This window comes from Cryobacterium sp. PH31-L1, assembly GCF_030063145.1.
In the GTDB taxonomy this organism is placed as follows: Bacteria; Actinomycetota; Actinomycetes; order Actinomycetales; family Microbacteriaceae; genus Cryobacterium.
In genome coordinates, this window is record NZ_JASISM010000005.1 from 57,672 (window position 1) to 171,426 (window position 113,755).

Genomic DNA, 113,755 nt, shown 5'->3' on the forward strand with positions numbered 1-113,755 from the left:
CCCTGGGTGATCACCGGGATCATTCCGGTGGCCGGAGAGTTGGTATCGACGACGACCCGCACGGGCAGGTCGAAGGCGCGGGCGAAGTCGAGGTCGCGTTGGTCGTGCGCGGGCACGGCCATGATCGCGCCGGTGCCGTAGTCGGCGAGCACGTAGTCGGCCGCCCAGATGGGCAGGCGTTCGCCGTTGACCGGGTTGGTCGCGTAGCGGCCGAGGAACACGCCGGTCTTCGGCCGGTCGGTGGCCTGACGTTCGATCTCGGTGCTGCGCTGTACCTGCACGAGGTACTCCTGGAAGCCTTCCTGAACCTCGGGGGTCGCGTCGGCAACGAGTTCAGCGGCGAGGTCGCTGTCCGGGGCGACGACCATGAAGGTCGCGCCGAACAGCGTGTCGGGCCGGGTGGTGAATACGGTGACGCGCTCGGTGCGCCCTTCGATCGCGAAATCGACATCCGCTCCGATGGAGCGTCCGATCCAGTTGCGCTGCATGTTGAGCACCTTGGCCGGCCAGGTGCCCTCGAGCTGATTGAGGTCATCCAGCAGACGGTCGGCGTAGTCAGTGATCTTGAAATACCACTGGGTGAGCTTCTTCTTGACCACGACGGCGCCGCTGCGATCGCTCGTGCCGTCGGCCAGCACCTGCTCGTTGGCGAGCACGGTCTGGTCGATCGGGTCCCAGTTGACCCAGCTGTCCTTGCGGTAGGCCAAGCCCTTCTTATACAGCTGCAGGAACAGCCACTGGGTCCACTTGTAATATTCAGGGTCGCTGGTGTGCAGTTCGCGGTCCCAATCGAAGCTGGTCGCGTAGAGCTTCATGCTCTTTTTCTGCTGCGCGATGTTGTCGTAGGTCCAGCCGCGCGGGTCGATACCGCGCTTGATGGCAGCGTTCTCGGCGGGCAGACCGAAGGAGTCCCAGCCGATCGGGTGCAGCACGTTGAAGCCCTGGTGACGCCAGTAGCGGGCGACGATGTCGCCGAGTGCGTAGACCTCCGCGTGCCCCATGTGCAGGTCGCCCGAGGGGTACGGGAACATGTCGAGCACGTACTTGCGCGGGCGAGTGTCACCCTCGCCGCTCGTCTTGAACGGGGCAAGCTCTTCCCAGATGGGTTGCCACTTCGCCTGGATCGCCGCGAAGTCGTACACTTCTTCGTCGCTCTCATCGCGCGCGTCAATGCGTACGCTTTCGTGCTCGTGTGCCACGTGACTCTCATTCATTGCCGGGATAAAACATGGTTGGTGCGGGGCGCACGCGCGACAAAGCACACGTGTACACCCTCTAGATTACTAGGGCGCGGCGACGCCGAGGCTCGCGAGCAGGGCGGCGACCTTGATTCTGGTCTCTTCGATCTCCTCCCCGGCATCGGAAAGTGCGGTGATTCCGCCCCCCGTCCCGATGCTGGCCCCGCACGAATCGAGCACGATACTACGGATGACGATGGCCAGGTCGGCGACGCCGCCGTGCCCGATATAGCCGAATGCCCCGGAGTAGACGCCCCGCGGCCCGGCCTCCAGTGCGTCCAGAATGCTCATCGCGCTCCGCTTCGGTGCGCCCGTCATGGAGCCGGCCGGAAAACACGCTTCGATGGCGTCGACCACCGTGACGCCCGGTGCCAGACGCGCCTCGATGGTGCTGACCAGCTGGTGCACGTGCGGGTAGCTCTCCACCGCGAGCAGACTGGAGACCGTCACGGTGCCGAGCTCGGCGATGCGTCCGAGGTCGTTGCGCATGAGATCGACGATCATCAGGTTCTCGGCGCGCTCCTTGTCGCTCTGGGCCAGTTCGCTTTTCAGCCGCTCGTCGTCGCCGGGTTCGTTCGAGCGCGGCCTGGTGCCCTTGATCGGCTTGGTGCGCACGCGTCGATCCCGGCCCACGTGCAAAAATTGCTCCGGACTCGCGCTGAGCAGCGCCACGTCACCGAAGCGCAGCACGCCGCCGTGGTGGCTGGGGCTGCCGGCCCGCAGCACGCCGTAGGTTTCGATCGGGTGCCACTGGCCTGGCACCCGAATCTCATTGGTCAGGCATAGCTGGTAGGCGTCGCCGTCGTGAATGGCTGCCAAACAGGTCTCAATCAGCACGGCGTACTGGGTTTCGTCGTGCCTCCAGTGCGCTGAAGCGGATGCCCGCGGCGTGGCCGCGCAAGCCGACGCCGACCCGCGCGGGATCGCCGCCAACGCCGCGGCGGTCTGGTCGAACCACTCGTCCACGGCCGAGCTCGAATCATCCGTGCCCCGGCTCGCCACGAGCGTCACGGTACGGTCACCGTGGTCGAACCGGATCATCCGGTCGACCTCCAGCAGGGCCGCATTCGGGTACCGCGATTCGTGCACGGGCGTTCCGACGGTGTGCGCGCCGAGTTCGTAGCCGAGCCAGCCGACCCAGCCGAGATCGAACCCGTCGATCCCTGAGAGGCGTGACGTCTCATCATTGACCAGGTCGCGCCGCAGGAACTCGAAAATGGTCTCCTGCGTGACGACCGGCGGCGCAGCATCCGTCGGAAAGACGGACGTGACCGTTCCCTGGGTCACGGACGCGGTGACGAACCGGGAGCGGGGCGAGGCTGCGCCGAGGTAGCTGGCGCCGGTGCGAGCGTCCGGGCCGGCATCGAGCCAGAACGCGTAGGGGGCGTCGGAATAGAGTGCCGCGAATGCCGCGCCGGGGTCAGTCCAAAGGCTCAGGAGTTTGCTCTGCAGGGTGCCGCTCACCAGAACAGCCTAGCTTTGCGCGTCGCCCGGGCCCGGCGGCGGTCGGGGCGACTTGTTGAATCGCGCCGAGCACGTAGGCTGGGCGAAATGAATGACATCCTCACGTGGATTCTCGACACCGTCTCCGGCGTCGACCCGGTCATTCGAACGCTTCTGGCCTTTCTGGGAATGTTACTCGAAACCTCGGTGCTGGTAGGGCTGGTCGTTCCGGGCGACACCATCGTCATCGTGGCCAGCACTGCGGTCGACGGCCCGGTCGAGTTCATCACGCTTGTGGCTGCCGTGATCGTCGGCGCACTGGCCGGGGAGAGCATCGGCTTTGCCCTCGGACATCACTTCGGACCGTTCATTCGCGGCAGCAGACTCGGCCGACGCATCGGCGAACCGAACTGGATTCGCGCCGAGAATTACCTCGACCGGCGCGGCGGTGTCGCCGTGTTCATCTCCCGATTTCTGCCGGTGCTGCACTCACTCATCCCGGTCACCGTCGGCGCCAGCCGCATGCGCTACCGCACCTTCATGGCGTGGACCGTTCCGGCCTGCGTCATTTGGTCCCTCGCCTATGTCAGTGTCGGATCGGCGGCGGCCGGGGGCTACCGCGAACTGAGCGGGCGACTGCACTTCGCCGGTTACCTGTTCGTCGGTGTGATCGCGCTGTTCGTGCTCACGGTATTCCTGATCAAGAAGTGGCTACACCGCCGCGAACAGCGCCACATGGACTGAGCGTCAGCGGAGGCCCGGCAGGGTCACCCGCGCTGTGACGAGCTCGTCCGGAACGGGGGTGTGCGAGATGAGTAGAACGGCTCGATGCGCGTCCGCGGCGGCCGTCAGAATGTCTCGGACGAGGGCATCCGCCCCCGCACTGTCGACGTTGGCCGTGGGCTCGTCGACGATGAGCACTGGAAAATCAGCCAGCAGGGCCCGGGCGAGGGCGATGCGCTGGGCCTGGCCACCGGAGACGAGCGCGCCGCGCTCGCCCACCCGGGCATCGAGTCCGCCGCGCTGGGCAGCCCACACCGCCAGGCCGACGCGTGCCAGCACAGCCTCGAGTTCCGCGTCCGTGGCCGTGTCGCGGGCGAACAGCAAATTCTGACGGATGCTGTCGTCAAACAACCAGGGTCGCTGCTCGCACAGTCCGACCACGCGTCGCACCTCGGACTGGGCCAGCAGGCGCGCCTCGACCCCGTTCAGCCGGTAGGAACCGGTGTAGTCGAGGAAGCGCACGAGCGTCTGGGCGAGAGTCGTCTTGCCGGCGCCGCTCGGGCCGGCAAGGTGCACGCGGTCCCCCGGCGCGAGTCGCAGGGTCACGCCGGCCACAGCAGTGTCGACCTGGCCGGGCCACCGCGCGTCAAGATCGGTCAGTTCCAGTACGACCGGGCCGAAGGCCTGGTCGGGAGAAAAAAGCTCCTGCGGTTTCACCACGTCGACGGGAATTTCGGCGGGCACAGCCTGCGGAACGACCTCGGCCACGCGACGCGCGCTGACCCGCACCTGACGCCAAGCCGCGGCAGCGAGGGGAATCATGCCGAACACCTCGAACACGGCCATCGGCACGAGCACGGCGACGACGAGAGTCGGCACGAGTAGGTCCGGGCTGAGCAGCCCACCCCCGCTCTCGAGCGCCGGGATCCCGAAGAAGAGCGCGCCGAGCGTGGCTGCTCCGGCGAACAGGGCCACGACCGCGGACTGCACGCCGACCCCGACCGACCGGCGCAGCGTGGCGCGCCGCAGGCGCTCATCGGTGCGTGCGAGCTGCACCAGGCGCGGGCTGAGGGCATCGAAGGCGGTGAGCACGTCGAGGTTTTCGACGACTTCGAGCACTTCGTCGGCGAGGGCACCGCGGAGCGGGGCGAGTTCGCGGTCGGCCCTGGCGGACAGGCTGCCGGACAACACGGTTCCGAGCACACCGGCCAGCATCAGGCAGACGAGCAAGGTGAGGCCTGCCATCGGGACGATCAGCCAGATTCCGATCACACTGAGTGCCGCGGTGACGCCGGCCACCAGCAGCGGCTGCACGACGCGCAGCGGCAGATCCTGCAGGTCGTCGACGTCACGCACCAGGCGGGTCAGCAGGTCGCCACGACCGGTGCTCGCCAGGCCCGCCGGCGCTACCGGAACGATGCGGCGAAAAATGCCCAGCCGCAATTCGGCCAGCTGCCGGAACGCGGCATCGTGGCTGGTCATGCGTTCCAGGTAGCGCAGCACGGAGCGAAAGATGGCGAAGGCGCGCACCCCGACGATGGCCATGCCCAAAAGCGCGAGGGACGGCATTTCGGCCGCGCGGGTGATCAGCCAGGCTGAGCAGGCAAGCAGGGCCACGGCCATGACGGCGCTGCCGATGCCGGCCAGCAGCCCGGGGGCAAACCAGCGCGGGCGCGGCTGGGCGAGGCGCAGGACGTCCCGAGCTGCCGTGGTGACGTCAGACATGGATCAGCTCCTGCAATTCGATCACGCGGTCTGCGGCGGCGACCACGGCCGGCCGGTGACTGACGACGATCACGATGCGTCCCTGGTCGGCGAGGTGGCGAAGGCCGGCCAGGAGGCGGGCTTCGGCGTCGGAGTCGAGCGCTGAGCTCGGTTCGTCGAGGATCAGCACGTGGCACTCGGTCGCGAGCGCACGGTAGATGGCGCGGGCAGCGGCGACGCGTTGCGCTTGGCCGCCGGAGAGCCCGTCGCCGTTCACCCCGAGAACGGTGCTGGGTAACACCTCGGCGGCTCCAGCCCAATCGAGCGCCTGCACGATCCGGCCTGGTTCAGCGGATGCCGCCCCCAGCGCCACGTTCTCGGCCACCGTTCCGCGGAACAGGCCCGGCCGCTGGCCGGACCAGGCCAACCAGGGGCGCGTCGCTCCGGCCGCAACGGCGACGCCGCCGAGCGTGAGGGCACCGGTACACGGCACGAAGCCGAGCAGGGCGGCCACGAGGGTCGACTTGCCGACCCCGCTGACTCCGCGCAGAACGCTCAGCTCGCCGGGGGCAAATTCCGCATGCAGCTGGTCGATCACCACGGAGTCGCCCCGCCGAACGGTGACACCCTCCAGACGAAGGGCGCCGGCTGCCTGGCCGAGTTGACCAGCGTAGGGGAAAGCGAGACCGGCGCCAGCCGCGGCATCCGCTGTCGAGACAGCCGGGACCGTCGCGACGGAGTCATCGTCGAGAATGGTGAACAGCTCTTCGGCGGCGGCGAGCCCGTCGGCGGCGGCGTGAAACTGTGCGCCCACCTGGCGCAGCGGCAGAAACGCCTCCGGGGCGAGGAGTAGAACGAACAGGCCGACGCCGAGCAGCAGCGCACCGTCGATGAGCCGCAGGCCGATCGACACGGCGATGAGGGCCACCGAGAGGCTCGCGGCGAGTTCGAGCACGAAGCCACTGAGGAACGAGACGCGCAGCACCTTCATGGTGCGGGTGCGATATTCCTCGGTGATGGAACGGATCCGGTCGAACTGGCGTCGTTCTCGACCGTAGATCTTGAGCGTGCCGAGGCCCCCGACCACATCCAGAAATCCGGTGGAGAGGCGCTGCAGTGCCTTCCACTGTTCCTGCTGCACCGACTGGGTGACCTTGCCGATGAGAATCATGAAGACGGGAATCAGAGGAATCACGATGATGACCGTGAGGCCGCTCGCGAGATCCTGCCAGAGAATGACCGCGATCAGAATCGGTGTGGCGATCATGGTCAGCAACAGTTGCGGCAGGTAGCGGGCGAAGTAGTTGTCGAGCGCGTCGAGACCGGTCGTGACGACGGTCGACAGGCGGGCGCTCTGCTGGGAAGCGACCCAGTCGGGGCCGCGTTCGGCGAGCTTGGCCATGACGCGGGCCCGCAGTTGGCTCTTGACCTGGGCGGCACCGCGGTTGGCCGCCACTTCGAGCAGCCAGATGAGCACCGAGCGCACCACGACGACGCAGGCCAGGGCGGCCAGGGTCGACATGATCGTGCTGAGGGACTCCCCCGCGGCGGTGAGCGTGATCGTCCGGGTCAGCAGCCAGGCGAACGCGATGACGACGAGGGTTTGCGCGAAGCCCAGCAGCGCGCCGATCAGAAGAAATCGGCGCGCTGCGTGGGCGTATCGGAGAAGGCGAGGATCGAGGGGGCGCACCGTTTTAGTGTACGGCGACCTCAGTGCGTGCCGACTCGATGTGCGCCCGGCCGATGCGCTTGCGGAACACCCAGTACGTCCAGCCCTGGTAGAGCAGGATGACGGGCATCCCGATCAGCGCGGTCCAGCTCATCACACCGAGCGTGTAGGTCGACGAGGAGGCGTTCGCGATGGTCAGGCTGTTCGCTGCGTTGTTGCTGGCCGGCATGACGTCGGGAAACAGCGAGGCGAACAGGGTGAGAACGGCGAGACCGATCGTGGCAGCCATGAGGCCGAACGCGAGCCGTTCGGCGCCGCGCAGGTTGGCCAGGAAGGAGGCGATCAGCGCGACAGCGGCCAGGGCGGCGAAGATAGCGGATGCCACGGTACCGTACGCAAAGGTTGTCCAGACCAGGAAGCTGGCCGCGACTACGATCGTCACGATGCCGGCCTTGGTGGCGAGCTTCCGAGCCCGGACCCGGATGTCGCCCTCGGTCTTGAGCGAGACGAAGACGACCCCGTGCACGAAGAACAGCAGCAGCGTGGTGACGCCGCCGAGCAGGGCGTAGGGGTTCAGCAGGTCGAAGAAGGTGCCGATGTAGTCGTGGTTGGCGTCGAGCTTGACGCCGCGCACGACGTTGGCGAAGGCGACACCCCAGAGCAGCGCCGGAACGGCCGAACCGACGATGATCATGCCGTCGAACCACTTCTTCCAGGTGGATTCGGGGCGCTGGTGGCGGTATTCAAACGACACACCGCGCAGAATCAGTGCAACCAGAATGAGCAGCAGAGCCAGGTAGAAGCCGCTGAACATGGTCGCGTACCACTCGGGGAACGCTGCGAACAGTGAGGCGCCGGCGACGATGACCCAGGTTTCGTTGAGGTCCCAGACCGGGCCGATGGTGTTGATGAGAACGCGGCGATCGGTGTCGTCCTTGCCGAGAAATGGCAGGGACATTCCGACCCCGAAGTCGAAGCCATCGAGCACAAAGTACCCGATGAACATCGCAGCGATGATCCAGAACCAGAGAATTGTGAGATCCATTGTGTATTCCCGCTAACCGTTCTAGTAGACCGTGACAGCTTGCTGGAGTTCGCCGGATTCGGCGCCCTGAACCGGAGCATCGTCCGGGCCCTTCTGAACGGCCTTGAGGATGAGCTTGAACTCGACCACCGCGAGGATTCCGTAGAGCAGGGTGAAGACGATCAACGAGATCAGAATCTCGATGCCGGTCACGCCGGGCGAAACGCCGTCTGCAGTGCGCATGAGTCCGAACACGAGCCAGGGCTGGCGGCCCATCTCGGTGAAGGTCCAGCCGACGCTCATGGCGAGAAGGGACATCGGGAAGCTCCAGATGGCGATCTTCCACATCCACGGACGAGCCGGCTTGGCCGCACTTTTGCGGGTGAAGAACAGGCCGGCAATGGCGATGAGCATGTGGGCGAGGCCGAGTCCGATCATCCAGCGGAACGCCCAGTAGGTGATCCAGATGGTCGGGGAGTAGTCGCCGGGGCCGTAGGCCTCGACGTACTGGGCCTGCAGGTTGTTGATGCCCTCAACCGTGCCGTCGAACGTGTGCGTGGAGAGGAAGGAGAGCAGGTACGGGATGCGCACCGAGAACAGCTCGCTGACGCCGTCGGGGGTGCCGAGCGTAAAGATCGAGAAGGAGGCGTTCGCGCCGGTCGCGGTGACGTACATCGCTTCGGCCGAGGCCATCTTCATCGGCTGAACTTCGGTCATGATCAGGCTGAGCTGGTCGCCGGAGAGTGTCGTGAGAACGCCGGCGATGATCATCATCCACATGCCGAACTTGAGTGCAGGGCGCATGGTGTCGAAGTGCTGATTGCGGGCGAGGTGCCAGGCGGCGACCGAGATGATCAGGCCGGCTGAGACCATGAAGCACGCGAAGATCGTGTGCGGGAAGGATGCCAGCACGATCGGGTTGGTGAGCAGGGCGCCAATGCTGGTGAGCTCGGCGCGACCCTTCTCTTCGTTCATGACGTAAGCGTCCGCAATCGGGTTCTGCATGAACGCGTTCGCAGCGAGGATGAAGTAGGCCGAGGTGATCGTGCCGATCGCGGTCAGCCAGATGGTGGCCAAGTGGATCTTCTTCGGCAGCTTGTCCCAACCGAAGATCCAGAGCCCGATGAACGTGGCCTCGAGGAAGAAGGCGGTGATGCCCTCGAACGCGAGCGGGGCTCCGAAGACGTCGCCGACAAAGCGCGAGTAGTCCGACCAGTTCATTCCGAACTGAAATTCCTGCACGATTCCGGTCACGACGCCCATGGCGAAATTGATCAGAAAGATCTTGCCGAAGAAGTGTGTCAGCTGCAGATATTTCGCCTTATCGGTGCGCACCCAAGCCGTCTGGAAGATGGCGACCGTGAGTGCCATTCCAATGGTGAGTGGGACGAAAAGAAAATGATAAACGGTCGTGAGACCGAACTGCCACCGTGAGAGGAGTAAAGGATCCAACCACTCGTTCATGTGCCCTCCAGCAAATTGTGTCACGCGCGTCAACTTTTCTACGCTACGTAGAACACTACTCTTCTACAACTCGTAGAAAACACAGTTTCGGAGCGTAATGTTAACAACATGGGAAGTTTGGGTGTGCTCGAGAGGCTGATGATGGATGTCCTGTGGGACTCCCCGACCCCGTTGACGGCGAATGAACTCAAAGATTGCCTGATCAAGCCCGGTATTTCTGCTGCCCCAACGAAGCAACTGGCAACCACGACCATTTTGACCGTGCTGAGCCGGCTCGAAACCAAGGGCTTCGTCACCCGCGACCGCAGCCTGCGCCCGCACGCCTACACCGCTGTCATGACTCGCGCCGCGCACACGGCCGGCCTGATGCACGAAGTGCTCGGCCAGGTGCCGGACCGCCAGGCGGCGCTCGCCCGGTTCATCGGCGACGTCACCCCCCAGGAGGCCGAGACGCTGCGGCAGTTGCTCGCCGTCGCCTCCTCCGACAACGCCTGATCCCTGCCTGAACTGACCACCCCGTGATCACCGCCGCCGTCGTGCTCGGCTTCTTCGCCGTTCTGCTGGCCTGGCCGGCACCGCTCGTGCTCGCCCGCTCCACCTGGCCGGCCCGCGCCCCCGGCGTAGCCCTCGTACTCTGGCAGGCCATCGCGCTGTCCGGCGGCCTGTCGATGATCGGTTCGCTACTGCTCTACGGCCTTGTTCCGTTCGGTAACATGCTGGGACCGAGCATTGTCACCCTCGGCGGCAACCTGCGTGCCGGCACCCTGCCGAGCGGCACGAGCTTCACCCATGTGCTCGCACTCGGCGCGGCCATTCTGCTCGGCACGCACCTGCTGCTCAACCTGCTCGCGACCTTCGTGCGAGCCGAGCGGCAGCGCCGGCGTCACCACACCCTCATCGCCTTGCTCAGCGATCCGCTGAACGGGCGCCCGGAAATGCGGGTCATTGACCACCCGGCACCGGTCGCCTACTGCCTGCCCGGGGCCGGGCATTCGGCGACGGTCCTCTCCAATGGCCTGCTTCGCCTGCTCGATGCCGATCAGGTACGTGCCGTGATCGCGCACGAGCAGGCGCACCTCGTGCAGCAGCACCACCTGGTCTTGCTTGCTTTCAAAAGCTGGCACAGCGCGCTGCCGTGGTTCCCCATCGCCAACCGCGCCGAAAATGCCGTCGCCCTGCTGGTCGAGATGCTCGCCGACGATCGTGCCCGCCGTGTCGTTGACGACCAGACCCTGGCCCGTGCCATAGCGCTCGTCGGGTTCGCCCTCGCCGGCGCTACTCGCCCACCAGACAAGGAAGCGGATGCGGTGGCTCGCGCCGCCGCATCCGCTTCAGAGGGCGACCGGGGACTCGTTACCCAACCCGAGCATCCGGTGCACCAGGTCATGCCGCGAGTGGCACGGCTGGTGAATCCGACCGTGCCGCTGCACTACACGGCCACGGCCGGAGCACTCAGCCTGTCGGCGGTGCTCCTGGCCGGGCCGGCGCTCATCCTGTTCGGCGCCTAGACTTCCGCAGCTAGATCAGCTTTTCCTTGGTCAACCAAGCGGTCGCGATCTTGTCGGCCGACAGCTCGTCGTTGACGCTCTGCGAGTTCAACTGGACCAGCGTGTCCTCCGTGAGAGCCGCGCTGACCTTGTTGAGGATCGCTGCCGCAGCGTCATCGATCTTGTCGGAGACGACGGGCACGACGTTGGAGGGCAAGAACAGCGCGTCGGGGTCCTCCAGCACAACGAGGTTGCCCGATTCGAAGGCCGGACTCGCGGTGTAGATGTTCGCCAGCTGGATGTCGCCGTCCTCGAGCGCCTTGACCGTGAGCGGGCCTCCACCATCCTCGACGGGCTTGAAGCCAGCGGTCTGGATCCCGTACTTCTCCTTGAGGGCCGTTGGTCCGTAGGGGCGGGTTTCCAGTTCAGAGTTGCCACCGACGGTGATCGGCACGCTGACGTTGATGAGCGAGGCGATGTCGGTGAGGTTGTACTTGGTCGCGAAGTCGGCGGTGACCGTCCACGAGTTCTGGTCGGATGCTCCGGCCTGGTCGAGTACCCGGAGGTTGTCGGGCAGGGCGGCTTGGAGTTGCTCATAGGTCTCGTCGCTCGTGCCGCCGGCGGCGGTCTTGTCCAGCGCCTGCAGCAGGTCCCCAGTATATTCGGGGAAGACATCGATCTTGCCGGCCTCGATGTCGGGCAGGTAGACCTCGCGCTGGCCGATTTGGAACTGTCGGTCAACGGTGAAACCGCCGGCTTCCAAGGCCTGAGAGTAGATCTCCGCGATGATCTCGTTGGAGTAGTACGCCTGCGAGCCGACCACGATGGTAGAACCCCCGGCGCTACTCGCTGGTTCCGCCAGGGGGTCCCCCGACGCACACCCTGCAAGGGCTACGACGGCCCCAACCGCGACCACGCCGATGAGCGTGAGCCGGCCTCTATTCATTGCGAACATGACTTGTTCCTTCCTTGATGGTGGATTCCATCGCCGGGCGGGATCGGGATGACCCGTCGCGGATATCTGTGGGAAGTCCCGCCGTGACGCCGCGGGGAACGACCAATTTTTGCGCGAGTGCGAAGACGCCCTCCAACACGATGGCGAGCAGGATCACCAGGATCGATCCGCCGAGCATCTCGCCGTAGTCGCGGATTCGCAAGCCCTCGAAGAGGTAACGGCCAAGGCCGAAATCAGCGACGTACGCAGCCAGCGTGGCCGTCGCGACGACCTGCAGGGTGGCCGAGCGAAGTCCCCCGATCAGCAGGGGCAGCCCCAACGGAAGCTCGACCTTGAGCACGATCTGGGCCTCGGACATGCCGACCGCCCGCGCAGCATCGATGATCTTGCGATCAATCGCCTCGAAGCCGGTATAGGCACCGGCCAGAATTGGCGGAATGGCGAGCACGGTCAAGGCCACGTAGGGCGCATTCAGCCCGATTCCCACCCAGAGGGCGACCAGGGTGAGCAGTCCCAGCGTGGGAATTGCCCGGAATGCGCCGGACGTAGCCACGGCGAGCCCCCGGCCGCGGCCGGTGTGCCCGATGAGGAACCCGATCGGCACGGCGATCACTGCGGCAAGGACGAGGGTCACCAGAGTGAACAACAGATGTTGGACCAAACGTGTCGGAATTCCACCGGCTCCGACCCAGTTCGCCGGGTCGATCAGCCACGCGACGGTTTCGGTCACAAAGTTCACGCGGTCACCTCCTGCGCGACAGTGTCTGGCCGAACCCTCACGCCGATGGCGCTGCGTCTGGTCCACGGCATCAGCAGTCGTCCGATCAGCACGAGGATGGCATCCAGCACGAGGGCGAGCAACACGGTGGCAAGGGTACCCGCGATGATCTCCGCCTGGATTCCCCGTTGGAATCCGTCGGTGAACAGGCTGCCGAGGCTTTGCGCGCCGATCACGGCACCGACCGTGGCGAGACTCACCGTGCTGACCGCCACCACGCGCAGGCCGGCCAGCAGCACGGGACCGGCCAGCGGCAGCTCAACCTGCCAAAATGACGTCCACCCCGAGAAGCCGACGGCGGTCGCGGACTGCTGCACGTCGCGATCGACGGAACCGAGGCCGTCCGCTACCACCCGCACCATCAAAGCCACACCGTAGAGCGTGAGCGCGATGATCAGGTTCAACGGCGAGCGGATGCTCGTGCCCACGATGAAGGGCAGCACGATGAACAATGGCAGGGAAGGGATGGCGTAGAGCAGCCCGACCGTGGTGAGGATGACGGCGCGGCTCGTACGGTAACGGTGTGCCAGAGCACCGAACGGGAGCGCGATGACGAAGCTGAGAATGATCGAGGGCACGCTGAGGATGAGGTGATCGAACGTGCGATCCCAAATGAGGTCCAGATTCGACCAGATCCAGGTCACCGCGAATCCCCACCCTGCGCCGAAGCACCCGGTCCGCGAGGACCGGCCTTTGACTCTGAGCCGGCCGATGAGCGTTCGCCCACGAGCACGCCAGCAAGACGCCCGGTTTCGTCGACCACGATGTCGCCATCGCCGTGGTTCTCCAGGTGCAGGGATCGCTTGCCACGATCGGCGCCGACAAACGTTGCCACGAACTCGTCAATGGGGTTCGCCAGGATCTCGGCGGGTGAACCGACCTGGGCCACCTTGCCGCCGGTGCGCAGGATGACCACTTGATCGCCGAGCAGAAAGGCTTCATCGATGTCATGGGTGACGAAGACCACCGTCTTGCCCAGTTCCTGTTGTAATCGCAGTAGTTCCTGCTGCAGTTCGGCGCGCACAATCGGGTCCACCGCACCGAACGGCTCGTCCATGAGCAGAATATTGGGGTTGACGGCGAGGCCACGCGCCACGCCGACGCGTTGTTGCTGGCCACCGGAGAGCTGGCTGGGATACCGGTTGGCGAGTGAACGGTCCAGTCCGACCGTGTCGAGCAGGTGGAGAGCTTCGTCGCGGGCTTTCTTCTTGGGCATTCCGCGCAGCATCGGCACGGTGGCGACGTTGTCGATGACCCTGCGGTGGGGCAGCAGCCCGGAGTTCTGCATGACGTAGCCGATGCCGCGCCGTAGCTTGACCGGCTCGAGGGTACCGATATCTGCTCCGTCGATCTCGATCGACCCGCTGGTCGGATCAACCATGCGATTGATCATGCGCAGCAGGGTCGTTTTTCCCGACCCCGACGTTCCGACGAAGACGGTGATCTTGTGCGAGGGCAGGACGAGGCTGAAATCATCGACGGCAAGGGTGCCGTCGGGGAACCGTTTCGTCACCGAGTGGAATTCAATCATCCTGGTGGCTCGCTCCTCGCATCGGTCGGGTCGGTTCAACACAAACCAGATGCTAACCCAATCACTATTTGAAGCGACAGGCAAAACAGATTGCGCACAAAGATTTATCCAACAGCGAACACGCGCAGCCCATAAACCCAAAAAAGCCGGGCGACCGGTGGGTCGCCCGGCTTTTAATGCCCGCTATGACGCGGTTGCCAGCAGGTTCAGTGCTTGCGGGCTGTAGAAACGATCGAGGTAGTCGCGCAGAACCAAGCGGCACTCGGCGATGAAACGCTCGTCACCGAGCGGATCGGTGTGGAAGGCGCGCGCGAGCAGCGCGTCGGCCATCTCGACGGCGACTTCGAGTCGAAAGATCAGGTCGTCGCCGGCCGGCAGATCGAACTCGTTGACGAGCACGTCAGCGAGGCGGCGGGCGAAGAAGTCGGCATCCGCTACCGCGTCGACGGCGGGCGCGCCATCGCGGTCGTCGAAGTTCACGATGCGAAAGCCCGGCTCCGAGCGGTAGAGGCCGACAAATGCCGTCACGACGCAGTCCACCGCGTCCCACCAGGAGGTGAGGGTGCTCGCGCCGAGCTCGTCGACGACTCGCTGCCGAAAGCGCACAACCGCACGCTCGTGCAGAGCGTGCAAAACGGCCACCCGGTCCGGGTAGTAGCGGTACACAGTCCCGATCGAGGCACCGGCACGATCCGCGATCATCGCGGTCGTGATGCGGTCGAAACCGACCTCGTCCACGACAGCCGCAGCCGCATCGAGCAAACCGGACAGCCGTGCAGCGCTGCGCTGCTGAATCGGCTCGGTACGCACCTGCTGCAGTGCTGCACCGGTCTCTTCACCTATTAGGCCACCACGCGTCATTTATCCCCCTTGAAGATAAGTCACCATCCTACGGGGTAAAACCCCATTCCCACTTGGTTGATCGGGGGATGCACAGCAAACATGGCAGAATGAGAGGGTGCCAGATTCCCCAGACGCCACGCCGAGTGCGCCAAGTCCCGAGCGAATCATGCACCGCGCGGCCCGTATCGAAGACTGGCTGCACGACCGTCGGGAGCATTCCGCCCGTCGCCGCGGCTATCAGCCCACCGTCATTCCGTACACCGGCTACGGATCGACGGCCTGGGTGCGCATCCTCTGCCGGGTACTTCTGGCCAAGCCGGACAAGCCGGCGAAGCGCACCAAACGCCCCCGAGCGGATGGCCGCGACGCCGGCATTCGAGGCTGGCGCAGCTTCACGAGCGTGCCGGTGAACGACGTCACCGTCACGATTGAGATCGACGGCCAGACGCATCGGGTGCAGGCCGATCGCGGCGGGGTCGTCGACACCGTGGTTCCGGTCTCGCTGCCCGCCGGCTGGCACGTTGCCCGGCTGCACACCGAATTCTCGGCCGTGGCCGAAGCCCCGCTCTTCATCGTGGCACCCACTGTCGGCTACGGCGTCGTCTCCGACGTCGACGACACCGTGATGGTCACCACGCTCCCCCGCCCGTTGCTGGCCGCCTGGAACACGTTCGTGCTCGACGAACATGCCCGCGTACCGACCCCGGGCATGGCTGTGTTCCTGGAACGTCTGGCCTCCTTCACCCCCGGTGCCCCGGTCATCTATCTGTCGACGGGTGCCTGGAACGTGGCGCCCACCCTGTCGCGTTTCCTGTCCCGCAACCTGTATCCCGCCGGGGCGCTGCTCCTGACCGACTGGGGCCCGACCCACGACCGCTGGTTCCGCAGCGGCAGTGCCCACAAACGTGACAATTTGCGTCGGCTCGCCGAACAGTTCCCTGAAATGCGCTGGATTTTGATCGGCGACGACGGCCAGCACGACGAGGCCATCTACAGCGACTTTCAACGCGACTATCCGGGCAGCGTCGCGGCCGTAGCCATCCGCCAACTATCCCCGAGCGAAGCGGTGCTCGCCGGCGGTCGCTCCCGCGATGCCGTGCTGATCGAGGGCGGCCCCGAGGCCCCCTGGGTGTACGGGCCAGACGGCTCGAGTCTGGCCAATCAGCTGGCCGAGCGCGGTCTGCTCTAGCCCGCCTGCGCGAGACCCGGCGATGGGCGCCGGGTCAGCTCGCGGTGCTCTGTTCCATGCTCATTCGGCGCAGCACCAGGGTCTCCACGACCTGCGCGAGACCGTAGAGGGCCAGCGACACGATGGTGATGACCACGACGGATGCCCATACCTCCGAGTTCTGCACCTTGGCTACGGCGGCGACGATCGAGTTGCCCAGGCCCTGGCCGGTGGTCAGCCATTCGGCCAGCAGCGCACCGGTGATGGCGCCGGGCACCGAGATCTTCACCGCGGCGAAGAACGAGGGCAGGGAGCTCGGCAGCGCCACCTTGCGCAGGGTGGTGAAGGCGCTGCCGCCGTAGACGGTGATCACGTCACTGATCTGCGGTGATGAGGAGCGCAGCCCGAAGGCGATGTTCACGAGGGCGGGGAACAGGACGACGATGGCGCCCATCACCACGGCGGTGGTGAGGCCGCGCCCGGTGATGAGGCTGATGACGGGAACGAGAGCCACGAGCGGCACCGAGCGCAGCAGCAGGGCGATCGGCATCAGGGCATGCTCGATGCCCCGAAACAGGGTGAACACGACCGCGAGCAGCAGGGCGCAGGTAAGGCCGGCGACGAATCCGAGAAAGGCGTCGCCCAGGGTCACGACCAGGTTGCCGAACACCATGGCGCGATTGTCGGCGGCTTCGGGAACTGTGGCGAGCCAGGTCCAGACGTCGAGGGGTCCCTTGACCAAAAATGGCGACACGTCGAGCAGCAGCAGCAGTCCCTGCCAGGCCACCAGCACGAGAACGAGAGTAGTGAGCCCGGTCGCCAGACCGCGCGCCACGGTCACGAGCGCCACGCGTGCAAAGCTCATCGGTTGCTCCGTCCGGTGGTCCACGGCGCGGCAAAACGGAGGATGACCGCAAAGATCGCGTAGCCGAGACCCGCGGTGACCCCGGCGACGAGCGCGAGGCTCCAGACCCGGTCGACGTTGGCCGTTGAGCCGGCCACGAGCATGGCGATTCCCAGCCCGCGGCTGACTCCGCCGAGGTACTCCCCCAGAATGGCTCCGATGAACGCGGCCGGTGCGGCGATCTGCAGCGCGGTGAGCACGCTCGGCAGTCCGGCGATCAGGCGCACCTTGCGCAACTGGGTGAACCTGCTGCCACCGTAGACGGTTATGAGGTCGAGGCTGGCGGCATCCGCTGCCTTGAGGCCGACCAGTGAGCCGATGACGGTCGTGAAGAACACCGACATCGCGGCGAGGAAGACTGCTGTCCCGGCCGGGTCGCCCGCGCTCGGCGCCCCGATCACGATGTAGGCGATCGGGCCGATGGCGACGATGGGAATGCAGTACGTGATCACTGCGATCTGCATCGCGATCTTCTCGATGCGCGGCAGCAGCAACACGAGGGCGGCGAGGGCCAGAGCCAGTCCGGTGCCCCAGGCGAAGCCGATCAGCGCTTCGAGCACAGTGACGCTGACGTGCGGCAGGTAGAACGCTGGGCCGTCGCTGACGAGTTGTGTGAGCACGTCGAGCGGGGTGGGAACCGCACCACCGGGCATGGAACCGACCTCGGCAAAAACGGTGACGGCGCCGATCCACCATAGGGCGATGACGATCGCACCGCCGATCAGGCCGGTCGCCCAGGCCGGCAGGGCCCGCAGCGAACTTCGGATCACTGGTCAGCGCCCGAGGCTGCCGCATCACTGAAGAGCAGGTCGGAGGCGCGGTCGTGCAGCGCGTGGAACTCGGGCGAACGCATCATCTCGGGCAATCGGGGCCGTGGAAGGTCGACGTCGATGACTTCCTTGACCCGGCCGGGCCTGGCGCTCATGACGGCGACATGGTCGGAGAGGAAAATGGCTTCGGCGATGCCGTGTGTGACCATCAGAGTCGTGGCCGGTTTCTGGGTCCAGATGCGCAGCAGCTCGAGGTTGAGTCGCTGCCGGGTCATGTCGTCAAGGGCCCCGAACGGCTCATCCAGCAACAGCACCGAGGGCTTGAGCACGAGCGATCGGGCGATCGACACGCGCTGCTTCATCCCGCCGGAGAGCTGGGCCGGCTTGGCCTTCTCGAACCCCGTGAGGCCGACGAGGGCGATCAGTTCGTCGACATAGGCGTCGTCGACGGGAATGCGCGCGACCTCGAACGGGAGCCGAATGTTCGAACGCACGCTGCGCCAGGGCAACAGAGCGGAATCCTGAAAGGCGATGCCGAGCTGGTGCCCGTGCCGAAGTTGCTGCGGGCTCTTGCCGTCGACCCGAGTTGTGCCGCTCGTGGGCTGTTCCAAGCCGGCCAGAATGCGCAGGATGGTCGATTTGCCGCACCCGGAAGGGCCGAGCAAGGACAGAAAGCTGCCCTTGTCGGTGTGAAGGTTGGCATTGTCGAGGGCGACGACTTCTTTGCGCCCGACCGCGAAGACCTTATGCAGCTCGGAGATGTGCAGGCCGGTGCCCCCGGCCTGGCCCCCAATATCCGGTGTCGCTACCGAGTCACGAACTCCGGCATCAGTACTACTCACGTGGGTCGCTCCTTAGCGCTGGCGGACCTGCCAGGTATTGAGGGGCAGATGACTATTTTAGGTACCGGCCGGGCATCCGCTGAACGCTCGATGCGTTCTGCCGGATACCCAACCACTGTTTGAGCTACTTGCTGTAGGCGAGCAGGTCGGGGTTTTCGGCGTAGACCTCGTCGAGCAAAGTCATATCAAACAGCTGGCCCGCCGTGATCGTGAGGCCGGTCGCTGCGAGCGTGTCGATGCTCTGCTGCTGCAGTTCCCTGCTGATCGAGAACAGGCCGTTGGCCACGGTATCCGCGCTCACGACGAGGTCGCTGGACTGGATCTCGGCCTGGCGGGTCTCCTTCTCGATGGTCAGGTCGAAGGTCGGCCCGTAGGTGTCGACGGTGAGTTTCGCCGCAGTATCCGGGTCGTTGATGGCGTCGGTCCAGCCGCGAATTTCGGCGACGAGCAGGGCCTTGAGCTTCTCGCGGTCGTTCCTGATGGCATCGTCGGTGACCGTGAGAGTCTCGGCGACGAACGGCAGGCCGAAGTCGGCCAGCGGCAGGTTGACCGGGCCCAGCCCCTTGAGCTCGGCGTCGATCGACTCATTGGTGAGATAGGAGAACCAGCCGTCGACCTCTCCGTTGAACAGCGGGGTCGGGTCGTACTGCACCGGGAGGGTGGTCAGGGAACTCTCATCGATGTCGTTGACCTTGAGGAAGGCCTCCCAGAGGCTGAGGTTGCTCGCCTGAACACCGATGGTCTTGCCCTTGAGGTCGTCGAGGGTGGCAATATTGCCGTTGTCAGCCAGCGACAGGATGGTGAAGGGGTTCTTCTGGTACGTGGCGCCGATGATCTTGAGCGGCGCACCCTCGTTGGCGATGATCGTGCCGGTGGAGATCGCGTTGCCGATGCCGATATCGGCGTTGCCCGAGATGACGGCGGCTTCGATCGAGGCGGGGCCCTCGATCATGTCGACCGAGTCGAGCCCGGCCTCGGTGAAGTAGCCGTTCTTGTCGGCGATGTACTCGCCCATGAATTCGGCGTTCTTGATCCAGCTGAACTGGATGCTCGCGTCACCGAACGATGCCGCCGCACCATCGGCGCCCACTTTCGCGTCGTCAGTGCCCGCGCAGGCAGCAAGCGAGAGTGCCAGCACGGCCGCGACCGCGACACCGCGCACAACCCGGGTTGCGGTTCGACTATTGAAAGAGCCTCTGGATGGGGTCATTGCGGGGTTCCTCTCGGGGGTGCAAGGGCGCTGTGGGAATACAGCTGCTGTGGTGCGAAAACGCGAACCGACGGGAATTATCGCGAGTGGAGAACGCCCGGAAATGGCAGTGTAGGCGTGTCACATATCAGTTCGAGTTCGACTTTGTTTCGAACGGATGACCAAAAACGGAGGAGACCCTCCGCAATACCAGTTTAGCCGGCTCTCACCGATTAGCGACTGGTCCCGGTAAGGATGCGGTCGAGCCCGCGATTGATCTGGCGGGCCCAGAGCGGTCCGCGGTAGAGGAAGGCCGTATAGCCCTGCACGAGGGTTGCTCCGGCCGCGAGGCGTTCGGCCACCTGAGCGGCCGAGTCCACTCCGCCGACGGAGATGACGCAGAAATCGGCCGGGACGACGGCGCGTATCTGCAGGAGAATGGCCAATGACCGGGCATGCAACGGGGCGCCGGACAGGCCGCCGGCTCCAGCGGCGTCGACGATGGCGGCATCCGTTCTCAGACCGGTGCGGGAGATCGTGGTGTTGGTGGCGATGATGCCGTCGAGGCCGAGTTCCACGGCGAGGGTCGCGATGCGGGCGACTTCGGCATCGCCCAGGTCGGGAGCGATCTTGACCAGCAACGGGGTGGCACCGGCAGCGCCCTTGACTGCCGTCAGCAGCGGCGCGAGCTGGTCGAGTTCCTGCAGTCCGCGCAGCCCGGGGGTGTTGGGCGAACTCACGTTGACGACGAGGTAGTCGGCGAGGGCGGCGAGGGTTTCGGCGCTCTGCAGATAGTCGGCCGTGGCTTTCTCGACGGCGGTGACACGGCTCTTGCCGATGTTTATGCCGAGCACGGGGCGACCGGCGACAGCCCGAACGCGCGTCAACCGACCGACGGCCGCAGCGGCGCCGTGGTTGTTGAAGCCCATGCGGTTGATGACCGCGCGGTCGGCCAAGAGCCGAAACAGGCGCGGTGCCGGGTTGCCGGGCTGGGCCACGGCGGTCAGCGTGCCGACCTCGACGTGGCCGAAGCCGAGCTGGCCGAGTCCGATGACGGCCTCGCCGTCCTTGTCGAAACCGGCCGCCACGCCGAAGGGCGAGTCGAAGTGCAGGCCGAGGGTGTCGACGCCGAGGTCGGTTCGCGGGCGGGTGAACCGGTGCACCAAACGGCCGATACCGAGCGTCGGCAACAGTCGGATGACGGTGAAGGCGAGGTGGTGGGCCCGTTCGGGATCCATCCGGGTCAGCACGTATTTGAAGAACAGCGGATACATCGAGCCCTAGGGTTTGGTGGCGGTGGTGACCGGCGCGTCGACGGCATCCGCTGTCTGCACCGGTTTCAAACGTGTCGCGTGCTCGGTACGCAGCTGCCTGATGGCCGCTTCGAAGTCGTCGAGGGAGTCGAAGCCCTGGTAGACGCTGGCGAATCGCAGGTAGGCGACCTCATCCAGGTCACGAAGCGGCGGCAGAATGGCCAGGCCAATATCGTTGGCATCGACCTGCGATGCCCCGGTCTGGCGAATGGATTCTTCGACCTTCTGGGCCAGCATGGCGAGGTCGGAGTCGGTGACCGGTCGGCCCTGGCAGGCTTTACGCACGCCGGAGACGATCTTCTCGCGGCTGAACGGCTCCACCACGCCGCTGCGCTTGATGATGTTGAGGCTGGCGGTCTCGGTGGTGCTGAAGCGGCGGCCGCATTCCGGGCACTGCCGGCGGCGGCGAATCGAGAGTCCGTCGTCGCTCGTGCGCGAGTCGACGACTCGGGAATCGGGGTGGCGACAGAACGGGCAGAACATTGTGCCCCCAGCCTAGCGGTCCCCGCCGCCCCTGCTACTCCGCTTTCGCCAGAGCGGGACCTACTCGAAGCGGGCGGTGACGGCGTCTCCGTGCGCGGGCAGTGCCTCGGCATTGGAGAGCGCCGCGATGTGGCCGGCGACCGCCCCTAGCGCTTCACGGCTGTAGCGCACGACCTGCTGCGGCCGCAGGAACGTGTAGGCACCCAGGCCGGAGGAGAATCGTGCCGCTCCCGCAGTGGGCAGAACGTGGTTGGAGCCGGCGACGTAGTCGCCGAGGCTCACCGGCGAGTACGGTCCAAGAAAAATCGCTCCCGCGTTCTCGATTTCGGCCAGCACGGCGTCGGGATCACTCGTCTGAATCTCGAGGTGTTCCGGTGCGAAGGCGTTGCTGAACCCGGCCGCGACGTGCAGGTCATCGACCAGCACGATGGCCGACTGGCGTCCGCCGAGCGACGCGGTCACCCGTTCGCTGTGGGTAGTGGATGCCGCCAGCACGGCAAGGCGCGCCGCTACCGCATCGGCGAGTTCGATCGAATCGGTCACCAGAACGGCGGCCGCAAGTTCGTCGTGCTCGGCCTGACTGACCAGATCGGCGGCGACGAGCAGCGGGTCGGCGGCGGCATCCGCTATCACGAGAATGTCGGTGGGGCCGGCCTCCGAGTCGATGCCGGCCTGGCCGCGAATGAGCCGCTTGGCGGCCGCGACGTAGACGTTGCCGGGGCCGGTGACGATCTGCACCGGGTCGAGTCCGATGTCTTCGACGCCGTAGGCGAGGGCACCGATAGCGCCGGCGCCGCCCATGGCATAGATCTCATCGACGCCGAGCAGGCCGGCGACGGCGAGGATGGTCGGGTGCACGCGGCCGTCGAAGTGGCTCTGCGGCGGCGAAGCGAGGGCGATGGAACGCACCCCGGAAACCTGAGCGGGCACGACGTTCATCACCACGCTCGAGGGGTAGACGGCCTTGCCGCCGGGAACGTAGAGTCCGACCCGGTTCACCGGCTGCCAGCGCTGGGTGACGGTGGCACCGGCCTCGATCGTGGTCGTCGCAGCAGGCGGAACCTGCGCGGCACTGGCCAGGCGCACCCGGCGGATGGTCTCGGTGATTGCGGTGCGCACGGCCGGGTCGAGCCCGGCGACGGCATGCGCAATGTGGCTGGCCGGAACGCGCACCTGGCCTGGACGCACCCGGTCGAGGCGTTCGGCCTGGTCGAGCAGGGCGGCTCCGCCCCGCGCTCGCACGTCGGCGATCAGTTCGGCCGCGATGTCGGTGGCGACAGCGACGCTGGTCAGGGCGCGCGGAACGGAGGCCAGGAGCGCGGCCGGCGTGGGCTCGCTTCCGCGAAGGTCAATAGTCTGGATCATCGTGGCTTAGCCTATCCGTCCATGAGGCGTAACAATCAGTGCGCGGGAATAGGCTGAGGCTGAAACAGATTGTTGGTTGAGTATGCAAAGCAACGTTGAACCCCCAGTATCTACTCGGCCCGTCTCCAGCCGGCCCGCGCCTGCTGCAGTCGCTACTGACCCCGCCGTGACCCTGCCGGCGGCCCCGCCGCTGGCCGCCGACCCCAATGCGCCCGACGACCTCGCCGCGTTCAAACACGCGTTCCGCCGCCACGCTGCCGGTGTGGCCGCGATCACCACGCTCGACCCCGACGGCAGCCCGGTCGGCTTCACGGCGACCTCACTGGCCTCCTTGTCGGCTGTTCCGCCCCTGGCCACGTTCAACATGGCCCGCTCGGCCAGCTCCTGGGCGGCGATCGCCGCCGCCGACCGCGTGGTCATCCACATGCTGGGCGCCCAAAACCGGCCCATCGCCCAAAAGCTCGCCGGCCCCCACGCCGACCGTTTCATCGGCGATCACTGGCAGCCCGGCCCGTACGGGCTGCCAGTGTTGGCCGGGGTGACCAGCTGGATGATCGGCCGCATCGTCGAGCGCGTCTCGGTGCACAACAACGCCGTCGTGGTCGTGCAAATCGAGGGCGGCGGCATGGGCACCGACGACGAGGCCCTGCTCTATCACGAGCGCACCTACCGGGTTCCGGGTGCCGCTGTCTAACCTTGCCCTGCCACATCGCGGAGCACAGGGGCAACTTTGGCGCGAGAAGCGACTTTCGTCCCCATGGCCCGCGGCAGAGCCGATGTGGCCGAAGATGTCGTCTCCTGCCCGCAGGCGGCGTCTGTGAGGCACGAAGTTGGCATCTCGAGCGTCGTGTCCGTTCGGCCACAAAGAGTCGAGCCGCGCGGCTACTTCTGGGCGGCCAGCTTTTCGGCAGCCTTGCGACGACGACGTTCAGCTTCGGCCACCGCTGCCTCGGCCGGAGTCGGCGCCGTTCCGCCGAGGTGCGCTGGCTGCCACCACTGGCCGTCGCCGGGCACCGAATACTCCGCCTGAACGGCGTCAACGAGGGCCTGCAGGGTGTCGTGGAGCCGCAAGGTGGTCACCGCGACGTCGTCGTCAACGCGGCCAGCGGCATGCGCTGAAAAAGGTTCCCCAAAGCGGATGCTGACCGGCACGCCGAGCCGCTCCCGCAGCGTCGAACGATGGTTCTTGGTCATCAGCCGATGCCCGCCCCACACCGCCACCGGAATGATAGGCACGTTTGCGGCCAGTGCCATGCGCACCGCACCCGTCTTGAGCTCCCGCACGGTGAACGAGGCGTTGACTCCGCCCTCAGGGAAGACTCCGAGCAGTTCGCCGGCGCGCAGGGCCTCGACGGCCTCCGCGTAGGCCGCGCCGCCGCTCTCCATGTCGACCGAGATGTGCTTCATGCCGCGCAGCAGGGGCCCGACCAGTTTCTGGTCGAAGGCACCCTTCTTGGCCATGAACCGGATATGGCGGCGGTTGTGCAGCCAGGTCACCCACTCGACCAGGGCGAAGTCCAGGTACCCGAAGTGGGTGATGGCGAGGACAGCTCCTCCGGTGGCCGGCAGTTGCCCGGTCCCGGTGACGGTGCGGCGCACTCGAAGCAGTCCGAACAGGGCTCGCCCGGCTCCGATGGCGGCCTGGTAGATCGGCTCTCGCGTGTGCATGCAACCAGCCTAGGCTGGCATCCTGTCAGTCATCTGCGGCCCGCGGTGAAGAAATTCGGTCGAGGATCAGGTCAGGCAGTTCGGGCCGAGAATACTCTTGAGCTCGCCGAACAGGTCGGCACTCACCTTCACCCGGTGCGGCAGCTCGAATACCCGGGCCACGTCACCCTTGACCAGTTTGAGGCGCACCTCGGCGTCGCCGGCATGGCGCTTGAGAATCTCACCGAGCGCACTCACCGTGTCCGTCGTCGCACGGGCCTCCCCCACAGTGATCGAGACCATGCTCTGGTCGGAACCCTGCCCGAGCTCGGGCTGGAACACGCTGAACGCGTGCAGGTTCATGCCGTCGTCGCGCAGGCTCACCCGTCCGCGCACCACGACGACCGAGTCGCTGATCAGATCAGGCGCAAACTCGAGATAGGCCTTGCCCATGAACATCGCGGTGATCTCACCGCCGAAGTCCTCGACCTGGATCATGCCGTACTGGTTGCCCGACTTCTTCGCGACACGGTGCTGCACGCTGGTGATCAGGCCGGCCACGGTCACCGTGTCGCCGTCCTCGGTCGACTCTGAGGCAATCAAGTCGGCGATCGTGGTGCTCGCATGCTTGGCGAGCGGTATCTCGAGCCCGGCGAGCGGATGGTCGGACACGTAGAGACCGAGCATGTCGCGTTCGTAGGCGAGCTTCTCCTTCTTGCTCCACTCGGGCCGGTCTGGCACCTGCTCGGTGTCCTGCGGTTCGTCGAACAGGCTGTCGAAGTCGAACCCGATGTTGCCGTTGCTCTCTTCGCGCTTGATCTTGACAGCCGATTCGACGGCGGATTCGTGAATCTCAACCATGCCGCGCCGCGTCGCGCCGAGCGAGTCGAACGCCCCGGCCTTGACCAGGGATTCGATCGTGCGCTTGTTGGCGACCGGAAGCGGCACCTTGCGCAGAAAGTCGTGGAACGACTCGAAGCGCCCCTTCTCCTCGCGAGCACCGCGAATGGCCTCGACCACGTTGAAGCCCACGTTGCGCACGGCACCCAAACCAAAGCGGATGTCCGTACCCACGGCCGCGAAGAAACCGATCGACTCGTTGACGTCGGGTGCCAGCACCTGGATGCCCATGCGGCGGCACTCGTTGAGGTAGAGCGCGAGCTTGTCGCGGGAGTCGCCGACGCTCGTGAGCAGGGCTGCCATGTATTCGGCCGGGTAGACGGCCTTGAGGTAGGCGGTCCAGTAGGACAGCACGCCATAGGCGGCAGAGTGTGCCTTGTTGAAGGCGTAATCGGAGAACGGCAGCAGGATATTCCAGACCGTGGTGACGGCATCCATGGAATAGCCGCGGTCCTGCATGCCCTTGGAGAAGCCCTCGAACTGCTTGTCTAGCTCGGACTTCTTCTTCTTACCCATCGCCCGGCGCAGCAGGTCGGCTTCACCGAGCGTGAAGCCGGCGAGCACCTGCGCGATCGACATGACCTGCTCCTGGTACACGATCAGGCCGTAGGTGTTGCCGATGACGTCCTTCAGGGCCTCTTCGAGCTCCTCGTGGATCGGGATGATCTCCTGCACGCCGGTTTTACGCAGCGCATAATTGGTGTGCGAGTTGGCGCCCATGGGGCCGGGCCGGTAGAGCGCGATCACGGCCGAGATGTCTTCGAAGTTGTCGGGTTTCATGAGCCGCAGCAGGGCCCGCATCGGGCCGCCGTCCAGCTGGAACACGCCGAGGGTGTCGCCGCGGGCGAGCAGTTCGTATGCGGCCGGGTCTTCGAGGCCAAGGTCCTCGAGTACGGGTCGGTGGCCGCGGTTCACGGCGATGTTGTCGAGCGTGTCGTCGATGATGGTGAGGTTGCGCAGCCCCAAAAAGTCCATCTTGATCAGCCCGAGGGCTTCGGAAGCCGGGTAGTCGAATTGGGTGACTACCTGGCCATCCGCTTCACGTTTCATGATCGGGATGATGTCGATCAGGGGATCGCTCGACATGATCACGCCGGCGGCGTGCACGCCCCACTGCCGTTTGAGGTTTTCGAGGCCGAGAGCGGTGTCGAAGACGGTGCGGGCCTCGGGGTCACTCTCGATCACGGCGCGGAAGTCGGCTGCTTCGCGGTAGCGCGGGTGGTCCTTGTCGAACATGCCGGTGAGGGGCACATCCTTACCCATGATGGCCGGCGGCATGGCCTTAGTGAGCTTGTCGCCCATACCGAACGGAAAGCCGAGCACGCGGGAGGCATCTTTCAGGGCCTGCTTGGCCTTGATGGTGCCGTAGGTGACGATCTGGGCGACGCGTTCCTCGCCGTACTTCTCGGTGACGTACTTGATGACCTCACCGCGGCGACGCTCGTCGAAGTCGACGTCGAAGTCGGGCATGGAGACACGGTCGGGGTTGAGGAACCGCTCAAAGATGAGGCCGTGCACGAGCGGGTCGAGGTCGGTGATGCCCATCGCGTAGGCGACCATCGAGCCGGCACCCGAACCACGGCCGGGGCCGACGCGGATTCCCTGCTGCTTGGACCACATGATGAAGTCGGCGACGACCAGAAAGTAGCCGGGAAACCCCATCTGCACGATGATGCCGATTTCGTAGTCGGCACGCTTCCGCACATCTGCGGGGATGCCCTTCGGGTAGCGCTTGGCCAGCCCGATCTCGTTCTCCTTGATGAACCAGCTTTCCTCGTTCTCACCCTCCGGGCAGGGAAAACGGGGCATGTAGTTGGCTTGGGTGTTGAATTCCACCTCGCAGCGCTCGGCGATGAGCAGCGTGTTGTCGCAGGACTCGGGGTGGTCCCGAAACAGGTGCCGCATCTGCGCGGCTGTTTTGAGGTAGAACTCGTTGGAGTCGAACTTGAACCGGTTCGGGTCGTCGAGGGTCGACGCCGACTGCACGCAGAGCAGCGCGGCGTGCGCGGTGGCATCGTGAGCGTGGGTGTAATGCAGGTCGTTGCTGGCCAGCAGCGGCAGGTCGAGCTCCTTGGCCAGCTTGAGCAGGTCGGTCATGGTGCGGCGCTCGATGTCGATGCCGTGGTCCATGATCTCGCAGAAGAAGTTCTCCTTGCCGAAGATGTCCTGGAAGTCGCCGGCGGCCTTCTTGGCCTCCTCGTACTGACCGAGGCGCAGGCGGGTCTGCACCTCGCCACCGACGCATCCCGTGGTGCCGATCAAGCCTTTGGAGAACTGGCTGAGCAGTTCGCGGTCCATGCGCGGTTTGAAGTAGTAGCCCTCGAGGCTTGCCTTCGACGAGAGCCGGAACAGGTTGTGCATGCCCGCCGTGTTCTCGGAGAGCAGCGTCATGTGCGTGTATGAGCCGGCGCCACCGACGTCGTCACGGTTCTGGCCGCTCGTACCCCAGCGAACCCGGGTCTTGTCGCGCCGATCGGTGCCCGGGGTGATGTACGCCTCCGTGCCGATGATCGGCTTGATGCCGGCGTCGGTCGCGCTCTTCCAAAAATCGAATGCTCCGAACACGTTGCCGTGGTCGGTGATCGCGACCGCCGGCATCCCCTGCTCGACTGCCGCCTTGATCAGGGGTTTCACCCGGGCGGCGCCGTCGAGCATGGAATATTCGCTGTGCACGTGCAGGTGGACGAAATTGTCAGTGGCACTGACCGGGTTACTCACAGGGACTCCGACGAGTTGGTGGAACGGTTAGGGACGAGTCGGCCTCGGTCAATCTCCGCGCAGCACCGCGAGGGCGTGCGAGAGGTCGGCCGGGTAGTCGGCGTTGTAGGTGACCCACTCGTGGCTGTCCGGGTGGGTGAACGCCAGCTGTTTGGCGTGCAGCCACTGGCGTTTCAGCCCAAGCCGGGCGGTGATCGACGGATCGGCACCGTACATCGCGTCGCCGACACACGGATGCCGCTGGGCCGTCATGTGCACCCGAATCTGATGGGTTCGTCCCGTCTCCAAGTGCACCTCGAGCAGGGAACCGAAGGGGAAGGCTTCCAGGGTCTCGTAGTGGGTGATCGAGGGCTTGCCGTCGGCCATGACCGCGAACTTCCAATCCGACCGCGGGTGGCGGCCGATCGGGGCGTCGATGGTTCCGGTGAGCGGGTCGGGGTGGCCCTGCACGACCGTGTGGTAGATCTTCTCGACCTCGCGGTCGTGGAACGCCTTCTTGAGCGCCACATAGGCCGTCTCCGACTTGGCGACGACCATGAGGCCGCTCGTGCCCACGTCAAGGCGGTGCACGATTCCCGCGCGCTCGGCGGCACCGGAGGTAGCGATGCGAAAACCCGCGGCGGCGAGAGCACCGGGTACGGTCGGTCCGGTCCAGCCGACGCTCGCGTGCGCGGCGACTCCGGCCGGCTTGTTGATCACGATAATGCTCTCATCGTCGTGCACAACGGTGAGGTCGGGAACCGCGATGGGGATGACACGTAGAGGCTGCTTGGGCTGCCAGGTCACTTCAATCCAGCTACCGGCCCGTAAACGATCGGACTTGCCCACCACAGTGCCGTCGAGTAAGACGCCACCGGCCTCCGACACCTCGGCGGCGAAGCTGCGGGAAAAGCCGAACAGCTTGGCCAGGCCGGCATCGACGCGCACGCCTTCAAGTCCGTCCGGCAGGGGCAGCGAACGCCGCTCCGGCGGGCTTGACAGGTCGAGGGATGCAGTCATGGCCGGGCCTCAGCCTCGGGGGCCGGTCGTTCGCGGCTGGGGGCAACGGTGTCGCTGGCGGTGGTATCGGGGGTCACAGCATCCGTTTGTTTCAGTATGGGGGTGGCAGTCTTGCTGTCGGCCACGACCTTGTTGCCGTCAAGGCCAATGCCGCGAATGGTCAGGATCATGAAGATGACCATGCTGCTAACGATGGCCATGTCGGCGACGTTGTAGATCGCCGGCAGCAGCCACGGTGTGGAGATGAAGTCGACGACGTGCCCGACCCCGAAGCCGGGTTCGCGCAGAAGCCGGTCGGTCAGGTTGCCGAGCACTCCGCCGAGCAGCAGTCCGAAGACGAGACCCCAGGTAAACGAGTGGATGCGCCGGGCAAACCAGGCGATGAAAACGACGACAGCGGCGGCGATGATGGAGAAGATCCAGGTGGATCCGCTGGCCAGGGAGAACGCCGCGCCCGGGTTCCGAACGAAGTGCAGTTGCAGAACGTCGTTCAGAACCCGAATCACGGAACCCTCGGTCATCGAAGCGACGACGAGGTACTTGCTGACTTGATCGAGCGCGTAAACGCTCAGCGCGACGAGGGCTAGAACGATAAGCGCTCGCGAACGCTTCTTCGTTCGGGCCCTATGCTCCAAAGCCCTGGAAGCTGGGCTTCGGCGCGTTGCCGGCGTCGACCGAGGTCGCGTCGAGGTCGTGGAGCTGGCCCTCGATGTAGCTCTTGAGCTTCAGGCGGTACTCGCGCTCGAACGTACGCAGCTCGTCGATCTTGCCTTCGAGCGTTGAACGCTCCTGGTCGAGCTTCTGCAGTTGAACGCGCTGCTGGGTCTCGGCTTCGGCGATGACGCGCGCGGCGGTGGCGTGGCCTTCAGCGATCAGTGCGTCGCGCTTCTCAGCGCCTTCCTTGACGTGCTCTTCGTGCAGGCGGCGAGCCAGCTGCAGCAGGTTGGTCGTGCCAGCCGTCTCGTCGATCGGTGCGGCGGCGACAGCGGCAACCGGAGCGGCGACGGGTTCGACCACGACGGGCTCAGCGACGACGGCAGCGACCGGAGCGGCCTCAGCTGCCGGGGCGACGCCCTCGCCGACCTGGCCGCGCAGTTCCTCGTTCTCCTTGGTCAGGCGACGCAGTTCGACAACGACCTCGTCGAGAAAGTCATCGACCTCGTCCTGGTCGTATCCCTCACGGAACTTGGTCGACTGGAACCTTTTGTTGACTACATCTTCCGGAGTTAGCGCCATGGCTTTCCACCCTCAAAACTTGTATTTATTGTGAACATTTGACTGACTCAAGCCCATGATTGGCTCAAGTATTTTGTTGACTAGGGGCTGCCGACGAGCAAGTACAGGACTCACGGCGAACCAGTCGTCCGACAAGGATACATGCCCCGCTAGGCGCGTTGTATTATTCCTGCCACGGTCATGCCGACGATGCAGCAAAGCATCGTCAGTGTGAAACCGAAATCCAAAGCGATGGGCCCGATGCGAAGCGGCGGAACCAGACGACGGAAGAAACGTACCGGCGGATCGGTCAGCGTGTAGACGAGTTCGACGAATACCAGCAGGACACCCTGTGGGCGCCAAGCCCGGTTGACACCGCGCACGAGGTCGATGATGAATCGACCCCACAGCACGAGGAAGTACATGAAGAACACGAAATAGAGAAGATTCCCCAGAATTGATAGACCAGTCACACTTAAGTCTAGCCTTGCGCGAAGAAGGAGCTGTCTTCAGCGCCCTCTTCGTTGGTGCTGTCGCCGGAGACGACGACGTGGGACGGCGAGAGCAGGAAGACCTTGGCGGTGACGCGCTCAATCTTGCCGTACAGCCCCTGGGACAGGCCGCTCGCGAAGTCGATGAGGCGGCGAGCATCGCCGTCGCTCATCTGCGACAGGTTGATGATGACCGGGATGCCTTCGCGGAAGGACTCGGCGATGACCTGGGCGTCCTTGTAGGCGCGGGGGTGAACCGTGAGAATCTCATTCATTTCAGACGCAGCCACATTCTGGGGGGTCGAAGTCTTACGCAGGGGGGTCACCGGTGCACGACCGGCGTCGTGGTGGGCCGCATTGCTGTCGTGCCCGCGTGCCGGAACGGCACTGACGTGATTGGCACCGGCGTGATTGGCAGCGGCATCGTTATTGGAGCCGCTGTTGGAATTGCCGGTACCGGCGGGTGCCTGGTACTCCAGCTCTTCGTCTGCCAGACCCAGGTAGACCATGGTTTTCTTGAGCGGGTTGGACATGTCGACCTCCGTGTTGGTTTGCTACTTCGAGATTATTAGAGCACCGGGCGATTGCCGGTGATTGCCGTGCCAATTCTTAGGTGTGTCGCCCCTTCGAGCACGGCCGCCGCATAGTCCTGACTCATGCCCATGGACAGTGCGGTGGCGTCCGGGGCCTGGCCGCGGATCTGTTCGCTGAGCGCGCGCACCTGGGCAAAAGCCCGTCGCGGTTCAGCGCCGAGTGGCGCCACGGCCATAAGGCCGAGGAGGACGAGGCCCGGTGTGGCCTGAACGCTGTCGACGAGGGCCGGCAGGTTCGCGGGATCCACGCCGCCGCGAGCCGGGTCATCCGTGAGGTTGACCTGAATAAAACAGTCAACGTTCGATTCCTCCGAGCCGAGAGCGGTCACCAGGGACTCTCGATCAATCGAGTGGATGACGTTGGCATAGGCCCGCACCTGGCGCGCTTTCTTGCCCTGAATCTGACCGACGAAGTGCCAGACGAGGTCGAGACCCGCCAGCGACGCTGCCTTGCCCTGCGCCTCCTGATGCCGGTTCTCCCCCAGGTCGCGAACGCCCAGGGCGTAGAGCTCTTCGATCAGGGAGATCGGGTGAAACTTGGTGACGACGATCGTGGTGATGTCGGCCGGGTCGCGGCCAGCCTCCCGTGCGGCATCGTCGACGCCACCGTGCACGGCCTGCAGCCGCGTGGTCAGATCGCTCGGTGCCGTCGTGCCCGGTGCGGGTTCGGCCGCCGCGTCAGGAAATGCCATACTCATGCTGCTCTGTTCGTTACGGGCGATTAAGGCAGTGCGCCCGGGGTCGACATTTTGGGCGTCGGCCCCGGGACTGCTGCAAACGCGACTTATTTGAGGAAGTCGGGAATGTCCAGGTCGTCGGCCTCTTCTTCAAAGGCCGGGTCGGCAACGGTCACGCCGTTGCCGGCGTCCGAGCCGCCCCAGACGGAGGCCGCGAGCTCGCCGTCGCTGTAGCTGCCCGAGTCGGTCGCGGGGGTTCCCGTGGCGCTGCCGGCGGATGCCGCAGCTCCCGCCGCCGCCGTTCCGGCACCGGCCGCGATACCAGCCGCGACGAGGTCGGCACGCCGAACCTCGACCGCCTTCGCGCCGGGCTCGCCGCCGTCGAAGCCGGCGGCGATGACGGTGACCCGCACCTCGTCACCCAGGGTGTCGTCGATGACGGCACCGAAGATGATGTTGGCTTCGGGGTGCACGGCTTCCTGCACCAGGCGGGCGGCGTCGTTGATCTCGAAAATACCGAGGTTGGATCCACCCTGAATCGACAGGAGCACGCCGTGCGCGCCGTCGATCGAGGCTTCGAGCAGGGGCGACGCGACGGCGAGTTCGGCGGCTTTGATGGCACGGTCGGCGCCGCGAGCTGAGCCGATGCCCATGAGGGCCGAGCCAGCACCCTGCATGACCGACTTCACGTCGGCGAAGTCGAGGTTGATCAGGCCGGGGGTGGTGATCAGGTCGGTGATGCCCTGCACACCGGCGAGGAGCACCTGGTCGGCGGTCGCGAAGGCTTCGAGCATACTGATGCCGCGGTCGCTGATCTCGAGCAGGCGATCGTTGGGCACGACGATGAGTGTGTCGACCTCGTTCTTGAGCGAGGCGACACCGGTCTCGGCCTGGGCCTGGCGACGCTTGCCCTCGAAGCCGAACGGCTTGGTGACGACACCGATGGTGAGGGCGCCGATCGACTTGGCGATGCGGGCCACGACGGGGGCGCCACCGGTTCCGGTGCCACCACCCTCGCCGGCGGTGACGAAGACCATGTCGGCCCCGGCGAGGGCTTCCTCGATCTCCTCGGCGTGGTCCTCAGCGGCGCGGCGACCCACCTCGGGGTCAGCACCGGCACCGAGGCCGCGGGTGAGGTCACGACCGACGTCGAGCTTGACGTCGGCGTCGCTCATGAGCAGGGCCTGAGCATCCGTATTGATGGCGATGAACTCGACACCGCGGAGGCCCAATTCGATCATGCGGTTGACGGCGTTGACGCCGCCACCGCCGATGCCGACAACCTTGATGACGGCTAGATAATTTTGATTGTTTGACACGTCCGGCCTCCGGGTGGAACCCTAAACCTCTAGTCGAAGTTTAAAGTTATGCTGAGTATGCAATTCCTGATTACGAAAGTATGCGGGCGCGACGCGTCGCTGGGGAGGCGCGCCCGCGTGTCGCGAAGAACTCGAAGAATCCGTTGCCGCGACCCGTTGCAGGCCCACACTTCACGCCCATTTAGGGTCCCGCGAGCCCGTACTGCCCGTGACCGCGCCCGAAACGCGTGGCCGTTACGGCGGTTACCGTAGCGCGCATCCGTTTCGGGCAGAGTCGCGAGGAGGACGCCGAAAATCAGCGCAGCACGGCGCTGTCGGGCGAGGAGACGTCGTATTCATTCACAGTGCCAGCTGGGTGCCCCACGAGCAGGGCGGCCAGCACGACGGCCTTGTACTCGGATTTTTCCGGGCTGCCCCAGACCACGCGTTCCCCGCCGAGCAGGCTCAGGGTGACGTCGTCGGTGGTGACCGCGGTGACCGAGTCCAACTGGGTGCGGATGCTCTCCGGCAGCACGGCGAGGACCGCGGCGGCAGCCTTGAATCCGGCGCTGGAGATGCCGTCCGGGGCGTCGATCAGCGGGTAGCCGGCCGCGCGTTCCGGCGTCGTCTCAATGACGACACCGGCGGCATCGACCAGGTCGAATCCGGTCGGGCCGGTCAGCACGCCAACCGGTACCCGCTCGACGATGCGCACCACGAGTGTGCCGGGCGGGCGACTCTCCGTGACGTAGCTCTGGATGAGCGTGAACGTCGACAGTTCGCCCTTGACCACCGCGCTGTCGATAAGCGGCAGGGGGGTGCCGAGCTGATCGGCGAGGGCCGCTGACACATCCGCCGCCGGAATCCGGCTGGTGCCGACGACCTCGATCGTGCGCAGGGCCATCAACGGTGAGTAAGCAGCCCCGATAATGAGCCCGAAGGCAAGCACGATCGAGCCGACTCCGAGAATCCACGCGGTTCGCCGTCGCCGGGTGCGTCCGGTGAACCGTCGAACCTCGGCGCGTTCGAAGCGTTTGCGGGCGCGCTGGGCCGCCCGCAGCACCGACCGGGCCGCTCGGGCGCCAGCCGTGCCGCCGGAGGCCTCAGCGGGCGACTCTGCCTTGATGCCCGCCCGTGCCGACGATGGCGCTGAGGCGTCACGCGTTCTGTCGGCAGACGCTGGGCTCGGCACCGGTTTGACAGTGACCGGCGAAGCGGATGCGCCTCCCCCGGCCAGCACTATCGGTTCCGTCGTCGTGTCGGAGGGATCAAAGGGTTTCGGCGTTGATTTGAGAGCTGGGCCGCCGCCGCGCGCTTTCCTCGGCTTCTCCGGTGCTGGAGTCCGTTTCGCTGGCGCTGGTGCCCGTTTCCTCGGCGGTCGGGCTGGCGCCGGAGCGTCGTCAGATTCGGCGAGTGGCGGCACTGCCGGCTTGGCGCGCGGCGATTTCGCGGCCGGGGTCGCGGCCGGCGCAGCCGGGCGCGATCGCTGCGGCTCGTTCGGTCGGTCGAAGCCGGCCGGCCGCCTCACCGCCGCCTCATCCGCGTACTTTTTCGAGCGAGGCAAGCAGCTGGGGCACGATGCGGTTCACATCGCCGCAGCCGAGGGTCACGACGAAGTCTCCGTCGCGGGCGATGCTGGCGAGATAATCGGCGGCATCCTGCCAGTCGGGCACGTAGGCGACGTGGGACGGGTCGCGGAACCGCTCGGAGACGAGCGCTCCGGTGACCCCGGGCTCAGGGTCTTCGCGGGCACCGTAGACGCCGAGCACGATGGTCTGGTCTGCGAAGGCTTCGAGGGTCTCGGCGAATTCCTGCGCGAACAGACGGGTGCGGCTGTACAGGTGCGGTTGGTGCACCGCGATGATGCGACCCTCACCAACGACAGTGCGTGCGGCGGCCAGGGCTGCGGCGACCTCGGTCGGGTGGTGGGCGTAGTCGTCGTAGACGCTGACTCCGCCGACCGTGCCGTGAAGTTCAAACCGGCGCTGGGTGCCGCCGAAGCCGGCGATGGCGTCGAGGCTGGCCGCCGGGTCGAAACCGAGGCCGACCAGAACGGCGAAGGCACCGGCCGCGTTGATGGCGTTGTGCTTGCCGGGGATTCGCAGGGTGGCGTTGTAATCCTGACCCTGCCAGGCGACGCTGAAGCTGACCGGACCGGTGGTGGTGATGGAGTGCACGCGTACCGTGGAATCCGGGTGCTCGCCGAACGTGATGACGCGGGCGGCGGCATCCGCTGCGCTTAGGCCCGCGGTGATGGCCCCGGTGACCCGTACCGCGCCGACGTCGTCAGAGGAGATCACGACGAGCTCCGTAGCGTTGCGGCTGAATGCGACGAAGGCGGCCTCGAAAGCTTCGAGGGAGCCGTAGTGGTCGAGGTGGTCTGGATCGACGTTCGTGACCAGGGCGACCGCCGTGTGGTACAGCAGAAAGGAGCCGTCGGATTCGTCGGCTTCGACCACGAAGAGGTCGTCGGTGCCGCTCGCGGAGCTGACCCCGAGCGATTCGATCACACCGCCGTTGACGAAGCTGGGGTCCTGTCCGAGGCCGAGCAGACCGGTGACGATCATGCCGGTGGAGGTGGTCTTGCCGTGCGCGCCGGCCACCGCCACGAGCCGGTGCGCTCGGATGAGCCAGGCGAGGGCCTGCGCCCGGTGCAGCACCGGAAGGCCGCGTTCATTCGCGAGCACGTACTCGGGGTTGTCCTGCCAAAGCGCTCCGGTGACCACGAGCGTGTCGGCGTCACCGACGTTGGACGCATCGTGCCCGATGAACACGGTTGCACCGAGATCACGCAGCGCCGTGACGTTGGGCGAGTCCTTCGAGTCGGAACCGGTGACCGTGTACCCCCGGTTCAAAAACAGACGAGCAATACCGCTCATGCCCGATCCCCCGATGCCCACGAAGTGCACACGTCCGAGCTGGTCGGGAATGGTCAGAGTGAGGTCTGGTGCGATCACGGTTGTGCTCTTTCTCGATAGCAGTTAGAAGCAAATAAAACGGATGCTGCGGGAACTACGTTACGCGTGCGAACGCCCGACGGGCGCGAGCGCGCCCTGCACCAGGTCGAGCATGCGGGCCGTTCCGTCGCGCGCTCCAACGGATGCCGCCCCCCGCGCCATCACGTCCAGCCGCGCCCGGTCACCCAACAGGGTCACCAGCTCACCCTGAACGAAGGCGGGCACGAAGTCCGCGTCAGCGATCACCACGCCCCCTCCGGCTGCCAGCACGGGCGCGGCGTTAAAACGCTGTTCACCGTTGCCGACCGGATAGGGCACGTAGACGGCCGGAATACCGAGCGCGCAGAGTTCGCTCACCGTGGCTGCTCCCGCGCGGGTCACGGCGAATTCGGCGGCGGCGAGGGCGAGATCCATGCGGTCGCAGTACTCCAGCATGTGGTAGTCCGGCAGCTCGGGGTCGGCGACCTCGGCCTTCGCCCCGGTGATGTGCAGCACCTGCCAGCCGGCGGCGACGATCTCCCACGCCGAGTCGACCATTGTGGCGTTCAGTGTGCGAGCGCCGAGGGACCCACCGGTGACGAGCAGCACGGGGCGTTCCGGTGCGAGGCCGAAGAATGCCAGCGCCGCGGGCCGCGCCTCCACCCGGTCGAGTTCTTCGATTTCGGGCCGCAGCGGCATGCCCACGAACCGGGCGTGCCGAATTGGCGTGCCGCTGAAGGCGACTCCGACGTGCCGGGTGAAGCGAGCGCCGAGTTTGTTTGCCAGCCCGGGCCTGGCGTTGGCCTCGTGAATGACGATGGGCACTCCGGCTCGCCGGGCAGCGAGGTAGGCCGGTGTGGACACGTATCCGCCGAAACCGACGACGACATCGACGTGCCTAGAGCTGATGACGTCTCTCACCAGTCTCACTGCGGCGCTGAAGCGCGGTAGAAAGCGCAGGGCACCCCGATTCGGGCGGCGCGGAAACGGCACCCGGGGGACGACGATGAGTTCGTAGCCGCGCGCGGGAACCAGGCGAGCCTCGAGGCCCTCGGCGGTTCCGAGAACCAGCACCGTGGCATCCGGGTCAAGAAAACGGATGCGGTCGGCGACGGCGAGCAGGGGGTTGACGTGGCCGGCGGTTCCGCCGCCCGCCAGAAGGTACGTGGTCATGCCAGGTCAGCCTCAATGGAATCGGTGAAATCGTTCTGGGGTTCGCTCGAGCGGTCGCCGCGAGCAAAGGAGAGCACGATACCGATAGCGACCAGGGTGGTGAGCAGAGCGGTGCCACCGGCCGAGATCAGCGGCAGCGGTACGCCCAACACGGGGAACACTCCAAGCACCACGCCGATGTTGACGAAGGCCTGGCCGATGATCCAGACCATCGCGGCGGCCGTGGAGACCTTGGCCTGCACGGTCGTGGCCGTTCGCATGACGCGCAAGAAAGCGAAAGCCAGCAGAATGAACATACCGAGCACGACGATGCAGCCGATCAGGCCGAGCTCTTCGCCGATGATGGCGAAGATGTAATCGTTGTCGGCGGCCGGCAGCCAGGACCATTTCGCCTTGGAGTTGCCGAGGCCGACGCCGAAGATGCCTCCGTTGGCCAGCGCCCAGGTGCCGTGCAGCGGTTGCCAACAGCTCTGCGAAATCTCGCCACTGAGCTCGGTGCAGCCCTCGTTGAGAAAGCTCATGATGCGGGTCAGCCGGTTCGGGCTGGCAATGGCCAGAACGATAGCACCACCGACACCGACCAGCAGTGGCACGGCGAGCAGGCGCAGTTTGACCCCGGCAAAGAACAGGGCGCCAAAAAGAATGCCGGCCATGATCATCACTGTTCCGAGGTCGCCGCCAATCATGACCAGCAGCACGGCACCGCCGCCCACCCCGAACACCGGGATGAACACGTGCTTCCAGTCGTCGAGCTGATGCTGTTTCTTCGACAGGATCACACCGAGCCAGATGACCAGCGCCACCTTGATGCCCTCGGACGGCTGGAACTGAATGCCGAAGATGTTCAGCCAGTTGGTGTTACCGCCGGTGCCGCGGCCGAGTCCGGTGGCCACCACCAGAAACTGAAAGAAGCAGGTGATGAGCATCGCCGGCCAGGCCACGCGCCGCCAGAACGCGAGCGGCAGTCGGCTGACCACGAGCATGAGCGGAATACCGATCAGCGCGAACATGCCCTGACGCAGCAGTCCGCCGAAGAAGCCCATGTCGGCCAGAAAAGAGTCCACCGACGACGACGACAGCACCATGACGAGCCCGAAGATGACTAGAAACAGGGTGGTGCCGAGCAGCAGAAAGTAGTTGCCGCCCTCGGACTTGAACACCCGGCCGAGGTTGATCCGCACCTGTGGTCCACCCGGCCCGTCCGTTGCCGCCGGTTTTTCGGGCGCCCCGGGCGGGCGCCCCGCAGCGGCACGGGAACCGGAGGCAGGCCGTGGTTCGGACACGGATCGTGATCCGGCGGTAGGCCGGGAGCCGGCGGCCGACGCCTGGGCCTGCGTGACCGGCCGGGTGCGAGAGGAGGGGTTACGCGGCACCTGTACCATCCGCGTCACCTGCCCAAAAAGTCGTGTACTGCCTGATTGAAAAGCCGCCCGCGTTCGACATAGCTCTCGAATTGGTCCATCGATGCGGCGGCCGGTGCCAGCAGCACCGTATCACCGGCGCGAGCGAGTTCGGCGGCCAGCCGCACCGCCCGGGTCATGACTAGTTCAGTGTCGTCCGGGTCGATCTCATACACGGTCAGGTCGGGGGCGTGTCGCGCGAATGCCTGGCGTAATGCCAGGCGATCCACGCCGATAATGATCGCGCCGCGCAACCGGCCGACGTGCTTCTGCACGAGCTGGTCGATATCAACGCCCTTCAGCAGCCCGCCGACCAGCCAGACCACCGACTCGTAGGCGGCCAGCGAGGCGTCGGCGGCGTGCGGGTTGGTGGCCTTCGAATCGTCGACCCACTCGACGCCATCGCCGATGGCGACGGTCTCGATCCGGTGGGCGTCGAGGTGGAAGGTCTCCAGCGCCGTGTGGATGGTGGCCGGCAGCACGCCGTACGAGCGGGCGAGGGCGCTCGCGGCGAGCACGTCCATGATCACGTGCGGGGCGCCGAGTCCGGCGGCGACGAGGTGAGGCACCGTGGTCAGTTCCAGGGCGCGTTCGAACCGGTCCTCGAGAAAGGCGCGGTCGCAGACGATGCCGTCGACGATGCCCAGTTCGCTCGGTCCGGGCACGCCGAGGCCGATACCGATCGCGCGAGCGCCGTCCTGCACCTCGGCGTCCTGCACCATCGCGAGTGTCGCGGCATCCGCCGTGTTGTAGACGCAGGCGACAGCCGTGTTCTGGTAGACCTTCGCCTTGGCAGCTCTATAGGCCTCGGCCGACCCGTGCCAGTCCAGGTGGTCATCGGCGATGTTCAGGCAGAGGCTTGCCCAGGGCCGCAGGGCGCCCGGACCGCTCAGCGGCAGGTGGTGCAGCTGGTAGCTGGACAGCTCGACGACGAGCACGTCCCAGCCGGCGGGATCGCGGATGGCGTCGAGCACCGGCACACCGATATTGCCGCAGGGGGCGACGCGGCTGCCGTGGGCGGCGAGCATGGTGGCGGTGAGCTGCACGGTGGTGGTCTTGCCGTTGGTACCGGTGACGAGCATCCACTCGGCAGGCGAGCCGACCTTGTCGCGCAGCCGCCAGGCCAGTTCGATGTCGCCCCAGACCGGCACGCCGTTCTCGTACGCCCACGCCAGCAGCGGGTGGTCGGGGTGGAAGCCGGGCGAGACGATGATCACGTGCGGATGCTGCGCCGAGAGTTCAGCGGGCACCTCGCGCAGGTCAGCCTGCACGAAGGGCACGCCGAGCACCGTGAGCAGGTCGAACCGTTCGTCGGGGCCGGGCGACGCGAGCACGAGCACGTCGGCGCCGAGTTCGGCGAGGGTATCGGCGGCGGCGAAACCGGTCACTCCGAGGCCGAGCACGGCGACGCGCAGGCCCTTCCAGTCGGCGTGCCAACTGGTGAGTGTGTTCAGACGATCAACGTCACTCATCAGCGAGACAGCCACTCGAGGTAGAACGAGCCGACACCGGCGGCGACGAGCAGGCCACCGATGATCCAGAACCGCACGACCACCGTGACTTCGGCCCAGCCTTTGAGTTCGAAGTGATGATGGATCGGACTCATCAGAAATATGCGTTTACCGTGGGTGATTTTGAAGTACGCGCGCTGCACGATCACGGATCCGGCTTCCATCACGAACAGGCCGCCGATGAGAACGAGGAGCAGTTCGGTGCGGCTGAGGATGGCGAGGGCGGCCAGGGCACCGCCGAGGGCGAGCGAGCCGGTGTCGCCGAGGAAGATCTTGGCCGGCGAGGTGTTCCACCAGAGGAACCCGATCAGCCCGCCGACAATGGTCGCGGAGACGATGGCGAGGTCGAAGGAGTCGGGACCGAGGTAACACTTGAACTGGTCTGAGGCATCCGCCCCCCCGAAGCAGCTCTGGTTGGACTGCCAGAAGCCGATCACGACGAAGGAACCGATGGCGAAAATGGAGGCCCCGGTGGCGAGCCCGTCGAGGCCGTCGGCTACGTTGACCCCGTTCGAGGTCGCCGCGACGATCAGGCAGATCCAGAGCAGGAACACGGCGATGCCGATGAAGGTACCGAGTTTCATGAAGTCCAGCGGCAGGTCGCGAATGAACGAGATGCTGGTCGAGGCGGGGGCCTGGCCGTTGCGGTCGACGAATTGCAGCGACAGCACACCGAAGGCGCCGGCCACGATGACCTGCCCGAGTACCTTGGACCAGCCGCCGAGCCCGAGGCTGCGCTGGTTGCGGGTCTTCAGAAAGTCGTCGAGAAACCCGACCAGGCCGAGGCCCACCATCATGAACAGAACGAGCAGCGGCGACGGCGTGAACGGTCGTTGTTCGATCAGCATGGCGGCAAAATAGCTGATCAGCACGCCCACAATGATGATTATGCCGCCCATGGTGGCGGTGCCGCGCTTGGCGTGGTGACTCTTGGGGCCGTCGTCGCGAATGAACTGGCCCCAGCCGAACTTCTTGAACAGGCGAATGAACAGAGGGGTCAGAAATAGGGTGAACGCGAGCGAAAACGCTCCGGACAGCAGAAGGACTCTCACGAGAACAAATCTCCCAGTCGATCGCCGAGGAATCGCAGACCTGCAGAGTTGGATGACTTCACGAGCACGGTGTCCCCCGGATTCACGCTGGTGCGCACGAGTTCGAAGGCTTCGTCCGGCGTGTCGACATAGGCCGATTCGCCGTCCCACGATCCTTCATTGATGGTGCTGATGTGCATGCGGCGGGCGGCAGGGCCGACCACGATCATCTGGGAGATGTTCAGACGCACGGCGAGCAGCCCGATGCGATCGTGCTCTTCACCGGCCAGTTCGCCGAGTTCAGCCATCTCGCCGAGAACCGCGATGGTGCGGCGTCCTGGAGTGCCGATCTGGGCGAGCGTCTTGAGCGCTGCGCTCATCGAGTCGGGGCTCGCGTTGTAGGCGTCGTTGATGACGGTGATGTCATCTTTGCCGCCGAGCACCTCCATGCGCCAGCGTTCGGCCCGCGTGGTCGCCTCTAAGGCTGCGACGATATCGTTCAGCGGTACCCCGAGTACCTCGGCGGCGGCAGCCGCGGCGAGGGCGTTCATGACGTGGTGCTCACCGAGCACCGGGAATACGACCGGGGCGCTCTGCCCGCTCGCCAGGTGCAGGGTGAAGGTGGAACCAGCGCGGCCGGAGTGCAGGTCGCTCGCGCGCACGTCGACCTGGTCGCCGGATACCAAACCATACTGGCCGAAGCGAACGATGCGGGCGGGGGTGAGCGCGGCCATGTGCGCGACGCGGGGGTCGTCGGCGTTCAGCACCGCGACATCCGTTTGGTAGAGGTCGGTGACCATTTCGGATTTGGCGCGCACGGTGGCGTCGAGGTCGCCGAACTCGCCGGCGTGGGCGAGGCCGATGGTGAGTACGATGCCGACGTCGGGGCGGGCCAGCCGCACGAGGTGCGCGATGGCGCCCTCGCTGCTGGCACCCATCTCAATCACCAGGAACCGCGTATCAGCCTTCACCTCGAGCATCGTCATCGGCGCGCCAACCTGGTTGTTGAAGGAGCCGCGCGGGGCGACGGTGGGGCCGACCCGTTCGAGCATGCTGCGAAGCAGGTTCTTCGTCGTGGTCTTGCCGTTGGAACCGGTAACCGCCACGATCTTGAGCGCTCCCTCAGCGCGCACCCGGGCGACAACGGCGGAGGCGAGTGCGCCGAGAGCGCCCACGGCGTCAGCGACGACGATCTGGCTGACCGGCAGGTCGAGCAGTCGCTCAACGATAAGCAGTGCGGCACCCTGCGCCACGGCGACCGGAGCGAACAGGTGCCCGTCGGTGGCGGCGCCGGGCTTGGCGACGAAGATTGCGCCGGATTCGATCAAGCGGGAGTCGGTCTGCACCGATCCGTCGATCCGGTCAGCAGCGGTGGTAGCGCCGTTGAGGTGCAGCGCACCGTCGACGGCCTGGCTGATCTCAGCCAGGGAGAGGGCGATCATTTACAGCCACCCAGCGTCGCGCAGCGCCTGGCGGGAGTCATCCCTGGCCGAATACGGCAGTTTCACGCCTTGTACCTCGTGGTAGTCCTCGTGGCCTGGGCCGGCGTACAGAATGGTGTCTCCTTCGTGTGCCAGTGACAACGCCGTACGGAATGCCGCACGCGGGTTTGCCACCTCGTAGAACTCGCCGTCTGGCACGGCTTCGCGGGCTGCTTTCAGCAGTACGGCGCGGATGCTCGCAGCGTCTTCAAATCGTGGGTGAAAGTCGGTCACGACCACGATATCGCTGCCTTGGGCCGCAATTCGGCCCATATCGGCGCGTTTCGTGGTGTCGCGGTCACCGTCGGCGCCGAACAGCATGATCAGCTTGCCCGGCGTGAACTTGCGCAGGGCCGCGAGGGTGTTGAGGAACGCATCGGGGCTGTGCCCGTAGTCGATGTAGACGAGGGGGCCCAGGTCGCCGGAGATGCGCTCGGCGCGCCCGGGGATGAACGCGACGATGCCGCCGTCGCGGTTCAGCGTGTGCTGGATCGCGCCGAGGTCGAATCCGCTCTCGACCAGCATGACGATGGCCAGGGCGGCGTTGGCGGCCATGTACCAGCCGAGCAGCGGCACCCGGGTGTGCAGGCGGCGACCGTCTGGACCATCGAGTACGAAGTCGGTGTGGGACGCGGTTTCACCGACCACGGTCATGCGCCAGTCGGCGTCGACATCGGCCCGGTTGGTGATGGTCGTCACCGGAATGCGGCATTCGTCGGCGAGGCGGCGGCCCCAGTCGGTGTCGACGGTGATCACGCCGCGGTGCGAGCGGTCGGGTTGGAACAGCTCGAGCTTGGCCTGAAAGTAGTCGTCCATGGCGGCGTAGTCGTCGAGGTGGTCGTGGCTGAGGTTGGTGAATGCGGCGATATCGAAGACGAGGCCGTCGACCCGGTAGCGGCTGAGGGCCTGCGCCGAGACTTCGATGCCGACGGCGCGCACCTCGGCCTCGTTCATGCGGGCCAGCAAAGCGTGCAGTTCGCTGGCCTCCGGCGTGGTGAGCGAACTCGTGACGGCCAAATCGCCGATACGGCGTTCTGCGGTGGAGGTGAGTCCGGAGACGACACCGAGCTGGTTCAGAATGCCGAACAGTAGGTAGACGACACTGGTCTTGCCGTTGGTGCCGGTGACGGCGAACAGGGTCGCCGGGTTGTCGTCGGTGCGGTAGATCCACGCGGCGACGGCGCCCAGCGCGGCACGGGCATCCGGTGTCAGCAAAACCGGCAGACCGCTGGCCGCAGCGAGCTGCGCTCCGGCCTCGTCGGTCAAAATCGCCACTGCTCCAGCCTCGGCTGCCGCCGCGGCGAAGGTGGCGCCATGCAGGTGTGCTCCAGGAACGCCGACGTAGAGGTCGCCCGGTTGCACCGTGCGCGAGCTCAGGCTCACTCCGGTGACTTCGAGTCCGTCGATGTCTCCACGTAGTTCCAGATCAAATTCGGCAACCAATCCCGACAACGACCGCGGAACGGGGTGCTCGGGACGGAGAGCCGACGGCGCCAATTCAGACACGCAGGGCTCGCTTTCTTACCAGGTGGAAGGGAGGTCAGGCGCAGTCGCGCCCGAGGGAACCGCCCGGTACTTTTTCAACACCTGGCTCATGATCTCCTGGAAGACCGGAGCCGGTGCGGCAGATGTGTTCAGTTTAACAGGGTCGGCGATGCTGACCGAGACGACATACTGCGGATCGTCGGCCGGAGCGAAGCCCGACACCGACACCAGGTACCCATTGGAGTACCCGCCCTTGCCGTCCGGCATCTGCGCGGTACCGGTCTTCGCGGCGACCCGATAGCCGGGAATGTTCCATTTACTCGACACCCAGCTCTTCTGGTACACCATCTCGAGCACGTCGCTGGTGTCGTTCGCCGCCGTCTCGGACAGCACCCGGGTGCCGGTGGTATCGGGAACGTTAGTCATGGTGCCATCCGCCTGACGGCAGCCCTCGACCAGTTGTACCGGCATCCGGACACCGTCGTTGGCGATGGTCTGGTAGATGCTCGCGACCTGGAGCGCCGTCGTTGTCAGGCCCTGTCCGAACATGGTCGCGTAGCTGGTCTGGTTGTCCCACTCGTCGACCGGGTGCAGGATTCCGCCGTCTTCACGCGGAAAGCCGGTTTCGGTCGGGGTGCCAACGCCGAACGCCTTCATGTAGTCGTAGCGCTGCTGGTCGGTGAGTTTCTCACCGAACTTGGACATGCCGGTGTTGCTCGAGTCGATCAGCACGCCGGTGAGGGTCATGTTCTGGTCCGGGTGCGAGTGGCTGTCATTGATGTTCGCGCCGTTGGCCGGCAGATACCGGTAGGGCGCGACGATTCCGGTCTGCAGGGTGGCGACGCCGGAATCGAGAACGGATGCCGCGGTGAGTGCTTTGAAGGTCGACCCCGGTTCGAAGGACTGGGTGAATGCCCGTGACCCGCGGTCTTGGGGGTCTTCGGTCGCGCCGACAGCGTTCGGGTCGACGGAGGGGTAGTCGGCAACGGCGAGGAGCTTGCCGGACTTGGCGTCCAGCACGACCGCGGTCGCCCAGGCCGCCCCGGTTTCTTGCGCGCGTGCCGCGAGGGTCTGCTGCACGAACCACTGGAGGTCAGAGTCGATGGTGGTGACGACGTCGCCGCCGTCGACGGCGACGGCGCTCGTGACGCTGCTGCCGGGGATCCGCACGCCGTCGGCACCCTTTTCGTAGGTTTCCTTACCGTTGGTCGAGGCCAGGCAGGCGTCCTGCCCGGATTCGAGGCCGGCCTGCGGCACACCCTCCCCCGACAGATAGCCGAGCATATTGCCGGCGACGGCGCCGTTCGGGTAAACCCGACTGGGGCTGTTCTCGGAGTAGGTCCAGGGAATGTGCAGGTTTTGCACGGCCCGCAGCACGTCGACGTCGACCTTCTGGGCGATGTACGCGAAGTTGGCCTCGGCGTTTGCCTCGAGGGCGGTGGAGATGGTCAGCAGAATGGCGTCGCCGGTCTGGCCGGTGGCGGCACCGATTTCGGCGGCGGCGTCGGCTACCGAGATTTCGACCTTCTTGCCGTCGACGGTTCGTTTGAAGGGCGTCGCGTTCACGGGCGACATGGTGATGTTGTAGCGCATGACCGTTCCGGCCAGCACGACACCATTGGTGTCGACGATCTCGCCGCGGGAACCGTAGACCACCTGGCCGACCGAGCGGTTTCCTACCGAGTCTTTGGTGAGCGAATCGGCCTGCACGACCTGGATATCGACCAGGCGTACCAGGAACACGGAGATGACGGCGAACAGCACGAGGATGGTGACAAGGGTGCGGCGACGGCTGGACCGCGAATTGGTCGGGTTGTTTCGGGCACTACTGCTTCGGGTATTGCGCACGCTCATCTGCCCATCATGGTCGACTCACGGAAACTATCGGGTAGTGGGCGCCGCGAGTCCCGCAGGAACTACCGGTGCGCTCGTGATCGCAACAGCACCGGCGGCCGCCGGATCCGCCGGAAGCTGTGACAGCAGGGTGCTGCCGTTCAGCAGGGCGTTGGGGACAAGGCTGGCCGCTCCGGCCCGCGAGCCCGACGCCGAGGCCGGAGCGCCCAGAACAGCGCCGTCAGACAGGCGCAGGTAGACGGGGTTGGAGTTGCTGACCATGCCGAGGCCCTCAGCGTTGGCGGCGAGGCTCTGCGGTGAGGATACCCGTACGAGGTCTTCGCTCACGCTGGCGGCCGTGCGGCCGAGTTCCGACTGGCTCGACTGCAGGCTGGAGATTTCATAGGCGCCCTGGGAGATGCCGACGCTCAGCAGCAGCTGGGCAACCATGATGGCGGCCATGCCTGCTACCGCGGTGAGGGCGTAGAAGATGCGCGGGCGGGCACGGCTGCTCGGCGTGGGCGAGACCAGGCGAAACCCACGCCGTGCCGGTGCGCTGGTCTCAAACGGTTCAGGTTCGAGGGAAAAAGAGACGCGTGCCAGGTTGTCGCTCATGCGGCGGCCCTTCTCAGTCGTTCAGCGGCGCGCAGCCGAACCGGCGTCGCGCGGGGGTTGAGTGCTTTTTCTTCGTCGGAGGCCAGTTCGGCACCGCGGAGCAGGAGGGTGAACAACGGCTTGTGTTCGGGCAGTTCCACCGGCAGTCCGGCCGGAGCTGTGGAGCCGGATGCCGCGGCGAGTGCCCGCTTGACGATGCGGTCTTCGAGTGACTGGTAGGCCATGACGACGATGCGGCCGCCGACCTCCACTCGGTCTAGCGCAGCCGGAATGGCCCGTTCGAGCACGGCCAGCTCCTGATTGACCTCGATGCGCAGCGCTTGGAACACGCGTTTGGCCGGGTGGCCGAGACGCTGGATGGCGACCGGGGTGGCCTTGGTGATCACGTCTACCAGTTGCGCCGATCGCACGAACGGTGTCGTTTCGCGGGCTTCGACGATGGCCTTGGCATACCGGGCCGAGAGTTTCTCTTCGCCATAGTCCTGGAAGATGCGCTTGAGATCGCGTTCGCTGTAGTCGGCGAGGATGCTCTCGGCGGTGAGTCCTGCTGTGCCGTCCATGCGCATGTCGAGCGGGGCATCCTTGGAGTAGGAGAAACCGCGTTCGACGCGGTCGATCTGGAGGCTGGAGACGCCGAGGTCGAAGAGGACGCCGGCGACCTCGGTGATGCCGAGTCCGTCGAGCGCATCGCCGATACCGTCGTAGACGGTGTGCACGAGGTGCACCCGGCCTGCGAATCCCTTGAGGCGCTCTTCGGCGATAGCGAGAGCCTCGGTGTCGCGGTCGAGGCCGACCAGTGTCAGTTCGGGAAAGCGCGACAGGATCGCTTCGGCGTGGCCGCCCATGCCGAGTGTGGCGTCGACGAGCACTGCACCAGGCTTCGTGAGAGCCGGAGCGAGCAGTTCGACGCAGCGTTCGAGCAGTACCGGGGTATGAATTTTGTTGCTCGGAATTTCGTTACTGGCCATAATGCCGGGCTAGTCCGTGAGGTCTGATTCCCCTCCATTTCGTCCTGGCACCGGGGAAGTGTGTCAGGGCAAAAACGGCTGGGAGTCAGGCGTCAGGGGCTAGAAGAGTCCCGGAATCACCTCCTCCGTCGTGTTGGCGTACGAGGTTTCCTGCTCGGCGAGGTATGTGGCCCACGCTTCGCTGTCCCAAATCTCGACTCGGCTGCCAGCACCGATGACGGTCAGTTCCCGGTCAAGCCCCGCATAGCTGCGGAGGTTGCTGGGGATGGTGACGCGGTTTTGTTTATCGGGTGTTTCCGAGCTTGCGCCCGACAGGAACACCCGGAGGTAGTCGCGAGCCTGCTTGCTCGTAACGGGCGCCTGGCGGATCTTGTCGTGCAGGGTTTCGAATTCGCGGGTGCTGAACACGTAGATGCAGTGTTCCTGCCCCCGCGTCATCACCACACCGGTGGAGAGTTCTTCCCGAAACTTCGCGGGAAGAATGATGCGACCTTTTTCGTCGAGCCGGGGGGCGTAGGTGCCAAGGAACACGCTCACCCCTTTCTTCCGGCCAGATTCAGGTGTGGCTCCACTTTACTCCACCTTCAACCACCAACCTAGGCATTTGCGCCTATTTTCAGAACTAATTGCCAAATTGACGCGAAATCACTGGGGACTAAGGGTGGAGGGAAATGGATCGATAAATCTAAGAATGGATGCTTTCGACTCATTTTTGGACACCAAAAAAGGGCCGATCAGATGATCGGCCCTACAGCACAGCGATTTATTGAGTTATTGGTGCCCAGTGGAGGGGGCGGGGGCTAGCGCAAGTAGCCGCTATTGACCATCCTGGCGGCGGTCCCACCGGTCGTTCAATCGATCCATGAAACCTTGGTTGGACTTTGCCTGCGCCGGGCGGCGACTGGGTGACGATGGTCCAGGCATCGAACGAATGGCCTTGCCGGGCGTCACAGCGATAAGCACACCGCCGAACATGACGATGAAGCCGAGAATTCCAAGCCACAGCTGCGCAATGGCTACACCCGCGATGAGTGCGACAATACCGGCGACGGCGAGCAGTACGCCGATCGCGATGGAACGATAGTTCGGGCGAAGCCTGGACACTCCAACGCTGGCGACAAAGTCGGCATCGTTGTGATAGAGGCTGCGCTCCATCTCTTCAAGGAGTCGCTGCTCTTGTTCCGAAAGCGGCATCTCATTCCCTCCAGTTACGGGATCGAGCGGGTGGGTAGACAAATTCGAACCGACCAGAATCGAATGACCCGGTTCGAATTACCTAATTCTAGCCCCGCCGGGATGGCTAGGCTATACGGGTGTCTGAAAGCAAACGCCTGGTCGACTTGGTTCAATCTCGCATCAACGAGTACCTCATGTCCCGCGAACCAATTGTGACCCTGATCAGCTCCGATTTGACTCCTCTAATCGACTACTCACGGCAGTTTCTCAGCGGTGGAAAGCGGTTTCGAGCCCAGTTTTGTTACTGGGGTGCGCGGAGCGTTCTGCCGCAGGCTTCCGGCCTGGAATCGGGCCAGCCAGCGGCCGGCCAACGGTCAGCCGGTGCGCACGACGAGGCCGCGGAATCCGCTGCCCCGGCACCCGCCGCAGCCGGCCTGGCCGCGGTGGTTTCGGCTGCCAGCGCGCTGGAGATTTTTCACGCCGCGGCGCTCGTGCACGACGACATCATCGACAACTCAGACACCCGTCGCGGAGCTCCGAGCGCCCACAAGCTGTTCGAAAGTTTGCACGAGCGAGAGGGCTGGGCCGGGGACTCCGTCTCGTACGGTCGGGCGTCGGCGATTCTGCTCGGGGATCTACTCCTGGGCTGGAGCGATGAGCTGCTCGACGAGGGACTCGACGAATTGGCCGATCGGGCTTCGGCACGGCGTGCCAGGCTCGAGTTCAACTTCATGCGCACCGAGGTCACGGCCGGGCAATACCTGGACATTCTCGAGGAGCGCGCCTGGCTGGCTCAGCCGGAAGCCGAGTTGCTCGATCGGGCACTGCGCGTAATCGTCTACAAGTCGGCCAAGTACAGCGTTCAGGCCCCGCTGGTGATCGGCGCAGCCCTGGCCGGAGCCTCGGCCGCCCAGCTGAACTCGTTGCGCTCCTTCGGGCTGCCGCTCGGTATGGCGTACCAGCTGCGCGACGACCTGCTCGGCGTGTTCGGTGACGCCGCCGTAACCGGTAAGCCGAGTGGCGACGACCTGACCGAGGGCAAGCGCACGGTGTTGATCGCGCTGGCGCGGGAACGCATGAGCGACGCCGACCGAGCATCGCTCGACGCCCAGCTCGGCGACCCCACGCTCGATACCGCCCAGATTCGTGCCTTGCAGCAAATCATCCGCGCCAGCGGTGCCGTCGACCGGGTCGAGGCGCTCATCGAAGCCCAGGTGGCTGAGGCTCTCGCGGCGCTCGAGACCGCGCCGATCAGCGCCGGGGCCAGGCAGAAGCTGCTGGAGCTGACCGATCGGGTGACGCGCCGGGCGTTCTGAGGGACGGTGCGACGGCGCCCCGGCCAGTCCGGTCGAGTGCGCGGTCAGGCGAGTGCCCGGTTAGGCGAGTGCCTGGGCGACCCGACGCACCTCGGCCTTGCGACCGGCCCGAAGGGCTTCGATCGGGGGCACGCCGAGGCTGTCGTCGACCTCGAGCAGCCAGGTCATGGCCTGCATGTCGGTGAAGCCGTCGTCGGCCAGTACGAACAGCGTGCCGCGAAGTTCGGGAACGGGAGCGCCGTCACGCAGAAACAGGGAAGGAACCGACACAACGTTGTCCCGCCGGATGGCCAACAGGTACTTGTCGTCGATCAGGTGCCGCACGCGGCTCTGGCTCATTCCGAGCAGGTTGACTAGGGCAGGAATAGTAAGCCACTCGGGCTCTGAAGACACATCACTCACCCTTTTAGCTTCCCATGATTTAGGTCCGGGGCAAAACCTTCGAGCGCCTTTTCCTATCGAACCGGCCATTTCATGTCGCACGTTCAATTGACTCCCCCTCATAATTGTGAAAACCTCGCAGTGGGGATTGCTGCATTCGAGGCAATGCTGTACGAACTCGCTCTACGGATCGCGCGCGTGCGCACAATGAACGGAGCACCATGTCTACCAAGGTGAAAACGAACACGACGGATGCCACGGCGTCCGCCGCACGAAGCGCAACCGTTCCCGAGACGGCCGGTGTGGCCTTCTCTGGCAATGACGCTGCGGCGAAGCGGCGGGCGAAGAAGCCCGGTGACTCGCATTCCCGCCCGGCACTGCTGACCATGCCGATCGTGCTGGTCAGCACCCTCGCGATCAGCCTCAACCTCGCGGTGCCGGCCCAGGCTCAGGCATTGGCGAAGAAGCCACTCAAGTCGAAGCTCGCCGAGACCACTCCGGTTCTCGCGGTGAACGCGGTGGCTGCCGCCGTTCAGGTTGCGCCCGCGCAGTATTCGGTCGTTGACGGCGACACCGTGAGCGGCATCGCCGCCCGGTTCGGTCTGTCGACGGTGGCCGTGCTGGCGCAGAACGGTCTCGATTCCCGGGCCCTGATTTTTCCGGGCCAGGTTTTGACCCTGACCGAGGCGCCTACCGCCGTCGCGGCCTCGCCGACGGCATCCGCTGCCAGTTACTCGGTGCAGAGCGGAGACACCATCAGCGGTATCGCCGCCGCGCACGGGCTGAAGACCGCTGACGTCCTGGGTGCAAACGGCTTGACCCGGGCCAGCGTCATCTTTCCCGGCCAAGTCATTGTGCTTGCCGCGGCACCAGTGTTGGAACCGGCCGTCTACGTCGCGCCGGTCGCCGAGATTGCCGCAGTAATGACCCACACCATCGCGTCGGGCGAGACCATCACCGCCGTGGCCAATGCGGCCGGGGTGAGTGTGCAGGCTGTCCTCGACGCCAATGGCCTCGGCTGGTCGAGCATCATCTACCCCGGACAGGTTTTGACCCTGCCGGGAACGTTAGCACCGGCATCCGTCGCAGTCACCGTCCCGGTGGCGACGGCCGGTGTGGTCACACCAATGTCCGAGGAGATGCGGCAGAACGCCCAGACGATCGTGTCGGTCGGTCGGGGCGCCGGCGTGAGCAATGCCGGTCTCGTCGTTGCGCTGGCCGCGGCCGCCCAGGAATCCGGGCTGCGCAACGTGGACTACGGCGACCGGGACTCGCTCGGCCTGTTCCAGCAGCGGCCGAGTGCCGGTTGGGGTACCCCGGAGCAGGTCATGGACCCGGTGCGGGCCAGCCTCGCCTTTTTCGGCGGCGCGAGCAACCCGAACCCGAACGTGACCCGCGGTCTGCTCGACATCGCAGGCTGGGAGTCGCTGACCGTGACCCAGGCCGCCCAAGCGGTACAGATCTCGGCCTACCCCGACTATTACGCCAAATGGGAGACGTCCGCGCAGGCCTGGCTCAGCCAGCTCGGCTAGCCGGGCGGCCGGGCCTGACCCGCATGGCGCGCACCTGCGCGCCGTGCGCTGGTGCCGCCGCCGAATTCCGTAGAATCAAGGAGTGAGCGTTCCCTCGACCGACCCGATGATCGGCCGTCTTATTGACGGTCGGTATCAAGTGCGCTCGCGCATCGCGCGGGGGGGCATGGCAACGGTCTACCTCGCCACCGATCTGCGACTCGAGCGCCGGGTGGCGATCAAGATCATGCACGGCCATCTCGCCGACGACAGCGCCTTCAAGATTCGGTTCATTCAGGAGGCCAGGTCGGCCGCGCGCCTCGCCCACCCCAACGTCGTGAACGTGTTCGACCAGGGCCAGGACGCCGACATGGCCTACCTCGTGATGGAATACCTCCCCGGCATCACCCTGCGCGACCTGCTCAAGGATTACGGCCGACTCACCCCCGAGCAGACCCTCGACATTCTCGAAGCCGTACTCAGCGGACTCGCCGCCGCCCACAAGGCCGGAATTGTGCACCGCGACGTCAAACCCGAGAACGTGCTGCTGGCCGATGACGGCCGTATCAAGATCAGCGACTTCGGACTGGCGCGGGCGGTCAACAACAACACCGCGACCGGCCAGGCGCTGCTCGGAACCATCGCCTATCTCTCCCCCGAACTCGTCACCCGCGGCATCGCCGACGCGCGCAGCGATATCTATGCCCTCGGCATCATGACCTTCGAGATGCTCACCGGCGAGCAACCTTATGTCGGCGAAGCTCCAATGCAGATCGCCTACCAGCACGCCAACGACACCGTTCCGATGCCGAGCAGCAAGGTCGCCTCGGTTCCGCGCGAACTCGACGAGCTCGTGCTCTGGGCCACCGCGCGCGATCCGGAGGACCGTCCCCGCGACGCCAGGGTCATGCTCGACCAGCTGCACGACGTGAGCGCGCTCGTGCGCGGCGGTACCCAGGAACTCGCCCTGCAGTCGACAATGGTGCTGCCCGCCAGCCTGCGTACCGGCGCGAACGCGGTAGCGGATGCCGAAACCCAGGTGCTCGGCGCCAAGCTCGCTCCCACGAAACCTCCCGCCGCGACCCTGCTGGGCATTCACCCGGCCGGCACCGGCCCGGTCGGTCCGCCGGACAGTGGCGACCTGCTCAGCAAGAAGGCCGACAAGCGCAAGCGTCGCGGTTTCTGGTTGTTCGCCCTGGTGATCCTGCTCGCCGCCGCGCTCGGCGGAACCGGCTGGTACTTCGGCTCCGGACCGGGCTCAGACGTGTCCGTGCCCGACTTCGCCTCGGCCTCGCCCGAGGCTGCGTCCGCCAAGCTCATCGAACTCGGCCTCACACCGGAGCTGGCCGGTGCCTTCAGCGCCACCATTGCCGAAGGGCTCGTCATCGGCACCGATCCGGATGCCGGCAGTCGCGTACCGCAGGACAGCACAGTCACGGTCATCGTCTCCCAGGGTCTGCAGCCGATCACGCTGCCCGCGCTGGCGGGGTTGACGCAGGAGGCGGCATCCGCTGCGATTACGGATCTGAAAGCCGTCGTCGGCGCTGTGGACCCGGTCTTCAACAACGGTGTGGCGGACGGTTCGGTCATCTCGGCGAGCAAAGAATCCGACGGCACCGATGTCTCGGCCGGCGGCGCCTACTTTGAAGGCCTGACCGTGAACCTGGTCGTGTCGCTCGGGGCCATTCCGAACGTCGACGGCAAGACGGTTGCCGAGGCCACCGACATCCTGGTCGGCAAGAATCTGCTCGTGGTGTCGGGAGAGCAGACCTACAACGACACGGTCGCCGAGGGCGACGTGGTCACGTCGCAGGTGCCCGAGGGGACCATTCGTGAGGGTGCCACGATCACCCTGGTGATTTCCCGCGGGCCCGAGCCTGTCATCGTGCCCAATGTGGTGGGTATGTCGTGGAGCGACGGCAAGGCCGCGTTGACCGCCCTCGGCTTCAAGCTCACGTACAACCCGGGTGCGGACCTCGTGCCTTCCGCGCTCCTCAAGGTCGCTGCGACCGACCCGGTCGCCGGCACCTCCCTCGCCAAGGGCAGCACGATCGCGCTCACGCCCCAGTTCTAACTGGTCCCATCATTACTGTGCATCCGCTCGCCGACCCGTGAGTTTTGATCACCGAGGTGTGAGTTTCGCGCCATTTTCGGCCGCCCTTGTAACGATCAAAACTCACACCTTGACGAAACCCGTGGCTTCAGAGCGGCTCTGGGAAAGCGGCGGAGGCGGGTTGTCCGCGGGGTTGCGAGTTTTGCGGTGTTTCGGCGGTCTCGCGCACGCTTTTCGCGCAAGGCCACCGGAATATCGCAATGTTTGGGCGAGGAGCGGATGACCCGTCTCCGACGCGGGTAGCCTCATGAACCTTCCGGGCGGAACGACGCAACCCGCCGCATCCGCTCACCGGGCCCACCTTATGAAAGCGGGCCCGCGATTGATCATGGGCCCGCTTTCCGGGCCCGGGCCCGGTCGACAAGACGGGGCTAGCGGACGGCGAGCTCCTCGGCCACCAGGAAGGCGAGCTCCAGGGACTGCATGTGGTTCAGGCGAGGGTCGCAGAGCGACTCGTAGCGGGTCGCCAGAGCGGCCTCGTCGATGTGCTCCGACCCGCCGAGGCACTCGGTGACGTCGTCGCCGGTGAGCTCCACGTGGATTCCACCCGGGTGCGTGCCGACGGCGCGATGTGCCTCGAAGAAGCCCTTGACCTCGTCGACGACGTCATCGAACCGACGGGTCTTGTAACCGGTCGGCGTGGTGACACCGTTGCCGTGCATCGGGTCGGTGACCCACAGCGGGGTCGCCTCGCTCGCCTTGATCGCTTCGAGCAGCGGCGGCAGGGCGTCGCGGATCTTGCCGGAGCCCATGCGGGTGATGAAGGTCAGGCGACCGGGTTCGCGGTTCGGGTCGAGCTTGTCGACCAGGCGCAGCATGTCGTCGGTCGAGGTGGTCGGGCCGAGCTTGACACCGATCGGGTTACGTACCCGCGACAGGAAGTCCACGTGTGCGCCGTCGAGGTCGCGGGTGCGCTCCCCGATCCAGATGAAGTGGGCCGAGGTGTTGTAGGGCGTTCCGGTGCGGGAGTCGATGCGCGTCATTGGGCGCTCGTAGTCCATCAGCAGTCCCTCGTGGCTGGTGTAGAACTCGGTGCGACGCATGGCCTCGAAGTCGGCGCCGCAGGCGATCATGAACTTGATCGCCCGGTCGATGTCCTTGGCCAGGCCCTCGTAACGCTGGTTGGCCGGGTTCTTGGCGAAGCCCTGGTTCCAGCTGTGCACCTGGCGCAGGTCGGCGAAACCACCCTGCGTGAACGCGCGAATCAGATTGAGGGTCGATGCCGACGTGTGGTACGCCTTGACCAGCCGGTCCGGGTCGGCTTCACGCGACTCCGGCGTGAACGGGTAGCCGTTGACGATATCGCCGCGGTACGCCGGCAGCGTCACATCGCCGCGGGTTTCGAAGTCACTCGAGCGGGGCTTGGCGAACTGGCCGGCCATGCGCCCCATCTTGATCACGGGCATCGACGCACCGTAGGTGAGCACGACGGCCATCTGCAGCACGGTCTTCACCCGGTTGCGAATCTGATCGGCCGTGGCCCCGCTGAACGTCTCGGCGCAGTCGCCGCCCTGCAGCAGGAATCCCTGGCCGCCGGCCGCCTGGGCGAGCCGGTCGCGCAGAATGTCGACCTCACCGGCGAAAACGAGCGGCGGCTGGGTTGCCAGTTCAGCGGATGCCGCAGCCACTTTGGCCGCGTCGGGCCAGGTCGGCTGCTGCTTGATCGGGAGGGTACGCCAGTGGTCCAGACCCGTGATGACAGAGGCTTCTGCGGCAACAATGGGCTCGGTGGGGTCTACCACGGGATAGTTCCTGTTTTCTGTACTGGACCGGCAACGGGTACCGGCCTGAAATGGATGAGGTGCCGCAGCGCGCAAAGCGCAGAGCGCACTTCTGGCAGCCTAGCGCGAAAGGCTGGCCCGCTTCTCTTTGACCGAGGAGGCGTAGACGTCGACGTACTCCTGTGTGCTCAGTCGCTGCAGTTCGTACATCAGCTCGTCGGTGACGCTGCGCAGCACGAACCGGTCGCCCTCCATTCCCTCAAAGCGGGTGAAGTCGAGCGGTGTGCCGATCACAATGCCGACCCGCCGCACCTGCGGAATCCTGGTGCCGGTCGGCATGGCCTTCTCGGTATCAATCATGGCCACCGGAATGACCGTCACGCCCGATTCCAGCACCATGCGTGCCACTCCGGTGCGGCCGCGATACAGGCGGGCGTCGGGGCTGCGAGTGCCCTCCGGATAGATACCCAGGATGCGACCCTCGCCGAGCACCCGCAGGCCGGTGTTGAGCGAGTCCTCCGAGGCTTTGCCGCCCGACCGGTCGATCGGAAGCTGCCCGGCGGCAGTGAGAAATTGCCGGGTCGCCCAGCCCTTGAGCCCCTTGCCGGTGAAATAGTCGCTCTTGGCCAGAAAGGCCACGCGGCGCGGCACGACCAAGGGCAGAAACACCGAGTCGATGAACGACAGGTGGTTGCTGGCCAAAATGACCGGGCCGGTCTTCGGAATGTTCTCCAGGCCGATGATCCACGGTCGAAACAGCGAGAGCAGCAGCGGGCCGATGACGATGTTCTTCATGATCCAATAGAACATTCGCACTCCTTTATCCGACTAGAAAAGCTTAGTCCGCCCGCCGCGTCGAAGCGGATGCCGCCCCGCCGGCCACAGCGCCCGATCAGCGCACCGCGTGCAGCCGGGCCAGATCGGCCGCGCCAACCACGCCGGCATCATTGACCAGCTGGGCGATGGCGAACTCCGCCTCGGGGTGATAGCCGCGCGCCGGCAGGTAGTCGAGGTAGGCCGCGCGAATCGGCTCGAGCAGCAGGTCACCGGCTGCCGCTACTCCCCCGCCAAACACGAACACCTGCGGGTCGAGCACCGCGCCGAGGCTCGCGCAGGCCTGCCCGAGGGCGCCGCCGAGCTGGCGCAGGGCCGCGAGGGCGCCGCCGTCACCGTCCTGGATAAGACGCCCCACCTCTTTGCCGGTTAGTTTGCCGCGCCGCTCCCTGGCACCGGCCAGACCGAGACCGATGCCGCCGGCATCCGCGAAATCATTCGCGATACGCAGCAGCGCCCGACCGGAGCCATACTGCTCCAGGCAGCCGTGCGCGCCACAGCCGCAGGGCAGCCCGTCGGGAACCACCCGGAGGTGGCCGAGTTCGGCGCCGGCACCGAAGCCGCCACGGAACAGGGCATTGCCCGTCACGATCGCCCCACCGACACCGGTGCCGACGGTCAGCGTGACCATGTCGGTGTATGGCCGGCCCGCGCCGAACCGAAACTCAGCCCAGCCGGCCGCGTTGGCGTCGTTTTCGATGATGATGGGCAGGTCGAGCCGAGCCTCGAGCTTGTCGCGGAACGGCTCGTTGCGCCAGCTGATGTTCGGCGCGTAGTACACGGTCGACTGGGCGGCGTCGATGAACCCCGCCGCGGCCACCCCCGCAGCGACGACATCTTCGCCCTCGGACAGAGCCAGAATCATGGCGACGACGGTGTCTTCGATCTCCCCCGGGTTGCCGGGCGTGGTCGGCTGCCGGTCAGAGCGGATGATGCTGCCCGCCTCGTCGACCAGCGCACCCGCAATTTTGGTGCCCCCGATATCGATACCTATGGCGTGCACGGGGCACCTTTCATTCGGGGCGATCTGGAAGTGGGCTCGCGGCACCGGGCCGCTGCCCGTGACACCCTCTAGAGTGTAGTAAACCAGTTTGCCGCTGGACGAAACACCCGCTCAACGCAGAATTCTTTAGCGTTCGGGCAGTTGGCACGTTCAGCCGGTACCAAAGGAGTTGCCGTGAAACAGTTTGATATCCCCGCCGTTGTGCCCGCCGATCCTGGCGCCAACATCACCGACCTGCTCATGGACCGCCTCGATGCGACTCCCGATCTCGTACTGTTCTCGCTCCCGCGAGGCGGCCAGTGGCTGCCCGTGACCACTCGGGAGTTTCACACCCAGGTGGTGGCACTGGCCAAGGGCTTCGTCGCCGCCGGCATCGAGCCCGGCGACAAAATCGGGCTCATCTGCAAGACCCGCTACGAGTGGACCCTGATCGACTTCGCCGTCTGGTTCGCCGGAGCCATTCTGGTACCGGTCTATGAGACCAGCTCGCCCAGCCAGGTGCAGTGGAACCTCAGCGACTCCGGCGCCATGTCGGTCATCGTTGAAACCGCAGATCATTTTGCGCGCTTTGACGAGGTGCACCCTGAGCTGGCCGCCATTCGTTCGGTCTGGCAGATCGACCTGGGCGACCTCGACAAGCTCGTGGCCGCGGGCGTTGATGTGACGGATGCTGAGATCGAACGCCGCCGCAACCTCGCCGTCGGCGACGACATGGCCACCCTCATCTACACCTCCGGTTCAACCGGCAAGCCCAAGGGCTGCGTGCTCACCCATGCGAATTTCCTCGAGACCAGCCGCAATGCTGCGGTCGCTCTCAAGGAAGTCCTGGTTCATCCCGAGGGCGCCTCGACCCTGCTCTTCATCACGACCGCCCACGTCTTCGCCCGGTTCATCTCGGTACTGTGCGTGCACGCCGGAGTGCGCGTAGGGCACCAGGCCGACACCAAAACGCTCCTGGCCGCGCTGGGCACCTTTCAGCCGACCTTTCTGCTCGCAGTGCCGCGGGTGTTCGAAAAGGTCTACAACTCGGCCCAGCAGAAGGCTGTTGCTGGCGGCAAGGGCAAGATCTTCGATGCTGCGGCCCACGTGGCCGTCGAACATTCCAAGCTGGTGCAGGCCGGAACGGCGATTCCGCTCGGCATGAGGATCAAGTTCGCGCTGTTCGACAAACTGGTCTACAGCAAGTTGCGGGCGGCGATGGGCGGCAGGGTCGTCTGGGCGGTCTCCGGTTCGGCCCCGCTCGGCGCCCACCTCGGTCACTTCTTCAAGAGCCTGGGCATCGTCATTCTCGAGGGCTACGGCCTCACCGAGACAACCGCCCCGGCCACCGTTGGGCTGGCCACCCGGGCTAAAATCGGCACGGTCGGGCCGCCACTACCCGGCGTCTCGGTGCGCGTCATGGATGACGGTGAGATCGAGGTGAAGGGCGTCAACGTCTTCAAGGAGTACTGGAAGAACCCGCAGGCCACGGCGGACACCTTCGACGACGGCTGGTTGAAAACCGGCGACATCGGTGACTTCGACGCTGACGGTTTTCTCACCATCACCGGACGCAAGAAAGAAATCATCGTGACGGCCGGCGGCAAGAACGTGGCCCCGGCCGCGCTCGAGGACCCCATTCGAGCGAATCCGCTGATCGGCCAGGTCGTCGTCGTCGGCGACCAGAAACCGTTCATCGGCGCCCTGATCACGCTGGACCCCGACATGCTCCCGGTGTGGTTGAACAACAATCAAGAGGATGCCGGAATGTCGCTCGCGCAGGCATCCGTCAATAAGGCTGTGCTCGCGGAGATTCAGCGCGCAGTCGATCACGCCAATGAGGGAGTTTCGCGGGCGGAGTCGATTCGCAAGTTCACGCTGCTGCCGATTGAACTCACCGAGGACAGCGGTCATCTGACGCCGAAGATGAGCATCAAGCGCAATATCATTCTGCGGGACTTCGCCGGTGAGATCGAGGCCATGTACTCTGGCGCGCCGGTCACCGAGGGGATTTCGCTGCGCGACTAGTTTGAGGTCGGGACCGGCTCACGTTGGTCCTGGGTCGAGTTCAGATCAGTTTCTGGTTGGACGGGATCGGGGAAGGCATTCCGCTCCCCGCTCAGACATTGAGGTCTTCTGGGGAGATCCGAGAGGTGCGTTCGGATCTCCCCAGAAGACCTCAAAGCTCGCAACTCCGCGAAACGCTTCCCCCGCTCCCTGTGCTGAGCGCTGCTCGAGGCTTCGCCCGTGCCGCCGGTGAGATCTGGGGGCTAGAACCAGGTCGACTCCCGAATCTCTTTCATGGCGGCCTTCCGGTTCTCCTTGTCGAGGCGGTCTATATAGAGAAAGCCGTCGAGGTGATCGGTTTCGTGTTGTAAGGCTTGGGCCATGATGCCGGTGCCGGAGAGTTCGACGGGATTGTTGTCGAGGTCGATGCCGGTGACACGGGCGAATGGATAGCGCTGGGTGGGGTACCAGAGGCCGGGAACGGACAGGCAGCCCTCGTCGACCAAGTCGGGTTCGCCGGAGAGTTCGACGACCGTGGGGTTGAGGATGTAACCGATCACGCCGTCGACGTTGTAGCTGAACGCGCGCAGGTTGACGCCGATCTGGGAAGCGGCAACTCCGGCCCGCCCGGGCAGACGCACGCTGTCGACCAGGTCCTGCACGAGGCTGCGCACCCGGTCGTCGATCCCGTCGATGGGGTCGGAGACGGTCTTCAGCACCGGATCTCCGAAGAGACGGATCTGGCGTTCGGGCACGGGGAGACTCCTCGATAGGGCGGGTGGTGTGAAAGTCGAACGAGCGCGGTGTGCTACAGGTTGCGGTCGGTGGGGAGCCCCTCGACGACCAGCTCGGCGAGGGTACGTGCGGCCAGTCGGGTGATCGGCTTGAGGTCCTTGTACGACACGACGCTTCCGGCGGCAAGCTGCGGGTCGTAGGGGATGCGCACGATCTCGCGCACGCGGGAACGGAAGTGCGACTCGATTTCTTCGAGACGAACGAGGTTGGTGCCCTGGGTGGCGGTGTTGAGGGCGACGATCGCGTTGCGCACGAGATCGCCGTAGCCGTTCGCTTCGAGCCAGGTCAGGGTCTCAGAGGCCAGACGGGCCTCGTCAACACTGCCGCCGGAGACGATCACAATGGAGTCAGCGCGCTGCAGGGTGGCCCGCATCACCGAGTGCACAATGCCGGTACCGCAGTCGGTGAGCGCGATCGAGTAGTATCGGGCAGCGAGGTCGGCGACGACGTTGTAGTCATTCTCGTCGAACGCCTCGGAGAGTAGCGGGTCGGTGTCGGAGGCCAGGATGTCGAGGCGGGTCTCATCACGGGAGACCAGCGCGGAAAAATCGGTGAAGTTGCCGATCGATGCGGCCTTTGAGACGACGTCGCGCACCGTGGAGCGAGTCTGCTTGCTGACGCGTTCGGAGAGCGTGCCACGGTCGGGGTTGGCGTCGATGGCGATGATGCGGTCGTCGCGGGCATCAGCCAGGGCCATTCCGAGCAGGGTCGTGACCGTGGTCTTGCCGACGCCGCCCTTGCGGGTGAGGATCGGAACAAACCGCGTGCCGCCCTCAAACTGGCGGCGGATGCGCTCGTCCATCGCCTTGTAGGCCTGAACCTTGGCGGAGTCGCCCAGGTTGACCAGGTGCAGTGTCAGAGCGTAGACGAATTCCGGCCAGGATCCCTGCGGCGCCTTGCGGGTCTTGCGGTTGACCGCAAGCAGACGATCAGAGGTGAGCATGGCGGCCGACTCGGGGGCCGTGCTGTTTTCGGTACGGATGCGGTCGCGCCGAACGGTGGAGGCGGCATCCGCTCGGGAAAGTGATTCGATGGCCGAGCTGGCCCCGGCTGAACGGGCCGGTGCCGGAGTCGAGATTTCAACGGTGTGGGTGGCCGGGGTGGACACGATTCGGGTCGTGTCGAGGCCGGTGCCCGCGGTAGACCGGTTGACGGACGGCACCGAGCGGCGGGGCCCGGCCGGCACCTCGATCGGAACGCTCAAGCTTTCGGGCAGGGACGCAGCGAGGTTGTCGATCGTGTGCGGCGGTAACTCGCTGTTATAGTCGTCGCGCTCGTCACGGGTTCGCTTGGCGGCAGACACCGGGCGCGCGGGCGCGCTCTGGTCGTCAGTACGTTTGTCTGGCACGGGTACATCCTCAACTGGTCGATAACGGCCCTAATCTTAGCGCGGACGCACAACCACGAGCAGATCGCCCGCATCGACCTGCTGGGTGAGCGGGATGGCGACGCGTTCGATCGTTCCGGCGATCGGTGAGGTGATCGCCGCTTCCATTTTCATGGCTTCGATCGACGCGACGCTCTGGCCGGCTTCAACGTGGGCGCCCTCCTCGACCTGCAGGGTGACCACGCCGGAGAAGGGGGCCGCGATCTGGCCGGGCTGGTTGGCATCCGCTTTCTCGGCAATCTTGGTCACCACATCGATACTCGTGTCGCGCACGAATACCGGGCGCAGTTGGCCGTTGAGGATGGTCATGACGGTGCGCATGCCCTTGTCGTCGGCCTCACCGATCGCTTCCAGGCCCACGTAGAGTCGCACGCCCTTGGCGATTTCGACGGCGTGCTCCTGGCCCTGCTGCAGGCCGTAGAGGTAGTCGACGGTGTCGATGACCGACAGATCTCCGTAAGTCTCCTTGACCTGTTCGAACTGGCGGGTCGGCGCCGGGAACAACAGCTGGTTGAGCATGTCGCGACGCTCTGCACTGCCCGCTTCGAGGGCGGTGCGCTCCCCCGCGGTGATCTCGGTGACTCCGACGCGCACGTTGCGGCCAGCAAGTACCTTGGTACGGAAGGGCTCGGGCCAGCCGCCGGGCAGGTCGCCGAGCTCGCCGGCCATGAAGCCGATGACGGACTCCGGCACGTCATAGTTGCCCGGATTCTGCTCGAAGTCGGCCGGGTCGGCTTTCACCGCGGCGAGGTAGAGAGCGAGGTCGCCGACCACCTTCGACGACGGGGTGACCTTGGGGACCCGGCCGAGAATGGTGTTCGCTGCGGTGTACATGTCTTCGATCAGTTCGAAGTGGTCGGCCAGGCCGAGCGCGACGGCCTGGGTGCGCAGGTTGGAGAGCTGCCCGCCCGGGATCTCGTGCGAGTACACCCGGCCGGTCGGCGCGGAGAGGCCGGATTCGAACGGCCCGTAGAGTGTGCGCACGGCCTCCCAGTACGGTTCGAGGTCGGTCGTGGCCTTGAGAGAAATGCCGGTGTCACGCTCGGTGTGGGCGAGCGCGGCCACGAGAGAGGATGCCGAAGGCTGGCTGGTCGTGCCGGCCATCGGAGCGGATGCCACGTCGACGGCGTCGGCGCCGGCGCGTGCCGCCGCGAGCAGCGTGGCGAGCTGGCCTCCGGGGGTGTCGTGGGTGTGCACGTGCACGGGCAGGTCGAAGCGTTCGCGGAACGCGCTGACGAGCTTCTCGGCGGCGCTCGGCCGAAGCAGCCCGGCCATGTCCTTGATGCCGATCACGTGGGCGCCGCTGGCGACGATCTGGTCGGCCAGGCGCAGGTAGTAATCGAGAGTGTAGAGCTTCTCGGCCGGGTCGAGCAGGTCGCCGGTGTAGCAGACGGCCACCTCGGCCAGCGCGGTGCCGGTGTTCAGGACCGCGTCGATGGCCGGACGCATCTGCGACACGTCGTTGAGGGCATCGAAGATGCGAAAGATGTCCACACCGGTGTCGGTGGCCTCCCGCACGAACGCATCGGTCACCTCGGTCGGGTACGGGGTGTAACCCACGGTGTTGCGGCCGCGCAGCAGCATCTGCAGGTTGATGTTTGGCAGGGCCTCGCGCAGGCTCGCGAGGCGTTCCCACGGGTCTTCGCCGAGAAAACGCAGCGCGACGTCGTAGGTGGCGCCGCCCCAGGCTTCAACCGAGAGCAGCTGCGGGGTCAGCCGCGCCACGAACGGGGCAACGGCGACGAGGTCCTTGGTGCGCACCCGGGTCGCGAGGAGCGACTGGTGGGCATCCCGGAACGTCGTGTCGGTGACGGCCAGGGCGGTCTGGGCGCGAAGATCCGCGGCGAATTCGGTCGGGCCGAGCAACTGCAGCTTCTGCCGGGACCCGTCCGGTGCCGGGGTCGTGATGTCGAGTTGCGGCAGCTTGTCGCGCGGGTGCACCGTGGTCGGCGGCACGCCGTTGGGCTGGTTGACCGTGACCTCGGCAAGCCAATTGAGAATCTTGGTGCCGCGGTCCTTAGATTCGCGGCCGCGCAGCAGCTCGGGGCGTTCGTCGATGAACGAGGTGCTCAGGTCGCCGGCGGCGAAGTCGGGGTCGTCGAGCACCGCCTGCAGAAACGAAATGTTGGTGGAGACGCCGCGGATACGGAACTCGGCCAGCGCACGCTTGGACCGCACCACGGCGGCCGCATAGTCACGGCCGCGGCAGGTGAGCTTGGCGAGCATCGAGTCGAAGTGTGGGCTGATCTGCGCGCCCGTGTTGACCGTGCCACCATCCAAGCGGATGCCGGCGCCGCCGGGTGACCGGTAGGTGGTGATCTTGCCGGTGTCGGGCCGGAACCCGGCGGCGGGGTCTTCGGTGGTGATACGGCACTGCAGGGCCGCTCCGCGCAGGCGAATCTCGCCCTGCGTGAGACCGATCGCGGCCAGGGTCTCCCCCGCTGCGATGCGGATTTGCGCCTGCACGAGGTCGACGTCGGTGACCTCTTCGGTCACGGTGTGCTCCACCTGGATGCGAGGGTTCATCTCGATGAACACGTGCTGGCCGGCGCGTTCGCCGACGGTGTCGAGCAGAAACTCGACCGTGCCGGCGTTGACGTAGCCGATGGAACGGGCGAACTTGATGGCGTCGGCGTAGAGCTGCACGCGGATTTCATCGGAGAGGTTCGGCGCCGGAGCGATCTCGATGACCTTCTGGTGGCGACGCTGCACGGAGCAGTCGCGCTCGAACAGGTGCACAGTCTCGCCGGAGGCATCCGCCAGAATCTGTACTTCGATGTGCCGGGGACGCAGCACCGCAGCCTCGAGGAACATAGTGGAGTCGCCGAAGGCACTGTTCGCCTCGCGCATGGCCTCTTCGAGGGCTCCGCGCAGCTCGTTCTTCTTGGCGACGCGGCGCATTCCACGCCCGCCACCGCCGGCGACGGCCTTGGCAAAGATCGGGAAGCCGATTTCGTCGGCCTGGCTGATCAACAGCTCAACATCGGTCGACGGCTGCGTCGACTTCAACACCGGAACGCCAGCCGCGATAGCGTGCTCTTTCGCGGTGACCTTGTTGCCGGCCATTTCCAGCACGTCGGCGCCGGGGCCGATGAAGGTGATGCCGGCCTGGGCGCACGCATCGGCGAGCTCAGGGTTCTCCGACAGAAACCCGTAGCCGGGGTAGATGGCGTCAGCGCCACATTCCTTGGCCACCCGGATGATTTCACTGACGTCGAGATAGGCGCGAACGGGATGCCCGGTCTCACCAATCTGGTACGCCTCATCGGCTTTCAGACGGTGCAAAGAGTTGCGATCCTCGAATGGGAACACCGCCACAGTCTTGGCTCCGAGCTCGTAAGCCGCGCGCATGGCACGGATCGCGATCTCTCCGCGGTTGGCAACAAGGATTTTCTCAAACATGCAAGCCTTTCGAGGGCGTACGGGGCGCACAGCTAACGGTTAGGTTCTCTAACACTAGTGAAGGTAACCTTGCTACTCATGCACGTACTCAGCGTAAGTTCCCTTAAGGGTGGTGTCGGCAAGACCACGGTAACCCTTGGTCTGGCTTCTGCTGCCTTCGCCCGCGGCGTGCGCACACTCGTTGTGGATCTCGATCCGCAGTCTGACGTGTCAACCGGTATGGATATCCAGGTAGCCGGTCACCTCAACGTTGCCGACGTGCTCGGCTCGCCCAAGGAAAAGACGGTTCGCGCGGCTATTGCCCCAAGCGGCTGGACCCGCAACCGTCCCGGCACGATCGACGTCATGATCGGCAGCCCGTCGGCGATCAATTTCGACGGGCCACACCCGAGCATCCGCGATATCTGGAAACTCGAGGAAGCGCTCTCGACGATCGAGAAAGACTATGAGCTCGTGCTCATCGACTGTGCACCGTCGTTGAACGCCCTCACGCGTACAGCGTGGGCCGCGAGCGACCGCGTCGCGGTCGTTACAGAACCCGGCCTGTTCTCGGTCGCCGCGGCCGACCGTGCCCTTCGCGCCATCGAAGAAATTCGCCGAGGCCTCAGCCCGCGCCTGCAGCCACTCGGCATCATTGTGAACCGGGCGCGCACGGCGTCGCTCGAGCACCAGTTTCGCATCAAGGAATTGCGCGACATGTTCGGGCCTCTCGTTCTCAGCCCGCAACTGCCGGAGCGTACGTCGCTGCAGCAGGCGCAGGGCGCCGCGAAGCCCCTGCACATCTGGCCCGGCGATAGTGCCCTCGAAATGGCGGGCTACTTCGACCAATTGCTCGACCGCGTGCTGCGCACGGCGCGCATCGGCGAGTATGCCGAGGCCCCTGCGGTCTAGTCCGAACTTCGGTTTCCGCGAGGTCGCTGAGTTCGAGCCTCGGTTTTTTGGAATTGCCGGGCTTGAGGTGGGCGATGCGGGGGGCGGTCAACTCCCCGACGCGACTCACGTCACGGCGGCTTCGCAGCGCGAACAAGTACTCCGACAGCCGGCTTCAGCTAGCGGCGTCACAAACCCGGCCGTGTCCGCAGTCGCCCTCAGCCGCTGATCGAGTCTGTCGAGATCGCCATCGCCCTACCCGACCGTGTCTGCGGTGGTGCTGACGCTGGGGCTAGGAGATTTTGCGGGTGGAACGACGGGCGGCGAGCTCGTCGGCGGGATCCACCGGATGCATATCGAGTTCGACCAGGCTGGTCTCGACCTCGCGGAGGACTTTGCCTACGGCGATCCCGAAAACGCCCTGGCCGCGGCTGACCAGGTCGATGACCTCGTCGTTAGAGGTGCAGAGGTAGACGCTCGCGCCGTCGCTCATGAGCGTGGTCTGGGCGAGGTCGCTGATTCCGGACTCGCGCAGCTGGTTGACAGCCGTTCGAATCTGTTGCAAGGAAATGCCGGTGTCGAGCAGACGTTTGACGAGCTTGAGCACGAGGATGTCTCGAAAGCCGTACAGGCGCTGTGAGCCGGAACCGGCCGCACCACGCACTGTGGGTTCGACCAGGCCGGTGCGCGCCCAGTAGTCGAGCTGGCGGTAACTGATGCCGGCCGCACGCGCGGCGACAGCGCCGCGATAGCCGGAGTTTTCATCAAGCTCGGGCATGCCATCGGTGAACAGCAGTCCTAACGAGTAACGCGAAGCGTCAGCGTCAGGCTTGAGCTCACTCATATGGGTTGCCTCTCGGGGGTTACGTGGTGCCGTGGCCTGCGGCCGCGATGAAGCGAGCGTAAAGCCACTGTGTTGCGGAATTATCTGTGGTGCGGATGTGAACGTATGCGGTGGAGCTGGTGTCACGACGATGTCCTGCTGTGGATCGCTTTACCTACGGTACCGAGGTGAAGTGCCTCGCGGCCTGACATTCACGTGACCGATTTGGCGTGTCGGTCGAGTGCCGACGGCCCCGCCAGGAACCGACCGGATCAAATCGACGACGGTGTCGCTTTGTGCCTGAGTCAGTCTACGACCTAGTTGGTCAGTCGGCCCAGTGCGGAGCGAATCAGGCTGCCTCGAATGACCTCGAGTTGTCCGGCGATTTCGACCGCCATTTCGGCCGCCTTGGCCCGGCTGGAGGCGTCTTTACGCCGGGCTAGCGGCACGAGCGCACTCTCGATGAGGCCGAGTTCGCGTTCGGCCGCACCACGAAAGCCTCGGAGGTGCCGCGGTTCGATTCCACTGCGTTGCAGCTCGACGAGGGCCCGCAGCACGTGCAGCACGCTGTCGCCGTAGTGTTCGGCGGGCAGAATGATCGACGCGGAGACAGCATCGTGCAGCAGCGTTGCGGATGCCCCGGCTTCGCGCAGCAGTTCGTCGCGGGTGAGACGACGAGACGTGCCGAGCATCGACGCTCCGGGGGTGGTTCCGCCAGGCAAGACCGGCGACAGCCCGGCATCCAGATCATCCAGATAGGAGCGAATGACCTTCAAGGGAAGGTAGTGATAGCGCTGCATCGACAGGATCAGTCGAAGGCGATCGACGTCGCTGGCGCAGAACTTTCGATAGCCGGATTCCGTGCGTGCCGGGGCGACGAGGCCCTGTTCCTCGAGAAAACGCAGTTTCGACGGAGTCAGTTCGGTGAATTCCGGGGTGAGGCGTGCCAGGACTTGGCCGATGCTCAGTAACGGCGCTGATCCCGGAGCTTGCCCTTGAGCTTCCGACACAGACACAGCGCGAACCTGGGCGGAGTTTGCCGCCACTATTCGCTCGCCGCGCGGGCGAGGTCGAAGCGCGAGGCGTAGAAGGTGAGACGAAATTTGCCGACCTGCACCTCGGCACCGTCGGTCAGAGCGGCGGTTTCGATGCGCTCTCCATCGAAATAGGTGCCGTTGAGCGAGCCCAGGTCTTTCACCGCGAAAGATGTGCCATTGCGCAGGAATTCGGCGTGCCGCCGCGACACCGTGACATCGTCGAGGAAGATGTCGGCGTTGGGGTGGCGACCGACGCTGGTGAGATCGGCGTCGAGCAGAAACCGGGCGCCAGCATTGGGTCCGCGACGAACGACCATGAGCGCTGATCCGGAGGGCAGAGCAGCGATGGATTCCTGCTCCTCGGCCGTGACGTTCGAGTCGATCGACGCGATCTGGGCGGCGAACTCCTGGCTGAAATTCATCGTCGTATCGGTACTGAGCATGTCGTGCACCGTGGTCGATTCGCCGGGCGTCTCGTCACCGGTCGAGCCGGGGGTGGAGGATGCTGGGGTGGACTGCGCCTTGCTGGGCATTGCTTCGCCTGTCGTCGGGTTTTCGGGCTGATCTGTGGGCACGGGCTCGTTCTGCTCCTCGGAATTATTCTTTCCGGATAGATCGACCATCATGCACCTCCTATCGTTCCAGCGTATCGGAAGATACACCCGGGGCGACCCTCGGTAATCGAATCACTCGCATCGTTTCAATGGCATAGATGATGCCGGCCCACCAGTACAGAAAAGCGCCCCACAGGCCGAACGCCCAGCCCACCGGCTGCGACCACCACTCCAGTGTCGGAAAGGCTTGCCCGAGCATGATCATGGGCAGGGCGTAGAACAGGCAGAAGGTCGCCACCTTGCCCAGATGGTGCACCGGCAGCGGGCCGAATCCATAGTTCGCGAGGATGACGCCCAGGGCCAGAAGAAAAATATCGCGGCCCACGACGACCAGCACAATCCACCACGGGACGAGGTCACGCCAGGCGAGCCCGATCAGGGCGGCAAAGATATAGAGGCGATCGGCGGCCGGATCCAGCAGCTGGCCGAGCCGGGTGATCTGGTTCCAGCGCCGCGCGAGAAACCCGTCGAGCCAGTCCGTGAAACTGGAGATGCTGAGCACGACCAGGGCCCAGGCATCCGCTCCCTGGGCGAGGAGAACGAGAAAGACCGGCACCAGTACCAGGCGCAACAGGCTCAGCACGTTGGGCAGGGTGAGCACCCGATCGCTCACCACCCCGTTCGCTGCCGCCGTCACGAGATCGAGTCTATCGAGTGGGACCAGATTCAATCGAGCCGACCGCGCAGCGCCGGCCAGCTGGCGGCGAAACCAGGATGCAGGGCGAGTCGGTCAACGGAATCGGATGGAACCCAGCGCAGGGCGATGCTCTCCTGGTCGCTGATCACGGGGTCGAATTCCTGGGTCGCCTCCACGACGACGGTGGTGTACGACCAGAAGCCCAGGTCGAACAGGGAGGTGAATTTGACCTGCACCAGGTGCGCCGGAACGCCGGCTTCTTCCCGGGCTTCGCGCAGCGCGGCATCGATCGCGCTTTCGTTCTCGTGGCGGGCACCACCGGGAAGCCCCCACGTATCGCCGAAATGACTCCACACGGCACGATGCTGCAGCAACACCCCGAGGCGCGGGTGATGAACGAGGAGTCCGGCCGCACCGAATCGGCCCCAGAATTTGCGACCGTCGGGAGCGTGCACCCAGGCATCACCGCTGTCCCGGCCCGGGCCGACCGGCGGGATCGCCGCCCCCCGTGCGACGCTCGCATCGACACCCGAACTCTCAGTCATGCTCCAAGCATGCCCCACGCAGCCCCGAGGTTCGTGCGGAACCTGACCTAGAGCGACATGATCGCGTGTACCGGCCCGGTGCCGAGGCGCTCACGACCATGCAAGTCGGTGAGCTCGAGCACGACGCCGACGCCGGTGAGGGTATAGCCTGCCCGTTCGATGAGACGGCTCGTGGCCGCGATGGTGCCACCCGTGGCCAGCACGTCGTCGAGGACAAGTACGCGGCTGCCGGCCGGCAGCTGGCCGACTTCGAGTTCGAGTCGGGCCGAGCCGTATTCCAGCTCGTATTCTTCGGTCAGAACGGTGCCGGGGAGCTTGCCGCCCTTACGCACGGCCAGGACAGCCGCGTGGGCGGCGTATCCCACTGCGGCGGCGAGCAGAAAGCCGCGTGCCTCGATACCGGCTACGGCATCGAATTGGCCTCGGTGCTGGTCAGAGAGGTCGTCGACGATCGCCCGAAAGGCGACGGCATCGGCGAATACCGGGTTGAGATCGCGAAACAGAATGTCGGGCTTGGGAAAATCAGGGTATGAGGCCAGCAGGGCCTCAACGTGGTGGAGGGCAGATTTCGGTGCAGGGGCAGAGAGTTGAGTCACTCTTCCATCTTAATCGGATGCCGGTTCCCCGCCCGGCGTTGCCCCGGTCGACGCTTCCCTGACCAGTGTGTCCGGGTGCGGCATCATGGCGATTGCGCTCATCGCGTCGAGGAAATTCACGACGGCCACCTGGTGATCCGGCGAGAGCTCGAGCGCCACCTGCATCAACTGCTCGTGCGTGCCCGACAGTGCGTGACGCATCTGCTCGTGAGAAGACTGGGTGGCGAACAATCGCTGGGCCCGACCGTCATCGGGGTTCACCTCCCGGCGAATGTGGCCGGAAGCCGTGAGCCTGGAGAGCAGCTTGGCAGTGGCGGCCGACGAGATGTTCAGGAATTCGCTGAGATCCTTGGGGCTGGCGACGCGGCTTTGGCGTTCGCAGGCGATGAGGTGACGGATGGCCATGAGGTCGGTTTCATTGATGTGCATGTCTGCCTGGGCGCGATGACGCATCGCGGCGTCAGCCACGCGAAACCGGCGCACGGCGCGCAAAACCTCCATGGACGAAGAAACTCCGGAGTTCTTGGGGTCATACCAGTACGTCCCGGGTCCTGGGGGGTTACTCTCATCGTGGGACATATGGCCATGGTAACGTGAGCAGTCGCTAACTTGGTTAGTTATTTCCGAACATAATCAGGTTGAACCGAGAAGGGGAGCCCGCGTGCCAACTGCAAACGCTCTTGATGAACACGTAATCCTTCTCGATGACGAGGGGCATCACATCGGCACCGCGCCGAAGTACAGCATGCACGGATCGGCCACCGCGCTGCACCTGGCGTTCTCCTGCTACGTATTCAATCCGCTCGGCGAAGTGCTGGTCACCCGCCGCGCGCTCAGCAAGAAGGCGTGGCCGGGAGTGTGGACCAACTCGTTCTGTGGGCATCCGCTGCCCGCTGAGCCAATGACCCAGTCCGTTACCCGCCGGGCCGGCTTTGAACTCGGGCTGGAGCTCGACGATATCGACCTCGCACTCCCCCTCTTTCGGTACCGTGCCACCGACAGCAGCGGGATTGTCGAAAACGAGATCTGCCCGGTCTACTTGGCCACAACAACGCAGGAGCCCACGCCGAACCCCGACGAGGTCGCCGAATATGCCTGGACCCGCCCCGCAGACCTGTACCGGGCGGTGACGGATGCCCCGTGGGCGTTCAGCCCGTGGATGGCGTTGCAGGTGCAGCAGTTGGACAGTTTTCGTGCTTGACACGGTTGCGGCGGGCGTCGAGACCGAACTGACCCGCTTTTTCGCCGCAGCCCGACTGCGCGCGAGCGACTACGGCGTCCACTATGTGGCCTTATGGGATTCCCTGGAGCAGGCCAGCAGCGGCGGTAAGCGGGTGCGCCCCGCACTGGTTCTGGCGGCCTATGCCGGTTTCGGCGGACGCGATCAGGCTCTCGTGGCACCGGTCGCCGTGAGCTTCGAACTGTTGCACACGGCATTTCTGATTCACGACGACGTCATCGACCGCGACCTGGCCCGGCGCGGGGTCGCCAACATCGCCGGACGTTTCAACGACCGCGCGCTCGCGCATGGAGCCGCTGCCGATCAGGCCGGTGTCTGGGCGGCGGCCGCGGCTATCCTCGCCGGCGACCTGGCGCTCAGTGAAGCGCATCGTGCACTGGCCAAGCTGCCGGTCGACGTGCACACGCGCCTGCGGCTGCTCGACCTGCTCGACCGGGCGGTGTTCGTCTCGGCCGCCGGGGAGTTGGCCGACGTGACCAACAGTTCCGCGCAGCATCCGCTCACCGTGACCGAGGTCCTCACCACCCTGGAGAACAAGACCGCCGTGTACTCGTTCGAAGCGCCATTGCAGGCCGGGGCGGTGCTCGCTGGGGCCTCGGCCGAGGCGATTCGCCTGCTCGGCCAGTACGGACGCCTGGTCGGAGTGGCCTTTCAGCTCACCGACGACCTGCTCGGCGTGTTCGGCGACCCGGTCAAGACCGGCAAGAGCGTCACCGCCGACCTGCGCGAGGGCAAGCAGACCGCGCTGATCGCGCACGCCGGTGGAACCGAAAGCTGGTCGTTGATCGAACCGTATCTCGGTAAGATCGATCTCAGCGAGGAGGAGGCCGAACGTGCTCGCGAGCACCTGCGCGCCTGCGGTGCGAAAGCGGCCGCCGAAGGCCTGGCATACGACCACTCTCGCCTCGCAGTGGACACGCTCGACCCGGCACTCATTCCGGCCGAGCTGCGGGCCACCCTGATCGAGCTGGCCGAGGCCGCCGTGAATCGGTCCCGCTGATGACGCCGCTGCGATCAGTATCGGCCCGAACGGCCACGGACACGAATCTGCTCAAGTACGCGGAGACGGCCCGGGCCAGTTCGACGACGGTGATCGGACACTATTCCACGTCGTTCGGCCTGGCTGCCCGGCTGCTCGACTCCCGGGTGCGCGCTCCGGTGCGCACGATTTATGCCCTCGTGCGCATTGCCGACGAGATCGTCGACGGTGCCGCCACCGAGGCTGGAGTCTCGATCGAGGAACAGCGGCAGCTGCTCGACGAACTCGAAATCGAAACCGAACGCGCGATCGTGCGTGGTTACAGCACGAACCTGGTCGTGCACGCCTTCGCCGCGACGGCCAGGCAGTGCGGAATCGACTCCAGCCTGATCGCACCGTTCTTCGCGTCCATGCGCCGTGACCTTGACCCGGCCCCGTTCACGACCGAGGGCGTAGCCGCGTACATTTACGGTTCCGCCGAGGTGATCGGGCTCATGTGCCTGCGCACTTTCGTGCACTGGTCCCCGCGCAACGAATCCGAACTCAGTGTTCTCGAAGACGGCGCACGCCACCTCGGCGCGGCTTTTCAGAAAATCAATTTTCTGCGCGACCTGTCCTGTGATCGCGAGGTTCTCGGTCGCAACTATTTTCCGGGGATCGACCCGCTACACCTCACCGACGCTCAGAAGAACGTGATCCTCGACGACATCGATGCGGACCTCGCCATTGCCAGTGCCGTACTGCCGCTGCTACCTCCGGGCTGCCGGCGCGCCGTCGCCGCCGCGCAGGGCCTGTTCACCCGGCTGTCCCGGCGACTGCGGTCGACCCCGGCCGACCAGTTATTGCGCTCCCGCGTGCGGGTGCCGGATGGAGAGAAACTGATGATCGCCCTGAACTCGACCATCGGCCGCGGCGCGTGGAAGCGATGACACGCACCATCGTGATCGGCGGCGGGATCGCCGGCCTGGCCAGCGCCGCCCTGCTTGCCAGGGAAGGCCACGACGTCACCCTCCTGGAATGCCGCGCCGAACTCGGCGGCCGGGCCGGCCTCTGGGAGACCGAAGGATTTCGCTTCGACACGGGCCCATCGTGGTATCTGATGCCGGAGGTGTTCGAGCACTTCTTCCGGCTGTTCGGGACGAGCGCGGCCGAGCAGCTCGACCTTGTGAAGCTGGACCCCGGCTACCGGGTGCACTTTGAGGGTGACCCTGTTCCGGTGGATATTCGCGCCGACCGGGCCGCGAACATCCGCTTGTTTGAGTCGGTGCAGCCTGGGGCAGGACGGGCGCTCGATCGGTATCTCGACTCGGCGATCGAAACCTACGATATGGCCGTGAAGCGGTTTCTCTATTCGAGCTTCGAATCGTTCCGCCCGCTCTTAGTGCCCGACGTACTGCGCCGTCTCGGGCGGCTGGCCCGACTGCTGCTGCAGCCGCTCGACAAGTTCGTCGCCGGGTACATTCGCGACCCACGGCTGCGTCAAATTCTCGGTTATCCGGCCGTGTTCCTGGGGTCCGCTCCCAACCTGACGCCGTCGATGTACCACCTGATGAGCCATCTCGATCTCGCTGACGGCGTGCTCTACCCGCAGGGCGGCTTCAGCACACTGATCGAGAGCATCGCCGCGATAGCCCGTGCTGAAGGCGTTCGGATTGAAACGGACGCCCGGGTCACCGCTATTCGCGTGAATTCCGACAAATCAGTCGCCGGGGTGCGCTACACAGCCGCCGACGGCACGCAGATGTCGCTCGATGCCGACACGGTCGTCTCCGCCGCCGACCTGCACCACACCGAGACCGAGCTGGTGCCCGCCCCGCTGCGCACCTACCCGGAACGCTGGTGGAACACGCGCATGTCGGGCCCCGGTGCCGTGCTGGTGATGCTCGGCGTGAGCGGTGAGCTCCCCCAGCTTCAACACCACTCACTGTTTTTTACCACGGACTGGGGCAAGAACTTCGGCCAGATCTTCGGCAAGACGACGTCGGTGCCGTCGCCCGCGTCACTCTACGTCTGCATGCCGAGCGCGACCGACCCCTCGGTGGCACCGGACGGCGACAGTAACCTGTTCGTGCTCGTGCCGGTTCCGGCCGATGTGACGCTCGGCGCGGGCGGCATCGACGGCGCCGGCTCAGCCACGATCGAGTTGATAGCGGATGCCGCCATCGCGCAGGTCGCCGAGTGGGCCGGTATCCCCGACCTCGCCGCCCGCGTGACGGTGCGACGCACGGTCGGCCCGGCCGACTTCGCCGAGGACCTGAACAGTTGGAAGGGCGGCGCCCTCGGACCGGCCCACACGCTACGGCAGAGCGCCTTCATGCGCGGGACGAATATGTCGAAGAAGATTTCCGGCCTGTACTACGCTGGCGGCACCACGATCCCCGGAATCGGACTGCCCATGTGCCTGATCAGCGCCGAAATTCTGCTCAAGCGGATGCGCCACGACACCTCCACCGGACCGCTGTCCGAACCGCTGCCGGCGCGTCCACGGCAATCGGCCGGGCCGGGCGGCTTCGAGGGGTTCGGCGGGTATTCCGGATATTCCGACAGCCCGGCGGGTTCTGCGCCGCGCTCGTGAGCGTTCTGTACCTGCTGACGCTGCTGGTCTCGCTTGGAGGCATGGTGGTGCTGGACTGGCGTTTTCGCCTGTTCTTCTGGCGTTCGCCCGGCCGGGCAGCCCTGGTGCTCGGTGTCGGCGTGCTGTTCTTTCTCGGCTGGGACCTCGCCGGCATCGGCCTGGGCATCTTCTACCGCGGGGAAACATCGCTCATGACCGGCCTGCAGCTGGCCCCGGAACTGCCGATCGAGGAGTTCTTCTTTCTCGCGTTTCTCTGCTACCTCACCATGAACCTGGTGCAGGGTGCCCGGCTGGTTCAGGGCCGGCGGGCCGCGCGATGACCTACCTGCTCCTGAACGCCGTCTTTCTCGCCGTGGCCGCGCTCGTGGCCGCCGTCGCCGGCGTGCGCCGGCTGATTTCGCACCGGTTCGTGCTGGCCGTGGCCATTGCCGTCACGCTGACCCTGATGCTCACGGCCGTATTCGATAACCTGATGATCGGGGCTGGATTGTTCAGCTATGACCCGGAGCACATCTCGGGCCTGTTCGTTCTTCTCGCCCCGATCGAAGATTTTGCCTACCCGCTGGCCGCGGCGATTCTGCTTCCGGCGCTGTGGGCATTGGTAGGCGGCACCAGGTTAGGACAAACAGATGAGTGAGCAGCTCGGCACGGCAGGGTGGAAGACCCGTCAGGTTGTGCTCTCGTCGCGGCCGCTCAGCTGGATCAACACGGCCTTTCCTTTCGCCGCCGCTTACGTTGTGACCACCGGGCGCGTGGACGCGCTGCTGATCGTGGGCACGCTGTTCTTTCTGATTCCGTACAACCTGCTGATGTATGGCGTCAACGACGTTTTCGATTACGAGTCCGATCTGCGTAATCCGCGGAAGGGCGGTGCCGAAGGGGCGCTGCTGCACCCCGCGCTGCACCGAACGGTGATTGCCGCGGGCGTCCTCGGCTGTGTATTTGTCGGCGGTGCCATGGTGGGGTTGGCGGGGACTGGGCATCCGCTGTCCTGGGTCGTGCTGACCGTGAGCCTATTCGCTGTGGTGGCGTACTCGGTGCGCGGGTTGCGCTTCAAGGAACGACCCGTTCTGGACTCGATCACCTCGAGCACCCACTTCGTCAGCCCTGCCGTCTACGGCCTCGTCGTCGCCGGTGCCACCGCGAACTTTGGGCTGCTGGCCCTGCTCGCGGCGTTCTTTCTGTGGGGCATGGCCAGCCACGCCTTCGGTGCCGTGCAGGACGTCGAGCCCGACCGCCAGGCCGGAATCGCATCGATCGCGACGGCTCTCGGCGCCTGGCCCACCGTGCGCCTCGCGATCACCTTCTGGGTGCTGGCTGGCCTGCTGATGCTCGCCACCCCCTGGCCGGGGCCGCTCGCCGCGGTGCTCGCCGTTCCCTACATTTTGGCGGCGCTGCCGTTCTGGTCGGTCAGTGATGAGCAGTCTGAGAGCGCCAACCGGGGCTGGAAGCGGTTTCTTTGGCTCAATTTCTTTACCGGTTTTGTCGTGACCCTGCTGCTGATCCTCTGGGTGCGTAATGGGGGCTGAACTTCGATTCGGCCCGTTGGCTAGAGTGAGGGGATGGAGCTTACCTCTGCCCGTGTCGACAGTTGGAGCTGGGGCGTGCGCCTGTTCAAGACCCGATCGATGGCCACCACCGCCTGCCGCGCCGGGCACGTGCGGGTGAACGGCGACAAAGCCAAGGCCGCGCAGGCCCTGCACATCGGTGATGAGGTGCGTGTGCGCAGTGACGGTTTCGACCGGGTGCTGATCGTGTCCCGTCTCGTCGTCAAACGGGTCGGCGCCGTGATCGCCGCCGAATGCTACGTCGATAAGACTCCCCCGCCGCCGCCCCGCGAAGAGGTGGCACTCGTGCCGATGCGCGACCGCGGCGCCGGGCGCCCGACCAAGCGCGAGCGCCGAGAGATCGACGAGCTGCGCGGTCACGTCAACGAGTGATCGACTCGAATTCGCGCCCGAAAGCGGATGCTGCGCCTTCCGTGATTGCTCGGGCAGACCGCTTCAGCTGAATGCTCAGGTGTGTGTCGGCGGGTGCGGCAGAGCTGGCTTGGGCCGGGGGTCGGCTGATTCCGACGCTGATGCTGGTTCTGGTGTTCCCGGCTGCGACTGGCGCGACTGGGCCGACTGCAGCGCGGCGAGAACGCCCAGGGATCGTTTGATGCGATCTTCGGCGGCGGTGTCGACGTGGCTGGCCGCGAGGTTCGCCTCACTGACCGCGCGCACGACCTCGTCGCGTTGAATCTTCACGCCCCGCGGTGCGTCGATGCCGATGCGCACACTATCGCCGCGGGCGTCAAGCACGGTGATGACGATATCGTCACCGATGAGGATCTTTTCCCCCGGTTTGCGTGTCAGAACGAGCATCGTTCCAGCCTACCGTTCGCGCTCGGTGGGTCTGGAATGCGGCGGTGCCGCACGGCGACCGGTCGGCGCTGCCGCGACCCGCCCGTCCATCCACTCCACCGGCAGTCCCAGGTCGTCGACCGTGGCCGGCGAGGTCGTGAATTGGCGACCGAGCGCCGCCACCGCGTGCACCTGGACGGCGGTGACGACCATATTCACCCAGCGGATGGTGTCCTCTGGTTTTCGACTCGCATCGACGACCACCCACACCTGGTCGGCACCGATTGCGGTGAGGGTTGCCGCGCGCGCTAGTGCGTCGGACGCGGGCTCGAGGCCGTAGGCGATGAAGGTGCTGTGGCCGATATCCACGCCGTGGGCTCTGGCCAGCATGGCAGCGCGCCGGTCGTCGATCCGCGGGATGCGGTCCTGCATCAGGGTGCCGGCGATGCGCAGCTCGCCCGCACCGGCCACGCGCAGCATGAGGCGCGCGATCGTGAGCGGGTCTTCCTCGAGCCCCACGATTAGAACTAGGTCGCCCGGCCGGGTGAGCGGGGCCGGAACCGGGGGACGGGCGAGCGGCGGGCGGGCGGGGCTCGGCGCTGGTGCAGAGACGGGGGCCTGCGCGGGAGCTGCCACGTCCGCGACCGGCTCGGGTGCGGCATCCGGAATCAGATCGCGGCCGGTGGCGAAGGTGAGTTCGTCCATGAGCTTGGCGAAACCGTCAGAGGTCGTCGACAACTGCGGCGACGGCTGGGCCGGGTGCAGTTGGGACTCAGCCTCGTCGGCGTCGTCGAGCAGCGCCGCTATGCCCAGCCGGGCCGAGATATCAAGGCCGGCGTGCGCCGCCTTCGTACGCTGCGCCGGCTCCAGCACCTCGACGGTGATCTCGTAGTGCTGGCGCGCGAAGAATCCGCGAATTCCGCCCACTGTGACCTTTTCGGCGGCGATGATGGTGGCGTTGGCCCCGTGCTCGGCGACGACGCGTTCCTGCAACTCGCGCAGGGTCGGACCCTCAAGCAGAAATCGTTTCGGCTCCACGGACCACACCCACTGTCTCAATGGTCACATTCGCCGATGTTACTTCCTGGTACGACAATACCGGCAGACCACCGGTCTGCGTGGAGATCAGGCGGCGGATGGCCGGCCGCAGCGCCGGAGCGCAGACCAGCACCGCGGTCTGACCGCTCGCCTCCACCTTGGCCACCGAGGTGCGCACCGAGGCGAGCACCGTCTCCAGGCGCGCCGGATCCATCAGAATCTGGGTCCCCTGGTCGGAGGGGCGCAGCCCCTCGAGCATGGACTGTTCGAGGGTGGGGTCGATCATGATCACGCGCAGCAGCGTGCCGTCGAGATACTGCGCGGTCAGTGCCGGGCCGAGCGCCTGGCGAGCGGCCTCGACCAGCCCCTCGGCATCGTTCGATGCCTTGGCGCGCAGGGAAAGCGCCTCGTAGATGCGCGGCAGGTCGTTGATCGGGATCTGCTCGACCAGCAGGCCCTGCAGCACCCGCTGCACCTCGGCGAGGGAGAGCAGGCCGGGAATGAGATCGTCGACGGCCGAGGGGTTGATCTGTTTGACGCCATCCGTGAGCACCCGCACGTCTTCCCGGGTGAGAAGCCGAGCCGCGTTCGTGGTGATGATCGAGGAGAGGTGGGTGACCACGACCGAGACTCGGTCGATCACCGTGGCACCGGTCATCTCGGCGCTGTGCCGCATTTCGCTCGGCACCCACTTGCCAGCCAGGCCGAACACCGGCTCGATCGTGACCTGCCCCGGTAGGGTGTCGAGGGCGTCGCCGAGGGCGAGCACCTTGCCGGCCGGAGCCAGGCCGCGCCCGTATTCGACGCCGGCGATGCGAATGACATAGGTCGACGACGGCAGGTCGACGCTGTCCCTGGTGCGCACTGGGGGCACGACAACGCCGAGATCCATGGCGATCTTGCGTCGGAGGCCGCGTACCCGGGCGAGCAGGTCGTCGGACGCGCCGGAGACGAGATCGACCAGGTCGGGCGAGAGCATGATCTCGAGCGCGTGCACGCGCATCTGCTCGATCAGATCTTCGGTGGTGTCGGTTTTGGGAGCGCTCTGCTCCGACGCCGTGCTGGCCTCGATGCTCGCCTGTTTGCTGACCTCACCGGCCTTGATGCGCTGGGCGATCAGCATGAGCGCCATCCCCACGATGAGGAACGGCAGCACCGGCATGCCCGGAATCAGCGCCATCAGCACGGCGGCCGCACCGGCGATGGTCAAGGCGTTCCGCGACTGCGTGAGCTGAGCGGATGCCGTCGAACCGATGTCGGTCTCGGCGTTCGAGCGGGTGACGATCATGCCGGTGGAGACCGCCATGAGCAGCGCCGGAATCTGTGTGACGAGGCCGTCACCGATGGTCAGCAGGGCGTAGGTGTTGACCGCCTCGCCGATCTCCAGTCCGCGCTGCAGCATGCCGATGGCGATGCCGCCGATGATGTTGATGATGATGATGATCAGGCCGGCGATCGCGTCACCCTTGACGAACTTCGACGCACCGTCCATGGCACCGTAGAAGTCGGCCTCGGCCGACACTTCAGCTCGACGATCCTTGGCCTGGGCATCCGTGATCAGGCCGGCGTTGAGGTCGGCGTCGATGGCCATCTGCTTACCCGGCATGGCGTCGAGGGTGAATCGGGCGCCGACCTCGGCCACGCGCTCGGCACCCTTGGTGACGACAACGAACTGGATGACGACGAGAATCAGAAAGATGACTGCACCGATGATGATCGAGCCGCCGACGGCGACGTGCCCGAAAGCTTCGATCACCTGGCCGGCATAGCCTTCGCCGAGGACCAGCCGTGTGGATGCCACGTTCAAGCCGAGACGAAACAGCGTCGCAACCAGCAGCAGGGACGGAAACACCGAGAAGTCCAGCGGCTTCTTCACGAACATGGTGGTGAGCAGGGTGACCAGGCCCAGCATGATGTTCAGGATGATCAGGAAGTCGAGCAGACCGGCCGGGATGGGCACGACGAGCAGCAGGATGATGCCGACCACACCGACCGGAACGGCGAGCTTGATGAGATTGCGATTCACGAACGGCCTCCAGCAGTCTGCGGTGATGATGAGGATGAGGATGATGGAGCGGCCGATGGAGCAGCGGTCAGTGCGCTCATGGTGTGGGTTCCCGCCGTGCTCCCCCGCTTCTTCAGGGCCATGACGAAGGCGAGCACCCGGGCGACAGCGTTATACAGTTCCGTGGGTATCTCGTCGCCGATTTCGCAGGCAGAGTGCAGCGCCCGCGCGAGCGGTACGTCCTGCACGATGGGAACGTGATCGGTGTCAGCCTGGGCCCGAATGCGGGCGGCCAGGTGTCCGACTCCCTTGGCAACTACGCGCGGCGCCGATTTCCCCGGCTCGTATTTGAGGGCGACGGCCACGTGCGTGGGGTTGACCAGCACGACATTGGCGTCGGTCACCGACGCGATCATGCGGTTGCGGCTCATCATCAGCTGCCGGGACCGGCGCTGCGATTTGATCAGCGGGTCGCCCTCCGACGCCTTGTTCTCGTCCTTGACCTCCTTTTTCGTCATCATGGTCTTCTTGCGGTTGCGTTTCATGATGACGAAGATGTCCGCGGCCGCGAGCACAAGACCGGCCGCGACGGCGGCCTGCAGCAGCGCGGCCGTTCCGCCGCCGGCCGCGATGAGCAGCTCGGAGACCGGCAGCCCGCCGGCGGTCAGCAGCACCGGCATGAGGCCTTGAATCACCGAATACAGCACGAACCCGACGGCGGCCGTCTTGGCGAGCACCTTGACGCCTTCCCAGAGCGCCTGGGTGCCGAACACTCGTTTCATGCCGGTGACCAGGTTGAACTGCTCGAACTTGCCAGCGACTTTCTTGAAGTGGATGCCGCCCTGCAGCGCCGCTCCGCCCAGCACGACGACGAGCACAACGACGAAAAACGGCGTGAGAATGTCAGTCAGAGCGGCCAGCCCGTTGCCGAGGGCTTCGACCGCCACGCTGGGATCCGGATTGCGGGCAAGGGTACCGATCAGGTACATCTGGTCCGTGCCCGCATCGGCACCGGCCGCGATGGTGGCTGGGAGCATAAGGCCGGCCGCACCAACGCCGAGCCAGGCTGTGACATCCTGCGATTTGGAGAGTTCGCCCTTTTCGCGCACCCGCTTCATGCGTTTTTGGGTGGCTTGTTCGGTCTTTTCGCCGGAATCAGTGTCGGACAACTACCTGACCCCCATGAGCGCATCGAGGGCCTGGCCGGTGAGCGAGGACACGATGCGCGGCAGGGCCACGAACACGGTCGCGGCGAGGCTCAGCGTGATGAGAATCTTCAGGGGAAAGCCGAGCGCGAATGCGTTGAGCGCGGGGGCGACCCGAGTGAGCAGGCCGAGGCCGGCATCCGCGAGAAACAGCACAACGAGCAGCGGGCCGGCGATCTGCACGGCGGCGAGGAACAGCTGCGTTGTGGCGGCGATCATGGCCTGGGCTGGCGCGGCCAGGTCGATGCCGGAGCCGAGAGGAATGGCGGTGTAGCTGCGAAACAGACCGCCGAGCACGAGTTGGTAAGCGCCAGAGGCGAACATCAGCGCGAGGGCGGTCATCTGGAACAGCCGGGTGAACTGGGCACCGTTGACCATCGACTGCGGGTCGAAGCCCTGCGCCATCTGGAATCCGCTGAACATGTCGATGAGGCCACCGGCGGACTGCACGGCGGCGAAGACCAGGTAAACAAGGAACCCCAAGGTGGCGCCGACCAGGATTTCGAGGATCAGGGCTCCGACGAACCCGGCGGTGTCCTGCGAGACGTAGTCGGCGGTGACCCGCGGTGAGACCGCCAGGGCCAGCCCGATGGCGAGCATGGCTTTGATGCGAGCCGGGATTGCGCGATAGGAGAACGGCGGTGCGATGACCAGAAAAGCCACCATGCGCACACCGGCCAGCATGACCGCTTCGATCCAGGCGAAATTGAGGTTGAACTCCACGTCAACCTCCGCCGAGCAACGAGGGAATCTTTTCGAACATCGAGTTGGTGAAGGCGACCGATTCGGCGATCATCCAGTGGCCGCAAATCAGTAGGGCCAAGGCGACGGCCACGGCTTTGGGTACAAACGACAGCGTGACTTCCTGAATCTGCGTGATCGACTGCATCAGCGAGATGGAAAAACCCACCACGAGCGCGGTGATCAGCACGGGAGCCGACAGTTTCGCGGCCAGAATCAGCGCCTGCAGGCCGATATCAAGCACCGCATTGGTATTCATGTGGCCAGCTGATAACTGCCGATGAGGCTTGTGATGATGAGCCCCCAGCCGTCGACGAGTACGAACAGCAGAATCTTAAACGGCAGCGAGATCATGACGGGCGGCAGCATCATCATGCCCATCGACATCAGCGCCGCCGAGACGACAATGTCGATGACCAGGAACGGGATGAAGATGACGAACCCGATGATGAAGGCAGCGCGCAGTTCAGAGATCATGAACGCCGGAATGAGGGTGAGCAGGGTCACGTCGTCGGGGTTGTCGGGGTTGGGCTGGTCGGCGGCCCGCGTCATGAGGGCAAGGTCTTCGCCGCGGGTGTTGGCGAGCATGAACTGCCGTAACGGCTCAGAACCGAGGTTGAGGGCGTCGGTGAAGTTGAGCGTTCCGTCGAGGTAGGGCTGAAGGGCCACGTTGTTGATGTCGGTCAGTACGGGAGCCATGATGAACAGTGACAGGAACAGTGCGAGGCCGGCGAGCACCTGGTTCGGCGGAATCGACGGCAGCGCGAGGGCGTTTCGGGTCATGGCCAGCACGACGAAGATCTTGGTGAAGCTCGTCATCATGAGCAGCAGCGCCGGGGCGACCGACAGCAGGGTGATGCCCAGCAGGGTGACGATCGCCGACGAGGGTGCACCGTTTGGACCATTAATGTCGATAGTCAGGCCGCCGCCACCGGGGTCAGTCGGGTCGGTGGGATCGGTCGGCAGGGTCGGGTCGATGGGGCTGTCCGGCATGGCCGGGTCGACCGGCAGGGCGTGCACGACACTGACGCTGAGCCAGACCAGCGCCGCGGTGATGACAAGACCCAACAAAATCAGCAGGCCGAGCCGGGCAGAGGCCTGACGGTGTACCTGCCGGTCGACCGCGGAGTTCACCGTCCCTGCCGAAGCAGTGCGGCGGTCTGACGCCAGGTTGACGGCGACAGGATGGACCCGGCGAGCGGGGCGGGGCGGGGCTGCGTCGGGGCCGGGGCGGCGTCATCCGCTTCGGCCGCGGCCAGGGAACGGGCAAAGCTGGCGCTCGCGGCGGGCCGGCCGAGCGCTGCAACGGCTTCGTCGAGGGTCGAGCTTGAGTCGGCCGCGAGGGACTTTTCGTGCAACACCGTCACGGCCTGCTCGGTCACGCCGAGAACGAGACGGGTTCCGTCGACCTCTACGACGACAACGGATGCCTTCTGCCCGATGGGCTGCCGGCCCACCACGGTCACCGGGTTGGCATTACCCAGTGCGCGTGCTCCCCGTGACAGTCGTCGCTGCAGGTACCAGAGCAGTGCGAGAACGACGCCTAGGGAGAGGACGACGCGCACCGCGACTATAAGGGTGTCCACTTACGACAGGCCATCCGCGACATCGAGAATCTGGGTGATCCGCACGGCGTAGTCCTGGTCGACGACGACGATCTCGCCGTGCGCGATCAGGCGGCCGTTGAGCAGAATATCGGCCGGCGCTCCGGCTGAACGGTCCAGTTCGATGACAGCACCTGGCTTCAGCGACAGCACGTCGCGCACGGACATGCGGGTGCGTCCGATCTCGACGGTCAGGGACATTTCGACGTTGCTGATGCGCCCGAGGTTTCCCATGGCGACGCGGTTGGAGGCCGGAACGGGCCCGCCGACAACGCCGTTCTGGCGCACGCGAATGGCGAACCAGCCGGTGACGATACCGCCGGCGCTCAGCTCGAAGACGTCGGTGTCGGCGGCGGCGAACAGCGCCGAGGCATCTTCAACCCTCGAGTCGCCGAGCACGCCGATTCCGAGCACGCCGGAGGCGCTCTCCAGGGCCGGACGAAGAACGTCCTGGCTGGAGACGAGCTGGGAGTTGGCCCCGGCGGCGGCGTCGAGCGAGGCCGAGTCGCTCAATACCACGGCCAGGTCGGCGGAGGTCGTGCCCACAAAGGAGGCCACCACGGCGGAGCCGACGCGCGAGCTCAGCTCGGCACTGCCGGGATGCGGCAGCGCCTGCAGTGGCACCGTCGTGGGCAACACGCGGATGAGAGCGTCAACGGCGACCTCGGGAATGGATCGGGTAGAAATCATTGAGCTGTCTCCTCGGTATCAATGACGATGCAGGCCAGCCTCGAACCGTTTGCTCCCACGGCCGCGCGGGCGAGCGACTGACCTTCGACGGTCAGATTGAGCGGACGGTGCTGGGGATGCGGAATGTGCAGGACATCGCCGACGGCCAGCGACAGAATGCGGCTGGGCAGTACGTGGGCCGTCTCCAGCCGGAGGGACACATCGACCGGCACGGCAGCGATCTGGGCCTGCAAAAATTCGGCGGCATTCAACGTGGTGCTGGTGGGGTTCGCTTCGCCGAGTTGCGGCATCAGAGCCGCAGAGGGAATGGCCACCGTTGCCGTCGCGGTCACTTTCTCCACCCGAATGGCGAAGGTCGCGACCACCATCAGGTCGCCGGTCGCAGCCGCCTGGGCGAACTGTGAGTTGTACTGGATCGCCTCGACTCCCATCTCGTCGACGATCAGCGGTCCGAAGGAATAGCGCAGGTCTTCGAGGCTTTCGGCAATGAGCTTGCGAATCAGGGCGAGTTCGATCTGGGTGAAATTGCGTTCGGCGATCACGGGGATGCTGCTGTTGCCGCCGAGCATGTGGTTCACCCAGGTGAGTGCCGACGTGGTCGGAAACTGGATGACGGCTCGGGCTTCGAGACCGGCGACCGTGCACAGCACCATGGCCGTTCTCGGCGGCAAAGAGCCCGCGTACTCGTCGTAGGTGGCCATGAGTACCTGCTCGCAGGTGACCATGCAGAGCACGCGAACGCGTGCGGTCAGCTGGGTGCCCCACTGGCGGGCGAACGTCTCAAAGGCCAGTTCCAGAACACGAGCGTGCTCCCTGGCCAGGGTGGTTGGACGCCGAAAGTCGTACAGCTCAACGCTCTTCGCCGCTTTCGCGGGCGCACTGCTGTCGACCTGATTCTGGACTGTCACGTTGGGACTATCGGCGGGGTTAGTCGAATGGTAAGGAGTGTCAGCTAAGCGGATGCAGCGCGTCTGTTCCGGGTCATTCCTTCCCGGCCACACCAGGGATGAGCGCCCGCACGCTGTCCGGCTGGTCCGACAGCAGCACTACATCGACCCGGCGGTTCTGGGCCATGTCCTCGAGGGTTGATCCGGTGTTCGCCGGCTGAGCCGAGCCGAATGCGACAGCGGATATCATCTCTCCGCCAATCCCACCCTGCTCCACCAGACGACGCAATACCTGCGTTGCCCGGCTCGCGGACAGTTCCCAGTCCGAGGCGAACGTCGCGGACTGGCCGTGTTTGTCGGCGTGCCCCTCGACCGATATCTTCTGCCCGCTGGCCACCATCGCCGGAGCAGCAGCATCGAGCACCGCGGTCGCCGCCGCGGTGAGCTCCGCGCTGTCCGGTGCGAAGAACGTTTCGCTACCGACCAGGCCCAGGGTCAGGCCACGGTCGGTGATGTGAAACTCGACCAGCTGGGCCACACCGGCCGCGGTCAGATTGGCGGTCACAGCAGCCTCCAGCTGATCGAGCTTCGCGACCTCCTTTTGTGCCGCTTCGGCGTTCGCTGTGGCCACGGCCGTCGCCTCTGCCGGATCGATTGCCTGGGACGAGTGGGTGACTTCCGTGGGCGATTCGCCCTGGTTATCGATGAGGTCGGCCGGCACGACGACTCCCTCGGCAGTATCCACCTTGCCGGCATCGACGGCCCCGAAGCCGGTGGCGAGGGAGTTGGCCAGTTGCTCGTACTTGTCCTGGTCCACAGTCGACATGGCGAACAGCACGATGAACATGCACATCAAAACCGTGACCATGTCCATGTAGGAGGCCATCCACCGCTCGTCGGGGTGGACGTCCTCCTCTTCGACCATTTTGCGCCGCTTGGCGGGCGCACTCATGCTGCTTCGGGCAGGTCTTTGTCCTTACCCTTTCCCTTACCTTTGCCTTTGGTCTTGCCGGCGGGTGAGGCAGCATCCGCCTGAACGTCCTTGCCCGTGGCGCCGACCTTGGGCAACAGCTCGGCCGGAACCATGGCCCGCAGTCGTTCACCGAGCAGCCGCGGCTGGCTTCCGGCCTGCACGGCCAGGGCGCCTTCCATGACCAGGGTCATGCGGTCGACGTCGAGGTCGGCAAGACGGCGCAGCCTGGAGCCGATCGGCAGCCAGATGAAGTTAGCGGAAAGCAGGCCCCACAGCGTCGCGACGAACGCGGCCGCGATCATCGGGCCGAGGGTAGCGGGCGTGTCGAGGTTTTCGAGGACGTGGGTCAGAGAAACGACCGTGCCAATGATGCCGACAGTCGGGGCATAGCCGCCGAGGCCGGTAAAGAATTTGGCTGCATTTCGGTTGGAGCGTGCCTTGGTTGCGATCTCGTCTTCGAGCAACATGCGCAGTTCGTCACCGTCGGTGCCATCGGCGATGTTCTGCAGGGCTCCCCGCAGAAACGGATCCTTGACGTTGTCGGCTTCCTGGTCGAGGGCGAGCAAGCCGGAACTTCGAGCGGTTTCGGCCAGGCCGACGACCTGGTCGATGACGGACTGCGGCGGCGTGGTCTTTCCGCGGAACGCACCCGGCAGCGCCTTGAAGGCAGAAGTGAAATCCTTTATCGTGCCGCCAGCGAGCCCGACGGCGATGGTGGCGCCGAAGACGAGAATCATAGGAGCCGGCAGCAGAATTGACATGACCGACGAATGCTCGAGAGTGATCATGGCCAGGAGCGCGCCAAAGGCGAGCACCAGGCCTATCAGAGTTGCGGGATCCACTAGAGCTTCCTGGGGCCTCGTGGCAGATCGCCCGCATTCGGATCGTATGCGAGCGCGATCACATGGGCACGGTAGCGGGCGATCTTCTCTATCACGTCGTCCATGGACTCGGTGACGATGAAGTTGGCGCCGTCCACCATGACCAGGGTGGTGTCCGGGTTCGCATGGATGCGTTCGATCAGGTCAGGATTAATCGCAAAGTGGCTGTCGTTCAACCGCGTTAGTACGATCATGATTTCATCCTGTCTCGAACGACTCGAGGGAGGCGTCATGGTGTACTGTCGGCCGCTACGCCGCGCTCGTTAGCTGGCACGGCATCCGCTTCACGACAGAAACGGCTCTGGCCCCGACATGCGGGGCCAGAGCCGTTTGCGAGCGACCGATTACCGCTTGAGGTTGGTCAGCTCCTGGAGCACCTCGTCGGAGGTGGTGATGATGCGGGCGTTGGCCTGGAAGCCGCGCTGGGCGACGATGAGGTTGGTGAATTCCTGCGACAGGTCGACGTTCGACATCTCGAGGGCACCGCTGGTGAGCGAGCCCATGCCGACCGCGCCGGGGGTGCCGAGTTCGGCGGCACCGGAGTTGAACGTGGCACGGTAGGCCGAGGAACCGGCCTTCTCGAGCCCGCCGGGGTTGACGAAGTTGGCGAGGGCGATGCGACCGATGGCCTGCTGCTGGCCGTTGCTGAACAGGCCGACGAGGGTGCCGTCGGCGCCGAGCGTGTAGCTGTTGAGCGTGCCGGCCTCGTTGCCGTCGGTGGTCTTGCCGGCAACCGTGGCGAGGCCGGAGAAGCCCTTGAGCTGGGCCAGGTCCATATCGATGCCGTCAACTTTCAGGGCGCCGGAGGCGGTGAAGTTACCCGTGGGGCCGTCGGCGTCGGTCTCGGCGGTGAGCTGCACGGGGGTAGGCGTCGTGCCGTCCGCCAGCTTGGATTGCCCAACAGTCCAGCCATCGTCATCCGGTGCACCCGTGCGAGTGAAGGTCAGCGAGATCGTGCGAGAGTTGCCGAGGTCGTCGAAGACGTCGACGGTGCGTGTGAGCGTGCTACCGACCGCAGAATCCGACGGCAGGTTGCCGGTGAACGTCGCGGCGGTCGAAGCCTTGGCCGGCACGATGGCACCAACCGGCAGGGTGATGTTGCTGGTCGCCCCGCCGGCGTTGACGACGCCGTTGACGGCGCCCCAGCCCTGCACGATCGCGCCATCGGGCGAGACCAGGCGGCCGGCCGAGTCGAAGTTGAATGAGCCGGCGCGAGTGTAGAGGGTTTCGCCGCCGAGCGAGGTGACGAAGAAGCCGTCGCCGGAGATCATGAGGTCGGTGGTTTTGCCGGTGGACTGTGACGATCCCTGGGCGAAGTTGGTGGAGATTCCAGCGACCTGTACGCCGAGGCCGACCTGGGCGGGGTTGGTACCACCGGTGGTGGCCGTGGCGCCGCCGGCGGCCTGGGTCAGCTGTGACAGGGTGTCCTGAAACTGGGCCGCGGACGCCTTGAACGCTGTCGTGTTGACGTTGGCGATGTTGTTGCCGGTCACGTCGAGCATGGTCTGGTGTGAACGAAGGCCGGAGATGCCGGAGTAGAGAGAACGAAGCATGGAGTGCTGCCTTTCAGAAAAGAACTATGTGGTGAAGCAGGTGGGGTCGAGGACAAGCCGCGGATCAGGCCGCGGTCGTCGCCTCCGCTGAATCTTCGGAGTCGTCAACGGCGGCGGTCGCGTTCGTCACGCCGGAGATGACATCGAGGGCCACCGGTTCCCCGTTGACGGTTACTATGGGCACAGGGCCGGCGAACGAGACGGACGACGCGAGCCCGGTGACTTCATCGCCATCGGCGTTGGTATAGGTGACCGTCTCCCCCACCAATGCGGCAGCCGAGGTGCGCATCTGCAGGGAGAAGCCCTCCTGGCTCGCGGTGGCCATTTCGGTGAGCTTCTCCATCATGGCGAGCTGGGTGGTCTGGGCGATCATCTCGTTGGTATCCATCGGTGAGCTGGGATCCTGGTTTTGCAACTGGGTCACCAGCAGCGACATGAACACCTCCGAGTCCATGGACTGCTTGGGGGTGCGCGTCGTGGACGTGGTCGTGGTCGTGTACATTCCGGTCGGAGCAGCGGCATTGGCTGCCAGGGCGTCGATTGTCACGGTTATTCTCCTTCTAGGCCAGTACGTCGATGGTGTGGGTGGACCCGAATCGCGATATTCGGTTCTCCAGTGGAGTGTCCGGTGCTCGCTCGGCGGGACTTCGAGCGTTGGGATTGCGCCCGTCGGCCTCCGAGCGGGGCTGGCGGGTGGCGCCGGGATCGCCGGCCTGGCTGTCGCTCGACAGGTCGAGCTGGGTGCTCAGCCCGGAACCGGCGAGGTCCCGGCGCAGGTCAGGCAAAATCACGCGCAGCGCATCACGGGCCAGATCGGTCGGTGCAAAGAGTTCCACCCGAATGCCCTCCCCCGTCACGTGTGCACGCACCGTGACCGGCCCGAGATTATCGGGCGTCACGCTGATGGTGAGCACGTGCTCACCCGGCGCAGCATTGGTCAGCGAGAACAGCGGCTTCATGATCTGCGCGGTGAGCGGCACGGCGGCAGCCGGCGCGGGCGCGGCGACCGTCGTGGCTGTGCTGGTCGCCAGCGCGGTTGGTGCAACGCTGGGCACAGCGGATGCCGTCGGTGCTGCCGGCGAGACCGCCTCGGTGCTCGTGGCCTTCAGCCGAACCGAGTCGGGCAGCACCGAGCGCGCGGACGCGTCGGGGCCCGGTGCGAGGTTCGGCGTCGCGGCGGTTTGGGCCGCGAGGCTTTGGCCTGCGCCGGCCTGCCCGGCGGGGTTCAGTGCTGCGCCGGCCGGGGTCGGCGGTGCGGCCGGTACGAGTGCACTCGCGGGCGCTTCGTTTGTCGCGGCGGCCTGGGCGGGCAGCGCCGCGGCATCCGCTTCGGTGGACGTCGACATTGCGCTGACAGTGGAAGCACCCGTGTCAGTGGTGCGCCCCTGGGCGGCCCGCACTCCAGTCCCGGGAACAGCTGCCGTGAGCACCGCTGCGACCGTGGTGGCTGGCGGCACTGCGGCGACGTCTATTGCCGCGTTCGGTGCGGTGTTCGGTACTGCCGCCAAGGCATCCGTGACGGGGCTTGTCGCCGTCCCCGAGCCGCCTGCAGTGGCCAGCGCAGCGGGCTCCGCGGTCAGGTCGATCGCGGTGCTCACCACAGCGTTAACCGATGTGCCGTCAGCCGCGATGGCGGCGACCGCGGTGCTGTCAGCTGTAGTGGTCTCGGTCGCCGTGACGTCGGCTGCGGTCGCCGCCGGCGCTGCAGCGTGCGCGGCGGCCCAGGTCGGAGCTGACGGAAACGCCACCGGGGTCGCGGCATCCGCTGCTGGCGAATCAGTCGCCGCCGCGAACGAACCGGCCGAGGCGGCCTCGGCAGCGGAATCCTGCACGGGGTCCTTCTTCTGATCCTTGGCTGCGGCCGCAGCCGACGAGGCCGCACCGCGATCGGCAACTGTGTTCTCCAGAATCGACCCGAACGCGTCGGCGCCCGATGATGCCGAATTGGTGTCGCGCTGGGCCGGCGCAGCGGCCGGAGCGGCAGCCGGCCGAAATTGGCCGAGGGTGAGGGTCATAGTGTGCTTCCCGTGACGGTTGAATTCTGCTGGGCGAAAGCGGCGAAGGCGGCGCTGAGCATGTTGGCGGAACCGGTGCCGGCGGCCTGGGTGGTGGTGGGGATGATGCGGCGAATGGTGGTGATATCGGCATCCGTCATGTAGGCCTCGCGCAGGCACACGGTGCGGCCTGGATACGGGGCGTGGATGACCTTGTTGTCGCCGGCGTAGATGAGAATGTGGTCGCCGCCACCGGTGACGATGAGGTCGCCCGGCTGGGCTTCAGCGAGGGAGGCAACTTCGGTGCCCATCTTCATCTGACCGGAGACGAGGCGTGGCAGTTCTATTCCGATATCGGCATATACGGTTTGAACGAGGCCGGAGCAGTCCATTCCGCTCGAATCTTCTCCGCCGAAGACGTAGGGCACGCCGAGATACTTCTCAGCGGACGCCACGACGTCGGTGCCGGTCACGCCGTTAGCCGATCCGGTTGCACTGGTTTCACTGGTTCCGAGCGCCGCGTGGAGGGTCGCCGCGAAACTATCAGCCGAAGCGGATGCCGCGGCGGTCGTCGCTGCGGAAGTGGTCGTGACCCGTTCGGTCGACACGCTGGAGAGCTGCTGCAGGGTCGCCTGAATCTGGCTGATTCTGCCCATGGCCGCGATCATCGTCATGGTGTCTCCCCCTCGTTCAAACTTGCCGTGCGGTTGCGGTGCCAGCGGGCGCCGGCGATTTCGTCGAGCACGGTCTGCTCGGCGTGCAGGTCTTCGGCCAGCACCGCGGCCGCGTGCCGGTCATGCAGTTTCTCAAGCGCGACCGACTCGGCCCTGGCGGCGTTGTAGTTGGACTGGGCGGAATCGAGGGTCTCCTGGTGGTTACGCCCCATGGCGTCCAGCTCGGCGAGCATGCTGCGCGACGACGACCGGGCCGCGGCCATGGCGTTGAGCGCGGCGATGGTCTGCGGGGTGTTCCCGAGAGCGCCGAGGGCCGAGCGGGCACGACCCCGACGGGCCTGGAGCGCGGCCACGCGGGCATTCGCCTCGGAGAGGTCGAGAGCAGCCTGATCCTGCTGCAACTTGCGCAAACGCAGCAGCCCGGCCAGCGGAAAGAGGCGGCTCATGCGACAGCCCCGAACGCGCGGGTCAGCCGGGTCAGCTGGGACCAGGCCTGCTCGCTGGGAGTCTGGTCGTCCATCCGCTGTTGCAGAAAAGCGTTGATGGCCGGGCCGTTCTCAACGGCCGCATCAACCAGCGGGTTCGTGCCGGGCCGGTACGCGCCGACATCGAGCAGATCCTGCGCGCCCTGCCGGGCCGCCATGACCTTGCGCAGCGTCGTCGCGATCTGGTTGCGCTCGGGGCTGTTCACCCGGGACGCAACGCGCGAAATGGAGGCCAGCACGTCGACCGAGGGAAAATGGCCGGTGATAGCGAGCTTGCGATCGAGAACGACGTGGCCGTCGAGGATGGAGCGCGCAGCGTCGGCGATGGGTTCATTGTGGTCGTCGCCGTCGACAAGCACCGTGTAAATTCCGGTGATCGAGCCTGTCTCACCGGTACCGGCACGTTCCAGCAGCCGGGCCAGCACCGAGAAGGTCGACGGCGGGTAGCCGCGAGTGGCCGGCGGTTCGCCGACCGAGAGCCCGATTTCACGCTGGGCCATGGCCACGCGGGTGAGCGAGTCCATCATGAGCATGACGTCGGCACCCTGGTCGCGAAACGATTCGGCGATGCGGGTGGCGGTGAACGCGGCGCGCAGTCGCATCATCGCGGGTTCGTCGGAGGTCGACACGACGACGATGGAGCGGGCCAGACCTTCCGGGCCGAGGTCGTCTTCGAGAAACTCGCGAACCTCACGCCCGCGCTCCCCCACCAGTGCGATGACCGAGACCTGGGCATCCGTTCCGCGGGCGATCATGGACAGCAGGGACGATTTTCCAACACCGGAGCCGGCAAACAGGCCCATACGTTGGCCGCGGCCCACCGTCGTGAGCGTGTCCAGCACCCGCACGCCGAGGTGCAGCGGGGTCGTGATGCGCGCCCGGTGCATGGCCGAGGGGCTGTCATGTTCCAGGGAGACGAAACCGCCTGAATCGAGCGGGCCCTTGCCGTCAATGGGATGCCCCAGGCCGTCGATGACGCGCCCGAACAGGCCGCGGCCGGTGGGCACGAGCAGCGGCGAGCCGGCCGATCGCACGCGGGCGCCGGCCTGCAAACCGGTGATGCGTCCAAGTGGCATACATCGGATTCCGGTCGCGGTGGTGGCGACGACTTCAGCGTCGATGCCAGCCTGGCCCGGTCGGGCGCCGAGCGTGACAATGTCTCCAATCGCCGAGCGCAGGCCTCGCACCTCGACGCCAAGACCAACAATGGACGACACGACACCGACCCGCTCCGGGCGACCCGCTTCGAGTGCCTGAACGAGCTGGGTGGCGCGTGGGCGCCAGGTCGTGATCATGCTTCGACCTCGGCGAGGGCGGCCTTTGCGCGAGCAAAGGCCGTGCTGATCCGCGCATCGAGAAAACCATCGCTGAACTCGGTGATGGCGTCACCGCGCTTGAGCCGGGAATCCCCAACAAAACGGATGCTTTCCAGCGCGCGTGTCTGCGCCCCCAAGACCACGAGGTCCTCCGGATGCATGCGAATGCTGTGCACCTCGCTTCGGTCGAGTTGGTCTGGCTGGTGCAGGGCGCGTTCCAGAGCGCGGCGGGCCGACGGTTCGGTATGGCTGAGTTCACAACCGAGAATAGCCTCGGCCAGTTGCAGGGACGTGTTGACGAGCGTGGCTTCCGCCTGCTGAATGAGCGGAATGCTTCGTTCATCGAGGGCGCGGGCGGCGGCAGCGAGTAACCGCACGGCGTGATCGACCTGTGTTGCAGCGTATCGTTCGTTCTCGGCGTGCTCGGCGTTGATCTCGTCGGCGCGCCGGGCGACGTCTGCGGCCGCCAGCCGCAACCCCTCGGTGTAGCCGGCGGCGTGGCCCTCGGCGCGCGACTGCTCGTCGACGCGGTCCTGTTCCTCGTCGCGCAGGCGCGGAAAGGCCATCCGGCCGAACCCGGTATCAGTTGACATATTCGTCCTCGGCACCGCGTTGCACCGTGATGCTGCCCTGCGCTTCCATGTCGCGAATAGCGCGCACGATTTCGGCACGGGCGTCTTCGACCTGACGCATCCGCACCGGTCCGAGGCTCTTGGTTTCATCGTCGAGTACGTCGCGGTTGCGCTCGGAGAGGTTGGCGCGAATGACCTCGGCGACGGCATCGGACGTGCCCTTCATGGCCATGGCCAGCACGGTCGTGTCGATGCCGCGCAGTACCTGCTGCACGTCCCGGCTCTCCAGCTTGACGATGTCGGCAAAGGTGAGCATGCGCGATCGAATCTCTTCGGCCAGAGCCGGGTCGCGTTCCTCGAGGCCTTCCAGAAGTGCACGCTCGGTGGCGGCATCCGCTCGGTTGATGATGTCAACCAACGGCTGAATTCCGCCGACCACTTCGATGCTCTCGCGCGCCACAATTTTACCGGTGCGCAGTTTGAGCGTGTCTGTCACAACCCGAATGGCTTCGGGCGTCGCGCTCGACATGGTCGCGATGCACTGGGCGACGTCGGTGCGGAGGCCCGGTTCCATACCGGCCAAAATAGAGGATGCCTGGTCGCGTCGCAGGTGCGCCAGAACCAGTGCGATGGTCTGGGGCATCTCGCCGTCGAGCAGGTTGAGCACATCGCCGGGCTCGGAAGGATCCAGAAACTCAAAGGCCTTGCCGGCCATGGAGGTGGCCACTCGGTTCATGACACCGGCCGCGCGTTCGGCACCAAAGGAGGCTTCGAGAAGGCCGACGGCGAATTCATGCCCGCCGCGGGAGAGCCGGCGACCCTTCAGGGTGATTTCATGAAATTCGTTGAGAGTGGACTCGGCGACGGCCGGGTCTACGTTGCGTAGCTGCACGATTTCGCCGGCGATGACCTCGGCTTCGATGTCGCTGAACTGCTTCATGACCTCGGTTGCGCGTTGGCGATCCATGTTCATGAGTACGACGGCAACTTTTTGGGTGCCGGTCAGTGCTGCGCCTGGTTCGTTCATGCGCGTTGCCGGTCATCCATGAGGCCACGCAGGAACTCGGCCGTGCTCCGCGGGTCGGATTGCGCCAGGGAGTCGATCTCGGCGCGGCGCACGTCGGTGTCGGTCGGTACGAATTTGACGGTCGGGATGATCTTGGTGGGGGTGTCGGTCGGATTGTCGAGGAACAAGGAACCGGCCGATGCCGTCACGGAGAGCGGCACGGTGGCCTCTCCGAGCGCGCTCTGCATGGTGGTGAGATCGCCAATCTCCACCGATTCCCGGCTCTGGCGACGTGACCGGCGTGCGTACAGAATGAGGCTGACGACGAGGGTGATGACGATTCCGGCGGTGATCACCGACACCCGCAGAATCTCGGCGAGCTGTGCGGCGGCCGCGGCATCCGCTGCTGCCTTGAGCGCTGCAGCTGCTTCGGCGGCGCCCGTGGTGTCGAAGGCCATGACTTCGACGGTCACTGCGTCCCCACGTACGGCGTCGATTCCCGCGGCCGAGGTGACGAGCGAGGTGATGTCGGCCACATTGAGCTTGGCGGCGGCGGCGGCATCGACGGCCACGGAAACCGTCTGCCGGGTGATCGCTCCGGCCGGAATGGTGCGGTTCTCGGTGACCTTGTTGACGGCGTTGTTGCGGGTCGTCGACTCGCTTGAGAAGGTGCCGTCGGTGGCGCCATCGGCCACGGCGGCCGTGTCGGATCCGAGCACGCCGGCGGCGCTGCCTCCGGTCCCCGAGTAGGTCTCGGTGTCGACGGATTCGTTGAGGGCCGGCGCTTCGGTCGGGGTGGTGAAGGTCTCTTCGACCCGTTCGGCCGACTCGTAGCTCATGTCGGCGGAGACGGCGACGGTGGCGTTGCCGGCACCGACAACCTTGTCAAGCATCGCCTGCACGGCGGAGCGCACTCGGGTCTCATAGTCGGAGGCCTGCTGGTCTGCTCCGCCGGTGGCGCCGACGCCGACGGCGGAGAGCACGGTTCCAGTCGAGTCGACGACGGCAACGTCGGCGGCGGTCATGCCGTCGATCGAGGCGCTGGTCAGGTGCACGATCGCCTGTACCTGGTCGTTGGAGAGGGTTACGCCGTTCTGGGTTTCCACGAAAACGGATGCCGTCGGGTCGTTTTTCTCCGAGACGAAAACGCTGTCTTTGGGGATCGCGAGCTGAACCGAGGCCATCTTGACGCCATCGAGTGCGCCGATGGTCTTCGCGAGTTCGCCCTCGAGCGCTCGCTTGTAGGTGACCGACTGCTGGAACTCGCTTGAGGTGACGCCCATGGTGTCCAGCAGGGAGTAGCCCCCGGTGCTCGAGGTGGGCAGGCCGGCCGAGGCCGACTTGATGCGTTCGTCGTAGACGCTGGCTTCTGGTACCAGGATGGTGGCGCCGCCGTCGGCGAGTTCATAATCGACGCCGTCGGTGCGCAGCTGTTCGACGATGCTGTTGGCGTCTTCGCCGCTGAGGCCGGAGAACAGCGGGGTGTAGGACGGTTTGGTGACCCACATGCTGAGCGCGGCGATGCCGAGCACGAGCACCGCGACGCCGATGATGGCGACCGTGCGCTGGGCAATGGTGAACTCGCGGATCGCGTTTCCGAAACGCTTGAAGGCGCTGGTGACTTGCTGGGGCATCAGGCTTGCATCCTCATGATCTCGTTGAAGGCATCGACGCCCTTGTTACGCACTGCGGCGACGAGTTCCATGGTCACCTGAGCGCGGGTGGCCGCGATGGTGGCGGTGTGAATGTCACCCAGATCACCCGTGACGGCCTGAATGGCAAGAGTATTGGACGTGCCCTGCAGCTGCTGCAGGTTGTCGACAGCGCCGGAGAGGGCGGTGCCGAAACCCGAGCCGTCGGTGCGCTGGGTGGCTGACGTTGCCGAGCTGCCCATGACCCCGGAGAGGGCGGTGGTTGCGTTGATAGCGCCAAGTGGCATCAGCCACGTCCGATCTGTAGTGCGGCTTCGTAGGCGGTCTTAGCCCGGTCGACGACGGCGGCGTTGGCCTGGTAGCCACGCTGGGCCATGATGAGGTTGGCCATCTGCTCGGCCATGTCGATATCGGGGTAACGCACGTATCCGTCGGCGTCGGCGAGCGGATGCTCCGGCTCGTACACCAGGGTTCCCTCGGCACCGCCGAAGGCGGCCGTGGCGCTGGCGCCCACGTTGCCGGGGCCTTCCTGCGCCAGGATGTATCGCTCCTGAAAGGCAGCATCCGTTGTGGCGGTCACGGTGTTGGCGTTGGCGAGGTTGTCGGCGATGGCGTCGAGCCATTTGCGGTGCAGCGTCATGCCGCTGCCGGCGATGCCGATTGCGTCGACCATCAGGCGGTCTTCATCGCGGCGCGAATCGACGAGACCGGGCCTTCGACGGCCTTCGCAGCGAACTGGTAACGCAGCAGGGCGTCGATGTTGGCGAGGGTCTCGGTGTCCAGGTTCACGTTGTTGCCGTTGAGCAGCGTCGGGTCGAGCGAACGCTCCGTCGTTGCGGCCGAAACACCGTTGCCGTCAGCGACCGATTTGGCCAATGCGCTCTCGAACGAGACAACCTTGGCGTGGTAATCGGGGGTGTTGATGTTGGCGATGTTGTTGGCGATGGTGCGCTGGCGCAGCGCGAGGCCGTCCAGGGCGCTCGTGAGGGCCAGGGAGGTCACGGAATCAAGCATGATTACCCGCTTCGTCGACAAAATGACAAGACGGCCAATCCGTGGCCCGGTGGTGAGCAATCCGTGCTCACTCCTTGCTATCGGTCGCCCCGACAGATGGGTAAGGAGTTCGTAAGAACATTCCCCAAGTTTGTTGCGCTACGGCGTGTCGCCGGTGTTTCACTACCCTCGAACGGGGGTCAGCCGGCCACATCCAGATAAACGGATGCCCGCGCGTCGCGCTCCGGAGGCACCGAACGTATCGCTGCGATGTGCTTCTGGGTGAGGGCGCGAGCCTGTTCGAGTTCTCGAATGAGCTTCTGCTGGTTGTGTAGCAGGTCCTGCACTCGTGCCGCGAGTTCCGGCGGAATGCTTCCGAGCTCCGTCGGCACGCTCCACTCCCCCGCGGACCCTCTACCATCGCTGGTCGAGCCGTCTTCGTCGTTGGTCGAGCTTGTCGAGACCGACATAGAACCAACGCGACCGGCCTCATCACCCGACCCACCAACCTGCATCGACCGTGCCGCCGCATCGAGCCTATTCTCGAGGTCATCGAGCGCGGCTTCCCAAGCGGCCAGGTTAGCCAATACCCAGCTCACCGCTCAGGCGTGCGACCGGTGCCGGCTGGGCCGGCAGCAGCTCAGCAGCCTCGTGCCAAGTGAGCCGCAGCGGTTCGAGCAGCGAGATGCACTCGCGGGTGCGGGCCGAGTCGCGGTGCGTATTCGCACTGACCATGGCGGTCGACACATAGGTATAGAGCGAGAACAACCCCTCGCCGCCGTCCCAGGCGTCGACGTTGAGCGAGGTGCTCAGCTCCGACACGATCGCCTGGGCGTGAATCAGATTGTCCGACGCGATCTGCCAGTCCTGCCGTTGCTGGGCCGCTTCGGTGCGGTTGAGGTCGAGCAGCAGGCGGTCGTAGAGCATGGTCAGCAGGCGAACCGGGGTGGCCGAGAGAACCGCGTCGCGGTTGTAGCGCGAACGCTGGGCGTTGGTTCCCATTGTCATAGTCATCATTTTCCGTTCGCGCTGTTGAGACCGTCAACCTGGGCGGTGAGCCAGGCGGATTGGGCGTTCATGTTGCTGAGCTGCACCTCGAGCGAGGCGTAGGTGCGTTCCAGGGTCGACCGCCGCGACGTGAGGCGCAGATCCCAGTTGTCGATCTGGGTGCCGAGGCTCTTGACCAGACTCTCCTGGCCGGTGATCTTGCCGGTGATCATGCCGTCGTACTTGTCGGACGCGCTTGTGGCTGCGGCGGCGACGCGGGACGAGATCTCGGCCAGCACCTTCTCGACGTGCTCCGGGTCGTCTTTCATGGCGGCGGCGAACTTGTCGGCGTCGAATTCCATCGTGCCGTTCTTGGTGATGCTGATGCCGATTTCGCTCGGCGAGCGGCCGTCGACCGGGTACGACGCCGCGTCAAGAATGAGCTGCTTGACGTCGCGTACCGTGCTGTCGCCGCTGAATACACCGGCCGATACCACGGCGTTGCCGCTCGTGTCGGTGCTGTTGACCACGGCCGACTTGGTTGAAATCAGCGCGAACACCGTGTTCAACGAGCCGACCAGATTCTTGGCGAGGTCACTGACCGCGGCATTGTCGCGGGCGACCGTGATCGTTACCGGATCGGTGGAGACCTTGGACACCGTCACAGCCACGCCGGGCAGCAGGTCCGCGAAGGTGTTCGTTGACGAGGTAATGCTCTGCGCGGCGGCGGTTCCAGCCCACAGCGTCACCTGAGCGTCCTGCGCGGCGGTGATAACTGCGGCGCCGGTGGCCTCGAGCACGTTGGCGGCGGTCCCGGCCGTGACGTCACCGCTCGTGCCCTGGTACAGCTCGAAGTTTCCGGTGAGGCCGGTGTCATCAGCGACCAACTGCAGGCGATACTGCTGGTCGCCGGCGGCGTTGGTGCCCGAGGCCACTTTGGTGGCCGTAATACCGGCGCTCGAGGCGTTGATGGCAGTCGCGACGTCGTCGAGCGAGTTCGAGTCGGCTTCAATGTCCAGGGCCGCACCGTCGCTACCCACGACGGTGAACGAGGTGCCGCTGAATTCCGTCATGGCCGCGGTGACGCCGGACTTTGCCTGGGCGAGCGCGCCGACGACAACGTCGAGGGAACCCGTGCTGGCGCCGGTGGAGACCGTGGTGGTGATGCTCGAGTTGCTGCTTGTGGCCGAGTAGAGGTTGAGCGCATTGGCGACGGTGTTCTTGGTCGCGAGCGTGGCGAGGCTGGCGATGGAGGCGTTCAGCCCCTGCAGCGCCGTGACGAACGTATTGGAGGTGGTGACCTTGGCCTTGAGCAGCGTTTGCGGCCCGGCCTCGAGTTCCATGAGGGAGTTGATCAGCGCGGTGGTGTCCAGACCGCTGATGAGCCCATCGACAGCGAGTGACATGGGTTTCCCTTTCTGGTGGACGAATCTGGGGTGGTGCTTGGGTAGCAGATGCGGGTTTCGTCCCGCATCTGCCACCGTTCAGATCAATGTGCAATCTGGGTTGTGCTGGTGTTACTGGAGCAGCTGCAGAACGCCCGAGTTGCTCTGGTTGGCCTGCGCGAGCATGGCCGTACCAGCCTGCGACAGAATGTTCGCACGCGTGTACTTGACCATCTCTTCAGCCATGTCGGTGTCGCGAATACGCGAACCGGCAGCGGTGAGGTTCTCCTTGGAGACGGCCAGGTTCTTGATGACGCTCTCGAACCGGTTCTGGTCAGCACCCAGCGAGGCGCGAGCCGTGGAGATCGAGGAGATCTGCTTGTCGAGCATTGAGATCGACGCAGCTGCGCCCTCGGCGCTGTCGAAGTCAAGTCCACCGCGTGTACTGTCGGTTGCGTCGGCCATGCCCGTGTTCGCTGTCGCTACCAGCGCCCCGGAGGTTATGACACCCGCTGTCACATCTTCGCCGGTGAGCGACTTAACGTTTACGGCTCCTTTTTCATCTACGGAGGCGATCAATTTGTCGCTGAAGTTGGCGTCGCCGTTGAGGGCAGCCGCCACGTCAGCCGACGAGGATGAGGTCGTCAATCCGCTCAATGAAGCTGTATCTACCTGAGTGAGTGCCGGTGTAGCGGATGTTCCAGTATCGAATACGAAGCTTTGAACGCCCGAAACTGCGACGGTAGCGCTCAGGTCGTAGGACGCTCCCACGTTGGTCGAGGAAAGACCAGCGGTTACGTCGGAAACGTTGGCCTTCGACAGGTCCACGACGATCTGGCTGCTGGCGTCGCCGTTTGCGCCGACCTGGAAACTCAGGTTCTCGGAACCATCGAGCAGGTTGGTGCCGTTGAAGTTCGTGGACTCGCTGATGCGGGTCAGTTCCTTCGTCAGCGCCGTGACCTCGGTCTTGATCGCGCCACGCGACTCGGTGTTGTTCGAGTCGTTACCGGCCTGAACGGCGAGGTCGCGAACACGCTGCAGAATCGACTGCACCTCGTTCAACGAACCTTCAGCAGTCTGGATAACACTGACCGCGTCCTGAGCGTTACGGGCAGCAACCGTGAGGCCACCAACCTGCGACTTCAGACCCTCAGAGATTGCCAGGCCGGCCGCGTCATCCGCTGCCCGGTTGATCCGAAGACCACTCGAGAGCTTCTCGAGCGACTTCGACAGGTCGTTCTGCGTGGTGGCCAGGTTGCGGTACGCGTTGTTGGCCGCGACGTTGGTGTTTACTTGCATGCCCATGATGGATCCTCCGTGACTGGGACTGAATTCTCCGGCCCATCCATGGGCCAGCACTTATACCTATCGACAGCAACCGCTCCCGGGTTAGAAACTCGCAGCGATCGCGGGTTAAAAGGAGGCGGCATCCGCTCGTAGTGATTACGAGCGGATGCCGCCGATCACGCATCAGGTTCTGACGCGGTCACTGGTGTTACTGGAGCAGCTGCAGAACGCCCGAGTTCGACTGGTTAGCCTGCGCGAGCATGGCTGTACCAGCCTGCGACAGGATGTTCGCACGGGTGTACTTGACCATCTCTTCCGCCATGTCGGTGTCGCGAATACGCGAACCAGCAGCGGTGAGGTTCTCCTTCGAGACGGCCAGGTTCTTGATGACACTCTCGAACCGGTTCTGGTCAGCACCAAGCGAAGCACGGGCCGTGGAAATGCCGGAGATCTGACGGTCCAGTGCGGTGATGGCCGCAGCGGCACCCTCGGCGGAGGAGAAGTCCAGGCCGCCGATCTTGCTAACGTCCCCGCCAACCGTCAGCCCAGTAGATGTAAACGAATCTCCAGCGTTATTTTTTACGCTGACCTGATCAAATTCGTCGACGCCTGCGGTGTACTTGGCGCTGAAGGTGGCGTTTTCATTCAACGCTTTCGCTGCGTCTGCGGCAGTTCCACCGGTCGCGAAGGTGACGGAAGTGCTCGTCACATCACTCCCCACAGTAAAGGTGAGGGCCGTAGCGCCAGCGGCAGGAACGTCGTAGGACTTGCCGACGTTGGTCGAGCCGATGGCCTTGGTGACGTCGGAGACGTCCGCCTTGCTCAGGTCAACCGAGATCTGGCTGCTGGCATCGCCGTTGGCTCCGACCTGAAAGCTCAGGGTCGGCTTCGTGCCGTCGAGCAGCTGGGTGCCGTTGAAGTTCGTGGACTCGCTGATGCGAGTGAGTTCCTTCGTCAGCGCCGTGACCTCGGTCTTGATCGCTCCACGCGACTCTTCGTTGTTCGAGTCGTTACCGGCCTGAACGGCCAGGTCACGAACACGCTGCAGAATCGACTGCACCTCGTTCAACGAACCTTCAGCCGTCTGAATAACACTCACTGCGTCCTGAGCGTTACGAGCGGCGACCGTGAGGCCACCAACCTGCGACTTCAGACCTTCAGAGATTGCCAAGCCGGCCGCGTCATCCGCCGCCCGGTTGATGCGAAGACCACTGGAAAGCTTTTCCAGCGACTTCGACAGGTCGTTCTGCGTGGTGGCCAGGTTGCGGTACGCGTTGTTGGCCGCGACGTTGGTATTTACTTGCATGCCCATGAGATTTCCTCCATGACTGGGACTGGGTGTGCCAGCCCATCCATGGGCCAGCAGTGAAACGTGTTGGTGCCAGGCGCCGCCGGGCTTGGTAGCCCGCCGGCGCCTGCCGGGTGACCGCGTCAGAAACTGACGCGATCACTCGTGTTACTGGAGCAGCTGCAACACGCCCGAGTTGGACTGGTTGGCCTGCGCGAGCATGGCGGTACCGGCCTGCGACAGGATGTTCGCACGGGTGTATTTGACCATTTCCTCGGCCATGTCGGTATCGCGAATACGCGAACCGGCAGCGGTGAGGTTCTCCTTCGACACGGCCAGGTTCTTGATGACACTCTCGAACCGGTTCTGGTCCGCACCCAACGAGGCGCGAGCCGTCGAGATAGCCGAGATCTGCGTGTCGAGAAGCTTGATCGCGTTGGCTGCCTCACCCGCGTCCGTAAACTTCAAAGCAGTTAGAGCGTCAGAGTAGACGGCAGTGACGCCATCATTGTTGTACGTAGCGGCCGACCCGGCGCTAAAAGACGCGGTGTTCGAGAGAGCCGCGCCATCCGTAGCCGAGTCAGTGCTGTTCTGGGATGCATTAATCACCACAGAAATCGGCTTGCTAGCGGGCTGGCTGCCCCCTACAAACGATTTTTCTATGGTGTACACGCCACTAGATTCGCTGATGGAATAGCCAGAAAATGCCGTGGTCAACGCAGAAGTGATTTGGCTTTGATCCATGGCGGCGTTTGTCGTTCCAAGAAACACGTTCTTGGAAACGCCGTCTTGAGTCAACGTGTAGTTACCACTTGCGTCAGCATCCTTCAGACTGACGACTATGCGGTCATAGCCATTTACGGCTGCATCTTTTTCAGTCGCTGCGGTGCCCGCAGTGAGGAGAGCAGCGGGTACGCCGTTCGCCAATGTGTTGACAACAGAAGCAACGTTGGCTTTCGACAGGTCCACGGAAATTTGACTACTGGCTGAACCGTTGGCTCCGACCTGAAAGCTCAGGTTCGGCTTCGTGCCGTCGAGCAGCTGGGTGCCGTTGAAGTTCGTCGACTGGCCGATGCGGGTCAGTTCCTTGGTCAGCGCCGTGACCTCGGTCTGAATGGCGCCGCGCGACTCGGTGTTGTTCGAGTCGTTACCGGCCTGAACGGCCAGGTCACGAACACGCTGCAGAATCGACTGCACCTCGTTCAACGAACCTTCAGCGGTCTGAATAACACTGACCGCGTCCTGAGCGTTACGAGCGGCAACCGTAAGGCCACCAACCTGCGACTTCAGACCTTCAGAGATTGCGAGGCCGGCCGCGTCATCCGCTGCCCGGTTGATACGAAGACCACTGGAAAGCTTTTCCAGCGACTTCGACAGGTCGTTCTGTGTAGTTGCCAGGTTGCGGTACGCGTTATTCGCCGCAACGTTGGTGTTGACTTGCATGCCCATTTGAGTTCCTCCGTGACTGGGACTACGTGCGCCGGCCCATCCATGGGCCAGCACTTATGTCTATCGACCGCAGCGTTCAGGCCGTCAGAAGAACCGGCTGAACAGGCGCGTTCGGGGGGTGCCGTGGCCAGGGACAGCGCGATTGAATTCGCGGTGCCCCGGCTACAGCGACCGGATCAGACTCTGATCCGGTGGTGAGGCGTATTACTGGAGCAGCTGCAGAACGCCCGAGTTGCTCTGGTTGGCCTGCGCGAGCATAGCGGTGCCAGCCTGCGACAGGATGTTCGCACGGGTGTACTTGACCATTTCCTCGGCCATGTCGGTATCGCGAATACGCGAACCGGCAGCGGTGAGGTTCTCCTTGGAGACGGCCAGGTTCTTGATGACACTCTCGAACCGGTTCTGGTCCGCACCGAGCGAGGCGCGAGCCGTCGAGATGCCGGAGATCTGACGGTCCAGAGCCGTGATAGCTGCAGCAGCACCCTCGGCCGAGGAGAAGTCCAAGCCACCGATGGTGCTCTGCTTGGCGGCATCTGCAAGTTCTGTCGTCGACTTCTCGTCGATGACGCCACCGGCAATGGCCTTAACGTTCAACGCGCCGTTCTCGTCGACCGATGCAATCAGCTTCGCGCTGAAGCCGCTGTCGGAGTTCAACTCGTCTGCAGCATCCTGAGCGGTTCCGCCTGCTGCAAAAGCGACTGTTCCAGTAGTGACGGCTACCGTATCGATAGTGAAAGCAACGGTTGTGACGCTGGCACCGGGCGTCGCAAAGGACGTTCCGACGTTGGTCGAGCCGATGGCCTTGGTGACGTCGGAGACGTCGGCCTTCGAGAGATCTACGGCAATCTGACTGCTGGCGTCGCCGTTGGCTCCGACCTGAAAGCTCAGGGTCGGCTTGGAACCATCAAGCAGCTGGGTGCCGTTGAAGTTCGTGGAGTCGCTGATGCGAGTGAGTTCCTTGGTCAGTGCTTCGACCTCGGTCTTGATCGCGCCACGCGACTCGGTGTTGTTCGAGTCGTTACCGGCCTGAACGGCCAGGTCGCGAACACGCTGCAGAATCGACTGCACCTCATTGAGCGAACCTTCAGCAGTCTGAATGACACTCACTGCGTCCTGAGCGTTGCGGGCAGCAACCGTGAGGCCACCAACCTGCGACTTCAGACCCTCAGAGATTGCGAGGCCGGCCGCGTCATCCGCTGCCCGGTTAATGCGAAGACCACTCGAAAGCTTCTCGAGCGACTTCGACAGGTCGTTCTGCGTGGTGGCCAGGTTGCGGTACGCGTTGTTGGCCGCGACGTTGGTGTTTACTTGCATGCCCATGGTGGATCCTCCGTGAGTGGGTCGTGGTACACCAGCCCATCCATGGTCTGGCAACTCTTGCTATCGACCGTTTTGCTGTGGGGGTTAGATTCCGATACGAGATTGGCCCCCGAGTAGGCCGCACAACACGAAGACGCTGTTCCACGAAGGGACAGCGTCTTCAAGAAAGATCAAGCAGCCTAGGCTGCGGGGCGGAGCAGCTGCAGAACGTCGGAGTTCGCCTGGTTGGCCTGGGCAGAGACCGCGGTGACCGGCTGGGCGAGAATGCTCACGCGGGTGAGGTCCACCATCTGCTCGGCCATGGCATTGTTGGTCAGGCGCGATGCGGCTGCGAGGGTGTTCTCGGCTGAGACGGCACGGGTCTTGCCTTCGAAGTCGACACGGTCAGCGGCAACGACAGACTCGGTCGAGGCGAGTCCGCTGGAGATGGCCACGGTCGGCTGCGCGAGACTGGTCTGTGAGTCCGCGAGTTTGCGGTACGCGTCCGATGCCGAGGTGTTGGTGTTGACCTGCATACCCATGATGGTTTCTTCCGTGAGGTGTTCTGAAGCCGGCCCATCCATGGGCTAGCGGTGAGATTACTGAAAAGTCAGGATGCTGCGCGTTCGACCGTGTCGAACTGCAGGTGTTCGTGCGCGGTGCGGGTCATTCCCACCGTGGCGAGGTCGGCGAGTCGTGCGAGGTAGGCGCTGCGGCGAGCCGGAGCAATGCGCGACTCCGGCTGATACGCAGCCGCAGTTTCGATTTCGTCGGCGTAGTGCGTGCTGAGTCCGTCACGCAGCAGGCGAATCGCCTCGGCGCGCATCTGGGAAACAGCGGAGTGCGTGGTGCCCAGTTCGGCGGCGATGTCTTTGACCGGGCGGTCGTCGAAGTAGATCTGCTCAACGATGGCCCGCATCTTCTCCGGGAGGGCCGCGACGGCCGCGCGAAGGTAGACCAGGCGTTCGCTGGAAAGCAGTGACTCTTCGGGCATCGCGGTGTCAGCCACGAGAAACTCGGCGGTCGTGTCGTCGAGGGCCGAGAGGGTGCGGGCCGCGTCGGCCAGGCCGGCCGCGGCCGTGTCGCGGTCGACGCCGAGAGCATCGGCGATCTCGTTCACGTTCGGGATGCGTCCGAGCGCAGCCGCGAGGGTCTCCTGCACGGCCATGGTCTCTTTGATGCGGCGGCGAGCGGAGCGGGTGGCCCAGTCGCTCGAGCGCATCTCGTCGGCGAAAGCACCGATGATGCGGCGCCGGGCGAAGGCGCCGAAGGGAACTCCGAGGGTGGGGTTGAAAGCATCCGCTGAGGTGATGAGAGCGACAGCGCCGGCCGACGCGAGGTCGTCGCGGGACAGGTGCCGAGCCTTGGCCCAGACCTCCGACACGAGGTAACCGACCAGGGGCAGATTCTCCACGACAAGGGCATTGCGGTCAGTGCGATTCACGTGCGGCCCCCGAGCTTTTCCTGCCAATTGTCGAATGTGCACGGAAGGGCTGATGCGCCTCCCGCGAGAGGCTCCCATGCCTGCGAAATCAAAGCTACTCGAAGTAAGGGGTAAATGGGTAGCGCTACAAGGCCCATTCGATACATTGGCATGTCCTCTCTTCTGAGGACACGATTGAGCAAATCCGCAAGAATTCGGGGGATTTTGCCTAACCATGGTCGCCCAGCAGCCGATAGTGCCAACGAATGAACCAGAGCACACGCACCCGTGTGACCCTGAGCGCGAGTCAAATTGTGGGCTGGAGGAGTCATGGGCGCCAACGAATTGTCTGCGTTGCTCTGGCGAGAACGTGAACTTCTCGAGTTGCTCGTCTTCAAACTCGAAGAGGAACAGCTTCTGCTGCAGGGCGGGAAGTCCCGCTGGCTGCAACACGCCACTCGCGAGGTCGAACAGGTTTTGAACCTCGTGCGCGAAGCCGGACTCGGGCGTTCCGTCGAGGTAGCCGCACTGGCCACCCAGTGGGGAACAGCCGAAGACGCCACTCTTCGTGAACTCGCCGCCAATGCTCCCGAAGGGCCGTGGGGCGAAATCTTGGCCGCGCACCTCAAGGCCATGGGAGACCTCACCACCCAAATCAAAGAACTCCGAGACACCAACGAACGATTCATTCGTTCCGCGGCCCGCTCCACCCAGGAAACCCTGACCACGGTCAGCGCCAACCCCAAGACCTACGACGCCAGCGGGGTCACCGACGACCCGGTGACCGCGGCCCGCATTTTCGACCGCAACCTATAACTTTGCAGAACGAACGAGAAGAACGGAGAACACGGTGAGCACATTTGGTGGCTTGAACACCGCGTACACCGGGCTCGTTGCCGCGCGCCAGGGACTCGACGTGGTAGGGCAGAACATTGCCAACGCCAATACGGAGGGCTACACCCGCCAGCGCATATCGACCTCCGCTCTCGGCGCCACCGCCCCGACCGGAATCTTCACCCAGGGCGCTCGCGTCGGCGAGGGCGTTGCCATGGACGGTATCGCCCGTCTGGCCAGCGCCCAACTGGATGCCCGCGTGCGCGCGACCGCAGCCACCGCCGGCTACACGGCGGTGCGGGCCAACGCTCTCGCCTCGGTCGAAGACTCGCTCAACGAACCCGGCGAAAACGGCATCTCTGCCAAGCTCGATGAATTCTGGGCCGGCTGGCAGACCCTGTCGAACGGCACCGACACCGCAGCCCCGGCCGCACTGCTGCTCGGCACGGCTGGCGAATTGCTCACTCAGATCTCCGAGGGCTACCAGGCCGTCTCCGACGAGTGGTCGAACGTGCGCAGCGACCTGAACAATATGGTTTCCGAACTCAACGGCGCGGCCACTCAGGTCGCCGCGCTCAACGTGCAGATTCGCCAGAGCCTCGCCACGGGCGGAACGGCCAACGAATTGCTCGACCAGCGCAGCACCCTCACGACCACGATCGCCGCCCTGACCGGTGCGAGCGTCACCGAGCAGGCCGACGGCACGGTGACCGTGCTCGTGGGTGGCAACGCTCTCGTCTCCGGCGGCACCGCGCATCAGGTGCACGTCACCGCCGACTCTCCGCGAGTAATGCAGGACAGTGGTGACGTGACCCTGGTGTGGGACGACAACGCCGGCACCGCGGTGACGATGGACCGGGGCGAAATGGCCGGAGGGCTGTCGCTGCTCGGTGGGGCCAACGCCAGCGGCACCGGAGGCGTCCTCGCTGAGGCTGCCGACTCCTACAACACCTTCGCGAGTGAATTCGCCACGAAGGTCAACGCCATCTACGCGACTGGCTTCACGCAGGCGGGCGACACCAACCTGGAGTTCTTCACTCGCGCCTCCGGTGCACCGGCCGCTCAAGGTCTCAGCATCGTGCCGCAATCATCCGCTGACATGGCCGTTCGCGCGTCCGCAGACTCTGGCGCCTACGACGGCACCATAGCGGATGCCATCGCCCAGCTCGGCGCCGGATTCGCGACCGACGCAGGCGGCGCGGTCACCTCGCCGAGCACCACCTGGTCGGACTTCGTCACGAAGACCGGTGTGCTCACGCAGACCGAGCTGCAGTCGGCGGCGCTGGCCAGCTCGACCGCATCGGGGGCTGCCAACCAGCAGCTCGCCAATTCCTCGGTCGACCTCGACGAGGAGAACGTGAACCTGCTGATGTTCCAACACGCCTATCAGGGAGCGGCCCGCATGATGACGGCCGTCGACGAGATGCTCGACACGCTGATCAACCGCACCGGATTGGTCGGGAGGTAACTCATGGTCGATCGGGTAACTACTCATACCCAGATGCGCGCTGCCCAGCGCAACCTGCAGGAGAACATGACGCACCTCGCGCGGCTGCAGGAGCAGGCGAGCACGCTCAAGTCCATCAACCGTTCCTCGGACGATCCGACCGCGGCCGCAGCCGCTATGGCAGTACGGGCCGAAATGCGTGCGGTCGATCAGTACAGCGCCAACGCCGACAATGGCAACGACTGGCTGACCACGATCGAATCCTCGCTCGGGTCGGTGTCGGGCATCATGAACCGCGTGCGTGACCTCACCGTGCAGGGCGCCAACTCCGGCTCGCTGTCCGCGACGGCCAAAGAGGCCATTGCCATTGAGATCGACGGACTCAAAACCGACCTTCTCTCGCAGGCCAACACCAAGTTTCTCGGGCGCAGCGTCTTCGCCGGCAACTCGGATGATGCCACGGCATTCACCGCAGGCACTGACAGCAGCGGCGGGACGACCTATGCATACGCGGGTGACCCTGCGGGCTCGAGCGGCGTCGAACGGCGCATCAGCGCGACGAGCACCGTGCGTGTCGACGCCGACGGCGGCACCATCTTCGGCAGAAACGAAGCATCGGTATTTGCGCTGCTCGACAATATTGTCGCCGACCTGCGCTCCACCGACAGCGCGGCCAACGTGGGCTCGCACCTTGACGCGCTCGACGATCGGATGGCCATCATGACCGGTCAGCGTAGCGAAATGGGCGCCCGCCAGGTGCAGATGGAACGTGCCCAGTCGACCCTGCTGCAAAAGACCGGCACACTGGATGCCCAACGGTCCGGCATCGAAGACGCCGACCTGGGCCAGGTCATCATCGATTTGAAACTGCAGGAAGTGACCTATCAGGCCGCGCTCGCTGTTACCGCCCGTGTACTTCAACCGACCCTGATGGACTTTCTTTCATGACGACGACCCACACCAGCCCCACCCTCAGCTTCGTCTCCCCCCCGCCGGGGTTGGCACCGCTCACCGACTTCGTGCTCAACGCGATCGAGGGGGCCGCTGGACTCTACTCGCTGCAGGCATCCGCTCACCCGACCACGCGCCTGTTCGTGCTCGACGCGGCCATCTTTCTACCCAACTACACCCCGACGATCTCCAGCGAGCAGTCGATCGCGCTGTCGCTGACGACGCCCGACAATGCCCTCGTGCTCGTGGTCGTCAACCCCGGCGAGAGCACCACGACGGTCAACCTCATGGCACCCATCGTGGTCAACGCCCGCACCGGCGCCTGCGCGCAGCTCATTCTGGACGATCAGGACTGGCCCCTGCACGCCGAGCTCGGCACCGGCGAAAACTGAGGCCTGGCCCACTTTCCGGGCCTGGGCCCGGAAAGTGGGACCATGCTAGATCATGGGCCCGGTTTCCGGGCCCGGGCCCGGTCGATCTGAACGGGCCGCAGGCGCGCCGCACACTAGTGCGACTCAGCCTCGATCAGGGCGGCCTCGAAGGCGACCCAGGGCAGCATGGCGCACTTGACGCGGGCAGGGTATCGCGAGACTCCCCCGAAGGCGGCGGCGTCGCCCAGAATCTCCTCGTCGGGCTCGATTTTTCCGCGCGAGCGCAGCATCTCCCGAAAGTTGTCGAGCAGGGCGCGTGCCGAAGCTGTGCTGAGACCGCGCAGGGTGTCGGTCAGAATCGAAGCGGATGCCTGCGAGATCGAACAGCCCTCGCCGGTCCAGACCAGGTCGGTCACGGCAGCATCCGTTTCGGCGCCGGCCCCGAGTGACACGCGCAGGGTGACCTCGTCACCACAGGTCGTGTTGATCTGGTGCGATTCGGCTACCCGCAAGCCACCGGCCGCGCCGAGAGCCACGGCCTCGGCGAGCGGAGTGAGTTCGACCGCCCCATGCCGGGCCTTGGCATGTTCGAGAATGATCGTCTGGTACAGCTGCTGCAGGTCGCTCATGACGTGACTCCGAAGAAGGGGGCGACCTCGGCGAGGGTGGCGAGGAACAGGTCGACCTCGTCGGTCGTGTTATACAGGTAGGTACTGGCCCGGGTGGACGCGGTCACGCCGAGTCGGCGGTGCAGGGGCTGAGCACAGTGATGACCGACGCGCACGGCGATGCCGGCATCGTCGAGAAACTGGCCGACGTCGTGCGCGTGCACTCCGGCGACGTCCACGGCCGCCAGGCCCAGGCGTTCAACGCCGAGACCGGGGCCGAGCAGTCGCACGCCGGGAATCTCGGCAAGCCCCGCGACCAAGCGCTGGCCGAGCTGGGCCTCCCAGGTGTGCACCCGATCCATACCGGTTTCGCTGAGGTAGTCGACGGCCGCGGCCAGGGCGATGGCCTGCGAGATGCGCTGGGTGCCGGCCTCGAAGCGCTGTGGCGGAGCGAGAAACTCAGCGTTAGTCATGTCGACGGTCGTGATCATCGATCCACCGGTGAGGAACGGCGGCATGTCGGCGAGCAGTTCGGCTTTACCGTAAAGCGCGCCGATACCCGTGGGGCCGAGCATCTTGTGGCCCGAGAAGACCGCGAAGTCCACGTCGAGCGCCTTGACGTCAACGGGAAGGTGCGGCACGGTCTGGCAGGCATCCAGCACGACCAGGGCGCCGACGCGGCGGGCCAGGGCCACCAGTTCGGCCACCGGGTTGATGGTGCCGGTGACGTTCGAGCCATGGGTGAAGGCGAGGAGTCTCGTGTGGGGGCCGACAACATCCGCTGCGGCCAGCAGGTCGAGGGTGCCGTCATCGAGTACCGGAATGAAGCGCAGCGTGGCCCCGGTGCGCAGCGCGAGTTGCTGCCAGGGAATGAGGTTGGCGTGATGTTCCATCTCGGTGACGACGATCTCGTCGCCGGCGCCGAGGCTGAAACGGCGGGCGGCCGGGCCCCCGAGGCCGAGTGAGGCGTTGGAGAAGCTGTAGGCCAGCAGGTTGATGGCCTCGGTGGCGTTGGAGGTCCAGACGATCTCGTCGGTCTGGGCGCCGACGAACGCAGCAACCTTCTCGCGGGCGGCTTCGAATCCCTCGGTTGCTTCGACGGCGAGCGTGTGGGCTCCGCGGTGCACGGCCGCGTTGCGCTGTTCGTAGTATTCCTGCTCGGCTTCCATCACGCTGATCGGGTTCTGCGATGTAGCACCCGAGTCGAGATAGACGAGCGGATGCCCGTTCACCGTTTGGTGCAGCACGGGAAAGTCGTTGCGAATGCGCTCAACATCGATGTCGGTCAGCGGGGCCAACTCCGGGTGCTGGGCGCCGTGGGCTGGGGACAGAGCGGACGATGGTGCAAAAGACGTCATACTCAAGGATATTCCCTCGCCCCGAACCCGCACGCCGCGCGGGCAAGTATGACGCAGCGGTGGAAAACCCGGCGGGAGCGTGTGAGGCTTAAGGGGTGACCCAGACTACCGAACAGACCGAGCTTCGCGAGGACGTGGAACTCGACCGACCGTGGGTGACCCTGGTCTGGGACGACCCGGTGAACCTCATGTCCTACGTGGCGTACGTCTTTCGCAGCTACTTCGGCGTCACCCCGAAACAGGCCGAAGGGCTCATGCTGCAGGTGCACAACAATGGCCGGGCTGTCGTGGCCACCGGCAATCGCGAATCCATGGAACGTCACGTTGAAGCCATGCACGGCTACGGCCTGATGGCGACGCTCGCCAAGGCCGACGAATGAGTCGATTCACCACTCAGCCGGACGGCATCTTGCTCGGCCGCTTCGAACCGATCGAAGCCGACCTGCTGCGCCTGGCCACCACCCAGCTTCTCGAGATGCTCGACTCGGGTGCCGGCGACCCGCAGCTCGCCGCGAGCGACGGAATCTTCGGACGCCTGCTGCCCGACGCTTACCGCGATGACGACGAAGCGGCCGCCGAGTTTCGCCGGTTCACGGCGACCGACCTGCTCGATCGCAAGGCGCAGAACGCCCAGGTCGTGCTGAATTCGCTGGGCATTAGTAAAGCGGATGCCGACACTCCCGACACGTCTGCTGACGACGACCGCCAGCCCGTCACGGTCAGCCTCGACCCCGATACCGTTCAGGCCTGGCTGCGCAGCCTGACCGACTTGCGGCTGACCCTCGCCGACCGGCTGCAGATCTCCCCCGACGGGGTCGTGCACCTCGCTGGCGACGAGACCCCGTTTCTGCGCGAACTCTACGAATGGCTCGGCATGCTGCAGGAAGAACTCGTCTACACGATCGACGTGTGATCAGCGTGCTCAGCCAGCAGGCTGCGAGCAGCGAGGCCGATCACAGCGCTGTAGGTGGGGTACGCGAAGCGCACCTTGGCCAGAGTGGAGACATCCACACCGGCAGCCATCGCCGTCGTCACGGACTGGATGACTT

At 65.3% G+C, this 113,755-nt stretch carries 114 protein-coding genes, 1 tRNA gene and 1 pseudogene (2 of these 116 only partly in view); 25 read left to right on the forward strand and 91 right to left on the reverse strand.

Annotation, left to right across the window (positions count from 1 at the left end; translation table 11 throughout):
• A protein-coding gene (gene leuS / locus QMF22_RS11165; protein ID WP_502846943.1) for a leucine--tRNA ligase crosses the window boundary here: on the reverse strand, positions 1 to 1,199 show its 5' end (the start). The gene continues 1,387 nt to the left of window position 1, outside the view; 1,199 of the gene's 2,586 nt are visible here — the first part of the coding sequence; it begins with the start codon at positions 1,197 to 1,199; its stop codon lies off the left edge, out of view.
• A gap of 84 nt (positions 1,200 to 1,283) precedes the next feature.
• Positions 1,284 to 2,702, reverse strand: a complete 1,419-nt coding sequence (locus tag QMF22_RS11170) for an anthranilate synthase component I family protein (protein ID WP_283453541.1) — start codon at positions 2,700 to 2,702, stop codon at positions 1,284 to 1,286.
• An 87-nt stretch (positions 2,703 to 2,789) separates the two neighbouring features.
• Between QMF22_RS11170 and QMF22_RS11175 the strand changes: the two genes are divergently transcribed.
• Positions 2,790 to 3,425, forward strand: a complete 636-nt coding sequence (locus tag QMF22_RS11175; protein WP_283453542.1) for a DedA family protein — start codon at positions 2,790 to 2,792, stop codon at positions 3,423 to 3,425.
• A gap of 3 nt (positions 3,426 to 3,428) precedes the next feature.
• Here QMF22_RS11175 and cydC read toward each other — a convergent pair whose 3' ends face one another.
• Genes cydC through QMF22_RS11195 form a run of 4 tightly spaced genes read right to left on the reverse strand, consistent with a single transcriptional unit; the run spans position 3,429 to position 9,265 of the window.
• Positions 3,429 to 5,129, reverse strand: coding sequence for a thiol reductant ABC exporter subunit CydC (gene cydC, locus QMF22_RS11180; RefSeq protein ID WP_283453544.1), 1,701 nt, complete (start codon positions 5,127 to 5,129; stop codon positions 3,429 to 3,431).
• On the reverse strand, positions 5,122 to 6,798 hold the full coding sequence (cydD, locus tag QMF22_RS11185; protein ID WP_283453546.1) for a thiol reductant ABC exporter subunit CydD: 1,677 nt from the start codon (positions 6,796 to 6,798) through the stop codon (positions 5,122 to 5,124). The genes cydC and cydD overlap by 8 nt, the downstream gene beginning before the upstream one ends.
• A 4-nt stretch (positions 6,799 to 6,802) precedes the next feature.
• Positions 6,803 to 7,822: a cytochrome d ubiquinol oxidase subunit II gene (gene cydB / locus QMF22_RS11190; protein WP_283453548.1), complete on the reverse strand. Its 1,020-nt coding sequence runs from the start codon at positions 7,820 to 7,822 to the stop codon at positions 6,803 to 6,805.
• 21 nt (positions 7,823 to 7,843) lie between these two features.
• Positions 7,844 to 9,265, reverse strand: a complete 1,422-nt coding sequence (locus QMF22_RS11195; protein WP_283453550.1) for a cytochrome ubiquinol oxidase subunit I — start codon at positions 9,263 to 9,265, stop codon at positions 7,844 to 7,846.
• 108 nt (positions 9,266 to 9,373) lie between these two features.
• On the opposite strand from QMF22_RS11195, the gene QMF22_RS11200 reads away from it, so the two are divergent.
• Positions 9,374 to 9,760: a BlaI/MecI/CopY family transcriptional regulator gene (locus QMF22_RS11200; protein ID WP_283453553.1), complete on the forward strand. Its 387-nt coding sequence runs from the start codon at positions 9,374 to 9,376 to the stop codon at positions 9,758 to 9,760.
• A gap of 23 nt (positions 9,761 to 9,783) precedes the next feature.
• Complete coding sequence (locus QMF22_RS11205) at positions 9,784 to 10,773, forward strand: M56 family metallopeptidase (RefSeq protein WP_283453555.1); 990 nt, start codon at positions 9,784 to 9,786, stop codon at positions 10,771 to 10,773.
• 10 nt (positions 10,774 to 10,783) lie between these two features.
• Here QMF22_RS11205 and QMF22_RS11210 read toward each other — a convergent pair.
• Positions 10,784 to 11,521: pseudogene (locus QMF22_RS11210) on the reverse strand (ABC transporter substrate-binding protein); the annotation flags it as partial.
• On the opposite strand from QMF22_RS11210, the gene QMF22_RS11215 reads away from it, so the two are divergent.
• Positions 11,479 to 11,613 (forward strand) — tRNA-Trp (locus QMF22_RS11215). The pseudogene QMF22_RS11210 and the gene QMF22_RS11215 sit on opposite strands and share 43 nt — an antisense overlap.
• Positions 11,614 to 11,690: 77 nt before the next feature.
• Here QMF22_RS11215 and QMF22_RS11220 read toward each other — a convergent pair.
• The 4 genes from QMF22_RS11220 to QMF22_RS11235 form a co-directional block, all read right to left on the reverse strand.
• Positions 11,691 to 12,446 carry an ABC transporter permease gene (locus QMF22_RS11220; protein ID WP_283453557.1) on the reverse strand — a complete coding sequence of 252 codons (756 nt, stop codon included), beginning with the start codon at positions 12,444 to 12,446 and terminating at the stop codon, positions 11,691 to 11,693.
• Positions 12,443 to 13,129, reverse strand: a complete 687-nt coding sequence (locus QMF22_RS11225) for an ABC transporter permease (protein WP_283453559.1) — start codon at positions 13,127 to 13,129, stop codon at positions 12,443 to 12,445. The genes QMF22_RS11220 and QMF22_RS11225 overlap by 4 nt, the downstream gene beginning before the upstream one ends.
• The gene (locus tag QMF22_RS11230) at positions 13,126 to 14,016 is read right to left on the reverse strand and encodes an ABC transporter ATP-binding protein (protein ID WP_283453561.1); all 891 of its coding nucleotides are present in this window, start codon (positions 14,014 to 14,016) and stop codon (positions 13,126 to 13,128) included. Before QMF22_RS11230 ends, QMF22_RS11225 begins: the two co-directional genes overlap by 4 nt.
• 183 nt (positions 14,017 to 14,199) lie before the next feature.
• Positions 14,200 to 14,877 (reverse strand): TetR/AcrR family transcriptional regulator, encoded by a 678-nt coding sequence (locus QMF22_RS11235; protein ID WP_283453564.1) that lies wholly within the window; start codon positions 14,875 to 14,877, stop codon positions 14,200 to 14,202.
• A gap of 148 nt (positions 14,878 to 15,025) precedes the next feature.
• Between QMF22_RS11235 and QMF22_RS11240 the strand changes: the two genes are divergently transcribed.
• A complete protein-coding gene (locus tag QMF22_RS11240; RefSeq protein ID WP_283454080.1) occupies positions 15,026 to 16,048 on the forward strand; it encodes an App1 family protein phosphatidate phosphatase in 1,023 nt (340 codons plus the stop codon).
• A gap of 34 nt (positions 16,049 to 16,082) precedes the next feature.
• Here QMF22_RS11240 and QMF22_RS11245 read toward each other — a convergent pair whose 3' ends face one another.
• From QMF22_RS11245 to hisD, 7 genes are all read right to left on the reverse strand, one after another.
• On the reverse strand, positions 16,083 to 16,892 hold the full coding sequence (locus QMF22_RS11245) for an ABC transporter permease (RefSeq protein ID WP_283453565.1): 810 nt from the start codon (positions 16,890 to 16,892) through the stop codon (positions 16,083 to 16,085).
• Positions 16,889 to 17,701 carry an ABC transporter permease gene (locus QMF22_RS11250; protein WP_283453567.1) on the reverse strand — a complete coding sequence of 271 codons (813 nt, stop codon included), beginning with the start codon at positions 17,699 to 17,701 and terminating at the stop codon, positions 16,889 to 16,891. Before QMF22_RS11250 ends, QMF22_RS11245 begins: the two co-directional genes overlap by 4 nt.
• Complete coding sequence (locus QMF22_RS11255) at positions 17,698 to 18,495, reverse strand: ABC transporter ATP-binding protein (protein ID WP_283454083.1); 798 nt, start codon at positions 18,493 to 18,495, stop codon at positions 17,698 to 17,700. The genes QMF22_RS11250 and QMF22_RS11255 overlap by 4 nt, the downstream gene beginning before the upstream one ends.
• Positions 18,496 to 18,667: 172 nt before the next feature.
• The gene (locus QMF22_RS11260; protein WP_283453569.1) at positions 18,668 to 19,753 is read right to left on the reverse strand and encodes an ABC transporter substrate-binding protein; all 1,086 of its coding nucleotides are present in this window, start codon (positions 19,751 to 19,753) and stop codon (positions 18,668 to 18,670) included.
• Between the two features lie 212 nt (positions 19,754 to 19,965).
• The gene (locus QMF22_RS11265; RefSeq protein WP_283453571.1) at positions 19,966 to 21,006 is read right to left on the reverse strand and encodes a quinone-dependent dihydroorotate dehydrogenase; all 1,041 of its coding nucleotides are present in this window, start codon (positions 21,004 to 21,006) and stop codon (positions 19,966 to 19,968) included.
• A 6-nt stretch (positions 21,007 to 21,012) separates the two neighbouring features.
• A complete protein-coding gene (gene nrdR, locus QMF22_RS11270; protein ID WP_283453572.1) occupies positions 21,013 to 21,528 on the reverse strand; it encodes a transcriptional regulator NrdR in 516 nt (171 codons plus the stop codon).
• A gap of 60 nt (positions 21,529 to 21,588) precedes the next feature.
• Complete coding sequence (hisD, locus tag QMF22_RS11275; protein WP_283453574.1) at positions 21,589 to 22,893, reverse strand: histidinol dehydrogenase; 1,305 nt, start codon at positions 22,891 to 22,893, stop codon at positions 21,589 to 21,591.
• 172 nt (positions 22,894 to 23,065) lie between these two features.
• On the opposite strand from hisD, the gene QMF22_RS11280 reads away from it, so the two are divergent.
• Entirely contained in the window at positions 23,066 to 23,587 is a 522-nt protein-coding gene (locus QMF22_RS11280) for a flavin reductase family protein (protein WP_283454085.1), read from the forward strand.
• A 188-nt stretch (positions 23,588 to 23,775) separates the two neighbouring features.
• Here QMF22_RS11280 and QMF22_RS11285 read toward each other — a convergent pair whose 3' ends face one another.
• From QMF22_RS11285 to QMF22_RS11390, 22 genes are all read right to left on the reverse strand, one after another.
• Positions 23,776 to 24,561: a lysophospholipid acyltransferase family protein gene (locus QMF22_RS11285; protein ID WP_283453576.1), complete on the reverse strand. Its 786-nt coding sequence runs from the start codon at positions 24,559 to 24,561 to the stop codon at positions 23,776 to 23,778.
• Between the two features lie 66 nt (positions 24,562 to 24,627).
• Positions 24,628 to 28,095, reverse strand: coding sequence for a DNA polymerase III subunit alpha (dnaE, locus tag QMF22_RS11290; protein WP_502846950.1), 3,468 nt, complete (start codon positions 28,093 to 28,095; stop codon positions 24,628 to 24,630).
• A gap of 111 nt (positions 28,096 to 28,206) precedes the next feature.
• Positions 28,207 to 29,157, reverse strand: coding sequence for an RluA family pseudouridine synthase (locus tag QMF22_RS11295; RefSeq protein ID WP_283453580.1), 951 nt, complete (start codon positions 29,155 to 29,157; stop codon positions 28,207 to 28,209).
• Positions 29,154 to 29,792 (reverse strand): signal peptidase II, encoded by a 639-nt coding sequence (gene lspA, locus QMF22_RS11300; protein WP_283453582.1) that lies wholly within the window; start codon positions 29,790 to 29,792, stop codon positions 29,154 to 29,156. Before lspA ends, QMF22_RS11295 begins: the two co-directional genes overlap by 4 nt.
• Positions 29,782 to 30,393: a DivIVA domain-containing protein gene (locus QMF22_RS11305; protein WP_283453584.1), complete on the reverse strand. Its 612-nt coding sequence runs from the start codon at positions 30,391 to 30,393 to the stop codon at positions 29,782 to 29,784. Before QMF22_RS11305 ends, lspA begins: the two co-directional genes overlap by 11 nt.
• Before the next feature lie 149 nt (positions 30,394 to 30,542).
• Complete coding sequence (locus QMF22_RS11310; RefSeq protein ID WP_283453585.1) at positions 30,543 to 30,845, reverse strand: YggT family protein; 303 nt, start codon at positions 30,843 to 30,845, stop codon at positions 30,543 to 30,545.
• A gap of 8 nt (positions 30,846 to 30,853) precedes the next feature.
• Complete coding sequence (locus QMF22_RS11315) at positions 30,854 to 31,396, reverse strand: cell division protein SepF (protein ID WP_283453587.1); 543 nt, start codon at positions 31,394 to 31,396, stop codon at positions 30,854 to 30,856.
• A 35-nt stretch (positions 31,397 to 31,431) separates the two neighbouring features.
• A complete protein-coding gene (locus QMF22_RS11320; RefSeq protein ID WP_283453589.1) occupies positions 31,432 to 32,148 on the reverse strand; it encodes a YggS family pyridoxal phosphate-dependent enzyme in 717 nt (238 codons plus the stop codon).
• Between the two features lie 92 nt (positions 32,149 to 32,240).
• The gene (ftsZ, locus tag QMF22_RS11325; protein WP_092339767.1) at positions 32,241 to 33,452 is read right to left on the reverse strand and encodes a cell division protein FtsZ; all 1,212 of its coding nucleotides are present in this window, start codon (positions 33,450 to 33,452) and stop codon (positions 32,241 to 32,243) included.
• 295 nt (positions 33,453 to 33,747) lie between these two features.
• Positions 33,748 to 34,671 (reverse strand): cell division protein FtsQ/DivIB, encoded by a 924-nt coding sequence (locus QMF22_RS11330; RefSeq protein ID WP_283453591.1) that lies wholly within the window; start codon positions 34,669 to 34,671, stop codon positions 33,748 to 33,750.
• Between the two features lie 295 nt (positions 34,672 to 34,966).
• Entirely contained in the window at positions 34,967 to 36,388 is a 1,422-nt protein-coding gene (gene murC, locus QMF22_RS11335) for a UDP-N-acetylmuramate--L-alanine ligase (RefSeq protein WP_283453592.1), read from the reverse strand.
• A gap of 60 nt (positions 36,389 to 36,448) precedes the next feature.
• Positions 36,449 to 37,540 (reverse strand): UDP-N-acetylglucosamine--N-acetylmuramyl-(pentapeptide) pyrophosphoryl-undecaprenol N-acetylglucosamine transferase, encoded by a 1,092-nt coding sequence (locus QMF22_RS11340; RefSeq protein ID WP_283453594.1) that lies wholly within the window; start codon positions 37,538 to 37,540, stop codon positions 36,449 to 36,451.
• The gene (gene ftsW / locus QMF22_RS11345) at positions 37,537 to 38,721 is read right to left on the reverse strand and encodes a putative lipid II flippase FtsW (protein ID WP_283453596.1); all 1,185 of its coding nucleotides are present in this window, start codon (positions 38,719 to 38,721) and stop codon (positions 37,537 to 37,539) included. Before ftsW ends, QMF22_RS11340 begins: the two co-directional genes overlap by 4 nt.
• A gap of 206 nt (positions 38,722 to 38,927) precedes the next feature.
• On the reverse strand, positions 38,928 to 40,412 hold the full coding sequence (murD, locus tag QMF22_RS11350; RefSeq protein ID WP_283453598.1) for a UDP-N-acetylmuramoyl-L-alanine--D-glutamate ligase: 1,485 nt from the start codon (positions 40,410 to 40,412) through the stop codon (positions 38,928 to 38,930).
• Complete coding sequence (mraY, locus tag QMF22_RS11355) at positions 40,412 to 41,503, reverse strand: phospho-N-acetylmuramoyl-pentapeptide-transferase (RefSeq protein WP_283453600.1); 1,092 nt, start codon at positions 41,501 to 41,503, stop codon at positions 40,412 to 40,414. The genes murD and mraY overlap by 1 nt, the downstream gene beginning before the upstream one ends.
• A complete protein-coding gene (locus tag QMF22_RS11360; protein WP_283453602.1) occupies positions 41,500 to 42,924 on the reverse strand; it encodes a UDP-N-acetylmuramoyl-tripeptide--D-alanyl-D-alanine ligase in 1,425 nt (474 codons plus the stop codon). Before QMF22_RS11360 ends, mraY begins: the two co-directional genes overlap by 4 nt.
• Positions 42,925 to 44,469, reverse strand: a complete 1,545-nt coding sequence (locus tag QMF22_RS11365; RefSeq protein WP_283453604.1) for a Mur ligase family protein — start codon at positions 44,467 to 44,469, stop codon at positions 42,925 to 42,927.
• Positions 44,470 to 44,484: 15 nt separating this feature from the next.
• Positions 44,485 to 46,302: a peptidoglycan D,D-transpeptidase FtsI family protein gene (locus tag QMF22_RS11370; RefSeq protein ID WP_283453606.1), complete on the reverse strand. Its 1,818-nt coding sequence runs from the start codon at positions 46,300 to 46,302 to the stop codon at positions 44,485 to 44,487.
• Positions 46,303 to 46,329: 27 nt separating this feature from the next.
• Positions 46,330 to 46,896 carry a cell division protein FtsL gene (gene ftsL / locus QMF22_RS11375; RefSeq protein WP_283453608.1) on the reverse strand — a complete coding sequence of 189 codons (567 nt, stop codon included), beginning with the start codon at positions 46,894 to 46,896 and terminating at the stop codon, positions 46,330 to 46,332.
• Entirely contained in the window at positions 46,893 to 47,864 is a 972-nt protein-coding gene (rsmH, locus tag QMF22_RS11380) for a 16S rRNA (cytosine(1402)-N(4))-methyltransferase RsmH (RefSeq protein ID WP_502846944.1), read from the reverse strand. The genes ftsL and rsmH overlap by 4 nt, the downstream gene beginning before the upstream one ends.
• A gap of 99 nt (positions 47,865 to 47,963) precedes the next feature.
• Positions 47,964 to 48,395, reverse strand: a complete 432-nt coding sequence (mraZ, locus tag QMF22_RS11385; protein WP_283453610.1) for a division/cell wall cluster transcriptional repressor MraZ — start codon at positions 48,393 to 48,395, stop codon at positions 47,964 to 47,966.
• A 285-nt stretch (positions 48,396 to 48,680) separates the two neighbouring features.
• The gene (locus QMF22_RS11390; RefSeq protein ID WP_283453612.1) at positions 48,681 to 49,058 is read right to left on the reverse strand and encodes an SCO2097 family morphological protein; all 378 of its coding nucleotides are present in this window, start codon (positions 49,056 to 49,058) and stop codon (positions 48,681 to 48,683) included.
• A 119-nt stretch (positions 49,059 to 49,177) separates the two neighbouring features.
• On the opposite strand from QMF22_RS11390, the gene QMF22_RS11395 reads away from it, so the two are divergent.
• Positions 49,178 to 50,356 (forward strand): polyprenyl synthetase family protein, encoded by a 1,179-nt coding sequence (locus QMF22_RS11395; protein WP_283453614.1) that lies wholly within the window; start codon positions 49,178 to 49,180, stop codon positions 50,354 to 50,356.
• Between the two features lie 60 nt (positions 50,357 to 50,416).
• On the opposite strand, the gene QMF22_RS11400 is transcribed toward QMF22_RS11395, so the two are convergent.
• Complete coding sequence (locus tag QMF22_RS11400) at positions 50,417 to 50,758, reverse strand: Rv2175c family DNA-binding protein (protein ID WP_092339754.1); 342 nt, start codon at positions 50,756 to 50,758, stop codon at positions 50,417 to 50,419.
• 200 nt (positions 50,759 to 50,958) lie between these two features.
• Between QMF22_RS11400 and QMF22_RS11405 the strand changes: the two genes are divergently transcribed.
• Together QMF22_RS11405 and pknB are read left to right on the forward strand one after the other, a co-directional pair.
• Entirely contained in the window at positions 50,959 to 52,269 is a 1,311-nt protein-coding gene (locus QMF22_RS11405; RefSeq protein WP_283453620.1) for a lytic transglycosylase, read from the forward strand.
• A gap of 106 nt (positions 52,270 to 52,375) precedes the next feature.
• Entirely contained in the window at positions 52,376 to 54,322 is a 1,947-nt protein-coding gene (gene pknB / locus QMF22_RS11410) for a Stk1 family PASTA domain-containing Ser/Thr kinase (RefSeq protein ID WP_502846951.1), read from the forward strand.
• A gap of 410 nt (positions 54,323 to 54,732) precedes the next feature.
• On the opposite strand, the gene QMF22_RS11415 is transcribed toward pknB, so the two are convergent.
• From QMF22_RS11415 to QMF22_RS11425, 3 genes are all read right to left on the reverse strand, one after another.
• Entirely contained in the window at positions 54,733 to 56,103 is a 1,371-nt protein-coding gene (locus QMF22_RS11415) for a class II 3-deoxy-7-phosphoheptulonate synthase (protein WP_283453624.1), read from the reverse strand.
• 99 nt (positions 56,104 to 56,202) lie between these two features.
• Entirely contained in the window at positions 56,203 to 56,892 is a 690-nt protein-coding gene (locus QMF22_RS11420; RefSeq protein WP_283453627.1) for a lysophospholipid acyltransferase family protein, read from the reverse strand.
• Positions 56,893 to 56,974: 82 nt separating this feature from the next.
• On the reverse strand, positions 56,975 to 57,919 hold the full coding sequence (locus QMF22_RS11425) for an ROK family glucokinase (protein WP_283453630.1): 945 nt from the start codon (positions 57,917 to 57,919) through the stop codon (positions 56,975 to 56,977).
• Positions 57,920 to 58,093: 174 nt separating this feature from the next.
• Here QMF22_RS11425 and QMF22_RS11430 point away from each other — a divergent pair, with 174 nt between their 5' ends.
• Positions 58,094 to 59,926: an AMP-dependent synthetase/ligase gene (locus QMF22_RS11430; protein WP_283453631.1), complete on the forward strand. Its 1,833-nt coding sequence runs from the start codon at positions 58,094 to 58,096 to the stop codon at positions 59,924 to 59,926.
• Positions 59,927 to 60,168: 242 nt separating this feature from the next.
• On the opposite strand, the gene def is transcribed toward QMF22_RS11430, so the two are convergent.
• The 3 genes from def to QMF22_RS11445 are packed head-to-tail and all read right to left on the reverse strand — an operon-like array spanning position 60,169 to position 65,489.
• Positions 60,169 to 60,660 carry a peptide deformylase gene (def, locus tag QMF22_RS11435; RefSeq protein WP_283453633.1) on the reverse strand — a complete coding sequence of 164 codons (492 nt, stop codon included), beginning with the start codon at positions 60,658 to 60,660 and terminating at the stop codon, positions 60,169 to 60,171.
• Between the two features lie 53 nt (positions 60,661 to 60,713).
• Positions 60,714 to 62,048, reverse strand: a complete 1,335-nt coding sequence (locus QMF22_RS11440; RefSeq protein WP_283453635.1) for a MinD/ParA family ATP-binding protein — start codon at positions 62,046 to 62,048, stop codon at positions 60,714 to 60,716.
• Positions 62,049 to 62,084: 36 nt separating this feature from the next.
• Positions 62,085 to 65,489, reverse strand: a complete 3,405-nt coding sequence (locus tag QMF22_RS11445; protein WP_283453637.1) for a pyruvate carboxylase — start codon at positions 65,487 to 65,489, stop codon at positions 62,085 to 62,087.
• A 78-nt stretch (positions 65,490 to 65,567) separates the two neighbouring features.
• On the opposite strand from QMF22_RS11445, the gene QMF22_RS11450 reads away from it, so the two are divergent.
• Complete coding sequence (locus tag QMF22_RS11450) at positions 65,568 to 66,380, forward strand: ParA family protein (protein WP_092339745.1); 813 nt, start codon at positions 65,568 to 65,570, stop codon at positions 66,378 to 66,380.
• 271 nt (positions 66,381 to 66,651) lie between these two features.
• Here QMF22_RS11450 and QMF22_RS11455 read toward each other — a convergent pair whose 3' ends face one another.
• From QMF22_RS11455 to QMF22_RS11485, 7 genes are all read right to left on the reverse strand, one after another.
• Positions 66,652 to 67,203 carry a MerR family transcriptional regulator gene (locus tag QMF22_RS11455; protein WP_092339744.1) on the reverse strand — a complete coding sequence of 184 codons (552 nt, stop codon included), beginning with the start codon at positions 67,201 to 67,203 and terminating at the stop codon, positions 66,652 to 66,654.
• Positions 67,204 to 67,499: 296 nt separating this feature from the next.
• On the reverse strand, positions 67,500 to 68,198 hold the full coding sequence (gene ftsR, locus QMF22_RS11460) for a transcriptional regulator FtsR (protein WP_283453641.1): 699 nt from the start codon (positions 68,196 to 68,198) through the stop codon (positions 67,500 to 67,502).
• Positions 68,199 to 68,227: 29 nt separating this feature from the next.
• Positions 68,228 to 68,662, reverse strand: a complete 435-nt coding sequence (locus QMF22_RS11465; protein WP_502846952.1) for an FHA domain-containing protein — start codon at positions 68,660 to 68,662, stop codon at positions 68,228 to 68,230.
• A 190-nt stretch (positions 68,663 to 68,852) separates the two neighbouring features.
• Positions 68,853 to 69,470 carry a CDP-alcohol phosphatidyltransferase family protein gene (locus QMF22_RS11470; protein WP_283453644.1) on the reverse strand — a complete coding sequence of 206 codons (618 nt, stop codon included), beginning with the start codon at positions 69,468 to 69,470 and terminating at the stop codon, positions 68,853 to 68,855.
• Positions 69,471 to 69,499: 29 nt separating this feature from the next.
• On the reverse strand, positions 69,500 to 70,015 hold the full coding sequence (locus tag QMF22_RS11475) for an NUDIX domain-containing protein (RefSeq protein ID WP_283453646.1): 516 nt from the start codon (positions 70,013 to 70,015) through the stop codon (positions 69,500 to 69,502).
• 47 nt (positions 70,016 to 70,062) lie between these two features.
• Positions 70,063 to 70,611 carry an adenine phosphoribosyltransferase gene (locus tag QMF22_RS11480; protein WP_283453648.1) on the reverse strand — a complete coding sequence of 183 codons (549 nt, stop codon included), beginning with the start codon at positions 70,609 to 70,611 and terminating at the stop codon, positions 70,063 to 70,065.
• Between the two features lie 9 nt (positions 70,612 to 70,620).
• The gene (locus QMF22_RS11485) at positions 70,621 to 71,112 is read right to left on the reverse strand and encodes a MarR family winged helix-turn-helix transcriptional regulator (protein ID WP_283453650.1); all 492 of its coding nucleotides are present in this window, start codon (positions 71,110 to 71,112) and stop codon (positions 70,621 to 70,623) included.
• A 160-nt stretch (positions 71,113 to 71,272) separates the two neighbouring features.
• Between QMF22_RS11485 and idi the strand changes: the two genes are divergently transcribed.
• Genes idi through QMF22_RS11525 form a run of 8 tightly spaced genes read left to right on the forward strand, consistent with a single transcriptional unit; the run spans position 71,273 to position 77,345 of the window.
• On the forward strand, positions 71,273 to 71,812 hold the full coding sequence (gene idi / locus QMF22_RS11490) for an isopentenyl-diphosphate Delta-isomerase (protein WP_283453652.1): 540 nt from the start codon (positions 71,273 to 71,275) through the stop codon (positions 71,810 to 71,812).
• The gene (locus QMF22_RS11495) at positions 71,805 to 72,851 is read left to right on the forward strand and encodes a polyprenyl synthetase family protein (protein ID WP_283453654.1); all 1,047 of its coding nucleotides are present in this window, start codon (positions 71,805 to 71,807) and stop codon (positions 72,849 to 72,851) included. Before idi ends, QMF22_RS11495 begins: the two co-directional genes overlap by 8 nt.
• Positions 72,851 to 73,759, forward strand: coding sequence for a phytoene/squalene synthase family protein (locus QMF22_RS11500; RefSeq protein ID WP_283453656.1), 909 nt, complete (start codon positions 72,851 to 72,853; stop codon positions 73,757 to 73,759). Before QMF22_RS11495 ends, QMF22_RS11500 begins: the two co-directional genes overlap by 1 nt.
• Positions 73,756 to 75,405, forward strand: coding sequence for a phytoene desaturase family protein (gene crtI / locus QMF22_RS11505; RefSeq protein ID WP_283453658.1), 1,650 nt, complete (start codon positions 73,756 to 73,758; stop codon positions 75,403 to 75,405). Before QMF22_RS11500 ends, crtI begins: the two co-directional genes overlap by 4 nt.
• Positions 75,402 to 75,725 (forward strand): lycopene cyclase domain-containing protein, encoded by a 324-nt coding sequence (locus tag QMF22_RS11510; RefSeq protein WP_283453660.1) that lies wholly within the window; start codon positions 75,402 to 75,404, stop codon positions 75,723 to 75,725. The genes crtI and QMF22_RS11510 overlap by 4 nt, the downstream gene beginning before the upstream one ends.
• Positions 75,722 to 76,042 (forward strand): lycopene cyclase domain-containing protein, encoded by a 321-nt coding sequence (locus QMF22_RS11515; protein ID WP_283453662.1) that lies wholly within the window; start codon positions 75,722 to 75,724, stop codon positions 76,040 to 76,042. Before QMF22_RS11510 ends, QMF22_RS11515 begins: the two co-directional genes overlap by 4 nt.
• Positions 76,035 to 76,934 (forward strand): prenyltransferase, encoded by a 900-nt coding sequence (locus tag QMF22_RS11520; protein ID WP_283453664.1) that lies wholly within the window; start codon positions 76,035 to 76,037, stop codon positions 76,932 to 76,934. Before QMF22_RS11515 ends, QMF22_RS11520 begins: the two co-directional genes overlap by 8 nt.
• A gap of 33 nt (positions 76,935 to 76,967) precedes the next feature.
• Positions 76,968 to 77,345, forward strand: coding sequence for an RNA-binding S4 domain-containing protein (locus QMF22_RS11525; RefSeq protein ID WP_092339733.1), 378 nt, complete (start codon positions 76,968 to 76,970; stop codon positions 77,343 to 77,345).
• 75 nt (positions 77,346 to 77,420) lie between these two features.
• On the opposite strand, the gene csrA is transcribed toward QMF22_RS11525, so the two are convergent.
• The 34 genes from csrA to QMF22_RS11695 all read right to left on the reverse strand — a co-directional run bounded on the left by csrA (position 77,421) and on the right by QMF22_RS11695 (position 107,158).
• Positions 77,421 to 77,771 (reverse strand): carbon storage regulator CsrA, encoded by a 351-nt coding sequence (csrA, locus tag QMF22_RS17500; protein ID WP_502846945.1) that lies wholly within the window; start codon positions 77,769 to 77,771, stop codon positions 77,421 to 77,423.
• A gap of 9 nt (positions 77,772 to 77,780) precedes the next feature.
• Entirely contained in the window at positions 77,781 to 78,788 is a 1,008-nt protein-coding gene (locus QMF22_RS11535; RefSeq protein WP_283453668.1) for a hypothetical protein, read from the reverse strand.
• On the reverse strand, positions 78,763 to 80,814 hold the full coding sequence (locus tag QMF22_RS11540) for a flagellar biosynthesis protein FlhA (protein ID WP_283453670.1): 2,052 nt from the start codon (positions 80,812 to 80,814) through the stop codon (positions 78,763 to 78,765). Before QMF22_RS11540 ends, QMF22_RS11535 begins: the two co-directional genes overlap by 26 nt.
• The gene (locus QMF22_RS11545) at positions 80,811 to 81,962 is read right to left on the reverse strand and encodes an EscU/YscU/HrcU family type III secretion system export apparatus switch protein (RefSeq protein WP_283453673.1); all 1,152 of its coding nucleotides are present in this window, start codon (positions 81,960 to 81,962) and stop codon (positions 80,811 to 80,813) included. Before QMF22_RS11545 ends, QMF22_RS11540 begins: the two co-directional genes overlap by 4 nt.
• The gene (locus QMF22_RS11550) at positions 81,963 to 82,721 is read right to left on the reverse strand and encodes a flagellar biosynthetic protein FliR (protein ID WP_283453676.1); all 759 of its coding nucleotides are present in this window, start codon (positions 82,719 to 82,721) and stop codon (positions 81,963 to 81,965) included.
• Between the two features lies 1 nt (position 82,722).
• The gene (gene fliQ, locus QMF22_RS11555) at positions 82,723 to 82,998 is read right to left on the reverse strand and encodes a flagellar biosynthesis protein FliQ (protein WP_283453678.1); all 276 of its coding nucleotides are present in this window, start codon (positions 82,996 to 82,998) and stop codon (positions 82,723 to 82,725) included.
• Complete coding sequence (fliP, locus tag QMF22_RS11560; RefSeq protein ID WP_283453680.1) at positions 82,995 to 83,873, reverse strand: flagellar type III secretion system pore protein FliP; 879 nt, start codon at positions 83,871 to 83,873, stop codon at positions 82,995 to 82,997. Before fliP ends, fliQ begins: the two co-directional genes overlap by 4 nt.
• Entirely contained in the window at positions 83,870 to 84,325 is a 456-nt protein-coding gene (gene fliO, locus QMF22_RS11565; protein ID WP_283453681.1) for a flagellar biosynthetic protein FliO, read from the reverse strand. The genes fliP and fliO overlap by 4 nt, the downstream gene beginning before the upstream one ends.
• A complete protein-coding gene (gene fliN / locus QMF22_RS11570; protein WP_283453683.1) occupies positions 84,326 to 85,033 on the reverse strand; it encodes a flagellar motor switch protein FliN in 708 nt (235 codons plus the stop codon).
• Entirely contained in the window at positions 85,030 to 85,941 is a 912-nt protein-coding gene (locus QMF22_RS11575; protein WP_283453686.1) for a flagellar motor switch protein FliM, read from the reverse strand. The genes fliN and QMF22_RS11575 overlap by 4 nt, the downstream gene beginning before the upstream one ends.
• A 73-nt stretch (positions 85,942 to 86,014) precedes the next feature.
• Entirely contained in the window at positions 86,015 to 86,872 is an 858-nt protein-coding gene (locus QMF22_RS11580; RefSeq protein WP_283453688.1) for an OmpA/MotB family protein, read from the reverse strand.
• Positions 86,869 to 87,735 (reverse strand): motility protein A, encoded by an 867-nt coding sequence (locus tag QMF22_RS11585; RefSeq protein WP_283453689.1) that lies wholly within the window; start codon positions 87,733 to 87,735, stop codon positions 86,869 to 86,871. Before QMF22_RS11585 ends, QMF22_RS11580 begins: the two co-directional genes overlap by 4 nt.
• Positions 87,735 to 87,968 carry a flagellar FlbD family protein gene (locus QMF22_RS11590; protein WP_283453691.1) on the reverse strand — a complete coding sequence of 78 codons (234 nt, stop codon included), beginning with the start codon at positions 87,966 to 87,968 and terminating at the stop codon, positions 87,735 to 87,737. The genes QMF22_RS11585 and QMF22_RS11590 overlap by 1 nt, the downstream gene beginning before the upstream one ends.
• A gap of 150 nt (positions 87,969 to 88,118) precedes the next feature.
• Positions 88,119 to 89,327: a flagellar hook protein FlgE gene (locus QMF22_RS11595; RefSeq protein ID WP_283453692.1), complete on the reverse strand. Its 1,209-nt coding sequence runs from the start codon at positions 89,325 to 89,327 to the stop codon at positions 88,119 to 88,121.
• A 64-nt stretch (positions 89,328 to 89,391) separates the two neighbouring features.
• Positions 89,392 to 89,874, reverse strand: coding sequence for a flagellar hook capping FlgD N-terminal domain-containing protein (locus QMF22_RS11600; protein WP_283453694.1), 483 nt, complete (start codon positions 89,872 to 89,874; stop codon positions 89,392 to 89,394).
• Between the two features lie 13 nt (positions 89,875 to 89,887).
• Positions 89,888 to 91,342, reverse strand: coding sequence for a flagellar hook-length control protein FliK (locus tag QMF22_RS11605; RefSeq protein WP_283453696.1), 1,455 nt, complete (start codon positions 91,340 to 91,342; stop codon positions 89,888 to 89,890).
• Positions 91,339 to 91,995, reverse strand: a complete 657-nt coding sequence (locus tag QMF22_RS11610) for a C40 family peptidase (protein WP_283453698.1) — start codon at positions 91,993 to 91,995, stop codon at positions 91,339 to 91,341. The genes QMF22_RS11605 and QMF22_RS11610 overlap by 4 nt, the downstream gene beginning before the upstream one ends.
• Positions 91,992 to 92,441, reverse strand: coding sequence for a flagellar export protein FliJ (locus QMF22_RS11615; RefSeq protein WP_283453700.1), 450 nt, complete (start codon positions 92,439 to 92,441; stop codon positions 91,992 to 91,994). The genes QMF22_RS11610 and QMF22_RS11615 overlap by 4 nt, the downstream gene beginning before the upstream one ends.
• On the reverse strand, positions 92,438 to 93,775 hold the full coding sequence (locus QMF22_RS11620) for a FliI/YscN family ATPase (protein WP_283453702.1): 1,338 nt from the start codon (positions 93,773 to 93,775) through the stop codon (positions 92,438 to 92,440). Before QMF22_RS11620 ends, QMF22_RS11615 begins: the two co-directional genes overlap by 4 nt.
• Positions 93,772 to 94,389: a FliH/SctL family protein gene (locus QMF22_RS11625; RefSeq protein WP_283453704.1), complete on the reverse strand. Its 618-nt coding sequence runs from the start codon at positions 94,387 to 94,389 to the stop codon at positions 93,772 to 93,774. The genes QMF22_RS11620 and QMF22_RS11625 overlap by 4 nt, the downstream gene beginning before the upstream one ends.
• Positions 94,379 to 95,395 carry a flagellar motor switch protein FliG gene (gene fliG, locus QMF22_RS11630; RefSeq protein WP_283453707.1) on the reverse strand — a complete coding sequence of 339 codons (1,017 nt, stop codon included), beginning with the start codon at positions 95,393 to 95,395 and terminating at the stop codon, positions 94,379 to 94,381. The genes QMF22_RS11625 and fliG overlap by 11 nt, the downstream gene beginning before the upstream one ends.
• Entirely contained in the window at positions 95,392 to 97,008 is a 1,617-nt protein-coding gene (fliF, locus tag QMF22_RS11635) for a flagellar basal-body MS-ring/collar protein FliF (RefSeq protein ID WP_283453709.1), read from the reverse strand. The genes fliG and fliF overlap by 4 nt, the downstream gene beginning before the upstream one ends.
• Positions 97,008 to 97,313 (reverse strand): flagellar hook-basal body complex protein FliE, encoded by a 306-nt coding sequence (fliE, locus tag QMF22_RS11640; RefSeq protein ID WP_283453711.1) that lies wholly within the window; start codon positions 97,311 to 97,313, stop codon positions 97,008 to 97,010. The genes fliF and fliE overlap by 1 nt, the downstream gene beginning before the upstream one ends.
• The gene (locus QMF22_RS11645; protein WP_283454090.1) at positions 97,313 to 97,702 is read right to left on the reverse strand and encodes a flagellar basal body rod protein FlgC; all 390 of its coding nucleotides are present in this window, start codon (positions 97,700 to 97,702) and stop codon (positions 97,313 to 97,315) included. The genes fliE and QMF22_RS11645 overlap by 1 nt, the downstream gene beginning before the upstream one ends.
• On the reverse strand, positions 97,699 to 98,040 hold the full coding sequence (locus QMF22_RS11650; protein ID WP_283453713.1) for a flagellar basal body rod protein FlgB: 342 nt from the start codon (positions 98,038 to 98,040) through the stop codon (positions 97,699 to 97,701). The genes QMF22_RS11645 and QMF22_RS11650 overlap by 4 nt, the downstream gene beginning before the upstream one ends.
• A gap of 179 nt (positions 98,041 to 98,219) precedes the next feature.
• Entirely contained in the window at positions 98,220 to 98,618 is a 399-nt protein-coding gene (locus QMF22_RS11655; RefSeq protein ID WP_283453715.1) for a hypothetical protein, read from the reverse strand.
• Positions 98,599 to 99,027 (reverse strand): flagellar export chaperone FliS, encoded by a 429-nt coding sequence (locus tag QMF22_RS11660; protein WP_283453717.1) that lies wholly within the window; start codon positions 99,025 to 99,027, stop codon positions 98,599 to 98,601. The genes QMF22_RS11655 and QMF22_RS11660 overlap by 20 nt, the downstream gene beginning before the upstream one ends.
• A 5-nt stretch (positions 99,028 to 99,032) precedes the next feature.
• Positions 99,033 to 100,412, reverse strand: a complete 1,380-nt coding sequence (gene fliD / locus QMF22_RS11665; protein ID WP_283453719.1) for a flagellar filament capping protein FliD — start codon at positions 100,410 to 100,412, stop codon at positions 99,033 to 99,035.
• Positions 100,413 to 100,523: 111 nt separating this feature from the next.
• A complete protein-coding gene (locus tag QMF22_RS11670) occupies positions 100,524 to 101,696 on the reverse strand; it encodes a flagellin N-terminal helical domain-containing protein (protein WP_283453721.1) in 1,173 nt (390 codons plus the stop codon).
• 190 nt (positions 101,697 to 101,886) lie between these two features.
• Positions 101,887 to 102,990 (reverse strand): flagellin N-terminal helical domain-containing protein, encoded by a 1,104-nt coding sequence (locus tag QMF22_RS11675; RefSeq protein ID WP_283453724.1) that lies wholly within the window; start codon positions 102,988 to 102,990, stop codon positions 101,887 to 101,889.
• A gap of 144 nt (positions 102,991 to 103,134) precedes the next feature.
• Positions 103,135 to 104,415 (reverse strand): flagellin N-terminal helical domain-containing protein, encoded by a 1,281-nt coding sequence (locus tag QMF22_RS17505; RefSeq protein WP_283453726.1) that lies wholly within the window; start codon positions 104,413 to 104,415, stop codon positions 103,135 to 103,137.
• A gap of 204 nt (positions 104,416 to 104,619) precedes the next feature.
• Positions 104,620 to 105,735, reverse strand: a complete 1,116-nt coding sequence (locus QMF22_RS11685; RefSeq protein ID WP_283453728.1) for a flagellin N-terminal helical domain-containing protein — start codon at positions 105,733 to 105,735, stop codon at positions 104,620 to 104,622.
• A gap of 179 nt (positions 105,736 to 105,914) precedes the next feature.
• On the reverse strand, positions 105,915 to 106,298 hold the full coding sequence (locus QMF22_RS11690; protein ID WP_283453730.1) for a flagellin: 384 nt from the start codon (positions 106,296 to 106,298) through the stop codon (positions 105,915 to 105,917).
• Positions 106,299 to 106,324: 26 nt separating this feature from the next.
• Positions 106,325 to 107,158: a sigma-70 family RNA polymerase sigma factor gene (locus tag QMF22_RS11695; RefSeq protein WP_283453731.1), complete on the reverse strand. Its 834-nt coding sequence runs from the start codon at positions 107,156 to 107,158 to the stop codon at positions 106,325 to 106,327.
• 309 nt (positions 107,159 to 107,467) lie between these two features.
• Between QMF22_RS11695 and QMF22_RS11700 the strand changes: the two genes are divergently transcribed.
• From QMF22_RS11700 to QMF22_RS11715, 4 genes are read left to right on the forward strand one after another with little or no spacing between them, the layout of a single operon-like run.
• Positions 107,468 to 107,953, forward strand: a complete 486-nt coding sequence (locus QMF22_RS11700; protein WP_283453733.1) for a flagellar protein FlgN — start codon at positions 107,468 to 107,470, stop codon at positions 107,951 to 107,953.
• Between the two features lie 34 nt (positions 107,954 to 107,987).
• Positions 107,988 to 109,439: a flagellar hook-associated protein FlgK gene (gene flgK, locus QMF22_RS11705; RefSeq protein ID WP_283453735.1), complete on the forward strand. Its 1,452-nt coding sequence runs from the start codon at positions 107,988 to 107,990 to the stop codon at positions 109,437 to 109,439.
• 3 nt (positions 109,440 to 109,442) lie between these two features.
• Entirely contained in the window at positions 109,443 to 110,366 is a 924-nt protein-coding gene (gene flgL, locus QMF22_RS11710) for a flagellar hook-associated protein FlgL (protein WP_283453737.1), read from the forward strand.
• The gene (locus QMF22_RS11715; protein WP_283453739.1) at positions 110,363 to 110,761 is read left to right on the forward strand and encodes a flagellar assembly protein FliW; all 399 of its coding nucleotides are present in this window, start codon (positions 110,363 to 110,365) and stop codon (positions 110,759 to 110,761) included. The genes flgL and QMF22_RS11715 overlap by 4 nt, the downstream gene beginning before the upstream one ends.
• A 113-nt stretch (positions 110,762 to 110,874) precedes the next feature.
• Here QMF22_RS11715 and sufU read toward each other — a convergent pair whose 3' ends face one another.
• Positions 110,875 to 111,369: a Fe-S cluster assembly sulfur transfer protein SufU gene (gene sufU / locus QMF22_RS11720; RefSeq protein ID WP_283453742.1), complete on the reverse strand. Its 495-nt coding sequence runs from the start codon at positions 111,367 to 111,369 to the stop codon at positions 110,875 to 110,877.
• Positions 111,366 to 112,706: a cysteine desulfurase gene (locus QMF22_RS11725; RefSeq protein WP_283453744.1), complete on the reverse strand. Its 1,341-nt coding sequence runs from the start codon at positions 112,704 to 112,706 to the stop codon at positions 111,366 to 111,368. The genes sufU and QMF22_RS11725 overlap by 4 nt, the downstream gene beginning before the upstream one ends.
• A gap of 95 nt (positions 112,707 to 112,801) precedes the next feature.
• Between QMF22_RS11725 and clpS the strand changes: the two genes are divergently transcribed.
• Both clpS and QMF22_RS11735 read left to right on the forward strand, forming a co-directional pair.
• Positions 112,802 to 113,086, forward strand: a complete 285-nt coding sequence (gene clpS / locus QMF22_RS11730) for an ATP-dependent Clp protease adapter ClpS (RefSeq protein ID WP_283453746.1) — start codon at positions 112,802 to 112,804, stop codon at positions 113,084 to 113,086.
• A complete protein-coding gene (locus tag QMF22_RS11735) occupies positions 113,083 to 113,619 on the forward strand; it encodes a DUF2017 family protein (RefSeq protein ID WP_283453748.1) in 537 nt (178 codons plus the stop codon). Before clpS ends, QMF22_RS11735 begins: the two co-directional genes overlap by 4 nt.
• Here the strand turns inward: QMF22_RS11735 and QMF22_RS11740 are convergent.
• Positions 113,601 to 113,755, reverse strand: the end of a protein-coding gene (locus QMF22_RS11740) for a dihydrolipoyl dehydrogenase family protein (RefSeq protein WP_283453750.1). Its footprint extends 1,297 nt past the window's final position; the window shows 155 of its 1,452 coding nt (coding positions 1,298–1,452); the start codon falls outside the window, past its right edge; its stop codon occupies positions 113,601 to 113,603. The genes QMF22_RS11735 and QMF22_RS11740 overlap by 19 nt on opposite strands.

Excerpts from the sequence above, each read along its gene's own strand:
- QMF22_RS11500 (WP_283453656.1), top strand. The coding sequence starts at position 72,851 with ATGACGCCGCTGCGATCAGTATCGGCCCGAACGGCCACGGACACGAAT.
- flgL (WP_283453737.1), top strand. The coding sequence starts at position 109,443 with ATGGTCGATCGGGTAACTACTCATACCCAGATGCGCGCTGCCCAGCGC.
- QMF22_RS11590 (WP_283453691.1), bottom strand. The coding sequence starts at position 87,968 with ATGATCGTACTAACGCGGTTGAACGACAGCCACTTTGCGATTAATCCT.
- dnaE (WP_502846950.1), bottom strand. The coding sequence starts at position 28,095 with ATGCTCGACGGCGCCGCCCGGGTGAAACCCCTGATCAAGGCGGCAGTC.
- pknB (WP_502846951.1), top strand. The coding sequence starts at position 52,376 with ATGATCGGCCGTCTTATTGACGGTCGGTATCAAGTGCGCTCGCGCATC.
- QMF22_RS11675 (WP_283453724.1), bottom strand. The coding sequence starts at position 102,990 with ATGGGCATGCAAGTAAATACCAACGTCGCGGCCAACAACGCGTACCGC.
- QMF22_RS11340 (WP_283453594.1), bottom strand. The coding sequence starts at position 37,540 with ATGACCACGTACCTTCTGGCGGGCGGCGGAACCGCCGGCCACGTCAAC.
- QMF22_RS11235 (WP_283453564.1), bottom strand. The coding sequence starts at position 14,877 with ATGACGCGTGGTGGCCTAATAGGTGAAGAGACCGGTGCAGCACTGCAG.
- fliE (WP_283453711.1), bottom strand. The coding sequence starts at position 97,313 with ATGCCACTTGGCGCTATCAACGCAACCACCGCCCTCTCCGGGGTCATG.
- QMF22_RS11690 (WP_283453730.1), bottom strand. The coding sequence starts at position 106,298 with ATGGATGGGCCGGCTTCAGAACACCTCACGGAAGAAACCATCATGGGT.
- murD (WP_283453598.1), bottom strand. The coding sequence starts at position 40,412 with ATGAGTGACGTTGATCGTCTGAACACACTCACCAGTTGGCACGCCGAC.
- QMF22_RS11450 (WP_092339745.1), top strand. The coding sequence starts at position 65,568 with ATGCACGTACTCAGCGTAAGTTCCCTTAAGGGTGGTGTCGGCAAGACC.
- QMF22_RS11515 (WP_283453662.1), top strand. The coding sequence starts at position 75,722 with ATGACCTACCTGCTCCTGAACGCCGTCTTTCTCGCCGTGGCCGCGCTC.
- QMF22_RS11580 (WP_283453688.1), bottom strand. The coding sequence starts at position 86,872 with ATGAGTGCGCCCGCCAAGCGGCGCAAAATGGTCGAAGAGGAGGACGTC.
- QMF22_RS11685 (WP_283453728.1), bottom strand. The coding sequence starts at position 105,735 with ATGGGCATGCAAGTAAACACCAACGTCGCGGCCAACAACGCGTACCGC.
- QMF22_RS11445 (WP_283453637.1), bottom strand. The coding sequence starts at position 65,489 with ATGTTTGAGAAAATCCTTGTTGCCAACCGCGGAGAGATCGCGATCCGT.
- crtI (WP_283453658.1), top strand. The coding sequence starts at position 73,756 with ATGACACGCACCATCGTGATCGGCGGCGGGATCGCCGGCCTGGCCAGC.
- fliN (WP_283453683.1), bottom strand. The coding sequence starts at position 85,033 with ATGATTTCTACCCGATCCATTCCCGAGGTCGCCGTTGACGCTCTCATC.
- QMF22_RS11295 (WP_283453580.1), bottom strand. The coding sequence starts at position 29,157 with ATGACTGCATCCCTCGACCTGTCAAGCCCGCCGGAGCGGCGTTCGCTG.
- QMF22_RS11605 (WP_283453696.1), bottom strand. The coding sequence starts at position 91,342 with ATGACCCTCACCCTCGGCCAATTTCGGCCGGCTGCCGCTCCGGCCGCT.
- QMF22_RS11715 (WP_283453739.1), top strand. The coding sequence starts at position 110,363 with ATGACGACGACCCACACCAGCCCCACCCTCAGCTTCGTCTCCCCCCCG.
- cydB (WP_283453548.1), bottom strand. The coding sequence starts at position 7,822 with ATGGATCTCACAATTCTCTGGTTCTGGATCATCGCTGCGATGTTCATC.
- hisD (WP_283453574.1), bottom strand. The coding sequence starts at position 22,893 with ATGATCCAGACTATTGACCTTCGCGGAAGCGAGCCCACGCCGGCCGCG.
- QMF22_RS11465 (WP_502846952.1), bottom strand. The coding sequence starts at position 68,662 with ATGCTCAGTACCGATACGACGATGAATTTCAGCCAGGAGTTCGCCGCC.
- QMF22_RS11455 (WP_092339744.1), bottom strand. The coding sequence starts at position 67,203 with ATGAGTGAGCTCAAGCCTGACGCTGACGCTTCGCGTTACTCGTTAGGA.
- QMF22_RS11485 (WP_283453650.1), bottom strand. The coding sequence starts at position 71,112 with ATGGAGGTTTTGCGCGCCGTGCGCCGGTTTCGCGTGGCTGACGCCGCG.
- QMF22_RS11305 (WP_283453584.1), bottom strand. The coding sequence starts at position 30,393 with ATGGCGCTAACTCCGGAAGATGTAGTCAACAAAAGGTTCCAGTCGACC.
- QMF22_RS11700 (WP_283453733.1), top strand. The coding sequence starts at position 107,468 with ATGGGCGCCAACGAATTGTCTGCGTTGCTCTGGCGAGAACGTGAACTT.
- QMF22_RS11660 (WP_283453717.1), bottom strand. The coding sequence starts at position 99,027 with ATGACAATGGGAACCAACGCCCAGCGTTCGCGCTACAACCGCGACGCG.
- QMF22_RS11525 (WP_092339733.1), top strand. The coding sequence starts at position 76,968 with ATGGAGCTTACCTCTGCCCGTGTCGACAGTTGGAGCTGGGGCGTGCGC.
- QMF22_RS11315 (WP_283453587.1), bottom strand. The coding sequence starts at position 31,396 with ATGTCCAACCCGCTCAAGAAAACCATGGTCTACCTGGGTCTGGCAGAC.
- QMF22_RS11520 (WP_283453664.1), top strand. The coding sequence starts at position 76,035 with ATGAGTGAGCAGCTCGGCACGGCAGGGTGGAAGACCCGTCAGGTTGTG.
- QMF22_RS11610 (WP_283453698.1), bottom strand. The coding sequence starts at position 91,995 with ATGACGATGATCGCGGCCATGGGCAGAATCAGCCAGATTCAGGCGACC.
- QMF22_RS11735 (WP_283453748.1), top strand. The coding sequence starts at position 113,083 with ATGAGTCGATTCACCACTCAGCCGGACGGCATCTTGCTCGGCCGCTTC.
- sufU (WP_283453742.1), bottom strand. The coding sequence starts at position 111,369 with ATGAGCGACCTGCAGCAGCTGTACCAGACGATCATTCTCGAACATGCC.
- fliD (WP_283453719.1), bottom strand. The coding sequence starts at position 100,412 with ATGTCACTCGCTGTCGATGGGCTCATCAGCGGTCTGGACACCACCGCG.
- QMF22_RS11620 (WP_283453702.1), bottom strand. The coding sequence starts at position 93,775 with ATGATCACGACCTGGCGCCCACGCGCCACCCAGCTCGTTCAGGCACTC.
- fliF (WP_283453709.1), bottom strand. The coding sequence starts at position 97,008 with ATGCCCCAGCAAGTCACCAGCGCCTTCAAGCGTTTCGGAAACGCGATC.
- QMF22_RS11725 (WP_283453744.1), bottom strand. The coding sequence starts at position 112,706 with ATGACGTCTTTTGCACCATCGTCCGCTCTGTCCCCAGCCCACGGCGCC.
- QMF22_RS11240 (WP_283454080.1), top strand. The coding sequence starts at position 15,026 with ATGCACCGCGCGGCCCGTATCGAAGACTGGCTGCACGACCGTCGGGAG.
- fliG (WP_283453707.1), bottom strand. The coding sequence starts at position 95,395 with ATGAACGAACCAGGCGCAGCACTGACCGGCACCCAAAAAGTTGCCGTC.
- QMF22_RS11670 (WP_283453721.1), bottom strand. The coding sequence starts at position 101,696 with ATGGGCATGCAAGTAAACACCAACGTCGCGGCCAACAACGCGTACCGC.
- nrdR (WP_283453572.1), bottom strand. The coding sequence starts at position 21,528 with ATGTTCTGCCCGTTCTGTCGCCACCCCGATTCCCGAGTCGTCGACTCG.
- csrA (WP_502846945.1), bottom strand. The coding sequence starts at position 77,771 with ATGCTCGTTCTGACACGCAAACCGGGGGAAAAGATCCTCATCGGTGAC.
- QMF22_RS11420 (WP_283453627.1), bottom strand. The coding sequence starts at position 56,892 with ATGTTCTATTGGATCATGAAGAACATCGTCATCGGCCCGCTGCTGCTC.
- QMF22_RS11265 (WP_283453571.1), bottom strand. The coding sequence starts at position 21,006 with ATGTATCCGCTGTTCTTCAAATACGTGCTGACCCGGATGGATCCCGAA.
- rsmH (WP_502846944.1), bottom strand. The coding sequence starts at position 47,864 with ATGGCCAGTAACGAAATTCCGAGCAACAAAATTCATACCCCGGTACTG.
- fliQ (WP_283453678.1), bottom strand. The coding sequence starts at position 82,998 with ATGAATACCAATGCGGTGCTTGATATCGGCCTGCAGGCGCTGATTCTG.
- QMF22_RS11195 (WP_283453550.1), bottom strand. The coding sequence starts at position 9,265 with ATGAACGAGTGGTTGGATCCTTTACTCCTCTCACGGTGGCAGTTCGGT.
- QMF22_RS11230 (WP_283453561.1), bottom strand. The coding sequence starts at position 14,016 with ATGATTGAATTCCACTCGGTGACGAAACGGTTCCCCGACGGCACCCTT.
- QMF22_RS11650 (WP_283453713.1), bottom strand. The coding sequence starts at position 98,040 with ATGCTTGATTCCGTGACCTCCCTGGCCCTCACGAGCGCCCTGGACGGC.
- QMF22_RS11285 (WP_283453576.1), bottom strand. The coding sequence starts at position 24,561 with ATGCACACGCGAGAGCCGATCTACCAGGCCGCCATCGGAGCCGGGCGA.
- QMF22_RS11260 (WP_283453569.1), bottom strand. The coding sequence starts at position 19,753 with ATGACCCCATCCAGAGGCTCTTTCAATAGTCGAACCGCAACCCGGGTT.
- QMF22_RS17505 (WP_283453726.1), bottom strand. The coding sequence starts at position 104,415 with ATGGGCATGCAAGTCAACACCAACGTTGCGGCGAATAACGCGTACCGC.
- QMF22_RS11245 (WP_283453565.1), bottom strand. The coding sequence starts at position 16,892 with ATGAGCTTTGCACGCGTGGCGCTCGTGACCGTGGCGCGCGGTCTGGCG.
- QMF22_RS11615 (WP_283453700.1), bottom strand. The coding sequence starts at position 92,441 with ATGAGCCGCCTCTTTCCGCTGGCCGGGCTGCTGCGTTTGCGCAAGTTG.
- QMF22_RS11390 (WP_283453612.1), bottom strand. The coding sequence starts at position 49,058 with ATGCCGCTTTCGGAACAAGAGCAGCGACTCCTTGAAGAGATGGAGCGC.
- ftsL (WP_283453608.1), bottom strand. The coding sequence starts at position 46,896 with ATGAGCGACAACCTGGCACGCGTCTCTTTTTCCCTCGAACCTGAACCG.
- QMF22_RS11475 (WP_283453646.1), bottom strand. The coding sequence starts at position 70,015 with ATGACTGAGAGTTCGGGTGTCGATGCGAGCGTCGCACGGGGGGCGGCG.
- QMF22_RS11595 (WP_283453692.1), bottom strand. The coding sequence starts at position 89,327 with ATGCTTCGTTCTCTCTACTCCGGCATCTCCGGCCTTCGTTCACACCAG.
- cydC (WP_283453544.1), bottom strand. The coding sequence starts at position 5,129 with ATGTCTGACGTCACCACGGCAGCTCGGGACGTCCTGCGCCTCGCCCAG.
- QMF22_RS11625 (WP_283453704.1), bottom strand. The coding sequence starts at position 94,389 with ATGTCAACTGATACCGGGTTCGGCCGGATGGCCTTTCCGCGCCTGCGC.
- QMF22_RS11370 (WP_283453606.1), bottom strand. The coding sequence starts at position 46,302 with ATGAGCGTGCGCAATACCCGAAGCAGTAGTGCCCGAAACAACCCGACC.
- QMF22_RS11200 (WP_283453553.1), top strand. The coding sequence starts at position 9,374 with ATGGGAAGTTTGGGTGTGCTCGAGAGGCTGATGATGGATGTCCTGTGG.
- QMF22_RS11360 (WP_283453602.1), bottom strand. The coding sequence starts at position 42,924 with ATGATCGCCCTCTCCCTGGCTGAGATCAGCCAGGCCGTCGACGGTGCG.
- QMF22_RS11405 (WP_283453620.1), top strand. The coding sequence starts at position 50,959 with ATGTCTACCAAGGTGAAAACGAACACGACGGATGCCACGGCGTCCGCC.
- QMF22_RS11320 (WP_283453589.1), bottom strand. The coding sequence starts at position 32,148 with ATGGCATTTCCTGACGCGGCGGCCGAACCCGCACCGGGCACGACGGCA.
- QMF22_RS11175 (WP_283453542.1), top strand. The coding sequence starts at position 2,790 with ATGAATGACATCCTCACGTGGATTCTCGACACCGTCTCCGGCGTCGAC.